Below are 109,038 nucleotides of genomic sequence, written 5' to 3'. Positions count from 1 at the left end.
CGTCTGGGCGTGCACCTCGAAGCGGCCCGCCATCGCCCGCATTTCGTGCGGGTCAGTCATAAAACGTGTTGCCATGTTGCTTTCTCCTTTTCCTTCAAGCCTTCAATGTCGAAGTCTTAACAGTTCTAATTGATGCGGTGGTGGCCGCGTTATGGACAGATTACGGCCTACCGGTTAACTGATCGCCTCAAACGGGTGACATGTACCCCCTAATTTCCCGTACCGGTAATCCCGACATCAGACGACAACTTGCTTGGGCATAACGATCGGCTTGAAGCCGTACCGCGGTCCGGAGCCGTAGGCACCGGCGCCCTTGGCCGCGGCGGCCATCCCCGGCATGCCGGGCATCGCGGTGACCGGCTCGGCCTCGGCCGCCGCCGTCCACCCCGAGCCCTCGAGGGGGGCGGTGGAGGAAGCCAACGACGCGGGGGCGGCCGCGTTCCAGCCGGCCGGCACCGACAGTCCGCCGACCGCGGAGGCCTCGCCCAGGGCGGCCGACGCTCCCGCGCCCGACACCGAGCCCACCATGGTGCCCTGCACCATCCCGCCGGCGAGCGGCGTGACGGAATCGGTGAGGGCGAATGGGATCGACGGCACGGAGCCGAGGGTGTGCCCCAGGGAGACCGCCGTCGGGATGGTGTTGCAGACCCACCATGCTGCGGTGTTGACGGCGCCGTTGATGCCGTTGAAGACCGACGGCGTACCGATGAAGTTGTCGATCGAGGACAGCAAGCCGTCGGTCGTGAAAGGCAAGGTGGGGGCGGCCAAGGCCGCCGCGTTGGCGGCGGGAGCGAGCGCCTGCACCGTGCCGCCGGTCGAGTCAGCGGCGAGGGCGGTGCTGTCCGCGGCCGCGGCGGCCGCAGGGTTGGTGGTCGAAGCCAGCGGAGTCACTGGAGTCAGCACCCCCGCCGCCGCGGAGGCAGCCTGGTAGGCGGCCATCATGGCGGCGTCCTGTGCCCACATCGCGGCGTACTGCGCTTCGGTCGCGGCGATCGCGGCCGAATTGACCCCAAGGAAGTTGGTCGCGACGAGTGTCGCCAGCAACGTCCGGTTGGCTGCGATCACCGGCGGGGGGACCGTCGCCGCAAACGCGGCCTCGTAAGCGGCCGCGGAAGCCGTGGCCTGCGCGCTGGCCTGCTCGAGCGTCGTTGCCGTCTCGGTCAGGTAGGCGATGATCGGCTGGGCCGCGGCGGCCGCCGCCGCCGATCCGCCGCCGGTCCAGTTTTCGGTGGTGAGCAACGAGACGATCGACTCCCACTGGGTTGCCGTGGCGCTCACCTCGGCGGCCAAATTGGCGTATGAGGCCGCGGCGGCCATCAGCGGTCCGGCACCGGCGCCGGCGTACATGAGAGAGGAGGTGATCTCCGGGGGAATTGCTGCAAAGTCAAGAACCATTTGTGTTTCCCGCTCCTTATGTTGTCTTTTGCAATTCGAGGACTTTGAGGGATTGGCGGAGGGCTAGACGGTCGCCGGTTTGGGCATGACGATCGGCTTGACGCCGTAGCGCGGCGCACCGAAGCCCGCGCTGTTTCGCGCAGCCGCGCCCATCCCCGGCATGCCCGGGATGATGGTCCCGGTGCCGGCCTGCGGCGCGGCGGCGGTCCAGCCCACCGTCTGCAGCGGTGCGGCGCTGGTGCCGGCCACCGGGGTGGCCGCGCCGGCCCAACTCGGCGGCACCGACAGGTTGTTGACCATGGTCGCGGACCCCACGGAGGCCACCGGCATGGCGCCCATGCCGGCCATGCCACCACCGGCCATGGGCGTCGTGACATCGGCAAGCCCCGCCGCGTCGGCGGCCGATCCGGCGGCGTCGGCCGCGGAGGTGTCCAGCAGTCCGCCACCGGCCAGACCCAGCAGGTCGGAACCGGCAGAGGCCCAGTTGCCGAAGCCGATGTTGCCGATGTTGGCTCCGTTGCCGGAGAGGCCGAAGATCCCGCCGAGCATGTTCGGGTTGGTGCCGTTGCCGGTGCTACCGAGGAGATATGCGAGCCAGTCGAGCGGGGTGTTCGACGGCGTCGCCGCGGCGGACGCGAGCGGAGAAGCGGCGCTCGACAGCGCGGCCTGGCTCGCGTTGACGGCCTCGGTGTCGCCGTAGCTGCCCGAGCTGATGCCCAGGGTCTGCGCGTAATTCTCCAGCAGCGTCTGCGCCTCGGTGGCGATCGCCTGGTACTGGGTGCCGTACGCCGAGAAGATCGCCGCCTGCTGGGCCGACACCGGGTCGGCGGCGGCCGGAGCGATCACCGTGGTCGCCGCCGCGGCGCCCGCGTTCTGCGCCGCCAGGTTGGTGTTTATCCCCGACAGCAGCTGCTCGGCAGCTAGCATCTCTTCTGTCTGTGTTGTCAGAAATGCCATTTATTGCTCCTAGTGTTCGGAACGAGTCGACCCCCATGCGGTGGATCGACCTGAGTGTTTACGTAACGGCCCCTGTGCGCTGGCGTAACACTAACGACCCCCGACTCCACGTTCCCGGCCGAAAGGGGCAGGGTTACAGCCGTTTACGGCTTCTTAACGATCAGGCCGGTAGTTTTAACATCGTCCTGCCGGACGACATAGCGGTGTCATCTGTTACCCGAAGGAAAGCCGTGGTTAAGGCTCGGGGGAGCGGATCTTAGCTGACACACTCTCGCAGCGCATCTTGCAAATTTCGGTTATTTCGAGCGAGACGCGATGTCCCGGATTCGGCGCCGGCGCGCTACATTCGCCGCCGAGCCCCCATAGCCCAATTGGCAGAGGCAGCGGACTTAAAATCCGCCCAGTGTCGGTTCGAGTCCGACTGGGGGCACCAGCGTCCGCGCAGGTCAGTGCATGCAGCGCGATAACGCGCGCGCGCCACCCTCAGCCTGTTTGCCCGGCCGCTGATCCGGCGATCGAATCGGGGCCATCCTCTATTCGAGGTAGAGCCTTTATGCCCTGTCTGGCGGGCGGGCTCGGGGCGAAGGATCACCGTTCACAGGACTTAGGAGGTCGACGGTGATCAAGCAAGCCATCGTGGGCGCCGCGGTGGTGCTCATCGTCGCCGGCTGCTCACCCCAAAAACACGCCAGCGGTGGCGGCGCCACCACGACAACGTCTCACACCCAGGCCGTGCGCGGATGGGTCCAACTGACTCAGGACCACATGCAAGACCTGGGTATCGCCATGGGCAAGGCCACCTTCGCCATCGGTAGTAAGGACAACGCCGCTCTGGGGGCGGCCTGCCACGAGGGCCATGACGCGGCGAGCTTCCTGCAGGCCCATCTGCCCTCCCCGGACAAAGAACTCACCGACGCGCTGCAAGCCAGCCTCGACGACTTCGACGCCGCCTCCCACTTCTGCGTCGCCGCGGTCGAGGACAACGATCCGAACGAGGCCCGCCACGCGGGCGAGTTCATGAACTCTGCCGAGGCGCACCTCACGACCGCCACCGCCATCCGCGATCGCATCGTCAACGGACCCGGATAGGTCCATTTTCAGCGCGGTTCCTCGAGAACGCCGGAAAGCGACGAATGGTCCGATGCCGGAGGACCTTGGCCCCTACTCCATTCAGGGGAGGGGCCGACAGTGAGATCACACGCGTCGTCGCAACCGAGAGAGGACAAGGACATGAATCGCGAAGTGAGCAAATTCTTCTGCGGAGCGTTCGCCGGAATCGCCTATGCGCACGCGGGTTACGCCGTCGCCGCATCCACCGGCATCATCGACGAGCCCATCTTCCTCGGCAGGAAGTGGGGCGTCGGATACATGTGGACGGAGGCCGTTGTCTATACCGCGATCAGCGCCGCCCTTGGTTACGCCGGCTGGCGTACGCAACCCGTCAACTTGCGTGAGGTAAGCGCGCCGGAGACAAGCGGGCAGACCGGGCAGGGTGTGGGCGAGGCGAAGGTACCCCTGTCGACGTCGAATTGATCGTTCTCGACGGGATGCCGCCACAGAAGGAGACCGCAGCCGGTATGAACGTTCGTCTCGGGAAGTGGTCGGCCAGTTGTGCTGTCCTGCTGTTCGCCGCCGTGCCGTTCTCCTCGGCGTCAGCATCAGCAGATCCAGTCGATGATGCGTTCATCGCGTCCCTGGTGAATTACGGGATCGAAGTTCGAGACAGCGACACCGCGATCGCGATGGCCCACCGGGTGTGCACGGGATTCGACAACAACGCGAATGCGAGCGTTCTGGCGCTGAAGGTCAAGCACGACACCGATCTCACGATGAAGGAATCCAGCTACTTCGTCGGCCTGTCCGTGTCGGCCTACTGTCCGCAGTACCGGGGGCAGATCGACAGTTCGCTGATCTGGCTGGTTCCGGGCCCCCCGCTGATGTGAACGCCGAGGCACGCCGTCAGCAAGCCGAACGACGCGAGGCACAGTAAGTTGGTCGCGACCGCCACCGCGAAGGAGCCGCGCCGAAGTGACCGACGATCCGCGGGGTGACGGTGTCTCCCGTCAATACGATCGGTGGGAGTATCCGCCCCCGGTAACCGATCTCGCGGCGTGGACCAAAAATCACTGGGATTGGTTCGATCCCTTTTGGGCGCACCGCGTCCTGTGGCCCAACCGGGAGTACAAGCCGGACCTCGACATTCTCATCGCGGGTTGCGGCACCTTCCAGGCGGCCGTTTTCGCCTTCATGAACCGCGCCGCCAGGGTGGTCGCGATCGACGTCAGCCGGTCAGCGCTCAAGCACCAGCAGTATCTGAAGGACAAGCACGGCCTGGACAACCTGGAATTGCATCTGCTTCCCATCGAAGAGGTGTCGACGCTGTCCCGCGACTTCGACCTCATCGTGTCCACCGGCGTCTTGCACCACATGGCGGACCCACTGGCCGGGCTCAAAGCGCTTGGCGGCTGCCTGCGCTCTGACGGGGCACTCGGAGTCATGCTTTACGCGAAGTACGGCCGGATCGGGGTCGACATGCTCGAATCGGCGTTCCAGGACCTCGGGCTGAAGCAGGACGACGCATCGGTCCAGTTGGTCAAAGAGGCGATCGCGGTGCTACCCGCCGACCACCCGGTTCGCCCCTATCTGAACGGCGCCCGCGATCTGCTGTCCGACGGCGCGTTGGTCGACACCTTTTTGCACAGCCGCCAGCGCGCCTACACCGTTGCGGATTGCCTGGAATTGGTCGGCTCCGCCGGACTGGCGTTCCAGGGCTGGTTTCACAAAACGCCGTACTACCCGCACGACTTCGTCGCGCCGGCGAGCCAGTTCCAGGCCATGCTGAACCGACTGCCCGACATCAAACTCTGGTCCGTGATGGAACGCCTGCAGCCGGCGAATGCCACCCACTTCTTCATCGCCTGCCGCCCGGAACGTCCGAAAGAGCATTACGCAATCGATTTCTCGACGGACGGGGCGCTCGATTACGTTCCGCTACTGCGGACGGCCTGCCTGCTGTCCGGCGACGAGATCCACGTGCCCGGCACGAAGCTGAAGCTGAACCCGGCTCAAGTGCCGTTCGTTCAGCAGGTCGACGGCCGTCGCACGATCAGGGAGATTATCGATTCTGTGGCACAGCGCGGTGACGTCGGCCCGGAAAACGCCGGCCTGGTAAGGGAATTCGGACGCACGCTGTTCCAGTCGCTGTGGCGTCTCGACTTTCTGGCGATGGCGCTGAACACAAACGCATCCGGTTAGTCGTCGGCGTTTGCCGTCAGAAGACCCTGGCGTCACGGCTCACGTCATGACCCCGGACCAAATTTTGGGCCTGCCGCCGACGGTGCGGCGAACCGCCACTCATACACTGACCAATCGTGGGCATGCTGTCTGGTCTTGCGCCGTGGATCGCTTATTGGGTGCTCGTCGGTAACGTCCCGTTCCCTGCCGCGGCGTTGGCAGCGCTAGCGATCACGGCCGTCGCGGTGGTGGTCGGGAGCGTCGCCGGCAAGCCGGAGCGTACGCTCGAATTCGGTTCTGCCGCCGTGTTTGTGGTGCTCACCGGGCTGAGTTTCGCGCGGGACGAGTGGTTCGCCCAACGGTGGATGCTGCCACTCAGCGCCGCCGGGTTCCTCGTGGTGGCCCTGGTCGGAACGCTGACCGGCAAGCCGTTCGTGCGTGCGTTCGCAGCCGCGGAACAACCCGCCGACGTCGCCAAGACCGAGCTGTTCGGCCGGCTCGTCAGCGTCCTGAGCTGGGTCTGGGTGGGGACGGCGGCGGCCATGACGGTGTCGTCGGCGATCCCGCCGATGGTGCGGGATGACGCCACGATCCTGGACACCAAGACCCCGTTGTCGTACGTGTGTTACTGGCTCATTCCGTTCACGCTGTTGGGCCTGGCGGCGCTCGCGTCGCGGTTCCTGCCCGACCGGATGCTGGCCGGCATCGGCGACGTCCCCCGAGAAACCTCGTTCGTCGCGTACGACGAGGCCACCATCGACGAGCTGTACTTCCTCGCCCAGGAACACGCGAACCGGGAGGTCGGCCCCGGCAAGGAGGCCTACAACGTGAAGGTCGGCGGCATGGGCGTCCCGTTGACCGGGGATGAGTCCCGCAAGTCGTGGCCCTCGACCTACAAGGTGCGCGACAAACGGCGCTGAACGCGCGACCGGTGTTCCGATACGTTGGTTTCCGTACCGGCCGCGTGGGCCGCCGGGTCCGGTTGTGCGGCCACCACGGAGCCCCAAAGGAGTTGCGATGAACGCGCTCAGTCCAGACGCCATCCGGGCGGAAACGATCACCATCACCGGCCACGGCGGTGACGAGATCGAGGCGTACCGGGCCACGCCGCTCGCCGAGGGGTCCCGCGGTGGAGTCGTGTGGATCCATCACATGCCCGGCTACGACCGCGAAACCAAGGAGTTCGTCCGGAGGCTGGCCGTCAGCGGTTATCACACCGTGGCCCCGAACCTCTATTCACGCGAGGCCCCCGGTGCGTCACCCGACGACGCGGCGGCGGCGGCGCGGGCGGCGGGCGGCGTGCCCGACGAGCGACTGGTCGGCGATGTGGCGGGTGCGGTGGAGCACCTGCGTTCCTTGCCTGGGGCTAACGGGAAGTTCGGCGTCATCGGGCATTGCTCGGGCGGGCGGCACGCGTACCTGGCGGCGTGTTCACTGCCCTTCGACGCCGTGGTGGACTGCTACGGCGCGTTCATCGTCGAGGATCCGCCGGAGGGCATGCCCATGGTTATGAAGCCGATCCTGCAGCTGGCGCCGAACCTGAGCTGCCCGCTACTCGGCCTGTTCGGGCTCGACGACCGCTTCCCGGCTCCACCCGCGGTTGCCGCACTGGACGAGGAGCTGACCAGGCTGAACAAACCGCACGAGTTCCACTCCTACGAGGGCGCGGGACACTCGTTCTTCTCGGTCGATCGGCCCGCCTACCGACCGGAGGCGGCCGTGGACGGCTGGCGGCGCATCGACGAGTTTTTCGCCACCCAGCTGAAAGGTTAGGTCTCGCCTGCCATGTGTACTTATCTCACCGAACACATCGGAATCGACGGCAGCGGCAAGGGCGCCACCGGATGGTTTGGCGCCAGCCGCGCGACGGTCTACGTCGATCACCCGGTCCACGCGCCCTACGGCCACACCGTCAACATCGACGTGATCAACCCCGAACTCGGGCCGTCGGCGCGGGTGGCGCTGGAACTCACCGAGGAGAGCGCGCTGGCGCTGGCCGACGCTATCCGCAAGGCGATCGCCCACGCGCCGGCCGGGCTCGCGTCTAAGGACCGGATGTGACCGCCGACCGGGACTATCCGCAGATGGCCGCTGAGCGCGGCCGGGTCGAGCCCGCGCCGCGCCGCGTGCGTGGCTACCTCGGGGACGCGCTGGTCTTCGACACCACGGCGGCCCTGTATGTGTGGGAGGTCCCGTACTACCCGCAGTACTACATCCCGCTGGCCGATGTCCGTGCGGAGTTCCTGCGCGACGAAAACCATTCGCAGAAGGTTCAATTCGGGCCGTCGCGGCTGCACTCCCTAGTGGGTGCCGGCGAGATCCACCCGTCCGCCGCGCGCGTGTTCGACGCCGACGGTGGCGGACCGGTGGCTGGGACGGTGCGATTCGAATGGAATCCGTTGCGCTGGTTCGAGGAAGACGAACCGATCTACGGCCACCCACGCAATCCGTATTCGCGGGTTGACGCGCTGCGCTCACACCGGCATGTTCGGGTGGAGCTGGACGGAATAATGCTGGCCAACACCAGTTCTCCGGTCCTGCTATTCGAAACAGGTTTGCCCACAAGGTATTACATCGACCCAACGGATGTCGACTTCAAGCATCTGGAACCCAGCTCCACCCAGACGCTGTGTCCGTACAAGGGGGTGACGTCGGGTTACTGGTCGGTGCGGTTGGGCCGCCCTGATGGTGATGTCCTGCATCCGGACCTGGCCTGGACGTACCACTACCCACTGCCCGCGGTCGCCCAGATCGCCGGTCTGGTGGCGTTTTACAACGAAAAGCTGGACATCTTCGTCGACGGCGACGCGCTGCCCCGGCCGCGCACCCAGTTCAGTTAGCCGACGCGGTGTGATCTTTCCCTCTTCGCGCCTGCACCCTGAGAGTTTCTTAACCTGGACAACTCCACCGCGCTGACCGGTGACGTTAGCGGCGAATGCGAAATCCGCCGGAAGCGCGTTTGCATCGGTTTCGCTACGGGTAAGCGACTGCGATACAGCGTAATTGAAAGCCTGAGCAGAACCTGAGTGCGCGGGGTGACGTAGCTAACGTCGGGGGATTTAAAGGGATTTGACGCGATTTTTGGCCGGTAGACTCGCCAAACCAGTCGCGTCGGCGCCTTTTGGTGCTGAGATCTTTCTGGATCTGTAGGCGAATTGTCGCGCAAGTCCCGGCGACGCCGCCTCCGCGCCGACAACATAGCAAAGGCGGTGCAGCGTGAGCGGTATAAACGACCGCAAGGCCTTCCAGGACGATCGAGACGAGCGGTTGTTCGGATTCGACGACGCCCCGGTGGTTCAGATCCCGGTGCGAAACGGTCCCATCAGCGACATCGGCGTCAGTCCCGACGGCACTCGGCTGGTGGTGGCGAATCACGGCCGCGACACGGTCTCGATCCTCGACGCCGATGCGCGTCGGGTGGTGCAGACAATCACGGGCATCGACGAACCGTTCGCGATCGCCGTGAGCGGCGGGGCCTCCCCGCGCGCCTACATCAGCACCGCGTCGTCCTCATATGACTCCATCGACGTCGTCGACCTCGCCACGAACGCGCGGATCGCGACCCATCCGCTGGCCGACCGCGTGAGCGATCTGACCGTCAGCGCCGACGGGAGGTTCGTCTACGCCAGCCGCAACGGCGCCCGCGGCGCCGACGTCGCGGTCATGGACACCACCACGGATGACTTCGAAGTGATCGGACTCGACGCGACACCCGGCACCACCGCGGATTGCGTGCGCATCAGCACCGACGGGCGCCACCTCTACGCCGCCACCAACGGGCCGTCCGGCGGCGAACTCGTCGTCATCGAGACCGGGGCGCAGTCCGACGGCCGGGCCGGCGCCGAATCCCGCGTCGTCGGCGCCTACGAGCTGGGTTTGCCGATTCGCGACGTCGCGCTGAGCAACGACGGCGCCACGGCCTTTGTGGCCAGTTGCGGCCCCGTCGTCGGTGCGGTGCTCGACGTGATCGACACCCGGGCCCGCAAGATCACCGGAACCCGCAAGCTCAGCGAGCTCGCCGGCCCGCTCACCCGTTTGGCGCTCAGCCGCGACGGCCGCCGCGCCTACTTGGTCAGCGACGACCGCGTTGCCGTGGTCTGCACGCGAACCCACGACGTCATCGCCGACATCGGGGCGGTGAACCACTCATCCTGCGTGGTCGAGAGCCCCGACGGCAGGTACCTCTACATCGCCGGCCATTCCGGTGTGGTCACCGTCGTGCCGATCGCCGCGGGCGGGGGACCGGCTGAGGCGTCGACCACCCGGCTGCCCGCATTGGCTCAGCGGGAACCCGTACTCGCCTAGGGTGATTGCCTGACGCCGGCGCCGAACTCGGGCTTAGGGTGGAGGCTGCTGGCGGCTCATCGCCACCGGCCCGGGATGCGGTCACGCCGTTTCTCGAGGATTGACATCAGGCGACGCTGCGCCGGGATCCAAAGGCGGTACCTCAATGGACAGCACGATGCAGGACTTTCCGTTGACGATCACCGCGATCATGCGGCACGGCTGCGGTGTGCACGGGGAGCGCACGGTCACCACCGCCACCGATGACGGCTACCGGCAAATCAGCTACCGCGAACTGGGTCACGACGTCGCCCGGCTGGCCAACGGATTGCGCCGCCTCGGCATCAACGGGGACCAGCGGGTGGCGACGTTCATGTGGAACAACGCCGAACACCTGACCACCTATCTGGCGGTGCCGTCGATGGGCGCCGTGCTGCACACCCTCAACATCCGGCTGTTCGCCGAGCAGATCGCCTATGTCGCCAACGAGGCCGAAGACCAAGTGGTGCTGGTCGATATGTCGCTGGCCAAGCTGCTCGGTCCGGTGTTGGGCGACCTCAAGACCGTGCACACCGTGATCGCGGTGGGGGAGGGTGACACCGCCGCGTTCGAGGGGTCGGGCAAGACCGTGCTGCGATATGCCGACGTGCTCGCCGGCGAGTCGACCGAGTTCGACTGGCCGCGGATCGACGAGAAGTCCGCGGCCGCGATGTGCTACACCAGCGGCACCACCGGCAACCCGAAAGGTGTTGTCTACAGCCACCGTTCGAGCTACCTGCACACCATGGCCGCCTGCACCACCAACGGCATCGGCGTGGGTTCCGTCGACAGCGTGCTGCCGATCGTGCCGATGTTCCACGCCAACGCGTGGGGCCTGCCCTACGCCGCCCTGATGGCCGGTGCCGACCTCGTCTTGCCCGACCGCCATCTCGACGCGCGCTCGCTGATCCGCCTGGTGGAGGACCGGCGACCGACCGTGGCGGGAGCGGTGCCCACCATCTGGAACGACGTCCTGCACCGCCTGGAGGAAGAACCGGGCCACGACATGTCGTCGCTGCGGCTGGTGGTCTGCGGGGGCTCGGCCGTTCCGGTGTCGCTGATGCGCACCTTCGAGGAAAACCACGGCGTTGAGATCCGGCAACTGTGGGGCATGACGGAAACCTCCCCGATGGCCACCATGGCGTGGCCCCCGCCGGGAACCCCGGAGGACCAGCACTGGGCGTTCCGCGCCACCCAGGGCCAACCGGTCTGCGGCGTGGAGATGCGGATCGTCGACGACGAAGGTCAGGTGCTGCCCAACGACGGTGAGGCCGTGGGCGAGGTGGAAGTCCGCGGCCCATGGATCGCCGGCTCGTACTACCTGACGGCCGACGACTCGAAATTCGACTCCGGCTGGCTGCGCACCGGCGACGTCGGACGGCTCGACGAGCGGGGTTTCGTCACCCTGACCGACCGGGCCAAGGACGTCATCAAGTCCGGCGGCGAGTGGATCTCGTCGGTCGAGTTGGAGAACAGCTTGATCGGGCATCCGCATGTGGTAGAGGCCGCGGTGGTCGGCGTGCCCGACGAGCGGTGGCAGGAGCGGCCGCTGGCCGTCGTGGTGGCCAAGGAAGGCACCACAGTCAGCGCCGAGGACCTACGAAAGTTCCTCGCGGAGAAGGTGGTTCGCTGGTGGCTGCCCGAGCGGTGGGCGTTCGTCGAGGAGATCCCGCGCACCAGCGTCGGCAAGTACGACAAGAAGGCCATCCGGGCACGCTACGCCGAGCATGGCTACTGGGTGGTCGAGGCCCGCGACTGAGCGCGCGTCTCCGCGAATAACCCAGGGCAGGAAGGAACCCCATGTCCCAGCCGCTTGTCGTCGAACAATCGCACGTGGTGCCCGTCGCGCCCGACGCGGCGTTTCACGGCACGCTGCCCATCCCGCTGCCCGAGATCTTCGGCCGCCGGTACGGGCCGATACCGCCGATCAAGGAGGTGCGGGACCAGACCGGCGCCTGGGACGCAGCGGGTCAGAGCCGCACCATCATCCTCGCCGGCGGCGGCAGGGCGCGCGAAGACCTGACCAGTGTCGACCCGCCACGATCGTTCGGCTACCGGCTCACCCAGATCCACGGTCCAATGGCGCTGCTGGTCGGCTCGGTCACCGGTGAGTGGATCTTTACCCCGGCCGATGGCGGCACCGAGATCACCTGGCGCTGGGCCATTTACCCGAAATCCGTCCTGTCCGCACCGGGCCTGCCGCTCTTCGGGATGCTGTGGAAGCGCTACGCGAGCCAAGTGCTGGGCGACCTCGCCGGCGCGTTGACTCACTGAAACTGGGTACCGTCGAGGCCATGTGTCGACTATTCGGGCTGCACGCCGGGACTGACGTTTGCACCGCGACGTTTTGGTTGTTGGACGCTCCCGACAGCCTCGCCGATCAGAGCAGAAGGAACCCGGACGGCACGGGTCTGGGGGTGTTCGACGAGCGTGGCCGGCCGCAGCTGGACAAGCAACCCATGGCGGCCTGGGAGGATGCCGCCTTCGCCACCGAAGCCCACGAGTTGACCGGCACCACCTTCATCGCGCACGTGCGTTACGCCACGACCGGTGCGCTCGACGTTCGCAACACCCACCCGTTCCTGCAGGACGGCAGGATCTTTGCGCACAACGGCGTGCTGGAGGGGCTGGACGTTCTCGGCGAACGGCTGCGCGAAGTCGGCACCGGCGACCTGGTCCTGGGCGACACCGATTCCGAGCGGGTGTTCGCGTTGATCACCGCCTCGATCCGGGCGCTGAACGGTGACGTGACCGCGGGCCTGACCGATGCCATGACATGGCTCGCCGCCAACGTGCCGATCTATGCGGTCAACGTGCTACTGAGCACGGCGACCGACATGTGGGCGCTGCGGTATCCCGAAACCCATGAACTGTACGTCTTGGATCGGTCCGACGATGCCCCCGCCCGGGGCCCGGAATTCGACTTGCGCACCAAGCGAATTCACGCCCGGTCGGAACATCTGTGCACGCGCCCGTCGGTGGTGTTCGCCACCGAACGCATGGACGACGACCCCCGCTGGCGGCTGCTCGAGCCGGGTGAGCTGGTCCACGTCGACGCCGCGCTGCAAGTCGACCGCGGTCTGATACTGCCCGACCCGCCCGCCCACCTGCTGCGCCGGGAGGAGCTGAGCGCGCGGGTGCAGGAATCGCAACACGCGTTACCGAGTGGCCGCCGCTAGCCCAATGTCGTCCTGGCAGAGTGGGTGGGCGTGACAACCAGACGAGCGCTTGTGCTGGCGGGTGGAGGAATAGCGGGAATAGCGTGGGAGACAGGAGTTTTGCGCGGCATCGCCGACGTGTCGCCGGCAGCGGCCGGGCTGTTGCTGGGTTCGGACGTGCTGGTGGGGACCTCGGCGGGCTCCGTGGTGGCCGCGCAGATCGGCAGCGGCAGCACGCTTGACGTGCTGTTCGACCGGCAGATCGCCGAATCATCGGCCGAGATCGATTCCGGGGTCGACGTGGAGGAGATCACCGAGATGTTCCTGGCTGCGTTGGCGGAGCCCTGTGCGGACCCGTCGAACAAGACCCGGCAGCAGATGCAGCGGATCGGGGCTGTGGCGTTGTCGACGAAAACCGTTCCGCCGCCGGTGCGCCTCAAGGTGATCGCCCAGCGCCTGCCGTCGCACCACTGGCCCGATCGGGCGCTGCGGATCACCGCGATCGACGTGGACACCGGCGAATTGGTGGTTTTCGATCGCGAATCCGGCGTCGACCTCGTCGACGCGGTGGCGGCCAGCTGCGCGGTCCCTGGGGCGTGGCCCCCCGTCGCGATCGCGGGCCGGCGCTACATGGACGGCGGGGTCGCCAGCTCGGTCAACCTCGGCGCGGCCGGTGACTGCGACACGGCGGTGGTGCTGGTGCCCTCGGGCGTGGACGCGCCCTCGGCGTTCGGCGACGGGCCGGCCGCGGAGATCTCCGCCTTCACGGGCGCGACGTTCACGGTGTTCGCGGACGCCGACTCGCTGGCGGCCTTCGGGCCCAACCCGTTGGACCCGGCCTGTCGCGTCGCGTCGGCACTGGCCGGACGCGAGCAGGGCCGCCGCGAAGCCCGAGGCGTCGCGCGCTTCCTGGGCGTCTGATCGGGCCGGGACGGTAACGCGCAGTACGGGTTTCAGCTTTCGGGCGGCGGTGGCGTGTTTCTTTCGTTCTCGAAGGCGTCCAGGGCCTCGTCCGCCAGCGCACGGCCGACGGCGATCACCTCGGCCGCCCGGTGGAACTCCAGTCCCCGGCAGACCGAGCGCGGGACCTCGATCAACAGGTCGGGCGGGTAGACCGCCAGCGTATGGCGCGCCAGCGCCGCCTGGGCGATGTCGATCGTCCGGTTCATCACCTCGAAGCTGCCCAGCTTCGGGATCTCGGGTGCGGCGTCGGCCAGTACGTCGGCCGCGTCATCCCCGGCAGCGGGCTCCGCGACGTCCGCACCGTCCGACCAGCTGTCCGCTTCCGCGGGGGAAGCGCCGAATCTGCCCAGGACGGCGCGCGCGGTCGGGCGATCGAGCAGCGACCGGGCCGCGGAGGTGTCGAGCAGCGCGGAGGTGCTGCGCACCATGCGGTTCAACCATTCGGCGGTCACCCCGGCCTCGCCCTCGCGGTTGGCGATCGCCTCGCTGCCGGACAGGCTCACCGCGATGGTCACGTCTGCGTTGATTGCCGACAGCGGGGCCATCGGCAGCGGGTCCAGGATGCCCCCGTCGGCCAACAGCCGCCCGTCGACCTCGTGTGGCGCGATCACGCCCGGTATGGCGATGGAGGCACGGATCGCCGCGTCGATCGGACCGCGCTGGAACCACACCGACTTGCCGGTCAACAAGTCCGTTGCCACCGCGGTGAAGGGGATGGGCAGCTGCTCGATGTCGAGGGGGCCGAGGATGTCGCGCACCGCGTCCAGGATTTTCTCGGCCCGCATCACCCCGGCCGCGCTGATCGAGAAGTCCAGCAGGCGCAGAATGGTGCGCTGCGTCAGGGACTTCGCCCAGTCGGCGAACTCGTCGCGACGACCGGCCGCCTCCAAACCGCCGACCAGCGCGCCCATCGACGAGCCCGCGATCCCCACGATCTCGTAGTCACGGGCGCGCAGCGCGTCGATCACCCCGATGTGGGCGTAGCCGCGGGCCCCGCCGCTGCCCAGCGCCAACGCGACGCGCGTCGGTGACGATCGGCGCGCGATGACTCCGCCAGGTCCGTCCGGCATCTCTTCATTTTGCGCGGCGGAGCGGTATTGCACCGGCCGGGTTGGCACTTTCTCTACCCGTGAGTTCAATCGCGCAGCAGTTCGAAAGCGCTAGCCGCATTCGTCGCCGGCGGCGGCGCGCGCGGCGGTGATCACGGCCGCCTGCCGGGCCGGCGTCAGATCCGCCCAGCGGGCATTCCAGCTGCCCGCGGTGCCCGACGGGGCGGCCTGGACCATCGCCAGATAGGGCTCGAGCAGCGGCTGACCGGTCTTGGGCTGGGCGTCCATCCACAGTTTTGCGGCGTGACAGGCCTGGTAATACTCTTCCTCGGTCGAATTCGCGGGCACGTCGACCCTGGTCGTCACGCCCGCCGGCGACATACCGATGGCGCCCGGCGGCGCCGCAGCGGGGCGGCCCGGTAGGTCCGCCGGCCGCGCAGATGAGGACGCGGGCTTACCGCTCGGGGCGTCAGGCGAGCATCCCGTAGCCGCCAATAATCCGGCCGCCACGAGGAGCGTGCCCCACAGTCGGGGCCGTTGACCGCACCAGCGCACCCTCTCAATCTATGCAACACTGGCGGCCGTGATGGAGCGCTTCGGATTTTGCGAGTGTTGTCGGCCGTAACACGCCGCCGCCTGTCCGATCCTTCTTTGTGGAGCTCCACCATGTCTTTGCCTCTTGCCGCTCCGGCTGCGTTGCGCCCGCGCACCGTTTCGTCCCCATCGTCGGGACCGACCCGCCTGCGGGTTCCCGACCTCCTGCAAGCCACCGACCAGGCCGCCGACGACGTGCTGAGCGGACGCTGCGACCACCTGCTGCCGCCGGGCGGAATACCCGAGTCGCGCCGCTGGTTCACCCGCATCCACGGTGACGAGGAGCTGGACGTCTGGCTAATCAGCTGGGTTCCCGGTCATCACACCGAACTGCACGACCACGGTGGGTCCCTGGGCGCGCTGACGGTCCTGTCCGGGTCGCTCAACGAATTTCGTTGGGACGGCCGGGCCCTGCGGCGTCGCCGGCTCGACGCGGGCGATCAGGCCGGGTTTCCGCTGGGCTGGGTGCATGACGTGGTGTGGGCGCCGCGACCCGTGACGGTGCCGGTCTCGGGCCTGTCGGGCACCGTCCGAGAGCCGGTGACGCCTTCGCTCAGCGTGCACGCTTACTCGCCGCCGCTGACCGCGATGTCCTACTACGAGGTCACCGGCCGAAATCGGTTGCGCCGCCAGCGCACCGAACTGACCGACCAACCGGAAGGACCGTGATGAGCCGCATCGATGTCGTGTTGAGATCCGCCCGGCGCCGCTACCGTCGCCTTCCCGCCGCCGAGGTGCCCGATGCGCTGCGGCGCGGGGCGGTGCTCGTCGACATCCGGCCGCAGGCGCAGCGCTTCCGCGAGGGTGCGATCCCCGGCGCGCTGGTGATCGAACGCAACGTGTTGGAGTGGCGCTGCGATCCGACCAGCGAGGCCAAGCTGCCCGAGGCCGTCGGCGACGACGTCGAATGGGTGATCGTGTGCTCGGAGGGCTACACCTCCAGCCTCGCGGCCGCCGCGCTGCTGGACATCGGCCTGCATCGCGCCACCGACGTCATCGGCGGCTATCACGCGCTCGCGGGTGCCGGTGTGCTGGAACAACTTTCCGGCGCCGGCTCGCACGACGCCGGCCCGGGAGTGCTCGCCAGCTCCGGCAACCCCGGTCGCCGCTGGCTCTAGCTACCCGGTGGAGGAGGCATCCGAATGAAGCAGTGGCCGTAGCTTGTTGGTCTTTTCCGGCGTCCAACCCGGCGGTGACAGCACGGCGGCCCAGCCGTCGGCCGCGTCGGCGACGTAGTGGTGGCCATGGCCCTCGGGGACGTCGACCGCGACGGCCATGTCCGCCGTGACCTGCAGGAACGTCACCACCGGGATCCAGCGGGTCTCGGGCAGCACGTCGTAACCCCGCCGCTCCCGCAGCCAGTCCGGTTTGCTGAACAGCAGGTCGGGGGACCACCAGGCGATCGGATCCGAGGCGTGTTGCAGATAGACCACCCGGGGGTGGTCCCATGCGGAATTCGGGCGCCCCAAATCGTTTGGGCGAGCGACAAACCGGACGTTTTTGCCGTCGTTGTAGATGGGCAACCACTCCGGGGAACCGGCGTCCCGCGTCGACGTCAGGTCGGTCCAGATGGTGTTCTGGAATGTAGGTCCGCTGAACAAGGCGCCGTCGGTGCGGGCGAGGACGTTGTTCAGGCTCATGAACGGCGCCTCGCCGCCGAACGATCCCAGACTCTCGCCGAACACGACGAGCTTGGGGCGTTGCGCTTCGGGCATCTGGCGGATCAACCGGTCGACGGCCTCGAACAGTGCCTGCCCGGCGTGGCGGGCGTTCTCCTTGTCCACCAAAAACGACAGCCAGCTCGGTAGGAACGAGTACTGCATGCTGACGATCGCGGTGTTGCCGTTGTACATGTACTCGAGCGCGTCGGCTTCCGCCTCGTTGATCCAGCCGGTGCCGGTGGTGGTCGCGACGGCGACGACGGCGCGTTGCAGCCCGCCGGTGCGCTGCAGCTCGCGCGCCGCCAGCTCGGCGGTCGCCGTGATGCCGTCCGCGGAGTTCAGCCCGGCATAGGCCCGGATCGGCTCGGTTGCCGGAGCGCCGTTAAAGGCGGCCAGCTGGTCAACCCTCGGGCCGGCTTCCACGAAGATGCGACCTTGGTGCCCAAGGGATTCCCACGACACCAGTGACTCGGGACCGCCGGACCGCAACGGCGTCTTCGGCGGCGCAGTGTCAGGATTCATCTCGTTGTTCGCCGAGGCGAAGGTGTTGTTCATGGTCCGCATCGCGGACTTGAGCACGACACCGTTGAGCAAGGTGATGGTGAGCACCAACAGCAGCGCCACCACGATGGTCGCCGACAACCGAAACGGCGCGATGCGGTCGACCTGGCCGACCAGGAACCTGACCAGCCAACGGATGAACTGACCGATTTCGACGAGGGTGAACAGCACCACCAGCGAAAGGCCCGCGGCCACCGGGTAGTCGTACCACTTCAGGTGCTGTACGCCCATGAGGTCGCGCACGTTGTCCTGCCACACGTGGAACCAGATGGCCATCAGCACCATGCCGAGCGCACCGATCGGAATCAGCACCTTCCACGCCCAGCGCGGCGGCGGTGGACTGTGATCCTTGGCGCGCATGTAGCGGACCAGCCACACGGCGAAGACGCCCAGCCCGTAGCCGATGGCGCCGGAGATGCCGCTGACCAGCCCCTGAAACAACGCACCGCGCGGCAGCAGGGACGGCGTCATGGAGAACCAGATGAAGATGAGGCCCACCGTGGTGCCGGTGAAGGTGTAATGCCTTACCCACCAAGGCTTTTTGGGTGACCGCGGCTCGCGAGTCTGCGGCCGGGTATCCGGACGCGCGCCTTCCTCGGTGACGACCGTCGCGTTGCCGCCGGCTTCGGTGTTCGTCGCTGTGCCCGGCTCGGTCATCGCATGCCTACCGGTGGGTGAAGTTGGGCGCGCGCTTCTCGATGAACGCCGTCATGCCCTCGGACTGGTCCTCCGTCGCGAAGGTGGAGTGGAAGAGGCGACGTTCGTAGAGCAGCCCTTCGGACAGCGTGGATTCGAACGCCCGGTTGACGGCCTCCTTGGCCATCCGGGCCGCCGATCGTGACATTTGGGAGATCGTGGTGGCGACGGCCTTGGCCTCGGCCAGCAGATCATCGGCGGGCACCACTCGCGAAACCAGGCCGCTGCGTTCGGCTTCGGCGGCGTCGATGGTGCGCCCGGTCAGAATGAGGTCCATGGCCTTGGCCTTGCCGATGGCGCGGGTGAGGCGCTGGGAGCCGCCCATGCCGGGCAGCACACCGAGTTTGATCTCCGGCTGGCCGAACTTGGCTGTGTCGGCGGCGATCAGCACATCGCACATCATGGCCAGCTCGCAGCCACCGCCGAGCGCGTGCCCCGCCACCGCGGCGATGGTCGGGGTGCGCACGGCCGCCAGTTTGGCCCAGGGGCCAAAGAAGTCGGCGTCGAACGCCTCGGCGTACGTCAGGGCGGCCATCTCTTTGATGTCGGCACCGGCCGCGAACGCCTTGGCCGAACCCGTGATGATGATCGCTCCGATGCCGGGATCGTTGTCGAATTCCGTTGCCGCCCTGGTCACTTCGTTCATCACCTGGGTGTTGAGCGCGTTGAGCGCTTTCGGCCTGTTCAGGGTTATGGTGCCGACGCGCTCGTCACGCTCGACCAGGATGGTTTCGTAATCAGCGTCTGTCATCGCCAATAGCCTTTCTAGAAACTCAAGTCGTCGTCGACCGGGACGAAATACGCCTCGACGTCGGCCCCGGTCACCGCGGCGAGCGTCGCCGGCGACCACTTCGGGTTGCGGTCTTTGTCGATCAGCTGTGCTCGGATGCCCTCGACCAGGTCGTGTGAGCGCAGCGATGCCGACGACACCCGATAGTCCTGAATGAGAACGTCTTTCACCGTCTCGAGTTTGGCGGCGCGCCGGACGGCTTCCAGGGTCACCGACAACGAGATCGGCGATCGCGTGTCGATCAGGTCGGCGGCGTCTTGGGCAGGTCCAGGGCCGGGGCCGCTGTCATGCGCGCGAAGCGCGGCGACGATGTCCTCGACCGTGTCGCCGGCGTAGCACTCGTCGATCCAACCGTGTTGTGCGGCAAGCTCGCTCGGCGGGGACTCAATGGCGTGCGCGGCAAGCGCGCTCTGGACGCCGTCAGCCACGATCGCGCGGGTGAACGCCTCGAGATCGTCGTGCGGCACGTAGTGGTCGGCGAATCCCATGGCGATGGCGTCGGCTCCGGAAAACGGAGCTCCGGTCAGGGCGGCGTGCAGACCCAGCCCACCGGGCGCTCGGGATAGCAGGAACATCCCGCCGACATCGGGAACGAAGCCGATGCCGACTTCGGGCATCGCGATCTTGGAGGTGTCGGTCACCACGCGGATGTTCGCGTGCGCGCTGACGCCGACGCCGCCACCCATCACGATGCCGTCCATCAGCGCCACGTACGGCTTGGAGAAAACGGCGATCTGGGCATTGAGCAGATACTCGTCGCGCCAGAACCGCCGCGCCTCGACCCCGTCCTTACGCGCGCTGTGATAGATGGAGACCACGTCGCCGCCGGCGCACAAGCCGCGCTCGCCGGCGCCGGAGAGCACCACGGTGGATACCGCGTCGTCTTCTGCCCAGCGGGTGAGTATGGCGCTCAGCGCGTCCACCATCCGCTGATTGAGTGAGTTGATCGCCTTGGGGCGGTTGAGCGTGATCAGACCGACGTTGCCGTCGACGCGGGTTAGAACCTCGTCGGATTCCTCGGTCACGCCCTGACCTCCCATCGCCGGTGCACCTTCGAACGAAAAATCTAGATCGTGACGACCGACGCGATACCCCCGGGTAAGGGTTATCTTTAACCCGACGACAGCGGCCGTGTCATTTAGAAGGCTCCAGGCACCGGAAAATGCCCAGGTCGGCCGGGAACCCGGACGGGACGCTGATCGTTGAGATTGTGTTCGCACAGCTCGAAGCCAATAGAGAGGATCCGACGGTGCGGGAGACAAGCAACCCGGTATTTCGTTCGCTGCCCAAGCAGCGGGGCGGATACGCGCAATTCGGCACAGGCGCGGCCCCAATGCAGGGCTATGGAGGCGACCCCTACGCGGCGCCCTACCAAGCTCCCTACCAGGAGACCAGGGCTTCGCGTCCGCTGACCATCGACGACGTCGTCACCAAGACCGGCATCACGCTGGCCGTGTTGGCGGTGTCCGCTGTGGTCTCCTACTTCCTGGTGGCGTCCAACCTCGCACTGGCGATGCCGCTGACCCTGGTCGGCGCGCTCGGCGGCCTGGGGCTGGTGCTGGTCGCGACCTTCGGCCGCAAGCAGGACAGCCCGGCCATCGTGCTCAGCTACGCCGTCCTCGAGGGGCTCTTCCTGGGCGCCATCTCGTTCGTCTTCGCCAATTTCGCGGTCTCGCACGCCAACGCCGGCGTGCTGATCGGGGAGGCCGTCATGGGCACCTTCGGTGTCTTCTTCGGCATGCTGGTGGTGTACAAGACCGGCGCAATCCGGGTCACCCCGAAGTTCACCCGGATGCTCGTCGCCGCGATGTTCGGCGTGCTGGCCTTGATGCTCGGCAACTTCGTGCTGGCCATGTTCCACGTCGGCGGAGGCACCGGCCTGGGCCTGCGCAGCGGCGGTCCGCTGGCGATCATCTTCTCGCTGGTCTGCATCGGCATCGCGGCGTTCAGTTTCCTGATCGACTTCGACGCGGCCGACCAGATGGTGCGCGCGGGCGCGCCGGAGAAGGCGGCCTGGGGTATCGCCCTCGGCCTGACCGTGACCCTGGTGTGGCTCTACCTCGAGATCCTACGTCTGCTCAGTTATCTGCAGAACGACTAGTTCTCTTCCACGAAAAGACCGGCACGCCGATTGGCGCGCCGGTCTTTTCGTGTGTGCGACGTCGAGTGTGCGCTGAGGGCGGACCTGCCCGGCGTGTTGCGACCATGGCCGCACACTCGACGACGAGCTCGTACGGTCGGTTAGCTCAGTCGCTCGATGATCATCGCCATGCCCTGCCCGCCGCCGACACACATGGTCTCCAGCCCGAACGTCTTGTCGTGCGTCTGCAGGTTGTTGATCAACGTGGTCGCGATGCGCGCGCCGGTCATGCCGAACGGGTGTCCCAGCGCGATCGCCCCGCCGGAGACGTTCAGCTTGTCCTCGTCCATGCCCAGCTCGCGCGCCGAACCCAGCACCTGGACCGCGAAGGCCTCGTTGATCTCGTAGAGGTCGATGTCGTTGATCGACATCCCCGCCCGCGCCAGCGCCTTCTTGGACGCCTCGATCGGGCCCAGACCCATGATCTCCGGCGAGAGGCCGCTGACGCCGGTGGACACGATTCGGGCCAGCGGCGTCAGGCCGAGTTCCTTGGCCTTGGTGTCGCTGGTGATCACCAGCGCGGCCGCGCCGTCGTTGAGCGGACAGGCGTTGCCCGCGGTGATCGTGCCGTTGGGCCGGAACACCGGCTTGAGCTCGGAGACCTTCTCGTAGGTGGTGCCGGGACGAGGGCCGTCATCGGTGCTCACGGTGGTGCCGTCCGGCAGGGTCACCGGGGTGATCTCGCGCTCGAAGAACCCGCTCTTGATCGCCTCCTCGGCCCGGTTCTGGCTGCGCACCCCCCAGCGGTCCTGGTCTTCGCGGCTGACGCCGGTCAGGATGGCGACGTTCTCGGCGGTCTGCCCCATTGCGATGTAGACGTCGGGCAGGTTGCCGTCGGCGCGGGGGTCGTGCCACTCGTCGGCGCCCGCGGCCGCCGCCGCAGAACGCTCCTGGGCGTCGTCGAACAGCGGGTTCTTGGTGTCGGGCCAGGAGTCGGAGTTGCCCTTGCCGAACCGGGACACGGTCTCCACGCCGGCGGAGATGAAAGCGTCACCCTCGCCGGCCTTGATGGCGTGGAACGCCATCCGGGTGGTCTGCAGCGAGGACGAGCAGTACCGGTTCACGGTGGTGCCGGGCAGGAAGTCGAAGCCGAGCTCGACGGCGACCACGCGCGCCATGTTGAAGCCGGACTCACCGCCCGGCAGGCCGCAGCCCAGGATGAGGTCGTCGATCTGGTGCGGGTTGAGCGCGGGCACCTTGTCCAGCGCGGCGCGCACCATCTGGGTGGCCAGATCGTCGGGCCGCATGGAGACCAGCGACCCCTTCATCGCGCGGCCGATCGGCGAGCGAGCGGCAGAGACAATAACGGCTTCAGGCATGACGGTTCCCTTCAAATCCCTTCCGGATTCCGGCGAGTTCGCTTCACAAACCGTTGACTTGACGCCGACGGGCTAGCACAAATCTAGTCGCTGGCCACCTGCGGGCACGACGACGGGGCGAGTCCCGGCGCCGGGCGCCGCCACAGCCGCGACATCACGCTGGTTCGGGTGTGGCGCTGACCGAGCACCGGCGCGGTCGTCGATGCCGCCAACTCCAGCGGTGGGAGGTCGACCTCCTCGCCCAGCGCCTCACACAGCGCGCGCAGCAGCGCGTCGGCCGCGATCGCGTACGCCGGGGCGGACGGGTGGAAGCCGTCCGGGGAGAACATCACGTGGGGCGTCGACCGGAATTGCGGTGTCATCAACTGCGCCAGGGGCACCGGCATACCGCCGGCGGCCCGCACCGACGCGGCCTGGGCGCGCGCCAGTTGCAGACAACGCTCGTGTGCGATCGACCGAAGGGGTTGGGGGATCGCGGTGATGACACCCAGGTCCGGGCAGGTGCCGGCGATCACCACCGCACCGCGGGCGCGCAACTTGCGCACGGTCAGCCCGAGCCGCTGCGCCGACTGGCTGACGCCGTTGAGGGCCGTCACGTCGTTGGCCCCGACCATGATCACCGCCGCATCCGGCGGCTTCCCGGCCACGAACATCGCATCGACTTGGCCGCACAAGCCTTTCGACGTGGCGCCGACGATTGCCTTGGTGCTCAACCGGATTCGCTTGCCCGTCTGTTCGGCGAGGCCGCGCGCGATCCGCACTCCCGGCACTTCCTCGGCGCTGATGCACCCGTAGCCGGCGGCCGTCGAGTCACCGAAGATCATCAGGCTCAGATCGAACGGCACGCCGCGGTGCCACCGCTCCACCGGGCCGCCGCCGCGGGTGTACACGCCGTCGGCGCGGGGCGGGATGTCCCACGCCTTGGGGATGACGGTGCGCGCGTGCGTCGCCTGGCCGGCCAGCAGGTTGCGCGCGCCCAGATAGGCAGTTCCTGTCGAGGCGAGTGCGCCCGCCGTGGCCAGGGCGATTGCCGAACGACGGGGCACCCGCATGGTCACGCGACCAGTTTAGTTCGGCTTGCATGTTTGCGGGGTCGGCTGACCAACAATGTGATCACGGTGCGAAGCAAATGAGGTAACAAATCAGACTCTTTAAATGTTGTCTTAAGAAGTGGCTGTCAAGCTAAGTTCGCGGGGTTGGCTGAGTGCCTCGGGCAAACGGCTGAACCAGATGCTTAGCTGCCTCGTCACATGCTGTATCGCACTACAAAGGCGTAGGAAGTGTTGAGCATGAGCGCACCCGGCAAGGTATCCGGCTCGCCCCGGAACGCCCTTCGTCCACACGACGTCCTCGCGGCTCGCAGGGCCAGCAGGCCGCGCAAGTTCGCGATGAGCGATGGCACCCCGGTCGAGGTCCTCGAATCCGGACCCAGCGTTGCTGCGCGGGTGGCCAACCTGACGTCGCGGGTGACGGTTAGGCCGGTCCTGTCCGTCGGCAGCCACATTCCCAACTTCCCCTGGCCCTGGGGCCTCATCGACCTGGCGGCCCGGGTGGTGCTCCCGGTGACGGCCACCGTCCGCGAGACGGTGAACTTGCCCAACGCGTCGGCGCAGCTGGTGCGCGCCCCGGGCGTGCTGCCCGCGGATGGCACCCGTCGGGTGGTCGTCTACTTCCACGGTGGTGCGTTCTTGACGTGCGGGGCGAACTCGCACGGCCGGCTGGTCGAAGCGCTGTCGCAGTTTGCTGACGCGCCGATCTTGGTGGTCAATTACCGGCTGCTGCCCAAGCATTCGATCGGGATGGCCCTCGATGACTGCCACGATGGCTACCAGTGGCTGCGGCTGCGCGGATATGAGCCGGATCAGATCGTGCTGGCCGGCGACTCCGCGGGCGGCTACCTCGCACTCGCGCTGGCGCAACGCCTCCAGGAGGAGGGCGAGGAGCCGGCTGCGCTGGTAATGATCTCGCCGCTGCTGCAGCTGGCAAAGGAACACAAGCAGGCCCATCCCAACATCAACACCGACGCGATGTTCTCCGCCCGGGCGTTCGACGCGCTGGCCGAGCTGGTTGCCAGCGCGGCCGAAAAGCACAAAGTCGGGGGGCGGCCCGAGGAGATCTACGAGCCGGTGGAGCACATCAAGCCGGGCCTGCCGCGGACGCTGATCCACGTGTCGGGATCCGAGGTGTTGCTGCACGACGCGCGGCTGGCGGCGAGCCGGTTGGCCGCGGTCGGTGTGCCGGCCGAGGTGCGGGTGTGGCCCGGCCAGATTCACGACTTCCAGCTGGCCGCTCCGATGGTCCCGGAGGCGGTTCGCTCGCTGCGCCAGATCGGCGACTATATCCGCGAGGCCACCGGCTAGCGCAATCTCCGTCAGACGCCAACTCCGAAGCCGTCGTGCACCCCCGGAACCTGCCTGAGACGATGAACGCATGCGGATCGCCCAGCACATCAGCGAGCTCATCGGCGGCACGCCGCTAGTTCGCCTGAATTCCGTGGTTCCCGACGGCGCCGGCACTGTGGCGGCCAAGGTCGAGTACCTCAACCCCGGGGGTAGCTCGAAGGACCGGATCGCGGTGCGGATGATCGACGCCGCCGAAGCGAGCGGCCTACTGAAGCCCGGCGGCACCATCGTCGAACCCACCTCCGGCAACACCGGCGTCGGCCTGGCGCTGGTGGCGCAGCAGCGCGGGTACAAGTGCGTGTTCGTGTGCCCCGACAAGGTCGGCGAGGACAAGCGCAACGTGCTGCTCGCCTACGGCGCGGAAGTGGTCGTCTGCCCGACGGCGGTGCCGCCCGACCATCCGGACAGCTACTACAGCGTCTCCGACAGGCTGACCCGGGAGATCGAGGGCGCCTGGAAGCCCGACCAGTACGCGAACCCGGAAGGCCCGGCCAGCCACTACGCCACCACCGGTCCGGAGATCTGGGCCGACACCGATGGCAAGGTCACCCACTTCGTCGCCGGCATCGGCACCGGCGGCACGATCACCGGTGCGGGCCGCTACCTCAAAGAGGTGTCGGACGGGAAGGTGCGCATCATCGGCGCCGACCCCGAGGGTTCGGTGTACTCGGGCGGGACCGGCCGGCCCTACCTGGTCGAGGGCGTCGGCGAGGACTTCTGGCCGGCCGCGTACGACCGCACGGTGCCCGACGAGATCATCGCGGTGTCCGACTCCGACTCGTTCGACATGACTAGGCGGCTGGCCCGCGAGGAGGCGATGCTCGTCGGGGGGTCGTGCGGGATGGCGGTAGTGGCGGCGCTGAAGGTCGCCGAGGAGGCCGGACCCGATGCGCTCGTCGTGGTGTTGCTGCCCGACGGCGGGCGCGGCTACATGGCGAAGATCTTCAACGACGCCTGGATGTCTTCCTACGGGTTCCTGCGCAGCCGTCTAGACGGCTCGACCGAGCAGGCCTCGGTGGGTGACGTGCTGCGCCGCAAGTCCGGCGAGCTGCCCGACCTGGTGCACACGCATCCGTCCGAGACGGTCCGCGACGCCATCGGCATCCTGCGCGAGTATGGGGTGTCCCAGATGCCCGTGGTCGGCGCCGAGCCGCCGGTGATGGCCGGGGAGGTGGCCGGCAGCGTCTCCGAGCGCGAACTGCTCTCGGCCGTCTTTGAGGGCCGGGCCAAATTGGCCGACGCCGTCTCGCTGCACATGAGCCCGCCGTTGCCGATGATCGGCGCGGGGGAGTTGGTCAGCGCGGCCGGCAAGGCGCTGCGCGACTGGGACGCGTTGATGGTGGTCGAGGAGGGCAAACCGGTCGGTGTGATCACCCGCTATGACCTGCTCGGTTTCCTCTCGGACGGGTCTCGTGGACCGTTAGGCCGTCGGTAGCCGGGGCCCCTTTCGGCCGCGACGCGTGTCTCGCCCGGCCGCTGCGCGCTCAGGTACTGTAATGCGGCCTGGTTCAGCTGGTCCGCAGGGGAAGAGGTGCCCATGACCGATCAACCGCCGGCTGGCGACGCTTATCCGCCACCTCCGCCGTCGCCCGGGTCGTCCGGTGGTCAGGCGGTTCCGCCCCCTCCATCGACTCCCGCGGGTGGCTCCTATCCGCCGCCTCCGCCGCCGCGCGGCGGCTCCTACCCGCCGCCCCCGCCGTCCGCCGGTGGGTACGCGCCACCACCTCCGGGACCGGCGATCCGCACGTTGCCGACGGAGTCCTACACGCCGTGGCTGACCCGGCTCGTGGCGTTCATCATCGACATCCTCCCGTACGCCGTCGTGCACGGTATCGGGACCGGGATCCTGGTCGCCACCCAGCAGACGTCGTGCGTCACCGATGTCACGCAGTACGCCGTCAACCAGTACTGCGCGACGCAGAACTCGACCATCGGCCTGGCCGCGCAGTGGTTGGCGTCGCTGGTGGGGTTGATCTATCTGATTTGGAACTACGGCTACCGCCAGGGCACCACCGGGTCGAGCGTCGGCAAATCGGTGATGAAGTTCAAGGTGGTCAGCGAGGTCACCGGTCAGCCCCTCGGCTTCGGGATGTCCATCGTGCGTTCCCTCGCGCACTTCGTCGACGCCATCATCTGCTTCATCGGTTTCCTTTTCCCGCTGTGGGATTCGAAGCGGCAGACGCTGGCGGACAAGATCATGACGACGGTCTGCCTGCCGCTCGACGGGACCGAGCAACAGCTGAGCTAGTCGTGCGGGCGCGGTAGCCGGCTCGGTCGTCACCTAGGCTGGTCGTCGATGAGCGACGACCACACCGGACATTTCACCGGACTCGCCACCAAAGCGATTCACGCCGGCTACCGGCCGGACCCGGCGACGGGGGCGGTCAACGCCCCGATCTATGCCAGCAGCACGTTCGCCCAAGACGGGGTCGGCGTGCTGCGCGGCGGGTTCGAATATGCACGCACCGGCAACCCGACGCGCGCCGCGCTGGAGGCCTCGCTCGCCGCGGTGGAGGAGGGCAGCTACGGGCGGGCGTTCGGTTCCGGCATGGCCGCCGCCGACTGCGCCCTGCGGGCGATGCTGCGGCCCGGCGATCACGTGATCATCCCCAACGACGCCTACGGCGGCACCTTCCGGCTGATCGACAAGGTGTTCACGCAGTGGAACGTCAGCTACACGCCGGTGGCGCTGTCCGACCTGGACGCCGTCCGCGCCGCGGTCACGCCGCAGACCCGCCTGATCTGGGTGGAGACACCGACCAACCCACTGCTGTCCATTGCCGACATCGCGGCCCTCGCCGAACTGGGCAAACAGTTCTCGCTAAAAGTCTTGGTGGACAACACATTTGCCTCACCCGCGCTTCAGCAGCCGTTGAAGCTGGGCGCCGACGTGGTGCTGCATTCGACCACCAAGTACATCGGTGGACACTCCGACGTGGTGGGCGGGGCGTTGATCACCGACGACGCGGAGCTGGACGCGGCCTTCGCCTTTTTGCAAAACGGCGCGGGCGCGGTGCCCGGCCCGTTCGACGCCTACCTGGCCATGCGTGGCCTGAAGACCCTGGTGCTGCGGATGCAGCGACACAGCGAAAACGCTTCGGCCGTCGCGGATTTCCTCTCCGGCCATCCGGCGGTGAGCACCGTGTTGTACCCCGGTCTGCCCGGCCACCCCGGGCACGAGATCGCCGCTCGGCAGATGCTCGGCTTCGGCGGCATGGTGTCGGTGCGCATGCGGGGCGGCCGGCAAGCCGCGCGGGATCTGTGCGCGCGCACCGAAGTGTTCATCCTGGCCGAGTCGCTCGGCGGCGTTGAGTCGTTGATCGAGCACCCGAGCGCCATGACGCACGCGTCGACGGCCGGTTCGCAACTGGAAGTGCCCGACGACCTGGTGCGGTTGTCGGTCGGCATCGAAGACATCGCCGACCTGCTGGCCGACCTCGGCCAGGCGCTGGACTAACCACCGCGAGCAGACACAAAATCGCACGCCCGAGGCGTGTTTCTGCTCGCGGAGGTGGCGGCGGTTAGGAGTGGTAGGGCTCCGCGCTGACCAGCGTGACCTCGACGGTGTTGCCGTTGGGCACCACGTAGCTGCGGGTCTCGCCGACCTTGGCGTCGATCAGGGCGCCGCCCAGCGGTGAGTTGGGCGAATACACCTCGAGCTTGCCGTCGTTGACGCCCTCCTGGCGGGTGGCGATCAGGAACGTCTCGGTGTCCGACTTGTCGCCGTTGTAGTAGACCTTCACCACCGAACCGGGCAGTGCGACGCCGGACTGCTTGGGCGCTTCGCCGACCTTGGCGTTGTTGAGCAGGTCCTGCAGCTGACGGATGCGGGCCTCTTGCTGGCCCTGCTCTTCGCGGGCGGCGTGATATCCGCCGTTCTCGCGCAGGTCCCCTTCTTCACGGCGGTCATTGATTTCCGCGGCGATAACCGGACGATTGGCGATCAACTGATCGAGCTCCGCCTTCAGCCGGTCATGTGACTCCTGGGTCAACCAGGTCACAGAAGTGTCCGTCATCTCGTCGTGCTCCTCATGTTGTCGTTCCGCGTACCCGCGTAAGCCTGTTTAACCCCGCCGCCGGGAGTATCCGGGTCTGCTCCCCGTGTGCTGCCGATCCGTTCTGCTCACGGCCTTAATGCAGCAATACACGGTCCCATCAGGAACCGTGCATTCACCCATGTTACCACCGCGCAAACAATTGATGACCCGAAATTCGCAGTTCGGCTGTTGTTACGGGGTCACGCCGACCGCAGATAAGCCGGCACGTCGGTGCCGCAGCCGTAGATGTCGGCCATCACCGGCGGTTTGCTGGACTTCACCGTGGTGGTCAGCTGCACCGTGGCCGCATCGGACGGGGGGACCAGCACTTCCCGCCTGCCCGTCTCGCTGCCGTCCTTGGCCCGGACCCGCACGATGCAGTCCACCGGCCGCGACGGATCGGATCGCGTCACGCTGATCGTTACCGACGCCGTCTCGTCGTCGATCACCCGATAGCTGCCCAGCGTGCCCGTCACGGGGCTGGTGCCCAGCCGGTGGTAGCCGACGACGGCGATCACCAGCCCGGCCGCGACCACCAGCACGCCCAGCGCGACGACCAGCCAACGCCGGGGTACGCGGGGGCGTCCGGTGCGCCCGTAGCGGGCCTCCGGGAGTGCAGGGGGAGTTTCGGTCATGCCTGGGTATGCCTGGGTGGTCGGCTGCCGGACACCGGCCGGCAGCATGCAACGATCTGAAGAACTGGAATTATAGGTTTCGCAACCGGCGACCAGCAGACCGACAAGGGGGCACGTGAGCGAACTGCGGTTGATGGCGGTGCACGCCCACCCCGACGACGAGTCCAGCAAGGGCGCGGCCACCCTCGCCCGCTACGCCGACGAGGGCCACCGGGTGTTGGTGGTGACGCTGACCGGCGGTGAGCGCGGCGACATCCTCAATCCGGCGATGGACCTGCCCGAGGTGCACGGCCACATCGCCGAGATCCGACGCGACGAGATGGCGAAGGCCGCCGAGATCCTCGGTGTCGAACACACCTGGCTGGGCTTCGTCGACTCCGGCTTGCCCAAGGGCGACCCACCGCCCCCGCTGCCCGAAGGATGCTTCGCGCTGGTGCCGCTGGAGGAATCGATCGAGTCGCTGGTTCGCGTGGTCCGCGAGTTCCGGCCGCACGTGATCACCACCTACGACGAGAACGGCGGCTACCCGCATCCGGATCACATTCGCTGCCACCAGGTTTCGGTCGGCGCCTTCGAGGCGGCCGGAGATTACCGGCGGTTTCCGGACGCGGGCGAGCCGTGGGTCGTATCGAAGCTCTACTACATCCACGGATTCCTGCGGGCCCGGATGCAGCTGTTGCACGACGAGGCGATCAAACACGGGCATGAACCGCCGTTCGCGAAATGGCTTGAGCACTGGGACGCCGCGCACGACCCGTTCGAGTCCCGGGTCACGACGCGTGTCGAGTGCTCGGCGTATTTCAGCCAACGCGACGACGCGCTGCGGGCGCACACCACGCAAATCGATCCGGACCACGACTTCTTCGCCGCGCCCATCGAATGGCAGCAGCGGCTCTGGCCGACGGAGGAGTTCGAGCTCGCACGCTCGCGGGTGCCGGTCCGTCTGCCCGAGGACGACCTGTTCGCCGGGATCGAGAGGCACTTGTGAACCACCTCATTTTGACAGCGAGTGCGTTGGCCGACGGCGCGCCGCAGCACACCGGGCCGGACTTCGGCAAGGCCAGCCCGATCGGGCTGCTGATCATCGTGGTGCTGCTGATCGCCACGCTGTTGCTGCTGCGCTCGATGAACAAGCAACTCAAGAAGGTGCCCGACTCGTTCGAGCCCAAGCACCCCGAGCCCGACCAGGCCGCCGACGAAGGCACCGACGCGGTCGACCAGGCAGACAACCGCGCCCCGGGCCAGGCCAACGGATCGGAGCGGGCACCGGGACCCGGCGATGAGCCCGGCTGACGCTGCAGCGACGAACACCCTCGGGCTGGCCACCAGCCCGTATCTGCGGCAGCACGCCGATAACCCGGTGCACTGGCAGCAATGGACCCCGCAGGCGCTCGCGGCCGCGGCCGAGCGCGACGTGCCCATCCTGCTCTCCATCGGCTATGCCGCCTGCCACTGGTGTCACGTGATGGCCCATGAATCGTTCGAGGACGACGAGGTGGCCGCCGCGATGAACTCGGGATTCGTCTGCATCAAGGTCGACCGGGAGGAGCGCCCGGACCTCGACGCCGTCTATATGAACGCCACCGTGGCGCTGACCGGACACGGCGGCTGGCCCATGACGTGTTTCCTGACGCCCGACGGCCGGCCCTTTTTCTGCGGCACCTACTACCCGAAAGACAGCTTTCTGCAGCTGCTTTCGGCGGTTTCCGCCACCTGGCACCAGCGCCGCGGCGAGGTGGAGGAGGCGTCCGAGGCCATCGCGGGCGAATTGCGTGCGATGGCTTCCGGGCTGCCCTCCGGCGGCCCTGACATCGCGCCGGCGCTGTGTGACCACGCGGTCGCCGCGGTGCTCGACGATCGGGACGCTGTGCATGGCGGCTTCGGCGGCGCGCCCAAGTTCCCGCCGTCGGCGATTCTCGAGGCCTTGCTGCGCAACCACGAACGCACCGGCTCGACGGCGGCGCTGGAGGCCGTCGCGCACACCGGCAGCGCGATGGCCCGCGGCGGCATCTACGACCAGCTCGCCGGCGGGTTCGCCCGTTATAGCGTCGACAACGCTTGGGTGGTACCGCATTTCGAGAAGATGCTGTACGACAACGCGTTGCTGCTGCGCGCCTACGCGCACTGGGCCCGGCGGACCGGGGATCCGTTGGCGCGCCGGGTCGCCGCCCAGACCGCGCGCTTCCTGCTCGACGACCTGGCCGACGGCGCGGTGTTCACGTCTTCGCTGGACGCCGACACCGACGGCCGCGAGGGCTCGACCTATGTCTGGACGCCCGGGCAGCTCACCGACGTGCTCGGCCCCGACGACGGCCCCTGGGCCGCAAACGCTTTCGCGGTCACCGCGTCCGGCACGTTCGAACACGGAACCTCGGTGCTGCAATTGCCCGCCGATCCCGACGACCCGCAACGCCTCGAACGCGTCCGGGCTGCGCTGCTGGCCGCCCGGCTCAGCCGCACCCAGCCCGGCCGCGACGACAAAGTCGTCACGTCCTGGAACGGTCTGGCGATCACCGCGCTGGCCGAGGCCAGCGTGGCCCTGGACGCGCCTGAATTGGCCGGGGCCGCAAGCGATTGCGCACGCGCACTGCTGGACTCGCATCTGGTCGACGGGCGGTTGCGGCGCGCCAGCCTGGGCGGGGTGGTCGGCGACAGCGCCGCCATCCTCGAGGACCATGCGATGCTCGCCACCGGCCTGCTCGCCCTCTACCAGCTGGACGCCGGCGCCGGCTGGTTGACGGCGGCAACGGATCTGCTCGACACCGCGCTGCGGCACTTCGCCGACCCGCAGCGGCCCGGCCGGTGGTTCGACACCGCCGACGACGCCGAGCGGTTGATGCTTCGGCCCGCCGACCCGCTGGACGGGGCGACGCCGTCGGGCGCATCGTCGATCACCGAGGCGCTGCTCACCGCCGCGCACCTGGTCGACGGCGATCGGGCGGAACGGTATCTGCGGGCGGCGGGCGACGGGCTCAACACGCATTCGGTGCTGCTGGAGCGCGCGCCACGCTCCGCGGGCCACTGGCTGGCCGTGGCTGAGGCCGCGGTGCGCGGACCGCTGCAGATCGCGGTCGCTTGCGAACCGTCGCGGTCGGCGCTGCTGGCCGACGCGCGGCGGCTGGCACCGGGCGGGGCGATCGTCGTGGGCGGCGACAAGGACTCGTCGGCGCTGCTGAGCGGTCGCGACCGGGTGGCCGGCGCCGACGCCGCGTACGTGTGCCGCGGCCGGGTGTGCGACTTGCCGGTCACCACCGCGGAAGACCTCGCACGGGCGCTCGGCGCGCCACGGTAGCGTGAAGTTTCATGCCGAGCGCCCAACACATCACCGACACGGTCCACCGCTACATCGAACTGGTCGCCAAGGGCGGCGCCGATGAGTTGGTCGAGCTGTACGCCGATGACGCCACCGTCGAGGATCCCGTCGGCGGTGAGGTGCACATCGGCCGCCAGGCGATCCACGGCTTCTATTCGGCGGTCAACGATGTGCAGCGCGAATGCGAGCTGGTGACGCTGCGGGTCGCCGGCAACGAGGCGGCTTTCCATTTCCGGCTCACGATCACCGCCGGGGAGCACCGGATGGTGATCGAGCCGATCGACGTGATGGCATTCGATGAGGACGGCAAGGTCGCTCACATGAAGGCGTACTGGTCGCCCGCCGACGTCACGCAGCTGTAGTCGTTCAGTGCATCAGCCACGCGTGGTCGCCGACGTAGAACACCGCGAACCACATGGCGATGTAGTGCAGGACGGCCGCGATCACGGTGAAGGCGTGGAAGAACTCGTGATACCCGAACGTACTGGGCCACGGGTCGGGCCACCGTAGCCCGTAGAAGATGCCGCCGACGCTGTAGAACACCCCGCCGACGGCCAGCAGCACCATCGCCGCCACGCCGGCCTTGTGCAGGATCGTCGGGCAGTACCACACGGCCACCCAGCCCAGCAGTAGGTACAGCGGCACACCCAGCCACCGCGGCGCCGTCGGCCAGCACACCTTCAGCAGGATGCCCGCCACCGCGCCGCCCCACACGATCCACAGCACCTCCACGCCTGTCTGCTGCGGCATGGCCAGGCGCGCGAATGGCGTGTAGCTGCCGGCGATGAACACGAAGATCATCGAATGGTCCAGCCGCTTCATAAGGTTCCGGGCCGCATCGGACGTCCACTGCACCCGGTGATAGGTGGCGCTGACGGCGAACATCGCCACGGTCGCCGCCGCGTAGATCAGCGTCGAATGACCGGCGCGCGGCGAGGAGGCGGCCCACGACACAGAGACCAGCGTCGCGCCGGTGATGATCGCCAGCCACGCGGAGAAGAAGTGGATCCAGCCGCGCATGCGGGGCTTGCTCAGCGCCTGGGCCGCACCCTCGACAAGCTGTTCGACGGTGTTGCCGGGGGTGACGGTCTCGGATTCGCGATCCGAGCGGTCCGAATTGGCAGACGTGCTCGTCTGGCTGCTCATGTCTCCTGTGCCCTCGTCTTGCAGGTCGGGGATTGCCAGTGGCTGCTCATCACTAACATAGTCGGCGTCGGTAACGGCATGGTCTCTCCGCGCTGGTGACATCGCCGAATAGCAGGGCGGAATTTGGCGCAGCTCACAGTAGGCTGAATCTCCGTGGAAATTATCCCGCCGCGTCTCAAAGACCCGCTGTATCGCGTCTACGAGTTGCGGCTGCGGCAGGGCCTGGCCTCCGCCCAACCGCACCTGCCCCGTCACATCGCGGTCCTGTGCGACGGCAACCGGCGATGGGCCCGCGACGCCGGCTATACCGACGTCAGCTACGGCTACCGCATGGGTGCGGCGAAGATCGCCGAGATGCTGCGCTGGTGCCAGGAAGCCGGCATCGAGATGACCACCGTCTACTTGCTGTCCACGGAAAACCTCCAACGCGACCCCGACGAGCTGGCGGGGCTCATCGAGATCATCACCGACGTCGTCGAGGAGATCTGCGCGCCCGCCAACCGGTGGAGCGTGCGCACCGTCGGCGATCTGGAGTTGCTCGGCGAGGAACCGGCCCGGCGGGTGCGCGACGCGGTGGAATCCACACCCGTCGTGGCGACGTTCCACGTCAACGTCGCGGTCGGCTACGGCGGCCGCCGCGAGATCGTCGACGCGGTGCGGGCCTTGCTGAGCAAGGAACTCGCCAACGGTGCGTCCGCCGAGGAGCTCATCGACGCGGTCAGCGTCGACGGCATTTCCGAAAACCTCTACACCTCTGGGCAACCCGATCCCGACCTGGTGATCCGCACGTCGGGGGAGCAACGCCTCTCCGGGTTCCTGCTGTGGCAGAGCGCGTATTCGGAGATGTGGTTCACGGAGGCGCACTGGCCGGCGTTTCGCCGGGTGGATTTTCTGCGTGCGTTGCGTGACTACAGTCAGCGGCACCGCAGGTACGGCAAGTAACGGGTCGGCACGCATCAGACCCCTTCCGATCGCAAGCGCGGCGCGAGCCGGGCGCGGCGGGTCGGAACGCATCAGACTCCTTCCGATCGCAAGCCCGGCGCGAGCCGGGCGCGGCGGGTCGGCACGCATTACCCGTGCCAAACTGGGTGCATGGCTGCGCTGTCGGCGGTGGTTTTCACGCTGAGCGGGTGGCTCGGGCTATACCTGCTCGCTCGCGATCCGCGGAAGCCGGTGCTCGTGTTGGCGGCGATCGGTCTGTGCGGTTTCGCGCTGGTGGTCGCGCTGGATGCCGTGCGGACCGCCAGCCCTGCCTACGCGCACCTGCTCAGTCGCGTTGAGATCTACCTGGTGACCATCCCTGGCGTGGCGTGGTTCGCGGTGCTCGTCGAGCTGGCCCGGCCTAGCGACGGCTCGAGACCGCGCACGCGCGAGTTTCTGCTGGTGGCCGCTGTCGCCGTGCTGAGCCTGTTCGGGGCGATGCTGGCCGGCAGTGTCGAGGGACCACTCCGGACCGGCCACTGGGTGATGTTCGCGGTGATCTCGGTATCCACCTTCGCCGCGATGGCCGTCGCGTTGCGGCAGGCGCGTCGGCCGCGGTCGGCAGTCGGGCTGGCCGTCGTCGCGACGCTGTTCTTCGCGCTCGGCAACGCCATCCTCATCATTCCGCTCGGCCTGGTGCCCAGCTGGGTGGCGCTGGCGTCGACGAGTCTCGACGTCCTCTCGCTCGGGCTCGCCGTCGCGCTGTGGGACGCGTTCGACGAAGGCCAGGCGTTGCGCGCCGACATGCTCCGCTCGTTTGCCGGCTCGGTGGCGGTGGCGGTGTTATTCGGCGGCCAGGCGTTGATCGGCCTGGCGCTGACCCGCCACGACCGCGCCGCGCAGACCGCGCTCACCGTGCTGCTGTTCACCAGTTTGGCGGTCGCGATCGCCGTGCAGGTGCTGGCGGATCCGCTGGCCGGGGTTCTCGATCGGCTGGCATTTTCGAAATCGCCCGCGCTGCGGGAGGATCGGGCGGCGTTGCGCAATACCGGCGCGGCGCTGCCGCTGCGGTCGGTGGATCCGCTCCGCCACGTCGACGACGTCACGTTCGCCAGGCTCACCCGCCGCGCCCTGGGACATTACGGCGACCTGAGCAAGCTGGTCGCCAGCCCGTTGACCGCGCTGCCCGTCATCGACGAGCGCCTCGCCGCCCGGGGCGCGCCCGACCATCCGCTGGAGCGGGCCAACGAACTCAAGGCGGTTCTCGCGGACGCGATCGGGCGGCTCAAGCCGCGTGACGCCGGCGATTTCGGGACCACCGAGCAGTGGCGCCACTACAACTCGCTCTATTTCCCCTACGTCGTCGGCGTGCGTGCGTACGCGCAGAACGCCACCGCCACGGGACTTGATCCCATCGCCCGGCAGGCCTGGCAGTGGTTGGTCACCGAGGTCCCCCAGCGCTCGCTGCACAACTGGCAGAACGCTGCCGCCCGGCTGATCGCGGCCGACCTGCGCGGGCGGGTCCCGGTGGCCAGCGACTAGCGCGATCCTGTGACTGCTGGGGCTGTTGAATGCCAGACTGGCGGTTGTCGAATAACGATTTCGATTGTTGCTCGCATATGGGAATAGCCCGGCGAGCCCACTGGTCTTTTTATCCGTGGCAGTAGTTGGCAGTGCCACGAGTCGATATGGCAGTGCGCCGGCGGCACGCTGAAGTTCGACCCAATCCGCCATCGCGAGGAGTAATCACATGATGTATGCATCTGGCGCGCCAGGTCTGGCAACCCGCCCCCTCTACGACTCGACCGACTCACTGCTGCGTTTCGCCATGCGCGCCGACGCCACGCTGACGGGCCTGTGCGGTTTGGCGATCGCTTTTCTGGCCGACCCGCTTTCGTCGCTGACGGGCCTGACGTCGCTGCAGGAGTACAGCCTCGGCGCGTTCTTCGTGCTCGGCGGCTTGGTTGTCTTCAGCCTCGCGGCGGCGCCGAACCTGCGTCGCGTCGGAATGGGCGTCGTCGTGGCCAACGTCGTGTTCACACTGGGCGCGATCGTGGCCGCCGAAGCGCTGCCGTTGCCCGCGACAGGCATTGCCGCCACCCTGGCGGGTGGCGTGTACACCGCGGCGTTCGCCGGACTGCAGTACTGGGGCGTGCGTCGTCTCGAGACGGCGTAACCGCCACAACGGCTGCTTGGACGCCGCTAAAGCTTGCGCAACCGGAGCCGGTTGATCGAGTGGTCGGCGTCCTTGCGCAGCACCAGGGTGGCCCGGGGCCGGGTCGGCAGGATGTTCTCGACCAGATTGGGCCGGTTGATGGACCGCCAGATCTCGCGCGCCGCGACGATGGCCTTGGTGTCGTTGAGGGCCGAGTAGTGGTGGAAGTGTGACTCCGGGTCGGCGAAGGCGGTGCTGCGCAGCGACAGGAACCGCGACACGTACCACTGCTCGATGTCTTCGATGCGGGCGTCCACATACAGCGAAAAGTCGAACAGGTCCGACACCATCAGGGTCGGACCTGTCTGCAGGACGTTGAGGCCCTCCAGGATCAAGATGTCGGGATGGCGCACGACGTGCTTGGCGCCGGGGATGATGTCGTATTTCAGGTGCGAGTAAACCGGCGCGCACGCGTAGTCGCTGCCGGATTTGACCGACGTCACGAACCGCATCAGCGCCCGGCGGTTGTAGCTCTCCGGAAAACCCTTGCGGTGCATCAGGTTTCGCCGATCGAGTTCGGCGTTCGGGTATAGGAAGCCGTCGGTGGTCACCAGGTCCACCCTGGGGTGGTGGTCCCAGCGGGCCAGCAGGGCCTGCAGCACGCGCGCGGTGGTCGATTTGCCGACCGCGACGCTGCCGGCCACGCCGATCACGAACGGCACCGGCCGGTCGGGGTTCTGTTGCGGCTCACCGAGGAACTCGGCCGTGGCGGCAAACAACCGCTGGCGCGCGGCGACCTGAAGGTGGATCAGCCGAGCCAGCGGCAGGTAAACCTCTTCCACTTCGAGTAGGTCGAGCTGCTCACCAAGACCGCGCAGGCCAACCAATTCCTCTTCAGTGAGGGCCAGCGGCGTCGACATGCGAAGCGCGCGCCATTGCTTTCGGTCGAACTCCACATAGGGGCTCGGCTCGCTAAGCCGCGGCATAGTGCAAGTGTTGCAGGGGCGGACGCGCCCCCGACGGCTGGGCTGGCTAAACCGTCGCTGGATAGACTGGCGCCGTGACTGCTGCACCCGACGCCCGCGCCTCCACGTCCGTCATGTCCGCCGCGCTGGGCGAGGTCGACCCCGAGATCGCCGAGCTGCTCGGCAAAGAGCTGGGCCGTCAGCGCGACACCCTGGAGATGATCGCCTCGGAGAACTTCGTGCCGCGGTCGGTACTGCAGGCCCAGGGCAGCGTGCTGACGAACAAATACGCCGAGGGCCTGCCGGGCAGGCGCTACTACGGCGGCTGCGAGTACGTCGACGTCGTGGAGAACATCGCCCGCGATCGGGCGAAGGCGCTCTTCGGCGCCGACTTCGCCAATGTGCAGCCGCATTCGGGAGCGCAGGCCAACGCCGCCGTGCTGCAGGCGCTGATGACGCCGGGGGAGCGGCTGCTGGGCCTCGACCTCGCCAACGGCGGGCACCTGACGCACGGGATGAAGCTCAACTTCTCCGGCAAGCTCTACGAAACCGGCTTCTACGGTGTGGATCCGACGACGCACCTGGTGGACATGGACGCGGTGCGGGCCAAGGCCCTCGAGTTCCGGCCCAAGGTCATCATCGCCGGCTGGTCGGCCTACCCGCGGATTCTGGACTTCGCGGCGTTCCGCTCGATCGCCGACGAGGTCGACGCCAAGCTGTGGGTGGACATGGCGCACTTCGCGGGCCTGGTCGCCGTGGGACTGCACCCGTCGCCGGTACCGCACGCGGACGTGGTGTCCACGACCGTGCACAAGACGCTCGGCGGCCCGCGTTCCGGCCTGATCCTGGGCAAGCAGGAGTACGCCAAGTCCGTGAACTCCGCGGTGTTCCCCGGCCAGCAGGGCGGACCGCTGATGCACGTCATCGCCGGCAAGGCCGTCGCGCTCAAGATCGCGGGCACTCCCGAGTTCGCCGACCGTCAGCAGCGCACCCTGTCCGGTGCCCGCATCATCGCCGACCGGCTGACGGCCCCCGACGTCACCAAGGCCGGTGTGTCGGTGGTCAGCGGCGGCACCGACGTCCACCTGGTGCTGGTGGACCTGCGCAACTCGCCGCTGGACGGCCAGGCCGCCGAGGACCTGCTCCACGAGATCGGCATCACCGTCAACCGCAACGCGGTCCCCAACGACCCGCGCCCGCCGATGGTGACATCCGGCCTGCGGGTGGGCACGCCCGCGCTGGCGACCCGCGGATTCGGGGACGCGGAGTTCACCGAGGTTGCCGACGTCATCGCCACCGCGTTGGCGGCGGGCAGCGGGGCGGACCTGTCCGCTCTGCGGCAGCGGGTGACGCGCCTGGCCAGGGACTTTCCGCTGTACGAGGGTCTCGAGGAGTGGACGCTGGTCGACCGCTAGGCGCGGCGAAAGGACCGGCGAAAGGACCAAAGTCACCAGTTGGCGCGACACGGGTTAGGTGATTTCACGAACCTGTGTACGCGAGTTACAGTAACCGCATGGCACAGAAACCTGTCGCTAACGCGCTGACCCTGGAACTCGAGCCGGTGTGCGAAGCCAACATGGACCGGCACCTGAACACCGAGGAACTCTGGTTCGCTCACGACTACGTGCCGTTCGACCGGGGCGAGAACTTCGCGTTCCTCGGCGGACGTGACTGGGACCCGTCCGATGCGACGCTGCCCCGGGAGTACACGGACGCCTGCGAGATCCTGCTGCTGCTCAAGGACAACCTCGCCGGGCATCACCGCGAGCTCGTCGAGCACTTCATCCTCGAAGATTGGTGGGGCCGCTGGTTGGGCCGATGGACCGCCGAGGAGCACCTGCACGCCATCGCGCTGCGCGAGTATCTGGTGGTGACCCGCGAGGTCGACCCGACCGCCAACGAGGAGGCGCGGGTCCAGTACGTCATGAAGGGCTACCGCGCCGACACCTACTCGCAAGTGGAGACCCTGGTGTACATGGCGTTCACCGAGCGCACGCACGCCGTGTTCTGCGAGAACCTGGCGGCCAAGCTCGAGGAGCCCATCCTGGCCGGGCTCATCGACCGGATCGCGCGCGACGAGCGCCGCCACGAACTGTTCTTCTCCAACCTGGTCGAGCACTGCCTGTCCTACGCCCGCGACGAGACGATCGCGGCCATCGCGGCCCGGGCGGCCGATCTGCAGGTGCCCGGCGCCGACATCGACTCCTATCGGGACAAGCTGCGCAACGTCGCCGACGCGGGCATCTTCGACCAACAGCAGCTGCGGCAGGCGATCTCGGATCGCATCACCGCATGGGGTGTGGCCGACGAGCCCGCCCTCAAGCAGTTCGTCATCGCCTAGGCGATCTTCGCGCGGCGCCCGTCGTCGGCGCGCCTGCGCTGCTGCAAAGCGGCGACGAGAGTAGCGTCGATCTCGATGGTCAGCGTCATGCTCAGCTGCCAGGGCGGCACCTCCCGTCAACACAACGGAAGGACCGGCCCCGGTCCTGGTGTCGCAGTTCCCGCCGACATGCCTGTGCGGGTCCGCGCGGGCTCATCCCGCTCGAGGAGCGCTACGTGACCGAAATCCGGACCTACGTGATCGACACCTCCGTGCTGCTGTCCGACCCCTGGGCGTGCAGCCGGTTCGCCGAGCACGAGGTGGTGGTTCCGCTGGTGGTGATCAGCGAACTCGAGGCCAAACGGCATCATCACGAGCTGGGTTGGTTCGCCCGTCAGGCGTTGCGCCTGTTCGACGATCTCCGGCTTCTGCATGGCCGGCTTGATCAGCCCATTCCCGTTGGGGCACAAGGCGGTACGCTTCACGTCGAGCTCAACCACACCGACCCCGCGGTGCTACCCGCCGGTTTCCGCAGCGACAACAACGACTGCCGTATTTTGAGCTGCGCCGCCAACCTCGCCGCCGAAGGCAAGCGAGTTACGTTGGTCAGCAAGGATATTCCGCTTCGCGTCAAGGCCGCCGCGGTCGGGCTGGCCGCCGACGAGTATCACGCTCAAGACGTGGTGGCCTCCGGATGGTCGGGGATGCGCGAGGTCGAGACCGCCGCCGAGGACATCGACGCGCTGTTCGCCGAGGGTGAGATCGATCTGACCGAAGCGCGAGACCTGCCCTGCCACACCGGCATTCGACTGCTTGGCGGCAGCTCGCACGCGCTGGGCCGGGTCAATGCGGACAAACGCGTGCAGCTGGTTCGCGGCGATCGCGAGGCATTCGGCCTGCGCGGCCGGTCCGCCGAACAGAGGGTGGCCCTCGACCTGCTGCTCGACGAGTCGGTGGGCATCGTATCGCTGGGCGGAAAAGCCGGCACCGGCAAGTCGGCGCTGGCGTTGTGCGCGGGCCTGGAGGCTGTCCTGGAACGGCGGACCCAGCGCAAGGTGGTGGTCTTCCGGCCGCTCTACGCCGTGGGCGGACAGGAGCTGGGCTACCTGCCCGGCAGCGAGAGCGAGAAGATGGGCCCCTGGGCGCAGGCCGTCTTCGACACGCTCGAGGGACTGGCCAGCCCGGCCGTGCTCGAAGAGGTGCTCTCCCGGGGCATGCTCGAGGTGCTGCCGCTGACCCACATCCGCGGCCGGTCATTGCACGACTCGTTCGTCATCGTCGACGAGGCCCAGTCGCTGGAACGCAACGTCTTGCTGACGGTGCTGTCCCGGCTGGGAGCCGGGTCGCGGGTGGTGCTGACGCACGACATCGCCCAGCGCGACAACCTGCGGGTAGGCCGGCACGACGGGGTCGCCGCGGTGATCGAGAAGCTCAAAGGCCACCCGCTGTTCGCCCACATCACGCTGTTGCGCAGCGAGCGATCGCCGATTGCCGCGCTGGTCACCGAGATGCTCGAGGAGATCGCCGGACCGCAGTGACGGCGCATTTCGCCTGGCCAGCCGTTCGTTAAACTGCGACGGTGCCGAAAAGACCCGACAGCCAAGCCTGGCGCTATTGGCGCACGGTTGTCGGTGTCGTCGCGGCGGTTGCGGTGCTGGTGATCGGGGGTCTGACCGGTCACGTGACGCGCGCCGACAATCTCAGTTGCTCGGTGGTCAAGTGTGTCGCGCTGACGTTCGACGACGGACCCAGCCCATTCGACGGCCGGCTGCTGCAGATCCTGAAGGACAACGACGCGAAGGCCACGTTCTTCGAGATCGGCAACAAGGTGGCCGCGAACCCCGCGGGGGCCAAGCAGGTCGCCGACGCTGGGATGGAGATCGGCAACCACACCTGGGAACACCCCAACATGGTGACGATCCCTCCCGAAGACATCGGCCCCCAGTTTTCCAAGGCCAACGACGCGATCGCCGCCGCCACCGGCCGGACCCCCAACCTGTATCGCCCCGCCGGCGGGCTGTCCAACGATGCCGTGCGCCAGACGGCGGGCCGGTTCGGGCTCGCCGAAATCCTTTGGGATGTCATTCCTTTCGACTGGGCGAACGACTCGAACACGGCGGCGACGCGGTACATGCTGATGACGTACATCAAGCCGGGTTCGGTGGTGTTGTTCCATGACACCTACTCGAGCACCGTCGATTTGGTCTACCAGTTCATCCCGGTGCTCAAGGCCAACGGCTACCGGATGGTGACGGTCAGTGAACTGCTGGGCCCGCGGGCGCCGGGGAGCAGCTATGGCAGCCGCGAGAACGGGCCGCCGGTGAACGAACTCCACGACATCCCGCCCGGTGATATCCCGCCGCTGCCGAGCACGTCCTCGCCCAAGCCGATGCCCAACTTCGCGATCACCGACATCCCGGGCCAGAACTCGGGGGGCCCCAACAACGGTGCCTAGCATCAGCTTGTGGGCCCACACGGCCGCGCGGCTTCGGAATTGCCGGCCGCGAGCGTCGGTGGGGCAACGAAAGTCCGCCCGCCGGTTGGCGATTCAATACGGGGTCGACCTCGCCCTGTCCTACTTTCTGGCCGTCATCGAAGCGGCCGCCATCTTGGTTCCACTGCGGGGCCACACGTCGGTCGGAGCCAACGCCGACTTCGCGAAGGCCAACACCGCGGCGGTGTTGGTGCTCGTGTTGTTGGGCATCGTCGGCGTCGCGGCGGCCGCGATGCTGAGCGCGGCCCCGACGCTGCGCTGGTACGCGGCCGGGGCCGAACCCAACCAGGAGCAGCGCGAGGCCGCGATGAAGCTGCCCGGCCGCCAGTCCGCGATCCTGTTCGGGGCGTGGGCTGTCAGCGGCGGCATCTTCATGTTGCTGAACCTGGACGGCGGGGCGCAGCTGCTGCTGCCCATCGCGCTCGGTGTGCTGCTCGGCGGGCCGGCCGCCGCCGGCACGGCGATGCTGCTCGCGCAGCGCGTCCTGCGCCCCATCATGCGCGCCGCCACGCTCGGCTGCGAGCCGCGGCTGGCAGTGCCCGGCGTGTACGCGCGACTGGTCCTGCTGTGGTTTTTGTGCAGCGCCTTCCCCATCGGGGTGATCGCAACTCTGGTTGTCCTTCGTTCGTACGGGTGGCTGATCGAGAAGTCCGCGTCGCTGGATGTTCCGATCCTCGTGGTGTCCCTGGCCGCATTGGTGCTCGGGCTGCCGACCATGATCTTGACGTCACGGTCCATTTCCGACCCGCTCGGCGAGGTGGTCGACGCCATGGCGGAGGTCGAACACGGCCGCATCGGGACCTACGTCGGGGCGTATGAGCGCTCGCAAATCGGCCGTCTGCAAACGGGTTTCAATCGCATGGTGGCCGGGTTGGCCGAGCGCGACCGGTTGCGCGACCTATTCGGGCGCCACGTCGGGGCGGACGTCGCCCAGCGCGCCATCGACGAGGGTGCATCGCTGTCGGGGGACGTGGTCGAGGCGGCGGTGCTCTACATCGACCTGGTGGGCTCGACGCAGCTGGCGGAAAGCCGTCCCCCGCAAGAGGTCGCCGAAGTCCTCAACGATTTCTTCTGCATCGTCGTCGATGCCGTCGACGAACACCACGGGCTGATCAACAAATTCGCCGGGGATGCCGCGCTTGCCGTCTTCGGGGCACCGTTGGCGACCAGCGAGCCGGCGTCGGCCGCGCTCGCGACCGCCCGCGCCCTGGGCACCCAACTGCGTCGGCTACCGGTCGATTTCGGCATCGGCGTCTCGGCGGGCCGCGTCTTCGCCGGCAACATCGGCGCCGAAAACCGGTACGAGTACACGGTGATCGGCGACGCGGTCAACGAGGCCGCGCGGCTGGCGGACCTCGCCAAGACCGCCGACCGGCGGATCCTGTGCGCGGCGGCGGCCATCGAGCGGGCGGACCAGACCGAGGCAACGCATTGGGCCGAGTGCTATTCCACCGTTCTGCGGGGGCGATCCGAAGCCACCCACGTCTCCGCGCCGGCCTAGTCGGGCCGCGTCAGGACTTCGCGACCTTCAGCGCGGCGATGATCCGCCCGATGATGTCCGCGGAAGCGCTATCACCGATGGGTGTGCTGCCCACGAACACGGTGACCGGTTTGGTGTCGACGGCGATGACGCTGACGGAGTCGCCTTTGACGTTGCGGGTGCGGTCGGCGATCGTGACGTCGCCGTCGGCGCGGGCGGCCTTGGTCCCGTCAACGGTGATCGACGACGTCTTGGTCGGTCCCAAGGTGGGCGACGCGTTCGCGTATCCGGGCCCGTTGGCGATGCACTGCAACAACTTCGACGCCTGGGCGGTGACGTCCATGCTGGAGACGAGGTTGCTGACGCCGACCTCCGCCGTCATCATCCACTGACTGGCCCCGGGCACTTCCTGGGCGACACCCACGGCGCCGATCAGGTTCGGGTTCTGGTCGTCGGAGAACACCGTCCAGTTGGGCGGCACCGCGCTGGCCGGGAACGAGAGCTTGCCGGCGGCGATCGAGTCCGTCCGCGGTATCTCACCGCCGGACACGTTCGGGGTGCAGTCGGTGGCGGTCTGCTGACCCTTCGGTTGGCTGGTCGTGCTGCTGGTCGACGACGGCCCGGCGGCCGGGGACTTGCCGTGGCTGCCGCCGCGCATCACGACCAGGGTGGCCACCAGCGCGATGACGGCCAGGATGACGAGGCCCCCGACGATCAGCCAGGGCAGCTTCGAGCCCGGGCCCCCGGGTGGGGGCCCGGGTGGGTACGCTCCGGGCGGGAACGGCTGTCCCGCTTGCGGATACGCCTGGGGCGGATACTGGTAAGGGCCGGTCGGCGGGTACGGTTGCGGGCCGCCCTGGGGCTGGCCGCCCCAATAGGGTTGCTGCCCATACGGATTTCCGTAAGGCCCCTGGCCGTAGGGGCCGCCGGGAGGAGTCGTCATCGCTGCACCACCCGCCTACTTCGCCGGCTTGACCTTGGCCATCGCCAAGACATCCAGGCGGCGGTCCAGTTCTTCTTCCGAGAGCTTCTCGCCGATCAGGCCGCGGTCGATCACGGTCTGGCGAATCGTCTTGCGTTCCTTGAGGGCCTGCTTGGCCACCGCGGCGGCCTCCTCGTAGCCGATCGCCGAGTTGAGCGGCGTCACGATCGACGGCGACGATTCGGCCAGCTCCCGAAGGTGGTCGACGTTGGCGACCAGGCCGGTGATGCACCGGTCCGCGAACAGCCTCGACACGTTGGTCAGCAGCTTGAACGACTCGAGGATGTTGCGGGCCATCATCGGGATGTAGACGTTCAGTTCGAACGCGCCGGACAAGCCGCCGACGGCCACCGCGGCGTCATTGCCGATCACCTGGGCGGCTACCTGCGTAACTGCTTCCGGCAGAACGGGATTCACCTTGCCCGGCATGATCGAGCTACCCGGCTGCAGGTCCGGCAGCTGGATCTCCGCCAGGCCGGTCAGTGGGCCCGACCCCATCCAGCGGATGTCGTTGGCGATCTTGGTCAGCGACACCGCGATGGTGCGCAGGGCGCCGGAGGCCTCGACCAAACCGTCGCGCGCCGCCTGAGCTTCGAAAGAGTTGGCGGCCGTGCGCAATTCGTTCAGCCCGGTGGACGCGATCAGCGTCTCTACCACCCGGGCTCCGAAGCCGTCGGGGGCGTTGAGGCCGGTGCCGACCGCGGTCCCGCCGATCGCCAGCTCGCCCAGCCGTGGCAGCGTGGCGCGCACCCGCTCGATCCCCGCCTCGATCTGGCGGGCGTAGCCGCTGAATTCCTGGCCGAGGGTCACCGGAACGGCGTCCATCAGATGGGTGCGGCCCGACTTGACCACGGTGTGCCATTCGCGGGCCTTGCTCTCCAGCGCTTCGTGCAACACCTCGAGCGCCGGGATCAGGTGACGCACCGCGGCCTCGGTCGCCGCGATGTGGGTGGCGGTCGGGAAGGTGTCGTTGGACGACTGCGACATGTTCACGTCGTCGTTGGGGTGCACCGTGACACCGTTGGCCGCGGCGATGCTCGCGATCACCTCGTTGGTGTTCATGTTGGAGCTGGTGCCCGACCCGGTCTGGAAGACGTCGATGGGGAACTGGTCGTCGTGTTGGCCGTCGGCGATTTCGGCGGCCGCGGCGATGATGGCGTCCGCCTTCTCCGGTGCCAGCAACCCGAGGTCCTTGTTGACCTGCGCGCACGCGCCCTTCAGCAGGCCCAGGGCGCGGATCTGGGTGCGCTCCAGGCCCCGGCCCGAGATGGGAAAGTTCTCCACGGCGCGCTGGGTTTGTGCGCGCCACAACGCCTTTGCGGGTACCCGGACCTCGCCCATGGTGTCGTGTTCGATGCGGTATTCGGTATCGGTGGCGCTATCGGCCATAGGTAGCAGTCCTCGCTGGTGTCGGTCAGGGCAGGGGATAGGCGGCGGTGCTGTCGCCGGTGAAGTCGATCGCGGAGTACTCGTTGAGCTTCGAGAGCCGGTGATAGGCCTCGATCATTCGGACAGTGCCCGACTTCGACCGCATCACGATCGACTGCGTGGTGCAGCCGCCGGGGTAGTACTGCACGCCGCTGAGCAGGTCGCCGTTGGTGACCCCGGTGGCGCAGAAGAAGACGTTCTCGCCGGACACCAGGTCCTCGGTGGTCAGCACCCGATCGACGTCGTGGCCGGCGTCGATCGCCTTCTGGCGTTCCTCGTCGTCCTTGGGTGCCAGCTGCGCCTGGATGGCGCCGCCCATACACCGGATCGCGGCGGCGGCGATGATCCCCTCGGGCGTGCCGCCGATCCCGGCCAGCATGTCGGTGCCCGAGTGCGGCCGGCAGGCCGAGATGGCGCCGGCGACGTCGCCGTCGGTGATCAGCCGGATGCGGGCACCGGTCAGCCGCACGTCCTCGATCAGCTGGGCGTGCCGGGGCCGGTCCAGGATGCACACGGTCATGTCGCGTACCGACAGCGCTTTCACCTTGGCCACGGCCTTGATGTTCTCGGCGATCGGGGCGGTGATGTCGAGCACGTTGGCGGCCTCGGGCCCGACGGCGATCTTGTTCATGTAGAACACCGCCGACGGGTCGAACATCGCGCCGCGGTCGGCGACCGCCAGGACCGAGATGGCGTTGGGCATGCCCTTGCTCATCAACGTGGTGCCGTCGATCGGATCCACGGCGAAGTCGCACTCCGGGCCGTCGCCGTTGCCGACCTCCTCGCCGTTGTAGAGCATCGGCGCATGGTCCTTCTCGCCCTCGCCGATGACCACCACGCCGCGCATCGACACCGTGTTGACCAGTTCGCGCATCGCGTCGACTGCCGCGCCGTCGCCGCCCTCTTTGTCGCCGCGGCCCACCCAGCGGCCGGCCGCCATGGCGCCGGCCTCGGTCACCCGGACCAGTTCCAGGGCCAGGTTGCGGTCCGGGGCTTCACCACGTGGCCGTCCAGATGGGCGGTTGCCCTCAACTGTCATGGTTGGAGATTGTCCCAGAAGCTGATCGGTCTGCTGGAACTGGGATACTCGGGGGATGACCGAAGAGCCGCCGCTGAATGCCAGCTCGGAGGGCCAGGTAGCCGGCGAGCCGGCCCGCGCGGCCGGACCGGCTGCCAGGCCGGCCAAACCGCGGTTGCTGCAGGACGGCCGCGACATGTTCTGGTCACTGATGCCGCTGGTCATCGGGTGCATTTTGCTGGCCGGTCTGGTGGGGATGTGCTCGTTCCAGCCCGGCAGTCACCAGGGCGCCGTCCCGTCCTACGACGCGCCGGCGGCGCTGCGGGCCGACGCCGCGACGCTCGGCTTCCCCATTCGGCTGCCCAAGCTGCCCGCCGGCTGGCAGGCCAACTCCGGCAGTCGCGGCGGCATCCAGGGCGGGCGCACCGATCCCTCGACCGGTCAACGGGTGAACGCGGCCATCTCGGTCGTCGGCTACATCAGCCCGAGCGGGATGTATCTGAGCCTCACCCAGAGCAACGCCGACGAGGACAAGCTGGTGGGCTCGATCCATTCGTCGGCGTATCCGGGCGGAACGGTCGACGTCGCCGGGACCAACTGGGTGGTCTACAACGGCGCCGGCCAGAGCGGGGCGGACGCCGAGCCGGTGTGGACCACCCGGCTCACCGGCCCGACCGGGGCCACCCAAATCGCGATAACCGGTGCCGGCAACACCGATCAGTTCCGTACGCTGGCGTCGGCGACGCAATCGCAGCCGCCGTTACCCGCGCGCTGAAGGAAGGCCGAGCGTGACTGCACCCCAAGCAGATCTATCCGGATGGTCGGCGGCGCCGTTCAGCGGAGGCGGCTACACCCATGACGTCTACCGCAAGGGCAGCGGCCCGGGGGTGGTGCTGATTCCCGAGATACCCGGGATCCACCCCGGCGTGCTGGCCCTGGGCAATCACCTGGTGGACAACGGCTTCACCGTCGCCATGCCGTCGCTGTTCGGTGAGCCGGGCAAACCCAAGACGGTCGGTTACATCGCCTCCTCGATCAGCCGGGCTTGTGTGGCAAAGGAATTCGCGGCCTTCGCGACGAACAAGCAGCGGCCGGTGTCGATGTTCCTGCGCGCGCTGGCCCGTGACCTCAACGCGTCGACCCCCGGCAAGGGTGTCGGCGTGATCGGCCAATGCTTCACGGGCGGTTTCGCGCTGGCCGTCGCGGTCGACGACGCCGTGCTGGCCCCGGTGCTTTCGCAGCCGTCGGTACCGCTGCCGCTGGGGCGTGCGCGGCGCCGCGATCCCGGCCTGAGCGAATCAGAACTGGCCACCGTGGCCGATCGCTGCGCCAACGACGGCCTATGCGCGATGGGTCTGCGGTTCAGCGAGGACAGCGCCGTGCCGCGCGAACGGTTCGCGGTGCTCAAGGAGCGCCTCGGTGACGCGTTCGAGGTGATCGAGATCGACTCGCGGCCGGGCAATGTGGGCGGTTTCGGCAAGCTGGCGCACTCGGTGTTGACCGACGAGGTCCGCGAAGTCGACGGCCAGCCGGCGTACGAGGCCCGCAAGCGGGTAGTCGAGTTCCTCACCGAGCGCCTTGGTTAGGAAAGTTCCACACGCATGACGACAACGACCAGTGACCGGGTGGTCGAAACCGCCTTCGGCCCCGTCCGCGGCGCCGACGACGGCCGCGTCAGCTCGTGGAAGGGCATCCGGTACGCCGCCCCGCCCGTCGGCGCGCTGCGCTTCCGGGCGCCGCAGCCCCCCGAGCGGTGGAAGAAGGTCGCCGACGCCACCCGCTACGGGCCGGCCTGCCCGCAGCCGGTCTTCCCCAACATGCCGCTCGATTTGGGCGCGCCGCAGGGCGAAGACTGCCTGCGGCTGAACGTCTGGGCGTCGTCTGGCACCCAGCCGGGCGACGGAAAGCCCGTGATGGTGTGGCTCCACGGGGGCGCGTACGTCCTGGGATCGGGCAGTCAGGCGCTCTACGATGGGCGGCGGCTGGCCGGCGACGGCGAGGTCATCGTGGTCACGGTCAACTACCGAGTGGGAGCGCTCGGTTTCATGGACCTGTCGTCGTTTAGCAGTTCGCGGCGGCGGTTCGACTCCAACGTCGGGCTGCGCGACGTGCTGGCCGCACTGGGCTGGGTGCGCGACAACATCGCGGCGTTCGGCGGCGATCCTTGCAACGTCACGCTATTCGGTGAGTCCGCCGGCGCGGGGATCGTGACGACCCTGCTGGCCAGCCCGTCGGCCGGGGGGCTGTTCGCCCGCGCGATCGCCCAGAGTTCACCGGCCACGTCGGTATACGACCGGCGCAGGGCCGAGCGCGTCGCCGAGACCGTCCTCGACAGGCTTGACGTCGACGCGGACCGGTTGCCCGACGTGCCGACCGCGGTGCTGCTTGCCGCTTCCCAAGAGGTCTTCGATGAAGTGCCCGTGCGTAATCCGGGCCTCCTGGCGTTCGTCCCGATCATCGACGGCGAGTTGCTGGACGACTACCCGGTCAAGCGCGTGCAGGAGGGCCGCTCGCTGCCGGTCCCCTTGGTCATCGGGACCAACAAGCACGAGGCGGCGCTCTTCCGGCTGATGCGGTCGCGGCTGATGCCGATCACGCCTCGCGCGATCACGTCGATGTTCGACCAGATCGCCGCCGAGCAACCCGACCTGCAATTGCCGACGGACGAGCAGATCGGGTTGACGTATTCTCGGTTGCGGCGCAGGGCAAGGAGTTTGAGCATCGCAACCGACGTCGGGTTCCGCATGCCCTCGGTCTGGCTGGCCGAGGGCCACGCCCGCGTGGCACCGGTGTACCTGTACCGGTTCGATTATGCGACCCCACTACTGAAGCTGCTGTTGGTCAATGCCGCTCACGCCACCGAATTGCCCTACGTTTGGGGCAATCTCGGGGCGCCGAAGGATCCCACGCTGAAACTGGGCGGCAGCAAAACCGCCAAGGCGGTCTCCAAGAGAATGCGCACCCGGTGGATCAATTTCGCTGCGCAGTCAAAGCCGGCGGGCCCGGCCGGCGAGCCGGACTGGAGGCCCTACCGGGAGGCCGATCGCGTTTGCCTGGTCATCGACAAGCGCGACACCGTCGCGCACGATGTCGATGCGAACATCCGCGCGGCCTGGGGCAGCGAGATGGTGGGTTTCCGGTAGGTCCGCCAAGGCCGAAGCTACAGCGGCTCCGAGAGCATGAACCGGTGTCCGTCGGGCGATCGCAGACCCATCTCGCGGCGGCCCCAGGGTTCGATCGTCGGGGGCTTGAGAATGTCGGCTCCTTCAGCGAGAGCGCGCCTGTGGTACTCGTCGATGCCCGCGACGGTCAAATACGCGATGTAACTGTGGTCCCCGAGGTCCGACGCCGGCAACGACTCCGGGCAGCGGCCGAGCCTGAACGTCACCGACCCGGCCGAGCAGAATGCCCAATTGCCCGGGTCGGGCTCCGTCACCGTGCAATTCAGTATTCGGGTGAACCACTCCGCCGCACGGTCAAGGTCGTGCACCGCGAGGACGGGATCGGCGCGGAGGAGCGTCATGGGTTCAGTCTGTCGCATTGGTATCCCCGATGTCGCAATGGGGAATCGCCGTGCTACCCCGCGGGCTTAGCCTGCTGCGCCTGGCATTTCATGCGATTGAACATGTCGACGTAATAGGGCAGGCATTCCGCCATCGCCTGTTCGGTGGTGAATGGGGGCTCATAGCCGAGGTCGCGGCGGGCCTTGGCGATCGAGAAGTAATTGTCCAGATACAGTCGCTCCACGGCCAGCGGCTCGAGCAGCGGCGCGGGTATGCCGAAGCGGAAATGCAGCCGCTGCCAACCGGTCATCGCCGCGCGGACGAGGGGGCCGTTGACCCGTACCCGGGGCCAGTTCACGCCGCACGCCTCGACGACCGGCCGCGCGAACTCGAACATGTTGATCGGTTCGTCGTCGTTGATGAAGTACGCCTGACCCGGCGCCGCGCCCCCGGGGACGAGGTGCTGGGCGGCCAGGATGAAACCGTGAATGAGGTTGTGCACGTAGGAGTTATCCAGTCGGGCCGACTTGCGGCCGATCAGCACCTTGACGTGGCCGGCGATCACGCTTTCGAACAGCCTGCGGAACATCGTCTGATCGCCGCGGCCCCAGATTCCGCTGGGCCGAATCGCGCAGGTCAACATTTCGCCAATGCCGTTCTGCGACAGCACGAACCGCTCGGCGACGACCTTCGTCTCGGTATACAGGTCGTTGAACCGGTTGGTGTAGGGCAGCGTCTCGTCCCCGCCGGGGATGTTTTGGCCGCCCATCACGACGCTGTTGGACGAGGTGTAGACGAATCGCTTCACCCCCGCCGCCTGCCCGGCGTGCACCAGGTTCTCGGTGCCGCCGACGTTGACCCCGAAGCTGCGCTGCCGGTATGCGTCCGTCACCGACGCGCCACCCATCAAATCGATGATCGCCGCGGTGTGGAAGATGGTGTCGATGCCGTCCACCGCTTGGGCGCAGATCGCCGTGTCGGTGATGTCGCCCTCGAGCACATCCAGTTGCGGGTGCTGCGCAAGCGGCGACGGCGCGCGGTCGAACGAGCGCACGTGGTGGCCGCGGTCCAGCAGGGTGGTGACCAGATTGGCGCCGACGAACCCGGAGCCGCCGGTGACGAGGACGCGGCCGAGTTCGGTGGTCAGTGATGCATCAGCCATGGGCCGCAGCATAACTGAAACGTGTTCCAATTTCGAAAATGATCATGGTTTGCGTTTCGCAAATTGGCCGAGATCAGGCGTCGTCCGCCTGGCCGGCCGCGAGCGCATCCTCAATCCGCTTGCGGGCGCCAGCTAAGTGTTCCTCGCACATTTTTGCAAGCTCCTCGCCCCTTTCCCACAGTTTCAGCGACGCGTCGAGATCCAGGCCTCCCTGCTCCAGCAGGCGGACGACTTCGATCAGCTCGTCCCGGCACGCTTCGTAGCCGAGGTTACTAATAGGCGTCATTGACTGCTCGTCTTCACCGGCCATCGGTCTGCCCTTCGCTCACCGCGGCGATCGCGCCGTCGGCCACCCGCACCCGTAGCCGGCTGCCGGCGGGCGCGTCGGCGACCGACCGCAGCACCACCGGGGCCCCGGAGTCCGGCACCGCCTGCACCACGGCATAGCCGCGGGCCAGGGTGGCCGCCGGGCCCAGCGTCGCCAGCCGCGCGCTCAGGTGACCGACGCGCTCCGTCTCCGCGGCGGCCAGGCGGGTGACGTCGCGGCGAATCGCCACCCGGGCGCGATGAATCTCCTCGGCGCGCGCCGTCAGGACCGTCAGCGGTTCGGCGAGCACCGGGCGGCTGCGGACCTGGGCCAGCGCGCGTTGTTCGCGAGCCACCCAGTTGCGCAGCGCCTGCGCGCTTCGCCGGCGCAGATCATCGATCAGGCGCTGCTCGGCAGCGGTGTCGGGCACGACCTTCTTGGCCGCGTCGGTCGGGGTGGCGGCGCGCAGGTCGGCAACCAGGTCGCACAGCGGATTGTCGGGTTCGTGACCGACCGCGCTGATGACCGGGGTTCGGCACGCCGCGATGGCGCGGCACAGCGTCTCGTCGGAGAACGGCAACAGGTCCTCGACGCTACCGCCGCCGCGGGCCACCACGATGACGTCGACCTCGACCTGGCGGTCGAGTTCGTATAGCGCCTCGACGATCTGCGCCACCGCATTGGGTCCCTGGACCGCGGTGTTTCGCACGGCGAAACGCGCCCCGGGCCAGCGTCCGGTGGCCACCGTCGTCACGTCGCGTTCGGCGGCGCTGGCCCGGCCGGTGATCAGGCCGATCATGTTGGGCAGGAAGGGGATTGGTCGCTTGAGCCGGGGGTCGAAGAGCCCTTCGGCGTCCAGCAGCCGGCGCAGCCGATCGATCCGTGCCAGCAGCTCGCCCACCCCGACGGCGCGAATCTCGCTGAGCCGCAGCGAGAACGTGCCCCGACCGGTGTAGAACGACGGCTTCCCGCACACCACCACCTGCGTGCCCTCGGTCAGTTTCACCGGCGCGTTGGCCACCAAGTCGCGTGAACAGGTCACGGTCAGCGACATGTCGGCAGCCGGATCGCGCAGCACCATGAACACCGTCTTGGAGTCGGCCCGCGCGCTGATCTGGGCCAGCTGGCCCTCAACCCATACCGTGCCGAGCTTGTCGATCCAGCCGGCGACCCGAATTGCCACCGCGCGCACCGGAAATGGGTTCTCGGCGGAGTTCGGTTCGGATTGTGCGGCCGGGGTCACTTCGCGTTCGCGCGGGTGATCCTGTTGGCGAGCAGCGTCTGAAAAGGCGCGCGGCCCTTGGTGGCCTGCTCGTATGCCAGCAGGGCTTCGAGTTCGTCGACGCTCAGCGATTGCAGACGGGCCCGCAGCTGCGCCAGCGTCAGCGCCGCGTAGTCCAGCTCGGTCACCACCGACGGTTGCGGAACCGCCGGCGCGTCCGCGGATTTCCTGCCCTGCTTCAACGGGGCGGCATCGGACGCGGCGTCGGCGAGCGAGTACAACGCGAACCTCCCCTCGGTTCGCCGATCGCCCTCGCCGATACCGTCGTCGGCGGGGCCGGGCGCTTCGACCGCTTCGGGCAGGTCCTCGTCGAACGTTGCCCATTCCGGCTGCTCATCCTTTGGCGGAAAGATGTTCTCCAGGGTGCTGTCACCCTTGATCGCCAGTTCGGCGAGGTTCTGCTGAAATCGCATCACAAGGTGCGCCGCCTGACTGGCTAATGTCATGGGGTACATCAGGATGGTTTTCGGCAGCTTCATGGTCTCCTCGACGGCGACTGTCGCCGCGCCGACCAGTAGCCGAACTCCATACGGTGCAGTAGCCATGGGTCCAAGATTGCCTTAAGCGACCGCTAACTCCAAGCCCGCCGGCGCGAGCTGGCAAGCCCGTGTCCGCAGAACGTACCCTGGGTGTCATGCCGCCGACTGTCGACATGGGAATTCCCGGCGCGTCCAGCTCGGTAGCCAGCGATCCAGCCCGCAAGCGAGTGCTTCTGGCCGAGCCGCGTGGTTACTGCGCGGGCGTGGATAGAGCCGTCGAGACCGTCGAACGCGCGCTGGAAAAGCACGGCGCGCCGGTGTACGTGCGTCACGAGATCGTGCACAACCGGCACGTGGTCACCACCTTGGAAAAGGCCGGTGCGGTGTTCGTCGAGGAGACCGACGAGGTCCCCGAGGGTTCCATCGTGGTGTTCTCAGCGCACGGGGTCGCGCCCACCGTGCACGCCGCGGCCGCCGCACGCAACCTGCACACCATCGACGCCACCTGCCCGCTGGTGACCAAGGTGCACAACGAGGCCAGGCGGTTCGCGCGCAACGACTACGACATCCTCCTCATCGGCCACGAAGGCCACGAGGAGGTCATCGGGACCGCGGGCGAGGCGCCCGACCATGTGCAGCTGGTCGACGGAGTCGCCGCCGTGGACAACGTGACGGTCCGGGACGAGAACAAGCTGGTCTGGCTGTCGCAGACCACGCTGTCGGTCGACGAAACCATGGAGATCGTCGACCGGCTGCGCCAGCGCTTCCCGAAGCTGCAGGATCCGCCCAGCGACGACATCTGCTACGCGACGCAGAACCGGCAGGTCGCCGTCAAGGCGATGGCCCCCGAGTGCCAGCTGGTGATCGTCGTCGGTTCGCGGAACTCCTCGAACTCGGTGCGGCTGGTCGAGGTGGCGCTGGGCGGCGGGGCCGCGGCCGCCCACTTGGTCGACTGGGCCGACGATATCCAGCCGGCATGGCTGGAAGGGGTGACCACTGTGGGCGTGACGTCCGGCGCGTCCGTCCCCGAGGTATTGGTGCGCGGTGTGCTGGAGCGGCTCGCCGACTACGGCTACGACGTGGTGCAACCGGTCAGCACGGCACAGGAAACCCTGGTGTTCGCGCTGCCGCGCGAGATCCGGTCACTGCTCTGACACATCGGGCGCCGGCCGCTGCTCAGCCGTCGTATTCCCATTCCGTCGGGGGTCGCTGAGGCCGGCCATACGTCCGTGAGCGGTTCCGCCGCTCGGGCGCGGCCTCGTCTGGTGCACCGGCCCCCCGGTAGCGCGCCTGCGAGATGGGGTGATGCGTCCCGTTGTTGCCGTTCGGCGCGGGGCGGCGTCGCCTCGGCTCGTAGGGGGACTCGTAGCTGTCGTAGCGGCCGAAACGCTCCGAGGACCCGGGCGGGTCAAACGGGTCCCCGTACCGATCCGAGCCTTCGAAACGCGACCTCGGCTGCTCGTACGGCCGCTCGTAGGGGCTGCGGCGGCTGCGGGGCTCCCGACGGCCTTCCCGGGACTGACCGCGCGCATCGGGATCGGCATCCGGCCTCGGGCGGCGGCGTGGCCGGCGGGGCGGTTCCGCGGCGTCGTAGTCCCGGGCGGTCGTCGAACCTCTCCGGGGCGAGCGCCGCTCGCCGGGTTCGCCCGCGTCGTCGAGCGGTTCCCGGGTACGGCGGGAACGGGTTCGGGTGGAGCGGGTGGGGCTCCGATCACTGCGCGCCGTCCGGCGGGCCCGCGACGCGGAACCGGCCCCGCGGGTGCGCCGCGCCTTGGCCGAGACTGCCTCGTCGGCGTCGTCCTCATTGGATTCCGGGCGCACGATCGCGCGCAGTTTGGCGACAATGCCGCCAACGACGGACTTGGCGTCGGTGGCCTCCGCGTCGTCGGAGCTCTTCGGCGTCGCGGTCGTCCCGTGCGACATCCCGAAGTACCATCTGGCCAGCCCGATCAGCAGCACCACGCCGGCGGTTCCCAGCATCAGCGGGAAGCGCTCGATGAGTGGATAGCCGCAGTTGATCAACAGGTCTTTGAGGTGGCCGACCTTGGCGTCGTGGAACAACCAGTAGGCGCCGGGTACCGCGCAGAAAAGTATCAGCGGAGGCTGGATCATCGCGGTGAAAAGCCCGTCCTGGCGCACTGCCAGCACCGCGGCCACGCAACCGGCTATATAGAAGCCGGCGAAGACATGCGTCAGCTCCTTCTGGCCGGCGTCGATTCCGTAACCGATGGCGGTGGCGGTGACGGCGAGAAGCAGGGCGGCGTACCACGGCACACCTGGGATATCTGGGTGGATCGAGCGGTGGGAGGCCTCCACCGTCGATTTTGCCCGCTGTCCTGACACATGTAGACCGTACCGGCAATGGGCCGAAAGCCCCGTAAATACCTCGTAGGGATCCCGGGCGTGCCATGCCGATCGCGCACGAATGGTCCACAGCGGCCGGTGCCCCCGGCGACCCCTAGACTTGGGTCCCTGTGAGCCTGAGCCTGGGAATCGTCGGTCTGCCCAACGTCGGTAAGTCGACGCTGTTCAACGCGCTGACCCGCAACAACGTACTGGCGGCCAACTATCCGTTCGCGACGATCGAACCGAACGAGGGCGTCGTTCCGCTGCCCGATCCGCGCCTGGACAAGCTGGCCGAGTTGTTCGCGTCCCAGCGCGTCGTGCCGGCGCCGGTGACATTCGTCGACATCGCCGGCCTGGTCAAGGGCGCGTCCGAGGGGGCGGGGCTGGGCAACAAGTTCCTGGCCCACGTCCGCGAATGTGACGCCATCTGCCAGGTGGTCCGGGTGTTCTCCGATGACGATGTGACCCATGTGGCCGGTGAGGTGGATCCCCGATCGGACATCGAGGTGGTTGAGACGGAGTTGATCCTGGCCGACCTGCAGACCCTGGAACGCGCTCTGCCGAGGCTGGAGAAGGAGGCCCGCACCAATAAGGAGCGCAGGCCGGTGTACGACGCGGCGGCCGCGGCCCAGGAGACGCTCGACGGCGGAAAGACCCTGTTCGGCGCCGGGGTGGATGCGTCCTTGCTACGAGAGCTGAACCTGTTGACCACCAAGCCGTTTCTGTATGTCTTCAATGCCGACGAGGCCGTGCTGACCGATGCGGCGCGGACCGCCGAGCTGCGTGAGCTGGTGGCGCCCGCCGACGCGGTGTTCCTGGACGCGGCCATCGAAGCGGAGCTGAACGAGCTCGACGACGAGTCGGCCGCCGAACTGCTGGAGTCGATCGGGCAGAGCGAACGGGGCCTCGATGCACTGGCCCGCGCTGGTTTCCACACCCTCAAGTTGCAGACATTTCTGACGGCCGGCCCAAAAGAGGCGCGCGCGTGGGTGATTCACCAAGGCGACACCGCGCCGAAGGCCGCCGGGGTGATCCACACCGATTTCGAAAAGGGCTTCATCAAGGCCGAGATCGTGTCCTATGACGACCTGATCGCCGCCGGTTCCATGGCCGCGGCCAAGGCGGCGGGCAAGGTCAGGATCGAAGGCAAGGACTACGTGATGGCCGACGGCGACGTGGTGGAGTTCCGCTTCAACGTCTAGAAACCTGGGTGTTATGGGACGAACCGACACCGCCTCGTTGGTGATTGCCGCTCCGCTGAGTCGGGTGTACGCCGCGCTGGTGGAGCCGCAGGCGCTCGTCGAATGGCTTCCGCCGCAAGGTATGTCCGGAGAGTTCGAACATTTCGACGGCCGCCCCGGCGGGTCCTACCGGATGAGGTTGACCTACGCCGAGCCGCCCGAGTCGGGTGGCAAGTCAAGCGGCGACTCCGATGTCGTAGATGCTCGGTTCGTCGAGATCGCGCCCGACGAGCGGGTCGTGCAGGCCGTCGACTTCGAATCCGATGACCCCTCGTTCGCGGGAACGATGACCATGACCTGGGCGGTGACCGCGCTGAGTGCCGGCAGCACCCGAGTCGACATCCGGGCCGATGACGTTCCGCCGGGCATTTCCGCGGACGACCATATCGAGGGTCTTCGATCGTCGTTGGCCAACCTCGCGGCCTACCTCGCGGGGAGTCGGGCCGATCGAGATTGACGGCGACGTCGAAACAGGAGAAGAGGCTTCATTGTGAGCGCCGCAGGTACTACATTGCGTAGTAAGCGGTCTTGAGGGGGCACGATGCGATGGCGTGGCGTCTGTCACATTGAATTTGCGGTGTTGGACTACGACGACTCGATCACGTTCTACGACTCGCTGTTCGGCTGGCTCGGCTACAGCAGCTTCTCGTCGCTGAACATGGAGTACCAGTCGACGTATTACATGACGCGGCACGTCAACCCGCACAGCTACATCGGTATTCAGCCCGCGCGTACCGGAGCGAAGCTGGCACACCGCGACCAAGCGGTCGGAATCAACCACATCGCTCTGTGGGCGCGAAGCAGGGGAGAGGTCGACCGCTTCCATCGTGAATTCTTGATCGGGCCGGATATTCCCGTCACTGACGAGCCGAAGGAGTATCCCCAGTACTGGCCCGGCTACTACGCGGTGTTCTTCGACGACCCGATCAACGGGATCCACTGGGAGTTGGCGTGGTTACCGAAAGTTCCTACTCCACGCCAACTTTGGTCGTTCTATCGCACGATTCACAGATTCGCCAGGAGTCGGCCAGACCTGGCGAACACCGTGCCAGGCGTCGTCTCGCAGGCGAGGAGAACCCTGCCGGCCCGATAACTACGCCTGACTTGGTGGAACTCCGGCTGCGAGCAACGCCTGGCCGACCAAGAAGTGGGCGGCCGTGGTTGTTAAGGCATCGGCACCGAAACGGAACGTGCTGTTGCCACCCCGCAGTTACGATGCGACAGTCGCGTAACGCGTCTCGGGCCGGAACTAGGGGCAAAGGTTCGGACGAGAACCGGTGCGGGAACATTCAGCCCCGCCACCGTCGCAAGCCTCTTCTTGCCCGGATTACGTTCGGTCTAGGACAAATAGGGCGAAAGGGGTGCCGTCAGGATCGCCACGGCTGCCGAATCGGGGCGGCACGATAGCTCAGTGCATCCATCGCTTGGGCCAGGCGCGGGTAGATGACCGCGGGGCCGAGCCAGCGGGCAATGAACCTGCGCAACGCGACGCCGTCTCGGTGCGGCTGCCCCGGGTCGACAAGGATCGAATGCAAAGTGCGTAGGCCCATTTCGGCCAGCTCGTCGAGCGCGGCTTCGTCGAAGCCGTACATTTCCCAGTCAACGTCGAGGCGATGCAGCATCGAGCGGGAGAACGCACGAGCCGTGTCGGAGGTCAGGGAAACCGTCTGACCTTCTGGTGCTCCATTTCCCAACAGACGATCGATTTGGCGTTCTCCGGCAAGGCTTTCGACGGCGAATGCGACACCTTCGACGAGCGCCGCGGCGGGTTCTGTGAGTCCGCTGATGTGCTCGGCGAGCTGGTCGAGGAAGCCGTGGGCCGAGCGCATTGCGCTGGCGACCATGAGAGCCTCGGTTCCCGGGAAATAGCGATAGACCGTCTGCCTGGTGACGCCCAAGGTGCGCGCCACGTCGGTGAGCCGCATCGAGGATCCCTGTTCGGCGATGATGTCGTCGGCCGCGTCGAGGATCCTGTCGATGGCCTCTTCATCAGTCGCTGGGGCGTTGCCCGCCCATCCGTGGCTACGCATGGTTGAACTCTAGGGGCAGGCTGGTGGCCGCGTGAGCACTGGATGCGTTGGGGCGAAACGTGTTAACCGTCATCGACCGTCCGAGCCCGTTACGGCTCCGACGGAGTACCAACGCGCGGCGCTCTTCGGTTCCTCCGCGTAGCGTTGTATCCATTTGCTGGCGAATTCGGGAATGATCTCGTGTTCAGGGTTATGCCGCGGACCCTGCGAGCGGATCAGACCGGCGATCATGGCGAGGACTTCCCCCCTGGGCACTCCGGCGTAGGTCGACTGACCCGGTTGAGTGAGCTCATGCGCGGCTCGCAGCGCGGCCCGAACTGCCCTCGCAGAGAGCCCATTTGGTAATAGCTGACCGAGTTCGCCGCCGTCCTCCTTCGGTACATGCTGCTGAAAGCCGCGGGAGATGATCCCCAGAATTTCATTCATATGCGCGAGCACGCCGACTATCGTCTTTGCGCGATACAGATAGCTGTCGTGCACGGCGTTGTAGACGATGAGCGCGGAACTGCGATGCTCGATTTCCTCGACAAAGTGCCAGAGGAACAGCGACGCTACCCGCTCATCCCCGGCCCGAAACAGCTTGTCCTCGTGGTCGAGGAAGACCTTGAAGTACGGCGTGAACGTGGCTTCGACAACTGCGGGATAAGCGAGGCGCCAGGCGAGCGGCTTGGTGGCGGTGAGACGGTCGTAGGAGGCTACGACCTCGTCCATCGTTTCCTGCAAACCGGGCCAACGTCGGATTAGCGCACGGATATGGCTTTGGTGAGCGGCAGAGTGCTGTGCCTCCTGACGCAAGTAGGACTCTGCCTCCTCGGCCGCCGCCGGGTCCCGCATCAGCGGGATGGCCTCCCGCGTCGCGTCGACGATGAGCTTCTCGAACCCGGGCGCAAAGAACGAAATGGCATTGCACTGCATTGCGAACGCGGGCCGCTCCGGCTGCCAGTTGAACGGGACATCGGCGCTCGCGAAGTCAAAGCGAACGCGTCTCACCTGTAGGTCCGTCATGCCGTCGACGTTAGCGACCAAGTTCGCTGGAGACAAGACGACTGACCGATATTTGTATGGCCGAGATCTGGATCGCCGCTGGTTATTCTTGACGGCAGGCCCGAGGAGACATACGTTAAGGCAGAAATGTCTAGTCAAATGGCAGGTGTGCGCAGATGAACCTGATTGTGTTCAACAACCCCGCAGGTCTTCCCTGGCAGACGAATCTGTGCGACGTCATGCTGCTGACCATGTTCGTGGCCGCAGTGGCATACAGCGTCGTCCAGCTCCGCCGCGGACGGCGCATCTACTGCGCATTGCTGGCAGCAGCGACAATCTACGGACTCGTGCTGGAATTGGCCGGGATGGCCACACTCAACATGTACAAGCAGGGCGACTTCATGGTGATGATCAACTGGCCTGCGTTCCCCTTGTGGCACGGCACCACGATGATGCCCGCGTACGTTGTGATCTTCTATCCGGTTTTCCTGTTCACCGGTTTCAAGGTCGTCGAGGCGATCGGGATCGAAAAGCGTTGGCAGGGAGCCGTTACCGGTGGATTATTCATGATCGCGCTCGACGCCCCCTACATCATTGAGGGCAATCTGCGCCACGTCGTGTGGTGGACCTGGAATCCGAACTTTGAGTACTTCCAGTTCTGGGTCGGCTGGCCGCTGCTCGATCTCTGTTGGCAGGGCATCTGGGACGCCGTCTTCATCTTCATCATGCTTTGGGCCGCGCCCCGAATCGACGGTTTGGCCAGTAGTGGTATCGCACGATGGTCGAATGCGAAGGCAATGGGCGCGTTTCCACCGCTCGCAGCCCTGGTGGTCCTGCTAACCGGGCCCATCCTGATGTCGCCGGTCACCGTCGTCACCGCGCTCGGCGGACCTCAGTGGCCGGTCGTCGTGATGCTCGTGGTCGGCTACTGCGCGGTCACCGTGACCGCACTGCGCTCCGTCAAATCTCATCCATCGTTCGAACCGTTCACCCTCGGTCTGGTCGTCTTATACGTGGCAAGCCTAGGGGCGATGGTGATCGCCAACGTGGTCTACGAACGCGGTCTTACCCAGTACATCCTGGTTCAGGCCGTGGGCCTGATCGTGGTGAGCGGTCTTGCATTGTTCCCATGGATTGCCCCCCGGCGAGGTTCCCGTGAACCGGCAGAGCAGCCGGCGCAAGTCGCGGCCTGATGTCAAAACCTCGCCGCGCCGTCTAGCGGACAGGTCTCACGTCGACCATGCTTGACAGATGGCGACTGTCAAGCAGGCGGAGGCGTCGGTCCGGCGGTCTACGAGGATCGTGGTGGGTTGCGGGTTGGTGTTGTCCGCTCTAGGGCTGACGGGTGGAGTGGCCCAGGCCGTCCCAGCCCCGACCTCGCATTGGTGCCCGGGCAATCCGTGGGACGCGAGCTGGGGCAGGGTCTACGACTGGGACTGGAATCACTGCCACGACTGGCAAGGTCCGGCGGGCCAGAGTTACCCGGCGGGCGCGGGACCCTGGGGGCCACCGCCCGTCTGGGCGCCTCCGCCGCCACCCCAGCCGGCGTGGGCGCCGGGGGCTCAGCTGATGTGGAATCCGACTGGCCCGGGCAATTGGGGGTTCTGGAACAACGGAATCTGGACTCCGGCCTAAGCGAACGTGCTGCAGTGCCCGCAACCGCCATCTTGTCGGCGGCGTTCCTTAGCATGCCCTGGTCGCACTAGTTGCACCGTCACGGCCGCCAGGAGGGCTCCATGAAGTTCGTTTCCACCCGTATCATCACCGCCGACGTCAAGCGGCTCGTCGATTTCTACGAGACGGTCACCGAGACCCCCGCCGTATGGGGCAACGAGCTTTTCGCCGAAATTCCGACGCCGGTTGGCACGCTGGCCATCGGCAGCGACAAGACCGTGCCGCTGTTCGCGGCTGGATCGGCCGAGCCGGCCGCCAACCGCAGCGCGATCGTGGAGTTCATAGTCCACGATGTTGACGCGCAATACGAGCGGCTGCAGGAGCGCGTCGGGGAGGTCGTGACGAGGCCGACCACGATGCCGTGGGGTAATCGCGCGCTGCTCCTGCGGGATCCCGACGGGAATCTTGTCAACCTCTTCACCCCGGTGACGGACGAGGCCCGCGCCAAGTTCGGAATATGACTGGTGTGCAAAGAATTTGGACGGACCGCATCTCGGTGGAGCTGTAAGGGGCGCGGTGTAACCGCTATACGGCTACACGTTTGAGTAACCTAGTCAGGTGTCAGCCGGCTTGCCACGCGTGCATTCTGTTCAGCTCCTCTGCGGTGCCCTTGCCGGGCCGCTCTTCGTTACGGCTTTCACCGTGATCGGAGCCGCGCGTCGGGGTTACGATTGGCGGCGCTACCCGGTCAGTTCGCTTGCGGTGGGTCGTCAAGGTTGGTACCAGCGCATCAATTTCATCCTTGCCGGAGCCCTATATTCATGCGCGGCCGCCGGTCTCGCACATTGCGATCGGCGGCGCATTGGACCCCGCGCCGTTCCGGCGCTCGTCGCAGGAGCGGGCATTGGGCTGATCGGCTCGGGAGTCTTCGTCACCGATTACGTTGGTGACCTTCTCGGCGAGCGCCCCGACGTGACGAGCCGGGTGGCCGCCCCGGCCCGGCCCACTCGTGCGGGCCGGATCCACGACCTCTGCGGAATCCCGGTCTTTGTGGGCATACCCGCCGCTGGCCTGGCCAGCGCGGCCACCGCGGTTCGGAGCGGCGATTACCGATGGGCCTGTTATTCGGCGGGATCGAGCACGGTGATGGCGGGCAGCCTGCTTCTCTTGGGCGCCGCGATCAGGGGTCGATCCCGCCTCGGCGGCAAAAGCGGTATCACCCAAAGAATCTCGATCGCAATCGGGCTCGGTTGGCTGAGCTCGCTGTCGCTTCGTGGCCTCTGGCAATGACAAACCCTCGCCGGACCGCTACCGATGCGACGGGGGCCGATGAACTGGCGCGTTGCTTTCTGCGAAATCTCGCTACTTGGTACGAATTCATTGATGACCCGCGCGGACGCGCCAGCGCCCAAGGGCACGCAGGCACTCATACGTGGTGGGCCGCCGCGGCGTGAAGACCTCGTCGTGGTCTCCCAGGACTGCCCTGGCACACCCGAGGAGCTCGAACGCCGGGCCGAGACGCTCGACGACCGGGAGATTGCGGGTACCGAACGCGGGTCCCAAGACCCCCTGATCGTGCGCGCGGCCGTTTGCTGGTGGCCGCACCTACCGCCGCAGCAGGTTTGCTGAACGTGCGGTGAGCGCCATTTTCCCGCCTGCGAATGACGTGCGCCACAAATTTTGGCGAACAATATCCGCTATTGCTAGCGTCCCCGGCCATGGTAGTTCTTGCAACATTGATGTCATTGATCAATCAGGTATCCGGGACGCCTTATATTGCGGGTGGGGATTCTCCCTCCGGGACGGATTGCTCTGGACTCGTTTCCTGGGTTGCCAACGCGGCATCCGACAGGCCGGTCTTCGGAAACCGGTTCAACACCGGAAATGAAGAGGCGGCATTGTTGGCGCGCGGGTTTCAATACGGAACCGCCCCCAACGCCCTCGTGATCGGGTGGAACGGCGGCCACTGGGCCGCGACGCTGCCGGACGGGACCCCGGTATCCAGCGGTGAGCACGGCGGAGTGCACATCGGTGGTGCCGGCGCCTACCAGGCCGGGTTCACGCACCACATGTTCCTGCCCATGCCGCCGGATGGCGAAGGTGCCCTTCCCCCGCCGCCCGACGCACCGCCGCCGCCACCGGACGCGCCACCGCCACCGCCGGAGGCGCCGCCCGTCCTGGTCGACGCTACGGCCCCCGCGCCGCCCGCACCCCCGGCCCCGCCGGGGCCCGAAATGCCGCCGCCCGGCGACCCGGGAATTGCGAATCCTTAACGAAATCATTTCGCGAAAGCCTCGATCTTTCGCGCCACTATTTGACGCATATAGGACACGCAAGCAGAACAGGAGCTAGTGCAAAGTGAAATAGCTCGGCCTGCGCAAGGTTTGTGAGGCAGGCCACTCGCGGCGAGGGTAAGCGGTCCGCGATTCGTACAGAATCAATGCGAGGGTGGGCCCCGGGCGTTTAATTTAAACCCCCGGGGCGCACTTTGCTGGAGGCCGGCCCATCGGCGACGCCGGCGGGCGGATATGCTGGCGCTGCTCGCCGCGATCGGGCGAGGCGCAGCATCCAGGAGCGAGCTAGGCGGGACCGCAAGTGATCTTCGTCGTCGTGAAGTTCGATACCAAGCCCGAGTGGACGGACCGCTGGCCAGAACTCGTCGCATCCTTCACGGCCGCCACCCGTGCCGAGGAAGGCAATCTCTGGTTCGAGTGGTCGCGCAGCCTGGACAACCCGGCTGAGTACGTTTTGGTGGAGGCCTTCCGTGACGGTGAGGCGGGCGGCATCCACGTGAACAGCGACCACTTCAAGCGGGCCATGGAAGAACTCCCGCAGGCGCTGACGTCCACCCCGAAAATAATCAACCAAACCATCGATGCGACGGGATGGTCCCAACTGGGTGAGATGTCGGTCGACTAGCCGGATTCGCTTACCGTGATGGCGATTTCCTCGCCCAGCTGATAGCCCGGCGCCAGCGGAAGCGTGTCGCCGCTCCAGAACTTGCCCGGGTCAAACCAATTGGCGTCCTTGTCTGTGTTCAGCAATCCCATTTCCTCGTAGGTGATCGCCACCGTCTCCGCGCAATATGCCGTGGAAAGGCTCATCTTGCGCTCCTCCCGAAGACGCCGGGACTGCTCGCGAACCTTTTTGTCCACCACCGGGATTCCCCGGACCCAGTCGTTGATGGTCGGGAGCCGGCCGCGGAACCAGCGACCGGTCAGCCGCGCGGTGGTGGGAAACGCGGTGCCGTCCATCCGCGCGATCACCCGCAGCAGTTTGTTCTCCTGCTCGCGGGTGGGATTGGGCGTCAGCTGGCGCAGCCAGCACCGCTGCTGGTACCGCTGGGTCCACTGCAGGACGGCCTGGTGCAGATCGTTGAGTTGCACGCCCCGGTGGTTGGTGCCGGTCCACATGTCGACGAGCTTGTCACCCAACTCGGCGTGCCAGATCAACGGCGGCAGGTCGTCAATAGCCACCGTCATGCCGACGTGGTTCACCGGTGCGTTCGTCAGCGTCTGAATCGCGCGGTCGGGCCTGGAACGGCCGCGAAACAGCCAGAGATCGCCCGTGCGCGTTTCGTTCAGCGCTTGATCGAGGGTGAGCATTATGAGGAGAGTACTTCGCGTCTGTCACCAACACGTCCGGCCCTTGGGCTTCGGAGTTGCAAGAGCACACAAGTCAGTCGCAGCGCGAATACCCTGGGTTCATGCGCAATGTGTGGAAATGGCTTGGGCTGGCCGGCGTCGCGGGTGTCGTCGCCGGGGGTGCGCTGGTGGTCCGCGACCAACGCAAGCGACGCGCCTACACGGCCGACGAGGTACGGTCCCGCCTGCACCAGCGGCTGGCCGAAAATGACGGCGAGGGCTTTCAGTCCGAATCGGGATCGGCCGGGGCCTCGACGGCGAACAAGCGATAGTCGCCCGAAAATCCCTTCAGTTCGACGTCGCGGCCCTCGTCGAAACGGATGTCGTCACAGTCGGAAACGGCATCTCGCACCGGTTGACTCACCAAGATCTCGCCGCCGACGGCCTGCGCTGCCACCCGCGCCGCCATCGCGACGTTGCGGCCGAACAGATCTTCGCCGCGCCGCACCGAGCGGCCCATATGGATGCCGATGCGGACGCGAATTTCCGCGTGCCGCTTGCGCTTTGCATCCCGGCGTAGCGCACGCTGCAGGTCCATGCCGCACCGCACCGCCTGGTCGGCGCGGGCGAAGGCGACCATGAAGCCATCGCCCTGGCTCTTCACCACGTGACCGGACCGCCGTTGCACGAGCTCTGACACCAGCTTGTCGTGTGCGGCAATGAGCTTCACGAAGGCCCGGTCACCGATGCGCTCGTTGAGCGCGGTGGATTCCTCGATGTCGGAGAACAGGATCACCACCCGGCCGTCCGGCGTGACGCGCGCCAAGTCGGGACGCTCCACCTCCGCCCAGTCGGCGAGGTCTTCGATCGAACTGCGGATGGCGCCGCCGAAACCTTCTTTGCGCACCAGGTTTGCGGTCTGCCACACGGTCTTGACGGCCTCGCGCCCACCCGACAGCAACCAATTGCGGGTGTCGGTGCGGTGCCGCAACTCGTCGATCTCCTGGCGGCTGCGGACCAGTAGCCGCGCCAGCACGGCAAGTGCGATGGCTTCGGTCGCGGCTACGCCGGCCAGGACGTAGACCGTGATATGCAGCGCGTCACCCACCCAAGCATCCTGTCAAAGGCCGCGATGGCTTGAGGTTGTCGGGTCTGTGTGCGGTGTCTAGTGTTAGGTCCGACCGCCGCGGGTAGTGAGTCTGGAAGAGCCGATGACTTTCGGAGGTGCGGGCTTGGCTGACGGCGGGGACAACTCTTCGAACAAGCTGGTGATATTCGGCATCACCGGGGACCTGGCGCGCAAGATGACCTACCGCGCCTTGTACCGGCTCGAGGCGCGCGGCATGTTGGACATCCCGATCGTCGGCGTGGCCAGCGACGACATCTCCCTCGAGAAGCTGGTCGAGCGTGCCCGCGACGCCATCAAGGCGTCGGGAGAGAAGTTCGACGACGCGGTGTTCGAGCGGTTCGCTGGCCGGCTGTCCTATCTGCACGGTGACGTCACCGACGACAAGCTCTACGGCCAGCTCGCCAAGAAGATCGGCAAGGACTGCCGGCCCCTGTACTACCTGGAAATGCCGCCGTCCCTGTTCGCGCCGATCGTGGAGAACCTCGCCAAGGCCGACCTGTTGGAGTGTGCACGCGTCGCGGTGGAGAAGCCGTTCGGCCACGACCTGGCCTCCGCCCGCGACTTGAACGCGCGGCTGCGTGCGGTGCTCGACGAGGACCAGATCCTGCGGGTGGATCACTTCCTGGGCAAGCAACCCGTCGAAGAGCTGCAATACCTGCGCTTCGCCAACAACGGCCTGGCCAAGCTCTGGGACCGGGACAGCATTTCCGAAATTCACATCACCATGGCCGAGGATTTCGGCATCGAGGACCGTGGCAAGTTCTACGACGCGGTGGGTGCCCTGCGTGACGTCGTGCAGAACCATCTGCTCCAGGTGCTCGCACTGGTCGCGATGGAGCCCCCCGTCGGTCCCAGCGCCGATGACCTCAACGACAAGAAGGCTGAGGTGTTCCGCGCGATGCCGGCGCTGGATCCCGAGCGTTGCGTGCGTGGCCAATACCGTGGCTACACCGACGTGGACGGGGTGGCGAAGGATTCCCAAACCGAGACCTATATCGCGCTGCGGACCGAGATCGACAACTGGCGCTGGGCGGGCGTGCCGATATTCTTGCGCGCAGGAAAAGCGTTGCCGGAGAAGGTCACCGAGGTGCGAATGTTCCTCCACCACGTTCCGGGATTTTCGTTTTTGCCCAACCGTCGGCCGCCCGCGCCCAATCAGATCGTGCTGCGCATCGATCCCGATCCGGGGATGCGGCTGCAGTTGTCCGCCCAAGTCGGCGACGGATGGCACGACGTACACATGGACTCGTCGTTCGCCGAGGATCTCGGGGAAGCCGTGCGTCCCTACGAACGGCTGCTTTACGCCGCGCTCACCGGCGACCGCCAGCTGTTCGCCCGGGAAGACGCCATCGAGGAGACATGGCGGATCGTGCAGCCCGTGCTGGACAAGCCGGATCGGATCCATCACTACGACCAGGGCTCGTGGGGACCCGAGGCCGCGCAGTCGCTGCTGCACGGTCACCGCAGCTGGCAAGAGCCGTGGCTGCCAAAGCAGACGTCACAGTAAGGAGAACAGGAAGAGATGCAGCTCGGGATGATCGGCCTCGGCAGGATGGGCGCGAACATCGTCCGCCGCGTGGCCAAGGATGGACACGAATGCGTGGTCTATGACCACAACCCCGACGCGGTCAAGGCGATGGCGGGGGAGGAGCGGACCACCGGGGCGTCATCCCTGCGGGAGCTTGCCGCCAAGCTGACCGCACCGCGGGTGGTCTGGGTGATGGTGCCGGCGGGGACCATCACGACGGGGGTCATCGACGAGTTGGCCGAGACGCTGGAGGCCGGCGACATCGTCATCGACGGCGGCAACTCGTATTACCGCGACGACATCAGCCACGCAAAGATGCTGTCGGAGAAGGGCATTCACCTACTCGACTGCGGCACCAGCGGCGGCGTGTGGGGTCGGGAACGCGGCTACTGCCTGATGATCGGCGGCGACGACGAGGCTTTTCTGCACGCCGAACCCATCTTCGCCAGTGTCGCTCCCGGGGTGGACGCGGCGCCGCGCACGCCGGGCCGTGACGGCGAGGTCGCCCGGTCGGAAAAGGGTTACCTGCACTGCGGGCCGTCCGGCGCCGGGCACTTCGTCAAGATGGTGCACAACGGCATCGAGTACGGGATGATGGCCTCGCTCGCCGAAGGGCTGAACATCCTGCGCGGTGCCGACATCGGCAAGCAGGTGCAAGAGGGCGACGCCGAAACGGCGCCGCTGTCGAATCCGGAGTTCTACCAGTACGACTTCGACATCCCCGAGGTCGCCGAGGTGTGGCGCCGCGGCAGCGTCATCGGCTCCTGGCTGCTGGATCTGACCGCGATCGCGCTGCACGATTCGCCCGACCTCGCGGAGTTCTCCGGACGGGTCTCCGACTCCGGGGAGGGCCGGTGGACCGCCATCGCGGCGATCGACGAGGGGGTGCCTTCGCCGGTGCTGACGACCGCGCTGCAGTCCCGCTTCGCCTCGCGCTCACTCGATGACTTCGCCAACAAGGCGCTGTCGGCGATGCGCAAGCAGTTCGGCGGGCACGCCGAGAAGCCGGCTAACTAGCGGCGGATCGCGGCCAATCAGTGCCGCTTGACGAACTTCACCACGGCGTCGCTGAACGCGTCGTTGTCGTCGCCGGCCGCGGTGTGCCCGGCGTTGGACAGCTCGACGAACTCCGCGCGAGGCACGCTGGCCAGGAAATGCCGGACGCCTTCGGGGCTCACCACGTCTGACAGCTTCCCGCGGATCAGCAGGACAGGAATCGAGAGGCTCTTCGCGGCCTGCTCGAACTTCTCGGTACGCAGCTCGGGATCGTCGCCGGGCTTGGTCATGAACGCCGGGTCCCAGTGCCAGTACCAGCGGCCGTTGTCACGCAGCCGCAGGTTCTTCTTCAGGCCCTCGGGGCTGCGCGGCTTGTCCCGGTACGGGAGATAGGCGGCGACGGCGTCGGCGGCCTCCTCCAGCGAGTCGAAACCGTCGAGGCCGCTGATCATGAAATCGCGAATACGGGCGCTGCCGCCTTTCTCGAATCGGGGCACCACGTCGACGAGGACCAGTCGGGTCACCACCGCGGGCCCCGCCCGGTGGGCGGCGAGGATTCCGGTCAGCCCGCCCATGCTCGCGCCGATGATCATCACCGGCCGGCCGATCGCCTCGATCACCTTCAAGACATCGGCGGTCAGGGTCTCGACGTCGTAGTCGGCGTTGGGTGCGCGATCGCTGTCACCGTGTCCCCGGCTGTCGAGCGCGACGACATGCAAGCCCTGGTCGGCAAGCATTTGGCCGGTGTTTTTCCAGGAATGCCGGTTTTGGCCGCCACCGTGCAGCATGAGGACGCTTGGCCGTCCCGCGCCGTCGGTCCCGCCGTTCCACTCGTCGGCGACCAGGGTGATGCCGCCGACACCGGAAAACTCGACCGTCTGAGGGAGGCTGCTGACGGTGCTCATGCGACCTGACGTTACATAGGGAGCTTAAGCACCGTCGCGCGGGTCGGCGACGCGATGAGTTTTCACCCTGGCCGCGGTCTATCCAGTGACAACACCAACGAGCCAATAGGAGGCCGTGGCCAATGCCATCGATCACCCCGTCGCTGTGGTTCGACCACAACCTGGAGGAGGCGGCCAGGTTCTACACCTCGATTTTCCCGAACTCGCACATCGAGGGCCTCAACCGAACCACGGAGGCCGGACCGGGCGAGCCGGGCACCGTCCTGTCCGGCAGCTTCGTGCTGGACGGCACCCGGTTCATCGGCATCAACGGTGGCCCGCACTTCCACTTCACCGAAGCGGTGTCCTTCACCATCCACTGCAAGGACCAGGACGAGGTCGACTACTACTGGGAGCGGCTGACCGACGGCGGCGAGGAATCGCAGTGTGGTTGGTGCAAGGACCGCTTCGGCCTGAGCTGGCAGATCGTCCCGGACCGGCTCTACGAGCTGATCAGCGACCCGGACCGGGCACGCGCGGCGGCCGCCACTCAAGCGATGTACGGCATGCGAAAGATCGTCATCGCCGACCTGGACCGGGCTGCCGCGCAGGTGTAACGAAACTCCCTGTGGCAACACCGCTTTGACCGCTTGGGGCATGCGGTCGGTGCGTGATTGGCTCGCACGCGTTAGGTTGGTCCGTGCGGACGCGCCGAGCAGGGAGTCAATATGGGTGAACCAGGCTGGATCGACGTGCCCAGCCCTGCGGGGGACCTGAAGGCACTCACCTGGGGGCCACGCGGTGGCCCCATCGCCTTGTGCCTGCACGGCTTCCCCGACACCCCTTACGGGTTCCGCAAGATCGCTCCCCGGCTCGTTGAGTCCGGCTGGCGGGTGGTGGCCCCCTTCATGCGCGGATACGCGCCGTCGTCGATCCCGGCCGACGGTAGCTATCACGTCGGCGCGATGATGGACGACGCCTTGCGGGTGCGCTCGGCAGCGGGCGGCACCGACGGTGACGTGGTGATCGGCCACGACTGGGGTGCGATCGCGACCACCGGTCTGGCCGCCATGCCCGACAGCCCATTCACCAAGGCCGTGATCATGTCGGTGCCGCCGTCGGCGGCGTTCCGTCGCAAGGCCGGCGCGGCGGAGCGAGGACGGCTGGCCGGCCACCTGGCGCGCCAACTTCTGCGCAGTTGGTACATCATGTATTTCCAATTGCCCTTGCTGCCAGAACATTCCGCTTCCTGGGTGCTACCGCTGCTGTGGCGGCGGTGGTCACCGGGCTATCGCGCCGACGAGGATCTGCGCCACGTCGACGCGGCGATCGGGACGCCGGAGAGCTGGCGTGCGGCACTCGGACCGTACCGCGCCACGATCCGCAACACTCGGCCGCCGGCGCAGTATGCCGAGCTGAACGAGCTTTGGACCGAAGAGCCGGTGTGGCCGTGCCTGTACCTGCATGGCCGCGACGACGGCTGCATGACACCGGCTTTCGCCCGCTGGGCGGAGAAGGTGTTGCCGCCGGGCAGCGAGATGGCCATCGTGGATCACGCTGGGCACTTCCTGCAGCTCGAGCAGCCCGATAAGGTCGCCGACCTGATCCTCGGGTTCATCGGCTCACCCGGCTGAATGGCCCCGCAGCGGTTGGCCGCTGTCGATGCGCAGTTCTACTGGATGTCGGCCAAGATTCCCAACGACGAGTTCTTGCTCTACGCGTTCGACGGGGAGCCCGTCGACTACGCCCAAGTCATCGAGCAACTCCGCCGGCGGGCCAACCAGGACCCGGAGCTGGCGCTGCGAGTGCGGGATCGCGGACCGCTGGTGTATCCGCAGTGGGTTCCGGCGGCCGTCACGCCCGACCAGCTCGTCCGCCACGACCTCGACGACCCCAGCTGGGCCGGCTGCCTGGCCGCTGTCGTCGCTCTGGCCCGGGACCAGCTGGACGTGTGCCGGATGCCCTGGCGGCTGCACGTCTTCAGCGGGGTGTTGGGCATCCCGGGCGTGACCGGGCCGGGGACCGTTGCGGTGATGCAGATAGCGCACGCGCTGGCCGACGGGGGCCGAGCATCCGCGATGGCGGGTTGGCTGTTCGGCCGGCCGGATCCCGTGCCCGGGGCGCGCCGGCTACGGGCCGGGTTCCTGCCGTGGCGAGCCGCGCAGGCGGCTCGCGCCCATCGGCAGCTGGAGCGCGACACCCGCGCGGGGCTGCTGGCCCCTGGGGCCGGTCCCCGGCCCCTACTGCCGACGAATGCGCGCCCCGGCGCGTCCCGCTCGGTGCGCACGCTGGTGCGACACCGCTCGCAGCTACGCGGCCCTACCGTCACGGTGGGAGCGCTGACGGCGATATCCGCGGCGCTCTCCGAGTTGCTGGGCGACGCCGCCGATACGCTGGGCGCCGAGGTCCCGATGGCCAAACCCGGTGTCGCGCACGCCTATAACCACTTCGGCAACGTCACCGTGGGTCTGTATCCGAAGCTGGGGTGGGAACCACGCGTTGAGCGGATTGCCGCGGAGCTGGCCAACGGCCGGCGCCGCTTCGCACATCCGGCCACGCGCTACGCCGACCGAGCTTTTGCCGCGGTACCCGCAGCCCTATTGCGTTGGGGTGTAGCACAATTCGATTTCGATGTTCGCCCCGAGCAGGTGTCCGGCAACACCGTGGTGTCCAGTGTTTACCGCGGGCCGGCCGACCTCAGCTTCGGCGGGGCCGGGGTGGTCCTCACAGCCGGCTACCCGGGGCTGTCGCCGGTGATGGGGCTGACTCACGGCGTGCACGGCATCGGGGACACCATCGCGGTCAGCGTGCACGCGGCCGAGTCGGCCGTTCCTGACATCGACGCTTATGTGCGGCTCCTCGACGCGGTGTTGTAGCTACTGCGCGTCGCCGGATCGGGCCGCTTCCTCCCGGGTAAGGCCGACGGCCGAGATCAGCTCCTCGTGCAGCTCGAACCACACCGTGTGGTAGGAGTCGATGAGCGGCCTGGTCAGCCAGGCGGTCTCGCCTGCCCGCACTTTGCTCAGGGCCGCAACCAATTTCGCCGGGTACGCGTTCAGCCTCGGCAGCTGCGCCGCAACCGACTCGATGATGGGCAGCACCCGCGCATGCACATCGTCGAGGCGGGCCAGCACCGCGGCGTCGTACTCCGCGTCATCGTGCGGATTGGGGGTGCCGCCGGGGCCGCCCTTCAGCTGCCAGTCTGTGACCAGGGATTTGAAATCGGCGTTGACGGGCCGAAAGTCGTCGTAGGCGGCGGCCAGCGCCGCCCGATCGGCGCCCCTGCGCTCCTCGTCGAGCAGCGCCGCGAGCCGCTCACGCCCGGCGGGGGTGATCCGCACGGTCGCACCGTCGACCAGTAGGCCTGCCGCGGTCAGCTGTCCGACGATGGTCGTCACGTCGGCAATTTCCTCGTTCAGTGTCTCGGCGAGCTCGGCGGGACGCAGCCGGCCTTTCAGCCGAACCGCTTGCAACACCGCCAATTCGGTCATGACGTGGTCCCACCCGCGAGCCGCAGAGCGGTCAGCATAACGATAAGAGGGGTGGCCGAGACGACGTCGGCGTGTCCGCGTTTCATCGCTTCCGCCACCGCGTCCTGGGTGGCGTCATCCAGCCGCAGGTGACCACCGGAGGTGTGGGCACGCAGTGGGCTGAGCCGTCGCGCGATTTCGGCCAGCTCCCGCAGTTCGGGTGTGTCGCTTTCCGACCATGCGGACAGGTTCAGGTTGCCCTCGCGCACTTCGCCTTCGGCGCCGTCGACGGTGATCAACTTGCCGGCAAGGGATGCGGCGACTCCTTGTCCGCAGCCCACCACGGCCACCCGGCCGAGTTCGCGGCTGACCACTGCCGCGTGACTGGCCGCCCCTCCCACCTCGGTGACGATGCCTTGCGCGGCAAGCATGCCGGAGACGTCTTCCGGCCGGGTGTGGTCGCGCACCAGGATCACCGACTCACCTCGCTCCGCCGCATCGAGCGCCTCGTCGACGTCGGTGTATGCCCGCCCCGACGCAACGCCCGGGCAGGCCGGCAATCCCTTGGCCAGAAGGTTTGCCGCCAAACGTATTTCGGGCTGCAACGCCGGCAGCAGTAGGGTCTGTACGTGTGCCGGGGTCACCCGTCGCAGCGTCTCGGCGTCGTCGATGAGCCCCTCGTGCCTCAGCTGTAATGCAAGGCGCACCGCTGCCTGCGCCGACCGCTCCGCGCCCCGTGTCTGCAGCAGCCAGAGTTTGCCGCCTTCGACCGTGAACTCGATCTCCTGAACGTCGGACTCGAGTCGCTCCAATTTGCAGGCGGCGTCCATCAACTCGTCGTAGACAGCCGGCTGCTCGTCGCGCAGGGCGGTGACCGGCTCAACGTCGACCGATCCGGACACCACGTCGTCCCCCTGTCCTCCGGGCAGCCATTCGCCGAACGGTGCGCGGTCGCCGGTGACGGGATTGCGCGAAATGAGAACGCCCGCACCGGAATCGGGGCCGTGGTTGCCGAACACCATCGCCTGCACGACGACCGCCGTACCACTCCGATCGTCGACGCCGCCGGAGTGGGCGCGGTAGGCGACCGCGCGGGGTGAGTTCCACGAGGCGAACACCGCCTCGATGCCGGCGCGTAGCTGCGCATACGGATCGGCGGGCGGCGATTCTTGTTCGTCCAACCCGACGATGCGCCGGTACATGCGGTCGAACCGCTGGCGCGTGTCGCGGGCGAATGCGCCGGCGCCGGCGGCGGCCAGCGCTTGCTCGACATCATCGTTCATGCCGAGGTCCAGGATCGTGTCCATCATGCCCGGCATCGACTGGGTGGCCCCCGAGCGCACGCTGACCAGCAGGGGACGCGGGCCCCGACCGAACGTGCGCGAAGTCTGCGCCTCCAGCCAGCTCATCCGGTCCAGCACGTCGTCCCAGATCGCGTCGATCGTTGCCCCGGGCTCGGCGAGGTACCGCAGCCCCACCTCGGTGGTGATGCAGAAGGCGGGCGGCACCGGCAGGCCGTGGCGGCGCATCATCTCGATGCCTTGGCCCTTGTTGCCCAGCAGCGCCCGGGGATGACTCGCTGTGCCGTCGAGTAGCACCACGGAATGCCCGTCAGGCGAGGCCCCGGACGCGCTACGGGGAGCGCCGCTGCCTCGTGCGATACGAGCCGTGGTGCACCCCCTTCTGGTCAGCGGCTGATGCGCGAACGTCGGAACGTCCGCAATGTTCCCACACGCGCCATGAGAGTTAGCTGTTCGGCGGGTCCTGTCATCCGGTCCGCCCGATGATCTAGGTTTGCAGGTATGACTCCCTATGACGTTGGGTTACTGATCCTGCGGCTGGTGTTGGGCGTGACGTTGGCCGCGCATGGCTACAACAAATTCTTCGGCGGCGGCCGCATCCCGGGCACCGCACGGTGGTTCGAAAGCATCGGCATGAAGCCGGGCAAGTTCCATGCCACCGTCGCCGCGACGACTGAGATGGCCGCCGGGCTGGGCTTGGCCGCCGGTCTGCTCACCCCAATCCCCGCCGCAGGCTTCGTGTCGTTGATGCTGGTCGCGGCTTGGACCGTGCATCGCGCCAACGGCTTCTTCATCGTCAAGGAGGGCTGGGAGTACAACCTGGTCCTGGCGGTCAGCGCCATCGCCGTCGCCACCCTGGGCGCCGGAAAACTGAGCCTGGACTACGTCGTGTTCGGGCACAACTGGATGGACGGCTGGCGCGGCTTGTTGATCTCGGTGGTGCTCGGGCTCGTCGGCGCGATCGGCCAACTGGTGATCTTCTACCGGCCTCCCCTTAAGCAGACTGGTTAGCTAGGGGTCGTCGTCGTCAGGCGACCGCGGCGGTCTCGGCCTCCCGGACCTCGGTCGCCGCGCGCTCACCGGAGCGGATCGCGCCGTCGATCCACCCGCACATGACGGCCGAGCTTTCGGTCCCCGCCCAGTGGATGCGACCGCAGGGCTCGCGCAGGGTGTAACCGAATTCGGTCAGCACGCCGGTCGGGGCATGGCTGATCATTCCCCCGCCGGAGTAGCGCTCGATGGTCCAGTTCTGCTCGTGGTATTCCTGCGGCGTCCTCGCTTTCTCGCCGAACCGGTCGATCAGCTCGCCGACGAGCACCGCTCTGCGCTCGGCCTCGTTGAGCTTCGTCAGCCGCCGCGCCGCGGGCCCTTCGGTGATGACGCACATGACGCCCGGGTCGCCGGTGTCGGTGCAGGCGTCGATCGTCAGGGTGGCCGGGGATCCCGGTGCGGCCGATTGACCCGACAGCCCGTCTGCGCGCCAGAACGGCTCGTCGTAGATGATCGACGTCTTGACGACCGCGCCGCTCGGCATGCGCTGGTGCAGCATCGCCCGATCCACCGGTAGCAACGGGTCGTAGACGATCGAGGAGGCGATCGCCAGCGGGATCGCCACAATGACCCGCCGGGCGCGCACCGTCAGGTCGGCGGCGGTCACCGTCACACCGTCGGAGTCCTGCGCGATTTGCCGGACCGGTTGCGAAAGGTGCACCGCGTCACCCAATTCGGCCGCGATGGGACCGTAAATCGCGCCCATTCCCCCAACCGGGCGGGCGTCCTGGGAGCCGCCCTCCCCGGAGATCGCGAACGTCAGTCCGCCCGCCGACGCCGTCTGCAACAAACCCCACAGCAACGACGTCTCTGACGCAGCCGAGGTATAGAGGCCGGCAAAAGCCATGTCCAGCATTTCGCGGGCCTGCTTGGACATCGTGTTCTGCTCGATCCATTCGCCCAGACTGATGCGGTCCCACTCGTCGGCGTGTTTGGCGTCCCACGGTGCCTCACGCGGAAGCGATTTGGCCATTTTCTCGATCGACAGCAAACCGACGCCGAGGTTGGCGACCGCCCACGGGCTCATGGTCCACGGGATGGTGCCGCCGTAGCGGTGCTTTTTGCCGTCGACGATCATCATGGCGTCGCCGTCGTTGTGCTGCTTGTACTCGGAGACACCGAACTCGTCCATCATCGCGTAGATCCGGTCTTGACCCGGTCCGATCCACGCACCGCCGCGGTCGATCCACATCCCGTCGGGGCGGTACTCGGTGAAGGTGCGGCCGCCGACCCTGTCGCGCGCCTCGAGCAAGGCCACCGAATGACCCGCCCGTTTCAACCGCAAGGCGGCCGTCAAACCCGCGAACCCAGCTCCGACCACGCAATAGTCGACCTCTGACATGGCTGGCTCCTCAACCTATGTCCCGCCCCAGCAGCAAACTACACCTCGGTCGGCACCGGTGGCGGCCGCTTAACGGAGATTTCTGCACGCGTTCTTACCGGTCATAGGGTGCGGATTGTGTTGATGCATACGGTTCGGACGCGGCGCAGCGCCGACGACTTTCCCCGCCGCGAACACCTGGCCGCCAAGATCGCCGAAGTCGCCGCCGACCCGGTTGCCGTCGAACCGGAAACTGCCGAGATGGTGGCGAACCGGATCATCGACAACGCGGCGGTGAGTGCCGCCGCCGTGCTGCGCCGGCCGGTCACGGTTGCGCGGCAACAGGCGCTGGCCCATCCCGCGCGCTGCGGGGCCAGGGTTTTCGGCGTCGACGGAACCTATTCGACCGAGTGGGCGGCCTGGGCCAACAGCGTCGCGGTGCGCGAACTCGACTTCCACGACACGTATTTGGCCGCCGAGTACTCCCACCCGGGTGACAACATCCCCCCGCTGGTCGCGGTCGCCCAGCAACTGGGCCTGCCTGGGGCCGACCTGATCCGCGGCCTGGCCACCGCCTACGAGATCCAGATCGACCTGGCCCGCGGAATCTGCCTGCACGAGTACAAGATTGACCATGTCGCGCACTTGGGGCCGTCCGTGGCCGCCGGCATCGGCACCATGCTGCGGTTGGACACCGAGACGATCTACCATGCGGTCGGGCAGGCGCTGCACCTGACCACCAGCACCCGCCAATCCCGCAAGGGGCTGATCTCCAGTTGGAAGGCCTTCGCCCCGGCGCATGCGGGCAAGGTCGCCATCGAGGCGGTCGATCGGGCGATGCGCGGCGAAGAATCTCCGGCGCCCATTTGGGAGGGCGAGGACGGGGTGATCGCCTGGCTGCTGGGCGGCCCCGAACGCGAATACCGTGTGCCGCTGCCCACTTCCGGCGAGCCGAAGCGCGCGATTCTGGACAGCTACACCAAGGAGTATTCCGCCGAATACCAGAGCCAGGCACCGATCGACCTGGCCGTGCGGCTACGCGAGCGCATCGGCGACCCCGGTGAGATCGCGACCGTCGTGCTGCACACCAGCCGCCACACCCACGTCGTGATCGGAACGGGCTCCGGGGATCCGCAGAAGTTCGATCCGGACGCGTCGCGGGAAACGCTCGACCACTCGCTGCCTTACATTTTCGCCGTCGCGCTGCAGGACGGCAGCTGGCACCACGAACGCTCCTACGCCCCCGAGCGGGTCCACCGGCCCGACACCGTCGAACTGTGGCACAAGATCTCGACGGTGGAGGATCCGGAGTGGACCCGCCGCTACCACGCGACGGATCCGGCCGAGCAGGCGTTCGGGGCGCGCGCCGAGGTCACGCTGAAGAGCGGGGAAGTGATCGTCGACGAGCTGGCCGTCGCCGACGCGCATCCGCTGGGCACCCGGCCCTTCCGGCGTCCGCAGTACGTGCAGAAGTTCACCGAGCTCGCCGGCGACGTCGTGGATTCGGCTGAGCGGGAACGGTTTTTCTCCACCGTGGATGCGCTCGCCGATCTGCGGGCGGGTGACCTCGACGCGCTCAACGTAACGGTTGATCCGCGGGCACTCGGGCGGGCGCCGGTGATTCCGCCGGGAATCTTTGGTGAGTGAAATCGCGGGTGCACACACGGTTTTCAGTGTGCGTTGAGCTCGGGAATTTCATGGTTTCCCGCCCTCAGCTCACACTGAAAGCGCGGGCGAACTAGGGGCTGGGGGCGGGCCCGCCGTATTGCCACACCAGGTCGTGGGCGCCCGTCATCGTGGGGTTGCACCACATCGTCCTGTTGTTGGCATCCTGGGTGGTCGCGTGCAGGACCTTGCAGGCATCGCCGGGCGCGGGCGCGTCGGCTCGGGCGACGGGCGAGACGGTCACGAACGCCGCCAGCGCCGCCGCCGGTATGAGAAGTTTGAAACTGGTCATGGTGGACGCCTCCTAGGGACCGCGCCGATCCGGTTTTACGCTATCCGGCGGCGTAGTCGCAAAGCAAAGCTTTCTTGCCGGGCTTGGGTCCCGTGCGCCTAGAACACGTTCTAATCTGACCACCATGGGATTTCTCAAGCCCGAGCTGCCGCAGCTCGACATGGCCGAGTGGAATAAGGGCACCCGTAGCGAAAAGATCCGTCCGATGGCCAAGCACTGGGCCGAGGTCGGCTTCGGCACGCCGGTCGCGCTACACCTGTTCTACGTCGTCAAAATCCTGCTCTACATCCTGGGGGCGTGGCTGTTCGCGTCGGCCACCAGGGGCCTCGGTGGGTTCACCCACGTCGCGTCGTGGTGGTCGGAGCCGATCGTGTTCGAGAAGGTCGTGCTCTACACGATGCTGTTCGAGGTGGTCGGGCTGGGTTGCGGCTTCGGGCCGCTGAACAACCGGTTCTTCCCGCCGATGGGTTCGATCCTGTACTGGATGCGATTCGGCACCATCCGGCTGCCACCATGGCCGGACCGGGTCCCGCTCACCAGCGGAACCAAGCGCAAGCCGGTCGACGTCGCGCTGTACGCGCTGTTCCTGCTGGTGACATTCGCGGCGCTGTTCGCCGACGGCACCGGACCGATGCCCGAGTTGGGCACCGCGATCGGGCTGCTGCCGTCCTGGAAGGTCGTGCTCATCTTGCTGCTGCTCGGCGTGCTCGGGCTGCGCGACAAGGTGATCTTCCTGGCCGCCCGCGGCGAGGTGTACGCGACCATGGCGGTCACGTTCCTATTCGGTGCGCCCGACATGATCGTCGGGTCCAAGGTGGTGTTCCTGGTCATCTGGATGGGCGCCGCGACGTCGAAGCTCAACAAGCACTTCCCGTTCGTGATCTCCACGATGATGTCCAACAACCCGCTGGTGCGGCCCCGGTGGCTGAAGCGACAGTTCTTCGAGAAGTTCCCGGAGGATCTACGGCCCGGGCGGCTGTCGCGGTGGCTTGCGCATATCAGCACCGCCATCGAGATGCTGGTGCCGCTGCCGCTGTTCTTCTGCCACAGCGGCTGGCCCATCACGGTTGCCGCCATCGTCATGGTCTGCTTCCACCTGGGCATCCTCGTGTCGATCCCCATGGGCGTGCCGCTGGAGTGGAACGTCTTCATGATCTTCGGGGTGCTGTCCTTGTTCGTCGCGCACGCCCGCCTCGGCCTGCGTGACCTGAGGCACCCGGTGGTGGTGGCGATCTTGTTCGTCGTCATCGCGGGAATCGTTCTGCTGGGCAACATGTTTCCGCGCAAGATTTCCTTCCTGCCGGGGATGCGGTATTACGCCGGCAACTGGGACACCACGCTGTGGTGCATCAAGCCGTCGGCCACCGACAGGATCACCCGGGGCATCGTGGCGATCGCGAGCATGCCGCAGGCGCAGCTGGAGCGGTTCTACGGCAGCCCGGAGGCCGCGCAAATCCCGCTCTATATGGGATATGCGTTCCGCGGGTTCAACACTCACGGCCGCGCGCTGTTCACGCTCGCGCACCGCGCGATGGTCGGCCAGAACGAGGACGACTACGTCCTCACCGACGGCGAGCGCATCTGCAGCACCGCTATCGGGTGGAATTTCGGCGACGGCCACATGCACAACGAACAGCTGATCGCCGCACTGCAGGAGCGCTGCCACTTCGAGCCGGGGGAGGTGCGGGTGATCCTGCTCGACGCGCAGCCAATCCACAAGCAAACCCAGGCCTATCGGCTGGTGGACGCGGCGACAGGCGAGTTCGAGCGCGGCATCGTCCGGGTGGCCGACATGGTGACCCGGCAGCCGTGGGCCGACGACGTCCCCGTCGAGGTGCTCTCGGATAACGCGCCGAACGTCAGGCCAGAGTGACGGTGGAGCCCGAGCGCCACGCTGGCGTGTCCCCCGCATGCGGGAGGTGCCCCCAGCTCGGGCGACCCCCGACGCTTAGGCGCCCGCCCGCACCTCCTGCGCCGCGGCGACCATGTTCTTCAGCGACGCGGTGACCTCGTCGGAGTTGCGCGTCTTCAGCCCACAGTCGGGGTTGACCCAGAGCCGTTCCGCCGGAACGGCTCTCAGCGCCGCGCGCAACGACTCTGCCATCTCGGCCGTGGTCGGCACCCGCGGCGAGTGGATGTCGTAGACGCCGGGGCCGACACTGTTGGAAAAGCCGATCGAGTTGAGGTCGTCCAGCACCTCCATGTGTGACCGTGCCGCTTCGATGGACGTCACGTCGGCGTCCAGGTCGGCGATCGCCCCGATCACCTCACCGAACTCCGAATAGCACAGGTGGGTGTGGATCTGCGTGGAGTCGGCGACGCCGGAGGTGGCCAACCGGAAAGACCGAACGGCCCAACGCAAGTAGTCCTCCTGATCGGCGCGGCGCAGCGGCAGCAGCTCGCGCAACGCCGGCTCGTCGACCTGGATGACCGCGATGCCGGCGGATTCCAGGTCCACGGTCTCGTCCCGGATGGCGAGCGCAACCTGATTGGCGGTGTCGGCCAGCGGCTGATCGTCGCGGACGAACGACCAAGCGAGGATGGTGACCGGTCCGGTCAGCATCCCCTTCACCGGCTTATCGGTCAACGACTGCGCGTACCTGATCCAATCGACGGTCATCGGGTGGGTGCGAATCACGTCGCCGTACAGGACCGGTGGGCGCACGCAGCGGCTGCCGTAGGACTGCACCCATCCGTTCTGCGTGGCGAAGAAGCCCTCGAGCTGCTCGGCGAAGTACTGCACCATGTCGTTGCGCTCCGGCTCGCCGTGCACCAGCACGTCGAGCCCGAGCTCCTCCTGCAGCTTGATGACGTCGGCGATTTCCTTCTTCATCCGGTTCTGGTATTCCGCCTGGTCGATCTCGCCGGCCCGGAGCGCGGCGCGCGCCTTACGGATCGCGGAGGTCTGCGGGTAGGAGCCGATGGTCGTGGTCGGCAGCGGCGGCAGGTGCAGCCGCTCTTCCTGGCTGGCGCGACGCCCCGCGGCCTCACCGCGATGGGTGCCCGACGCGACGATCGAGTCGATGCGTTCGCGTAGCCGGTCGTTGTGCAGCCGCGGATCGTTCCTGCGGGAGGCCACCGCGGCATTGGACGCCGCGATCGCGTCGGCGACGGCATCGCGTCCGTCGCGCAGTGCGCGCGCGAGCGTCACCACCTCGGCGACCTTCTCCTGGCCGAACGCCAGCCAGCTGCGCAGCGCGTCGTCCAGATCGGTTTCCGGCGCCAGCGAGTACGGCACGTGCATCGTGGAGCAGGAGGTCGAGACCGCCACTGACGCAGCGGAACCCCGCAGCGCGGCCAACTTGCCGAGCGCCGACTCCAGGTCGGTGCGCCAGATGTTGCGCCCGTCGACGACGCCGGCCACCAGGGTCTTGCCGGACAACTCCGGGATGCCCGCCAGCGCGGTGTCGGCGCCGTACACCAGGTCGACGCCGATCGCCTCGACCGGGGTGCGGGCCAGCCCGGCCAGGGAGGCGCCGGGGTCACCGAAGTAGGTGGCGACGTAGATGGCCGGCCGGTTGCTGACCTTGCCCAGCGCGTTGTAGACGGCCTCGGCCAGCGCCGGGGCGTCGGGGGAGATGTCGGTCACCAGCGCCGGCTCGTCGAACTGCACCCACTGCGCGCCGCTATCGGCGAGCAGGGACAACAACTCCGAGTAGATCGGTACCAGCTCCTGGAGCCGCTCGATCGGCGCACCACCGCCGTTGACCGCCTTGCTCAGCAGCAGGAAGGTGATCGGTCCGATGACGACGGGACGGGCGGGAATCCCTTGTCCGAGCGCCTCTTTGAGCTCGGAGAGTACCTTGTCGGGGTTGAGCGAGAACGTGGCTGCGGGCTCGATCTCGGGAACCAGGTAGTGGTAGTTGGTGTCGAACCACTTGGTCATCTCCAGCGGCGCGACGTCGGAGTTGCCGCGCGCGGCGGCGAAGTAGCGGTCCAGATCGTCGGCGACCTGCGCGGCACGCGCGGGCAAGGCGCCCAGCAGCACCGCGGTGTCCAGCATCTGGTCGTAATAGGAGAACGTGTTCACGGGTACCGAGTCCAGGCCGGCGGCGGCGAGGCCCGTCCACATGTCGCGGCGCAGCGTGGCGGCAACGGATTCCAGCTCCGATCGGCTGGTGCGTCCGGCCCAGTAGCCCTCGGTGGCGCGCTTGAGTTCGCGTTTCGGCCCGATACGGGGGGAGCCGGTGACGGTGGCGGTGAATGGTTGAGCGGTCACGGTCTGGTCCTATCAATCAGCGGGGTGGTCACCGCCAGAGGACGCGTAGCCGATCCGTTGCGGTGTGCACCTTTGCGGACAATCGCAACGCGCTCAGCCAAACGCCCATTCCACGAGGCGATGAGCCGCCGGACGCGGCGCGCCCGGCACGGCTGGCAGGTCTTCGGACTCGCAGGCACGCACTCCGGTGGTGCTCCTAATGGCCGTCCGCTTCCCAGCCTTGCGACCAGTGCTTGTGTGACGGCGGTCGTTCCTGCATACCGCTGCGGGACAGTCCCGGGCTCTCACCGGGTTCCCTCTCGCGAAGCGCTACTAACCTGCCTCGCTCGATGCCGGCGTCGCGTGGTGCGGCGACGGCAGACCAGCTGCGTAGCGGAGCTTACTCCGGTCTTTCGGGCTAGCTTGCCAGCGCGTCGGCGATGGGAGTCTCGCCATTGTTGAAGTCGATCGTTCGTCCGACGGTCGAGTCGTCCGCCAGCGCCGCGGCCACGACGAGCGCGACGTCGGCGCGGGACACTTCCCCTTTGCCCTGCCCGAGCGCGATGTGGCCGGTGGCAGGCTCGAGGGTGAGCCGGCCCGGTCCCAGCACGGTCCAGCCAAGATCGCTGGCCCGCAGATGGGCATCGGCGGCCGCTTTGGCCTCCGCGTAGGCGAAGAACGAATCATCCTGCGATACACCGTGATCCGGCCCCGCACCGAAGTAGGAGACCATCACGAATCGCGTGACACCCGCCCGCGCGGCGGCATCGATCACGCGGATGGCGGCGTCGCGGTCGACGGCGTAGGTGCGCGCCGGGTTGCCGCCGCCGGCTCCCGCGGAGAAGACGACTGCGTCGTGCGCGGCCACCAACCCGGCCAGCGCGTCGGTGTCGAGCTGTTCGATATCGGCCACCACCGGCTTGGCCCCGGTGGCCGCGACGTCATCGGAGTGGTCGGGGTTGCGGAACACCGAACTCACCTCGTCGCCGCGTTCGGTCAGGATGCGGGCAAGTTGCAGCGCGACCTTGCCGTGGCCGCCGATGACGATGATCCGTGCCATGCACCCGACGGTAGCTTCCGAGCCGAGTGCCCGGCCGGCGGGGCGCTCGCGGCTCGGCGCCCGGCCAGCCGGGCGGTGGCGACCCGCTAGAGCTTCACCCGCCCCATGATGATGTCGATGATCGGCTTGCCCGGCGGGTAGGCGTTGGTCAGCGAGGCCATGGTGTGGCCGTAGTCCACCAGCAACGTGATTCCGCTGATGCCGAAGGCGGCGGCGCTGTTCAAGAACGCCATCACGTCGCCCATCTGCTCCGGCGTGTGCACCTTGGAACCGGTCTCTTCGCGATAGTCCTGCGCGAAGGTGAGCCAGAGGTCGGCGTTGGCCTGGGCGAGCGGGGTGTCGGTGGGACCCGGGCAGATCGCGTTGATCCGGATGCCCTTCTTCAGCAGCGGATAGCCCTGGGTCGCCACGTACGCGTTGACGACCTTCTTGGAAAAGCCGTAGTGGATGATGCCTTCCGATTCGTGCGCCTTGACCCACTCTTGCGCCGAGGCGAAGTCCGGCGTGGCGAGGAACTCCGTCAGCAGCTCCAGGTCGTTTTCCCAGCCCATGCCGGCGACCGAGGAGATGAAGCAGATCGCCGAGCCCGGCGGAAGCAGGTTCTTCTCGAGCAGCCGGTCGATGAGATGGCGGTGGCCGATGAAGTTGATCGCCATCAGGTCGGTGGTGCCGTCGGCGATGCCGGCGGCCGAGAACACGGCGTGGACCGGACCGTCCAATTGCTCGACCGCGGCGTCGATCGACGCGGGATCGCGCAGGTCCACCTGGATGGACTTGGCGACGTCGTAGTTGACCGGCGCGTAATCCATCACGATCACTTCGGCGCCCAGCTCGGCGGCCGACTTGGCCGCCGCCGCACCCATGCCGGTGGCGCCGCCAACGACGAGAGCCCGCTTGCCGTCGTAACGCAACCGATCGACAACAGTCATGGAAATCCCCTTCTCATTCACCGCCAACGCGATTCTAATTGCCCAACTGTATGGGTAACAGTTTTTTGGTTCAACACCTACCCGGCGCGAACCGCGACACCACGCAAAACCGTGTCCCGCACGTGCACCAACGCCGCGCGCTTGCCGACCTCGGCAAGGATGTTCTCCGGTATCCACTGCAAGCCGATGACGCAGCGCGCAAGCATCGCGGTGGACGCGCCGTCCACACTGATCTCGCCCGATCGGATTCCCTCGGAAAGGAGCGTTTTCATCTGCCGGAGCCGGGTCGCGTACAACCACCCCGGGTTGGGGGTGTCCGGCGGTGATTGACGCATCCAGGCGAGCTGAATCCGGAACTCGTCGGAAAACCGATCGAGCGCATTGACGTTGACCCAGCTCAGTGCGTCCAGCTTCTCGATGGGCGTGGCATCCGAGCGCAGGACGTTCACCCAGCCCGCCTCGACCTTCCGGCCGAACGATTCCATGATCGATGCGAGTAGCTCGTCCTTCGACCCGATCACCCGGTAGACGGTTCCGGTGCCAAGACCGGCCGCGGATGCGATGTCCCTGATGGTGGTGGCCTCGTAGCCTTTACGGCCGAATTCGGTTCGCGCCACCGCACGAACGTGTGCCGCTTTGTCGCTGGGATCGGCGTCGCTGTCGTCCGACCAGGTCTCGATGACGTCTCTGGCGGCGGCGAAGGCGTTGGACCCGTCCAGCTCCGGGTCGGTGGGCGGCCGGGTTGCCAATCCCTGCAACATGATTCGGCACAGCAGCGCGGCCACCTGGTCGGCGGGGGACTTATGGCGCATGACGTCGAGGCCAACCTGCAGCATGGTCTGGCAGATCCGGTCCGCCAACGTGGGCAGATCGATGTCGGGTTTGATGTAGCCGCTCCACCTGCCCGCCCGCAGGGCTTGCAGCATCGCCTCCTGAATCGCCACGGGCCGCTGCTGCGTCAGCTTCATCAGCTCCGGATCCGTGCTCGGCCCCTCGTAGAACGACATCTGCAGCGCCGCCCGGTGCCGCACAGCGCAGTCGGCGATGGCCGAGCCCAGCTCGACGATCTGCTCGGGAACCGGGCGGGGGTCGGGTTTGTCCAACTTCGCTTGCGCGGCTTGCCCGATGCGGTCCAGATCCTCCTGATAGCGGTGGATCAACTCGATGAGGATCGCCTCTTTGGACTCGAAATGGTGATAGAGGCTGCCGGGAAGAATGCCTGCCGCGTCGGCGATCTCCTGTAACGAGGTCCGCAATCCGGACTGCGCGATCAACGAGGCTGCGGTGGTCAGGATCTCAGTCCGGCGCGTGCCCAAATCGGCTGGGGCGCCGGCGCGCAATGACTCCGCTCGCGGCATGATCAGCGGTGCGCGCGTCCGGACGGCTGCGGACTGGCATACATTCGCATTCGTCCCTCTCGCCGAACCAAATGTTTGTTAAAGGCTATCAGACCGGGACCGACGAATGCGCTGCGTAGCAGCGGTGACGGATCCCATTCTAGAGCGCGGGCCCGTCCCAGCGGTCGCGTGCTATCACCTCGTCGAGCGGCCGTCGCCGGGCGGGCCGGAACGTGTGACCGGCGCGAAGCCGGCCCACCGGGAGTAGACAGCCCTGGACATAGGTTTCGGGAATCCCGAGCAGCCGGCGCACCTCCTCCTCGCGATGCAAATGCAGCGTGGTGATGCAGGTCCCATATCCCCGGGTGTGCAGCGCCAATTGAAGATTCCACACCGCGGGGAAGATCGACCCGTACAGGGTCGCCTGATGGAACGATTCGTCGCCCTCGATGCGCGGCAGGTATGGCTGATAGCAAGGAATCACCAACATCGGCACCCTCGGCATGTTCTCGACCAGCCACTCCGTCGACGACATGATCCGGCCTTCCGGCGTTTCGGCCGGCACCAGGTCGGCGATCATCCGGCCACCGACGCGCAGCAGGTAGGCCTCGCGGTACAGCTCGGCGATCTGGGTGCGCAATGCCGGGTCGGTGACCGCCAGCCAGCGCCAGGACTGCTGATTGGAGCCGTTGGCCGCCTGCAAACCGATGCGCAGGCACTCCCGGATGTCCACCATGTCGACCGGGGCGTCCAGGTCGAGCGTCTTGCGCGCCGAGCGGGTGGCGGTGAGCAGGTACTCGATGTCCATCACGGCCGGTCTCTCTTCGCAAGGCGCGCACCGAGTTCGGTGAGGTAGTGGTCGGGATTGCCGAGGCACGCGCTCCAGCTCAGCAGTCGCTTGAGGTACAGGTGCGCGTCGTGTTCCCAGGTGTAGCCGATCCCGCCGAACACCTGGATGGCCGTATCACCCACGGTGGCCAGCCGCCCGGCGAACGCCTTTGCGCGCAGCGCGGCAAGATGCCGCTCGTCGGGGTCGGCGTTGTCGGCGGCCCACAGGGCGTGGATCACCCCGCTCCGGGCCAACTCGACGGTCTCGAACATGTCGACGCACAGATGCTGGACCGCCTGGAACGAGCCGATCGGCTGACCGAATTGCGTTCGGGTTTTGGCATATTCGACGGCGATATGCATGACCGCGCGTGCGGCGCCGAGAGCGTCCGCGGCAGTAGCGATCAGCATGTCGTCGAGCACCGCCGCAATGTCATCGGGAGACGCCGCGGTCAGTCGGTGTGCGGGCGCCGCCTCGAACGTGACACGGAACTGCTTGCGGGTCTGGTCGATACCGCGCTCGGGCGCGATCGACACGCCCGGCGCGTCGGCCCGGACCACGAAAAGCCCTGGACCGCCTTCATCCTCGGCGAGGGCCAACAACACGTCCGCGGCGGCGGCGTCGGGCACGCACGCGATCTCCCCCCGCAACTCGACGTCGGGGCCCCGTGGGCTCGCGGCAACCTCGGCATCCGGGAAGCAGACAGTGGCGACCGTGGTCCCATCGGCGATCCCGCTCAACAGCCCGGCCGCATTGTCGGTCGCGCCGGACCGCGTCAGCGTCCGCGCGGCGGCGACCGCGGTCGAGAGCCACGGCCCCGGATGCAGGGCGGCGCCCAGCTCTTCGGCCACGATGCCGGCCTCGACCATCGTCATCCCGGCGCCGCCGTAATCCTCCGGCACCAGCAGGCCGGTGGTCCCGAGATCGGCAAGGCCGAGCCACACCGCCTCATTGGTGCCAATCGGATCGTCGAGCAGCGGGCGCACGTGCCCCGAGATAGGGGCCTTTTCGGCCAGAAAGCGCCGGGTGGTGTCGCGCAGTGCGACCTGCTCGTCGGTGAATTCGAGGTTCATTTGCGCGGCAACCCGAGTACCCGCTGCGCGGTGATGTTCTTGTTGATCTGGGTCGTGCCGCCCGCGATGGTCAACGAGCGCGACGTCAGACGGTAGTTTGCCCACGGCGCACCGGCACCGTGGGTGCCCAGCACGTCAAACGCCAGGGCGGCCATGTCCTGCCCGATCTCTCCCCACACGGTCTTGGCGAGGCTTGCCGAGGCGAACGCCGTAGTTTCAGAGCCGCCGTGCAGCGTCGCCGAGATCGACCGCTGACACAAGACTTCGAGATACTTGATGCGGAGCGCGATTTCGCCGAGGCGCCGCAGCGTCACCGGGTCTTGGAGAGCTGCGGTGTGCGCGGCGATGTCGTCGACCAGTTCTTCCAGCCGCACCTGCATCTCGGCGTACAGCCGTGCGGCCCCGGCGCGCTCGTGGCTGAGCGTCGTCGTGGCCACCTGCCAGCCCGCGTTCAGCGGTCCGAGGAGCGCGTCCGCCGGGACCCGCACATCGTGGAAGAAGACCTCGGCGAAATCGGTCTCGCCGTTGAGAGTCACCAGCGGGCGGACGTCGATGCCCGGCAGCGTCATGTCGACAATCAGACAGGAAATGCCCTTGTGCTTAGGCGCCTCGGGATCGGTGCGCACGTACAGCTGGCACCAGTCCGCCCGATGTCCCAGCGAGGTCCAGATCTTTTGGCCGTTGACGACGAAGTCGTCACCGTCACGCACCGCGCGGGTGCGCAGTGCCGCGAGATCGGACCCCGCTTCGGGTTCCGACATCCCTTGGCACCAGATGTCGTCGGCGCGCATCATGCGGGGGAGCATTGTGAGCTTCTGCTCTTCGGTGCCGTACTGCATGATCGCGGGCGCGATGTTGTTCAGCCCGATGACGTTGAGCGGCATCGGGGCTCGAGCGCGCGTGGTCTCCTCGGTGTAGACCAGTTGCTCGAGAACCGTTGCGCCGCGGCCGCCGTATTCGCGGGGCCAAGACACCGCGGCCCAGCCCGCGTCGGCCATCGTCGCGCTCCACGCGCGCAACATCTCGATGGCGGCGTCATCGCGTCCGGCGGGTCGACGAGCGGCCACCAGCTCATCGGTCAGGTTCTGCGACAGCCAGTCGCGCAGCTCGATGCGGAACTGTTCGACTTCCGCCGGGTATGAGAAGTCCACGTTTGCTTGTCTTAAACCCTTCAACTGCGACCAAGCCGGACTTTACGGTTGGGCAGATCTTTGGTCAATGTTCGGGGAAGGCGACCTCGGCGTTGCCCGGCATCGCGCTGACGCCGCGTCGCTCACAGACTTCCAGCACCTCGTCCACGATCGACGTGGGCACGATGAACCTTTCCGTCGACGAGATTTCCTCGAGATGTGTCTGGATGTCTTCGGCCGTCGGTTGGCTGCCGGCGTCCGCGAGCCACCCTTCGCTCAGGCCGACGAACACCCGCGCGTAGCGGCCGGCGGCCGCCGAATAGTTTCGGTGGGTGAACGTGCAGGCGCTGCTGGCGAGGAAGGTCACCAGCGGAACCACGAGCTCGGGCCTGATGGCCTGCATGAAGCCGGATTCGGCGAGGAACTTCTCGTCGCCGACGGTCTCGGTGACCATCCGCGAGAAGCCGGTCGGCATAACGGAATTGGCGACGATGCCGTGCGCCTGGCCCTCGATCGCGATCACGTTCGTCAACCCGACCAGGCCGGCCTTCGCCGCGGCGTAGTGGGCCTCCATCGGCTGACCGAAGATCCCGGCGGACGACGAGATGAACACGAACCGCCCGCCCCCGTTGTTCTTCATCACGCGGTACGCGGGTTGCGACAGGTAAAAGCCGCCGTCGAGATGCACGCGCAGCATTCGAGCCCAGTCGTCAGGCGAGAGGTCCTCGAACGGCACACTGCCGAAGATGCCGGCGTTGCTGATCACCGCGTCCAGCCGCCCGAACGACCCCATGGCCGCGTCGATGATCGCCCGGCCGCCGGCCGGGCTGTCGACCGAATCGTAGGAGGCGATGGCGGTGCCGCCGTCCTTCCTGATCTCGTCGACCACGTCGTCGGCGACGCCGGAGTCCCTGCCCTCGCCGCGCATCGAGCCGCCGACGTCGTTGACCACCACACCGGCGCCCCGGCGCGCGAGGTCCAACGCGTATAGCCGCCCCAGCCCGCGGCCGGCGCCGGTGACCACGGCGACCTGGCCGGTGAAGTCAATCACCATGTGCTCCTTGCCCGAATGCGTCGTCGTCCCGATTGACTGCGGTGGCACCGGACTTTACGGTGGAACAGATATTTGGTCAACGAAGTCCAACCTGTTCGGAGATTGCGCGTGTCCACCGACGTTCGTGGTGACCGGCTGCCGGGCCTCGGCATGCTCGCCTCCGCGCTGGCTGGCCGAGCCGTCGCGGTGGCCGAGCTGCCGCCGGGTGAACTTTCCTGGACCGACGGCCAGACGATTCACGTCGACGCCGGGGCGAGCGCTCGCGGGGGGCTCGAAGCCGTCGCCGTGCAAGCCTCCTTGATCGCTGCCGGCAGCCTGGACCCGGACGTGGTGCGCCCGCTGCTCCGCCACCCTCGGCTGGCCAGGCGCTACCTGGCGGTGGAGGGACACCGCGCACTGGTCGCGAATGGCCACCTGCTGCCGGGCATCCTGGCAGCGCGGGGCGATCGCGACATCGCGCGTCGCAGCGATTCGCCCGCCGCTTCGCTGCGGATCGCCGAGCGACGGACTGTGATCGACGATCCGCCAAGGGAATTCGGCGTCATCCGGGCGGCGAAGGTATTGGCCGCTTCCGACCGGGCGGCCGAACAACGGGAAGGCGAAAAACCCGGACACGTGCCCACGAACCGAGGTCCGATGGCTCTGGAAGAACTCGGCGACGGCGAGACCGACGACTCCGACGATCCGGACATGTTCACCAGCCCGGTGGGTGGCGGCGGTTTCATCGGCAAGTGGCTGAAGAAGATGCTGTCCTCGGCGCGCAAGACCGGTGGCGGCGGCGGACCGCCCGGCGCGGACACCCCGACACATCGGACCGACTCGGCCAGGCGCGGGTTGCATGCGGTGACGTCGCTGGCCGCCACGTCGAGCGAGCGCGGCGAAGACCAGCCGAAGCCCACGGACGGCTTCACGTATCCGGAATGGGACGTCTCGCGGGGGAAGTACCGGCGGGCGTGGTGCACGGTGCGCGAGGTCGAGGCGGAGATCAAACGATCGGCGACGCACGCGATCGAGGCCGCCATCAGCGTGCGCCGCCCACTGTCCCGGCTCGGGATGGGCCTGCACCGCCGCCATCGGCAGTCGCAGGGCGACGACATCGACATCGACGCGGCGGTCGAGGCCCGGGTCGAGGTGCTGGCGGGGTCGGTGCCCGACGAGGCGGTGTACCTGGACAGCCTCCGCCGCAGGCGGGATCTGTCGGTGCTGCTCCTGCTCGACGTGTCCGGATCGGCGGCGGAGCCCGGCACGGTGGGGCGGACGGTGCATCAGCAGCAGCGCGCGGTGGCCGCCAATCTCACCGTCGCGCTCCACGACCTGGGCGACCGGGTTGCGCTCTACGCCTATTACTCGCAGGGTCGCCGCGCGGTGAGCGTGGTGCCGGTCAAGCGGTTCGACGACCACCTCGACACGCGAGTCATGAAACGGCTAAACAGCCTTGAACCCGGCGCGTACTCACGCCTCGGCGCGGCCATCCGGCACGGGTCGGCGGTGCTGGAGGCGCGCGGTGGCACGTCGCGGCGGCTGTTGGTGGTGCTTTCCGACGGGCTCGCCTACGACCACGGGTACGAGCGGGCCTACGGCGCCGCCGACGCGCGCCGCGCCTTGAGCGAGGCCCGCCATCGCGGCACCGGCTGCGTCTGCCTGACCGTTGGCGCGGGCACCGACGTGGCGTCACTGCGCCGGGTCTTCGGTAGCGCCGCGCATGCCACCATCGCGCGTCCGGACCAACTCGCCGGCGTGATCGGGCCGCTGTTCCGGTCCGCGCTGCGTTCGGCCGAGGTCCGCCGCAGGGTGTCATGACGCGCCACCGAATTGCATTGTCGAACTTAAACGTGCTCTTCAGAGAACTTGAAACAAACATCTGTTCCGCGCTAGGCTCACTTCACCGTCGGTAGCAGAAGGGAAGCCATGGCCAACGAGTCCGGGGTTGCGTACCGCAACGGCGCGATCCCCGAGGCCGAGGGGGCGCGGCCCTACTACAAGGCGATCGGCGGTGAGGAAGCCATTTTCAAGGCGGCGCACCGCCAGGGGCTGGCCGTCGTCCTGAAGGGCCCGACGGGTTGCGGCAAAACCCGATTCGTCGAGGCGATGGCCCACGACCTCGGGCGGCCGCTGATCACCGTCGCCTGCCATGACGACCTCACCACCGCGGATCTCGTCGGCCGGTATCTGCTGCAGGGCGACGAGACGGTGTGGGTGGACGGCCCGCTGACCCGGGCGGTGCGCGAGGGCGCAATCTGCTATCTCGACGAGGTGGTGGAAGCGCGGCAGGACACCACCGTGGTGCTCCATCCGCTCGCCGACCACCGGCGGCAGCTGCCGATCGAGCGGCTCGGGGTCACGCTGGACGCGGCGGCTGGATTCGGCCTTGTGGTGTCCTACAACCCCGGCTACCAAAGCGTGCTGAAGGACCTCAAGGATTCCACCCGGCAGCGGATGGTAGCGATCGAATTCGATTTCCCCGCAGCCGATGTCGAAGAGGGCATCGTTGCGCACGAGGCAGGCGTGGACGCTGCCACCGCCGCCGAGCTGGTGCGGTTCGGACAGGCCATCCGGCGGCTGGAAACCGGCGGACTGCGCGAGGTGGCGTCGACCCGGGTGCTGATCGCGGCGGGCCGGCTTGTCGCGGAAGGGCTGACGATGCGCGAGGCGGCTCGCGCCGCGATCGCGGGACCGCTCACCGACGACGTGGCGGTGGGCAGGGCCCTGGGCGAGATGATCGAGATCTATCTGGGCGGGGCGGCGAAATGAATTGCGGCAGTGAGCTAGTCACCGGGAGGCTGGATGTCTTACGAAAGCAGCGCTGAACCGATCAAGGTCGGCTACCTGATGGACTTCAGGCTGCCGCCGGGGTTCCCGGAAGAACTGATGGCGAGTTTCACGCGGTGCTTCGACCTCGTCTTCGAAGAAGCCGTCGAACAGGGCCTGATCGATCGCCCCGTGCAGATGATCTACCGCGAGGTCGAGGGTTTACCTAAAGGTTCGGTCAAGGCGGTGATCGACGCTTTCGGCGAGCTTGTCGACGAGGGCTGCCTGGTGGTGTTCGGGCCGCACATCACCGACAACTGCGTGCCGACCCGCGAGGCCATCGAGGAGCGGTTCAAGGTACCGGCGATCAGCGTCACCGGCACCGACGACTGGCTGGGCGAATGGACCTTCGCCTTCCCGCAGGGCTCGATGACCGACGAGCCGATCTTCATCGCCGACCTCGTCGCCAAACGAGGACTCTCCGAGATCGGAGTTCTCGTGGAGCAGAACCTGATCGGCGAAAGCTACCTGAAGAACCTGCGAAGCGCATGCCGCCGCAACGGGATTCGCATTGTCGCGGAAGCGGCGATCGCCCAAACCGCGCAAGACATCAACGACGCCGTCCGCACGCTGCACGAAGCCAAGTCCGAGGCGATCGTGCATCTGGGCTTCGGCTTCGGCATCGTGTTCATCAACCCCGCGCTGGAAGCCGTCAACTGGGACCCGCCGCGTTTCACCACCACGGCTTTCCAGAACGCCTGGGTGAATCCCATCATGTGGAACGCGTTCATGGGGTGGGTCGGGGTCGACCAGTACGACGAGGAGAATCGGCTCGGCCAGGAGTTCCTCGACCGGTATGCGCAGAAGTATGAGGGGAGCCGTCCCGAATATTGCGTGTCGGTGGTCAACCACGACGTCGCGGCGACTCTGGTCCGCGCGTTCGCCGATGCGCACCCGCTGAGTCCGCGCGGCGTCAAGGAGGCGTTGGAGCGGGTGAAGATGATGCCCGCCGCGTCGGGCGCCCCCGGCACCCGTGTCTCCTTCGGAAAATGGACCCGCCGCGCGTGGATGGGCGCGGGGTACCTGGTGGCCCGAACTCTGGATTCCGACGGCACCAACTCGCATCTCGTCGATCGCTTCGGAGAGTAAGGCTGTCATGAGCACCGATCAATCGGTACCGCCTGCCGCACAACAGAAACCGGCGTCTTCACAGCGCTCGGAAAAGCGCGGCTGGGGCGGTTGGATCGCCGGCGCCGCCCTCGCCGCCTTCGCGATCTTCTTCATCGCGAACTGCCGCGTGGCCCTCGATCCCCGTGTCGCCAACCCGAATGTGCAAGGCCGTCCCCGCCCGGTGAAATTCATCTTCGGCCTGGACTACATCACCTTCCTGCACATCTCGACCCTCATCATGCTGCTCGTCCTGTTGGTGGTGTTCATCAGGGGCTGGCGCCGCAACCCGGGCAGCCCGGTGATGCTGATGTTCCTGTGCACCACGCTGATCGTGTGGCAGGACCCGATCATGAACTGGTCCCCGTTCGCGGTGTACAACCCCGACCTCATCCACTGGCCGGAGTCCTGGCCGCTGGTGTCGCTGTCGCCGACCGTCGAGCCGTTCGTCGTATTCGGTTACGTCACTTTCTATTTCGGACCCTACTTTCCGGCGATCTGGATTCTGCGCAAGTTGCAGGCCAAGTACGGCCCGACGGCGTTCGTGTCGCGGCACCCGCTGGTCAGCCTGGGACTGCTCACCTGTGCGATCGGCTTCGTCTTCGATGCCTGGCTGGAGATCCAGCTCGTCCACATGGGCATGTACATCTACTCCCAGGTGATTCCGTGGGGCTCGGTGTTCACCGGCACGACGTTCCAGTTCCCGCTGATCTGGGAATCGTTCTCGGTGACCTTCGTGATGGTCCCCGCGGCGATACTTTGTTACCGCGACGACACCGGCAAATCGGTGGCCGAGAAGCTGGCCGCGAAGGCAAGGATCTTCCCGACGCGCCCGGTGCTCGGCACGTTCCTGGTGATGTTCGCCATCATCAACGTGTCCTACTTCGCCTACGGGGCGTGGTTCTGGGCCATCAAGGTCAGCCATGCGGCGACCTCCGTCGCGTGCCCGTGGCCTTACCCAGAGGCGAAAGTATATGACCCGCAAGGTTATTACGAGAAAGCCGGCGCGCAGGGTCCCTACTCGGTCGGCATCTGGTCGACCTGGGCAAGCGGGGAACCTCATGGGCGGCCCCATGTCGATCCGCCGCCGCCGGGTGAAGGTGCCTGCGCAACCCCGAGCGCGCATGGCTGAGCCGCGCACCGTCGTCATCACCGGTGCGTCCCGCGGACTGGGATTCGCCTCGGCCGTGCGCCTGCACCGCGAAGGCTGGCGCGTGGTCGCGGCGATGCGGACGCCCGATCGCGCGCTGCCGCTGCTGCGGGACGCTGTTCAGGACGCCGAGGGGGCCGCCCAGGACGACGACCGGCTGATCGGCGTGCAGCTCGACCTGCTGGATCCCGCGTCGGTCTCCGCGGCGGCCAAGGCCATCGAGGAAGCCGTCGGCGCGCCCTACGCGATCGTGCACAACGCCGGGATCTCCGCCGCCGGCATGGTGGAAGAGACCGATATGGCGCTGTGGCAGAACATGTTTGCCACCAGTGTCTTGGGCCCCGTCGCGCTCACCCAGGCTCTGCTGCCGTCGATGCGGGCGGCGGGCGAGGGTCGCATTGTTCTGGTATCCAGTGCGGCCGGGGTGCGCGGTCAGCCGGGCACCGCGCCGTACTCGGTGGCCAAGGGGGCGCTGGAGCGGTGGGGTGAGTCGATGGGGTGCGAGATCGCGCCCTTCGGCCTGGGTGTCACCGTCCTGGTGGCCGGCATGTACGACACCGAGATCATCACCGACGCGGGGACGATCGACAATCGCGACTTCGGCGGCCCGTACGCCCGGCTGCACAACACCATGGACAGCCGGGGCAGGGCTGCGATGAAATTGGCCCGGCCACCCGAGCGGTTCACCGACGGCCTGCTCAAGGCGCTCAATGACCGGGAGCCGTTCCGCCGCCGCGGTATCGGCCCCGATGCCGCAATGCTGCTGGTCGCCAACAGGATCCTGCCGGCCTCGGGCATGCACCACATGTCACGGATCGTGCTGGGCATACCGAGACAGGGGTCGATGCGGGACGGGGCGTGGCCGTTGACCGGCGGTCAGAAGGCGATGGTGTTCGCGGCACGTGTCCTGCCGCAGCCGCTACTGCAGCGCTTGGCCGCGCTGGCGGCGAAACGCAAGGGAAGGCAAGGGGGCTGAGGGGAATTATGGAACAGCTTTTCGACGACCTGGAGGACTTCGGCGCCTTCGACGATGCGGTCTCCGGCGATGTGCGCGACCCGTACACCGAACTGGCGCGGCTGCGCCGCGAGGAGCCCATTCAACGGTTGGATGTCTCCGGGATGCCGCACGAGGAATCCAAGCCGGTCTTCATCGTCTACCGCCACGAGGATGCCCAGCAGATGCTGCGCGACAACGAGACCTTCTCGTCGGCGGCCGTCGTCGCCGCGTTCGGCCCCGTGTTGGGAGAGCGGGTGATGCTGGGCATGGATGAACCGGTGCACGGACGGTTGCGGTCACTGGTGTCAAAGGCGTTTTCGCAGAAGGCATTGGCCCGCTGGCAAGACGAGCTGGTCGGGCGGGTGGGCAATAGCCTGATCGACAAGTTCGCCGCGAACGGCAAGGCCGATCTGGTCAAGGAATTCACCTTCGACTATCCGAGTCAGATCATCGCGGGCCTGCTGGGCCTGCCGGAGGAGGACTATCCCCAGTTCCAGCGGTGGTCCATCTCGTTGTTGAGCTGGATCCTGAATCCCGAACGCGGTCTTGCCGCGTCGGCCGCGCTGTGCGACTACTTCGCGCCGATCCTCGCATCCCGCCGCGCCGAGCCCAAGGACGATCTGATCAGCGCGCTGGCCGAGGCGGAGATCGACGGGGAGAAGCTCGCAGACGAGGAGATCTACTCGTTCCTCCGCCTGCTGTTGCCCGCCGGGGTGGAAACGACCTACCGGTCCCTGGGCAACCTGCTGCTCGCGCTGCTGTCCGATCCCGCGCAGCTCGCTGCCATCCGCGCGGACCGGTCGCTGCTGCCGCAAGCCATCGAGGAGGGCGTGCGGTGGGAACCGCCCCTGCTGACCATCACCCGGGTGGCCACCCGAGACACCGAACTCGGCGGGGTTCCGATACCCGCAGGCTCGACGGTGATGCCGATGCTGGGATCCGCCAACCGGCAGGAAGACCGCTACCCCGATCCGGACACGTTCGACATCTTCCGGCAAGCCAGGGCGCACCTGGGCTGGGGGCACGGCGTGCACGTCTGCCTCGGCATGCACCTGGCCCGGCTGGAAATGCGCACCGCCATCAATCTTTTGCTCGACCGGCTACCGAACCTGCGGCTTGATCCCGACGCGGACGACCCGCATATCCGCGGGCAGGTTTTCCGCTCGCCGACGTCGGTACCGGTGCTGTTCGACCCTCAATAACCAGCCCCGAAAAGGTTGCGCCTTGCCAATCGGCTAGTTTCCGGTAAGGCTCTCCATAGCCCCTCCGCGATTCAAAAGAGAGTGACAGATATGACTGAGGCTGTAAAGGTTCGTTTCGAGCCGAAGATGATGATCGACGGCAAGCTCGTCGACGGGCAGGCCGGCACCTTCACGAACATCAACCCGGCGACCGAGGAGCCGCTCGGGGAGGTCGCCGACGCATCCAAGGAGGACATGCTCCGGGCCATCGACGCCGCCCGGCGCGCCTTCGACGAGAGCGACTGGTCGACCAACCGGGAGCTGCGGAAGCGCTGCCTATTGCAGCTGCACGAGGCGATCGAATCGGAAAAGGAAGAGCTGCGCGAGGAGCTCATCCTGGAGGTGGGCTCGCCCCGGGCAATCACGTTCGGCCCGCAGCTGGACGCCCCACTGGAAGACGGCTTGAAGTACCCAGCCAGGCTGATCGACGAGTACGCCTGGGAGACCGACCTGGGTGACAAGGTGATCAGCCTGACCGGCACGCTGACCACCCGCAAGGTCTGGCGCGAACCGGTGGGCGTGGTCGGCGCCATCGTGCCGTGGAACTTCCCCTTCGAGGTCACCCTCAACAAGCTCGGCCAGGCGCTCGGCACCGGCAACACCGTGGTGCTCAAGCCCGCGCCGAACACCCCGTTCAACGCCACCCGGCTGGGCCGGCTGATCGCCGAGAAGACCGACATCCCTGCGGGCGTCGTGAACGTCGTCACCGCGTCGGACCACTTTGTGGGCGAGGAGCTCACGCTGTCGCCGAAGGTGGACCTGATCTCGTTCACCGGGTCGACCACGGTCGGGCAGCGGATCATGGAAAAGGGCGCGGCCACCATGAAGCGGCTTTTCCTGGAGCTCGGCGGTAAGTCGGCCACGATCGTCTTGGAGGACGCCGATTTCGGTATGGCGTGCGCAATCGGCATCGCGCCGTGCATGCACGCCGGGCAGGGCTGCGCGAATCCCACCCGGATGCTGTTGCCGCGCTCGCGCTACGACGAGGGTGTGGAGATCCTGAAGAGCATCTACGAGAACGTCACGTGTGGTGACCCGCAGGATCCCGGAACGCTGTGCGGGCCGGTGATTTCGGAGGTGCAGCGCAACCGCGTGATGGGCTACATCCGGAAGGGCGTCGAGGAGGGCGCCACCGCGCTGGTCGGCGGACCCGACGCGCCCACCGGGTTCGACAAGGGATTCTTCGTTCGGCCAACGCTTTTCACCGACGTCGACAACTCGATGACTATCGCCCAGGAGGAGATCTTCGGTCCGGTGCTGGCGGTCATCCCGTTCGACGACGAGGAGGACGCGATCCGGATCGCCAACGACAGCAAGTACGGGCTGGCGGGCAACGTGATGTCGGGCTCGCTGGAGCGCTCGCTGGCGGTGGCTCGCCGGATTCGGGCCGGCTTCATGGGCGTTAACGGCGGCGCGCCGTATGGCGCCGACACCCCGTTCGGTGGCTACAAGTACAGCGGGGTGGGACGCCAGAACGGCGTCGCCGGGTTCGACCAGTACACGGAGATCAAATCGGTCGGCTATCCCGCCGGCTGAGAAGGGCCACCGTTCGGCGAGATTGCCGTCATGGCTGTGGTTTTCGCTCGACCGCGACCATGGCGGCAATCTCGGCGGGAGTCAGGCGGGCGCGACAGGCCGTTTCAAGGTGCAGACGATGCTCCACTCGAAATAGTGCTCTCCGCCTTTGTCATAGTCCTTGAAGCCGTGGGCAACCTGGGTGCGTTGTACCGACGACCCGACGATCTCCCAGCCCTGTTCTCCGTAGGCCTGCGTTAGTCGGTTCGCCTCCTCCAGCACCGCTTGCAGGGATTCGTTCGTGTACGCAACGAAGGTGCTTTCCCATTGCTGGGGATACCACTCGCCATCCGATGCCAGCCACCAACCGGGGCCGGGTGAAGGGGTGCTCACATCGGGGCACCCTACGACGCCGACGTCCCCGGAAACATGAACTGAACGTGACCGTCGCGATATGCACCGCCGAAGAGCTGGCACCGGAAGACCGCCAAACCCACCCCGCCCCGCGCCCTCCCAACGCGTTGGTTGACAATCGACGAAAAGACTCACCAATACCTGAGGTCCTAGCGTCAAAGGAGACACAACCATGGCTGAAGCCGTCATCGTCGAGGCCGTCCGCTCACCGCTCGGGAAGCGCAACGGAGGCCTGTCGGGGGTGCACCCGGCCGACCTGTCCGCGCAGGTCCTCAACGGGCTGGTCGAGAAGGCCGGTATCGACCCGGGAATCGTCGACGACGTCATCTGGGGCTGCGTCATGCAGGCCGGTGAGCAGGCCCTCGACATCGGCCGCACCGCGCTGCTGGCCGCCGGTTGGCCCGAGACCGTGCCGGGCGTGACCGTCGACCGCCAATGCGGGTCGAGCCAGCAGTCCATCCACTTCGCCGCGGCGGGCGTGGTCGCCGGACACTACGACGTCGTCGTCGCCGGCGGTGTCGAGTCGATGTCGCGGACCCCGATGGGCTCGTCGCTGGCCGGTGGCGGCAACCCCTACCCGCAGGCCTTCAAGGACCGCTACCACAAGACGCCCAACCAGGGCCTCGGTGCCGAAATGATCGCCGAGCAGTGGGGCTTCGACCGCACCGCGCTCGACGAATTCTCGCTGGGATCACACGAAAAGGCCGCGGCCGCACAGGATTCCGGTGCGTTCGACGACCAGATCGTCGGCATCAAGGATCAGGATGGCAACGTCGTCCTCAAGGACGAGGGCATCCGCCGCGGCACCCCGATGGAGAAGATGGCGTCGCTGAAGCCGGCGTTCAAGGAAGACGGCGTGATCCACGCCGGCAACTCCTCGCAGATCACCGACGGTTCGGCCGCCCTGCTGTTCATGTCGGCCGAGAAGGCCAAGGAACTCGGCCTCACGCCGATCGCCAAGGTGCACACCGCGGTACTGGCTGGCGCCGACCCGGTGATCATGCTGACGGCGCCCATCCCGGCGACCCAGAAGGCGCTGAAGAAGTCTGGCCTCTCCATCGGCGACATCGGGGCATACGAGGTGAACGAGGCGTTCGCCCCCGTCCCGCTGGCGTGGCTGAAAGACATTGGCGCCGACGAGAAGAAGCTCAACCCGAATGGCGGCGCCATCGCGCTGGGCCACCCGCTCGGCGGATCCGGTGCGCGGCTGATGACCACGCTGCTGTATCACATGCGGGACAAGGGAATTCGCTACGGCCTGCAGACGATGTGCGAAGGTGGTGGCCAGGCCAACGCCACCATCGTGGAGCTGTTGTGACGGACGCTGCCACCGACCAGCCGGCGGTGCTGGTCGAACGACGCGGCAACGTCATGGTGATCACCATCAACCGGCCCGAGGCCCGCAACGCGGTCAACGGTGCCGTCAGCATCGGCGTCGGGGACGCGCTCGACGCGGCGCAACACGACCCCGAGGTGCGGGCCGTGGTGATCACCGGCGCCGGCGACAAGTCGTTTTGCGCCGGCGCCGATCTCAAGGCGATCTCGCGCCGGGAGAACCTGTATCACCCCGAGCACGGCGAGTGGGGCTTCGCGGGTTACGTGCACCACTTCATCGACAAGCCCACCATCGCGGCGGTCAACGGCACCGCCCTGGGTGGCGGCACCGAGCTGGCCCTGGCCAGCGACCTGGTGGTGGCAGACGAGCGGGCCAAGTTCGGCCTGCCGGAGGTGAAACGCGGGCTGATTGCCGCCGCGGGCGGCGTGTTCCGGATCGTGCAGCAGCTGCCGCGCAAGGTGGGAATGGAGCTGCTGCTGACCGGCGAGCCGATCACCGCCTCCGACGCCTTCGAATGGGGTCTGATCAACCAGGTGGTCCAGGAGGGCACGGTGCTGGAAGCCGCGTTGGCCCTGGCCGCCCGGGTGACCGTCAACGCGCCGCTGTCGGTGCAGGCCAGCAAGCGCATCGCCTACGGCGTCGACGACGGGGTCGTCACCGACGAGGAAGCGGGTTGGCAGCGCACCATGAATGAGATGGGCGTCCTGCTGCGCTCCGAAGACGCCAAGGAGGGGCCGCTCGCTTTCGCCGAGAAGCGCGAGCCGGTCTGGAAGGCGCGCTAGCTCAGGTCGCGAGGGCGGCCGTGGCGGTCGCAAGCGCGGCGAAGCCGGGCGCAGCGGGCCGCCACTATCGGCCGAGCCGGGCGAAACGGGTCGCCACCATCGGGATCAGGTCGCGAGGACGTTCACCCCGCGCTGGAACGCGCCGGGCAGCAGCGTGCACGCCGGCACGATGGCACGGCGCGCAAGCGGTGGGGTGCTGGCCAACACCAGGCCGCGGGTAAGTAACCGGTAGCTTCGGGTAATCCGTTGCCACGCAAGCTCATACGACAACGGAGTCTCGTCGACGATGGCCGCGACCGCCGCTGCCGCTTGCTTGACCGCAAGGCTGATGCCCTCGCCGGTCAGCGCGTCCTCGTACCCCGCCGCGTCCCCGACCAGGAGCACCCGTCCGGCGACCCGGCGGGAGACCACCTGCCGCAACGGCCCGCACCCACGCGCCTCGCCGCGGCCGGCGCCCCGTAACTGCCCGGCCAGCCGCGGGAACCAGGCGAGGTCGGGTCGGCCCCGCGACAGGATCGCCACACCAACGAGGTCCGGTTCCACCGGGGTCACGTATGCCTCGCCCCAGCGCGACCAGTGCACTTCGACGAATTCCGACCACGCCGGCACCCGGTAATGCCAACGGACGCCGTAGCGCCGCGGTGTCCCCGCCGTCGCCGTGATTCCGACGGACCGCCTGACCTGAGAATGCAGTCCGTCGGCCGCCACCAACCATTTCGCGCGCACACCGGCGGCCGTCACCCCGTGGGCGTCCTGCTGCACGGTGGTCACCCGCGCCCGAATCCATTCGGCGTCTTGCTCTTTGGCGCGCGCCGCCAGCGCCGCGTGCAGCGTCGTGCGCCGCACCCCCCGGCCCGGTCCGTGGCGAAACCGCGCCTGCGCCCGGCGGTGTTCGCTGACGTAAGCGATGCCATGAAAGGGCATGCCGACCGGGTCGACCCCGAGGGACGTCAGCTCGGCCAGCCCGCCGGGCATCAGTCCCTCGCCGCACGCCTTGTCGATGGGGCCCTCGCGCGGCTCGGCGACGATCACCGAAAGTCCTTGGCGGCGTGCATGTAACGCCGTGGCCAGGCCGCCCGGGCCGCCGCCGACGATCAACAGGTCGGTGTCGTAGTCGGTCACGTGTAGCCCAGCGCGGAGTTCTCGACCTGCAGCCGCACCCTCAGCAGCGCCGCGTTCGCCAGGGTGAAAATGGCCGCGGTCAGCCACGCCGTGTGCACCAACGGCAGCGCCAACCCCTCAGCCACCACTGCAACATAGTTCGGATGGTGCAGCCACCGGTAGGGACCCTGGCGCACCAGCGGGGCCTGCGGCAGCACGATCACCCGGGTATTCCACCGCCGCCCCAGCGTGGCGATGCACCACCAGCGCAGGCCCTGGCTGAACGCCACCACCGCCAGCATCGGCCAGCCCAGCCAGGCGATGAACGGCCGGTGCAACGCCCACGGCTCGAGAATGCAGCCCACCAGCAGCCCGGTGTGGATGAGCACCATCACCGGATAATGCGGTCGGCCAAATTCCTTGGCGCCCTGGGCAAACGACCACTGCGCGTTCCGCTTGGACAGCACCAGCTCGACGACGCGCTCGATGCCGACCGCCAGGACCAGCAGGTAATACATGTCTCCACCATCTATTGACGACTACCGGGTCTACGGTGCCGCCGCCGCGCGGGTTCAACCTTGCGAGCGTAATGCCAGTGCAAAATCCCGGGCCGAAAGCCACCGTGCCGTTACGTACGCGATCAGCGCGCCGTGCCCGCCAGGTTTGCGTTCATCGTTGCCGGGCTAGGTTGGAAGGTATGCGGATCCTGGTCACCGGCGCCACGGGCTATGTCGGATCGCGGCTGGTCACGGCGCTGCTGGCGGACCGGCACCAGGTCCTGGCCGCCACCCGAGACCCCGAGCGCCTCAGGCGGTTCGGATGGCACGGAGAAGTCATACCGGTGACTCTCGACGCCGCGGATCCCGCTTCGACCCGAGCCGCCTTCGCCGACGCCGGACCCGTTGACGTGGTGTATTACCTGGTGCATGCCATCGGGCAGCCCGGCTTCCGCGACGCCGATAAGGCCGCGGCCGCCAACCTGGCCGCGGCGGCTCGGGACGCCGGTGTGCGCCGGATCGTCTACCTGGGCGGATTCGTGCCCGCCGGCGAGGTGTTGTCCGAGCATCTGACGAGCCGGGCCGAAGTGGCCGAGGCCCTGAAGGTCCCGGGTGGCCCGGAGCTGGTATGGCTGGGCGCGGCCATGATCATCGGTGCCGGCTCGACCTCGTTCGAGATGATGCGCTACGTCGGCGACCGTTTTCCGCTCATTCCCATGCCGAGCTGGATGGACAACCCGATCGACCCGATCTCGATCCGGGATGTCCTGCATTACCTCGTCGCCGCCGCCGATCCCGAGCTGGTGCCGGCCGGGGCGTATGACATCTGCGGCCCGGACACCACGTCCTACCGTGAGTTGCTCAAGACGTATACGCGCATCTCTGGCAGGTGGCACGCCGGGTTGTCGGTCGGCAGGGTCGACACGGGCCTGGCGTCGCTGATCACCGGCGTCGCCCTGCCGGTGCCGCCCGGGTTGGCCGGTGATCTGGTCGAATCGCTGGACCACCCGATGGTGGCGTCGAAGGGCGACGTACGCGATCGGGTGCCGGACCCGCCCGGTGGCCTGCTCGGCGTCGACGATGCCATTGCCCTAGCCTTGGCCGATCAGTCGAATCGTCCGTCCCCGGTCAACGCCCTGGCCGATCCCCATCACCTCGCCGACACCGATCCCGCGTGGGCCGGTGGTGACGCGCGGCGCATCCGCCACGTTGCCCGGCGGGTCACCCCGCCCATCGTGCGGCCGGCTCTGGGGCTGGTGAGCATGGTCCCCGGTCCGCTCGCCGGAGCGCTTCGCACCGGCCTTGATCTCCTGATCGCCCTGACCCCGAAGGTGCATCCCGCATGAGTCAGTCAACCGCCCCGTCCAACACAGGCACGCTGTCCGAGTGGTGGCGCGCACTCACCAACGTCGCTGTGCCCCATCACGAATCGCCGGCCGTCGTGCGACGCCGGCGCGTCATCGTCGCCATCACGGTGGTTGTCGGCGCCGGGGTACTCGGGTTTTCACTACGGCGCCATCCGGGGGATTCGAGCTTCTACTGGCTGACCCTGGCGCTAGCGGGGGTGTGGCTCGCCGGCGGGTTCATCTCCGGCCCCCTGCATCTGGGCGGCATCTGCTGGCGCGGCCGCAATCAAAGGCCGGTCATCACCGGGACGACAATCGGTCTGCTGCTGGGCGGCGTGTTCGTCATCGGCGGACTGATAGCTCGCGAGATCACGCCAGTGGCGGAGTTGATAACCCGCGTACTGGAATACGCCCACCACGGGTGGTATCCGGTGATCGTGGCGATCACGCTTGTCAACGGCGTCGCCGAGGAAGTGTTCTTCCGCGGCGCGCTCTACACCGCCCTGGGCCGCTACCACCCCATCGTGATTTCGACCGTCCTCTACACCTGCGCGACGCTGGCCAGCGGCAACCCCATGCTCGGTTTCGCCGCGGTCATCTTGGGCACGGTGTGCGCGTTCGAGCGCCGGGCGACCGGGGGCGTCCTGGCGCCGATGCTCACCCACTTGGTGTGGGGGCTGATCATGGTGCTCGTGCTGCCCCCGATGTTCGGCGTCTGACGCCGTTATCGGACCGAACCGACCACTTCGCGGGCCAGCGCGCGCATGGCGGCGGCATGGGACCGCCGCACGAAGAACCAGTACACCCGGCCCGGGATGCCCCTCGGCAGGAAGATGGACCGCTGGGTGTAGCGACTGCCGCGACCGTCGTGCGGCGTGACCGTAATCTCGAGCCACTCCCGTCCCGGCGCTCGCTTGGTTGAGCGCAGCCGCAACAGCGCACCTGCCGCGCGTTCCTCGACCTTCCAGGTGGCGGCCCGCGCGTTCACGGCCGCCTCCGTCGCCGCCCAGACGTTGGCGGGTTCAGCGGCGGTTTCCTCGGTGCGCTCGTCGGTGTAGACGATCTCGCCCGCCCAATCCGGGTCGGTGGGCAGCGCCTCGGCCGGTTCGGTTTGCAACGACGACCACGAGGGCTCCGGAACGCCGTGCGCCGCGCGGTCGAGTGCCAACTCGACGGCCCGGCGGTAGTTGGTCAGCCCGGCCGGCGGGGGCTCGATGACGCCGTCGACCTCGTGGTTGCGCATCACCGCGTCGCACTCCAGCGACTCGATCAGCGGGCGCGCCAGACCGGGCGGGATCGGTGTCACGGTTCCGACCCAGAGGCTGGCGATCGTCGGCGTCAAGAACGGCAGCACGATCAGATAGCGCTTGCCCAGCCCCGCGACCTCGGCGTAGGTCCGCATCATGTCGCCGTACTCCAACACGTCGGGCCCGCCGATGTCCCAGGTCCGCGAAGAGGGCACCGCCGCCGTAGCCGCGGCGACCAGGTAATACAGCACGTCGCGCACCGCGATTGGCTGGATCTTGTTGTGCACCCACTTCGGGGTGGTCATCACCGGCAGCCGGTCGGTGAGGTGCCGGATCATTTCGAACGACGCCGATCCCGAGCCGACGACGACGCCCGCCTGGAGCACGATGGTTTCAATGCCCGAGGCGATGAGCGCGTCGCCGACGGCCGTCCGCGACTCGAGGTGTGGCGAGAGCTTGCGACCCTCGGGATGCAGCCCGCTCAGATACACGATGCGCCGCACGCCGGTGCGGCGGGCCGCGGTAACGACGTTGCGAACCGCCCGCGTCTCCTCGTCGGCGAAATCCTTCGCCGTGCCCATCGAATGAACGAGGTAGTAGACGACGTCGATCCCGTCGAACGCCGCGACCAGCGAATCGACGTCGCCCAGGTCGCCGCGCGCGACCTCGGCCTGCTGCCGCCACGGCACGTCCGCCAACTTCGCGGGGTTGCGCGCCAGGGCGCGCACCTGGTGGCCCTCGTCGAGCAGTCGCGGCACCAGCCGGGCGCCGATGTAGCCGGTCGCCCCGGTCACCAGGCACCGCACCTGTCCAGCCATGGGTTCTCCGTTCGTCGTCTTCGACTTATTCGGACCCGACGCGGGGGAGGATTACCAGCTTGGGCCGCCGGTAAGCACCACAGGCTCAGCGGTCGGTGAAGTCCGGCGTGCGGCGCTGCTGGAAAGCGGTTGCGCCCTCGACGAAGTCGTGCGATCGCAGCAGCACGGCCTGTCCCTCGTACTCGCGCTGCAAAGCCGGATCCAACTGGGGGAGCGTGGCCGCGTTGATGGCGAGCTTGGTCTTGCCGAACGCCGCGACCGGCCCCGCCAACAGCCTGGCGATCACCTTGTCCACCTCAGCCTCGAATTCGTCGGCCGGATAGACCGCGCTGACCAGTCCCCAGGACAGCGCCTCGGCGGCAGGCAGCCGTTCGGGCAGCAGCGCCATGTGCATCGCCCGGATGCGGCCGACGGCCGCGGCAATCAATGCGGACGCACCGCCGTCGGGCATCAGGCCGATCTTGGTGAACGCAAGCATGAAAAAGGCGCTCTCCGAAGCCAATACCACGTCGCAAGCCAGCGCCAGGGAAACACCGACGCCGGCCGCCGGCCCCTGGACCACGGCGACCACGGGGTGCGGCACCGCGGCGATCGCCCGGATCAACCGGTTTATCTCCACCACGATCTCGTCCGGCGGGACCCCGGTGTCCGACACGTCGTCGGCGCTGATGCCCGCACCGGAACAGAAGCCGCGGCCCGCACCGCCGAGGCGCACCACCTTCACGTCGGGGTCGGCGGCCGCGCGTTCCATCGCGTCGGCGATGC

Annotated in this window: 110 protein-coding genes, 1 tRNA gene, 1 pseudogene and 1 riboswitch; of the genes and pseudogenes, 67 read left to right on the top strand and 45 right to left on the bottom strand. The window is 67.4% G+C overall.

What is annotated here, in order from left to right:
* The 3 genes and pseudogenes from A5750_RS25125 to A5750_RS03910 form a co-directional block, all read right to left on the bottom strand.
* Positions 1-75: pseudogene (locus A5750_RS25125) on the bottom strand (WXG100 family type VII secretion target); the annotation flags it as partial.
* A gap of 162 nt (positions 76-237) precedes the next feature.
* Positions 238-1,395 (bottom strand): PPE family protein, encoded by a 1,158-nt coding sequence (locus A5750_RS03915; protein WP_066948252.1) that lies wholly within the window; start codon positions 1,393-1,395, stop codon positions 238-240.
* Positions 1,396-1,458: 63 nt separating this feature from the next.
* On the bottom strand, positions 1,459-2,352 hold the full coding sequence (locus A5750_RS03910; RefSeq protein ID WP_066948249.1) for a PE domain-containing protein: 894 nt from the start codon (positions 2,350-2,352) through the stop codon (positions 1,459-1,461).
* A 356-nt stretch (positions 2,353-2,708) separates the two neighbouring features.
* Here A5750_RS03910 and A5750_RS03905 point away from each other — a divergent pair.
* From A5750_RS03905 to A5750_RS03840, 14 genes are all read left to right on the top strand, one after another.
* Positions 2,709-2,785: transfer RNA gene (locus A5750_RS03905), tRNA-Leu, on the top strand.
* Positions 2,786-2,970: 185 nt separating this feature from the next.
* Complete coding sequence (locus tag A5750_RS03900) at positions 2,971-3,441, top strand: hypothetical protein (protein ID WP_066948246.1); 471 nt, start codon at positions 2,971-2,973, stop codon at positions 3,439-3,441.
* Positions 3,442-3,582: 141 nt separating this feature from the next.
* A complete protein-coding gene (locus tag A5750_RS03895; protein WP_066948243.1) occupies positions 3,583-3,885 on the top strand; it encodes a hypothetical protein in 303 nt (100 codons plus the stop codon).
* Between the two features lie 44 nt (positions 3,886-3,929).
* Positions 3,930-4,295, top strand: a complete 366-nt coding sequence (locus A5750_RS03890; RefSeq protein ID WP_066948289.1) for a DUF732 domain-containing protein — start codon at positions 3,930-3,932, stop codon at positions 4,293-4,295.
* Between the two features lie 85 nt (positions 4,296-4,380).
* The gene (locus tag A5750_RS03885) at positions 4,381-5,607 is read left to right on the top strand and encodes a methyltransferase (protein ID WP_067261275.1); all 1,227 of its coding nucleotides are present in this window, start codon (positions 4,381-4,383) and stop codon (positions 5,605-5,607) included.
* Between the two features lie 116 nt (positions 5,608-5,723).
* The gene (locus A5750_RS03880) at positions 5,724-6,506 is read left to right on the top strand and encodes a hypothetical protein (protein ID WP_067261273.1); all 783 of its coding nucleotides are present in this window, start codon (positions 5,724-5,726) and stop codon (positions 6,504-6,506) included.
* A 97-nt stretch (positions 6,507-6,603) separates the two neighbouring features.
* The gene (locus A5750_RS03875; RefSeq protein ID WP_067261271.1) at positions 6,604-7,359 is read left to right on the top strand and encodes a dienelactone hydrolase family protein; all 756 of its coding nucleotides are present in this window, start codon (positions 6,604-6,606) and stop codon (positions 7,357-7,359) included.
* Between the two features lie 12 nt (positions 7,360-7,371).
* The gene (locus A5750_RS03870) at positions 7,372-7,647 is read left to right on the top strand and encodes a DUF6295 family protein (RefSeq protein ID WP_067261268.1); all 276 of its coding nucleotides are present in this window, start codon (positions 7,372-7,374) and stop codon (positions 7,645-7,647) included.
* A gap of 23 nt (positions 7,648-7,670) precedes the next feature.
* Positions 7,671-8,426 carry a DUF427 domain-containing protein gene (locus tag A5750_RS03865; protein ID WP_082948392.1) on the top strand — a complete coding sequence of 252 codons (756 nt, stop codon included), beginning with the start codon at positions 7,671-7,673 and terminating at the stop codon, positions 8,424-8,426.
* Positions 8,427-8,802: 376 nt separating this feature from the next.
* Complete coding sequence (locus A5750_RS03860) at positions 8,803-9,891, top strand: YncE family protein (protein ID WP_067261264.1); 1,089 nt, start codon at positions 8,803-8,805, stop codon at positions 9,889-9,891.
* A 145-nt stretch (positions 9,892-10,036) separates the two neighbouring features.
* Positions 10,037-11,668: a long-chain fatty acid--CoA ligase gene (locus A5750_RS03855; RefSeq protein ID WP_067261262.1), complete on the top strand. Its 1,632-nt coding sequence runs from the start codon at positions 10,037-10,039 to the stop codon at positions 11,666-11,668.
* A 41-nt stretch (positions 11,669-11,709) separates the two neighbouring features.
* On the top strand, positions 11,710-12,183 hold the full coding sequence (locus A5750_RS03850; protein WP_067261260.1) for an SRPBCC family protein: 474 nt from the start codon (positions 11,710-11,712) through the stop codon (positions 12,181-12,183).
* A gap of 20 nt (positions 12,184-12,203) precedes the next feature.
* Positions 12,204-13,088 carry a class II glutamine amidotransferase gene (locus A5750_RS03845; RefSeq protein ID WP_066948215.1) on the top strand — a complete coding sequence of 295 codons (885 nt, stop codon included), beginning with the start codon at positions 12,204-12,206 and terminating at the stop codon, positions 13,086-13,088.
* 30 nt (positions 13,089-13,118) lie between these two features.
* The gene (locus tag A5750_RS03840; protein WP_067261279.1) at positions 13,119-13,988 is read left to right on the top strand and encodes a patatin-like phospholipase family protein; all 870 of its coding nucleotides are present in this window, start codon (positions 13,119-13,121) and stop codon (positions 13,986-13,988) included.
* A gap of 32 nt (positions 13,989-14,020) precedes the next feature.
* Here the strand turns inward: A5750_RS03840 and A5750_RS03835 are convergent, their stop codons facing one another.
* Positions 14,021-15,100: a patatin-like phospholipase family protein gene (locus A5750_RS03835; protein WP_066948283.1), complete on the bottom strand. Its 1,080-nt coding sequence runs from the start codon at positions 15,098-15,100 to the stop codon at positions 14,021-14,023.
* A gap of 90 nt (positions 15,101-15,190) precedes the next feature.
* Complete coding sequence (locus A5750_RS03830; protein ID WP_066948212.1) at positions 15,191-15,634, bottom strand: lipoprotein LpqV; 444 nt, start codon at positions 15,632-15,634, stop codon at positions 15,191-15,193.
* 111 nt (positions 15,635-15,745) lie between these two features.
* On the opposite strand from A5750_RS03830, the gene A5750_RS03825 reads away from it, so the two are divergent.
* Complete coding sequence (locus tag A5750_RS03825; RefSeq protein WP_066948209.1) at positions 15,746-16,342, top strand: cysteine dioxygenase; 597 nt, start codon at positions 15,746-15,748, stop codon at positions 16,340-16,342.
* A complete protein-coding gene (locus A5750_RS03820; protein ID WP_066948205.1) occupies positions 16,342-16,791 on the top strand; it encodes a rhodanese-like domain-containing protein in 450 nt (149 codons plus the stop codon). Before A5750_RS03825 ends, A5750_RS03820 begins: the two co-directional genes overlap by 1 nt.
* On the opposite strand, the gene A5750_RS03815 is transcribed toward A5750_RS03820, so the two are convergent.
* The 3 genes from A5750_RS03815 to A5750_RS03805 are packed head-to-tail and all read right to left on the bottom strand — an operon-like array spanning position 16,792 to position 20,406.
* A complete protein-coding gene (locus A5750_RS03815) occupies positions 16,792-18,552 on the bottom strand; it encodes an alpha/beta-hydrolase family protein (protein WP_066948201.1) in 1,761 nt (586 codons plus the stop codon). It abuts the gene before it with no gap.
* A 7-nt stretch (positions 18,553-18,559) separates the two neighbouring features.
* Positions 18,560-19,342 (bottom strand): enoyl-CoA hydratase, encoded by a 783-nt coding sequence (locus A5750_RS03810; RefSeq protein WP_066948197.1) that lies wholly within the window; start codon positions 19,340-19,342, stop codon positions 18,560-18,562.
* Positions 19,343-19,356: 14 nt separating this feature from the next.
* Complete coding sequence (locus A5750_RS03805; RefSeq protein WP_067261278.1) at positions 19,357-20,406, bottom strand: enoyl-CoA hydratase/isomerase family protein; 1,050 nt, start codon at positions 20,404-20,406, stop codon at positions 19,357-19,359.
* Between the two features lie 224 nt (positions 20,407-20,630).
* Here A5750_RS03805 and A5750_RS03800 point away from each other — a divergent pair, with 224 nt between their 5' ends.
* A complete protein-coding gene (locus A5750_RS03800) occupies positions 20,631-21,482 on the top strand; it encodes a Bax inhibitor-1/YccA family protein (protein WP_066948279.1) in 852 nt (283 codons plus the stop codon).
* Positions 21,483-21,622: 140 nt separating this feature from the next.
* Here A5750_RS03800 and A5750_RS03795 read toward each other — a convergent pair whose 3' ends face one another.
* Positions 21,623-22,840 (bottom strand): acetyl-CoA C-acetyltransferase, encoded by a 1,218-nt coding sequence (locus A5750_RS03795; RefSeq protein WP_066948191.1) that lies wholly within the window; start codon positions 22,838-22,840, stop codon positions 21,623-21,625.
* 83 nt (positions 22,841-22,923) lie between these two features.
* Positions 22,924-23,898 (bottom strand): SGNH/GDSL hydrolase family protein, encoded by a 975-nt coding sequence (locus A5750_RS03790; protein ID WP_066948188.1) that lies wholly within the window; start codon positions 23,896-23,898, stop codon positions 22,924-22,926.
* Positions 23,899-24,129: 231 nt separating this feature from the next.
* On the opposite strand from A5750_RS03790, the gene A5750_RS03785 reads away from it, so the two are divergent.
* The 4 genes from A5750_RS03785 to A5750_RS03770 all read left to right on the top strand — a co-directional run bounded on the left by A5750_RS03785 (position 24,130) and on the right by A5750_RS03770 (position 28,699).
* Complete coding sequence (locus tag A5750_RS03785) at positions 24,130-25,200, top strand: alpha/beta hydrolase fold domain-containing protein (protein WP_066948185.1); 1,071 nt, start codon at positions 24,130-24,132, stop codon at positions 25,198-25,200.
* Between the two features lie 70 nt (positions 25,201-25,270).
* Positions 25,271-26,677, top strand: coding sequence for a cystathionine beta-synthase (locus A5750_RS03780; RefSeq protein WP_066948183.1), 1,407 nt, complete (start codon positions 25,271-25,273; stop codon positions 26,675-26,677).
* 102 nt (positions 26,678-26,779) lie between these two features.
* The gene (locus A5750_RS03775) at positions 26,780-27,490 is read left to right on the top strand and encodes an RDD family protein (RefSeq protein ID WP_066948180.1); all 711 of its coding nucleotides are present in this window, start codon (positions 26,780-26,782) and stop codon (positions 27,488-27,490) included.
* A 48-nt stretch (positions 27,491-27,538) separates the two neighbouring features.
* Entirely contained in the window at positions 27,539-28,699 is a 1,161-nt protein-coding gene (locus A5750_RS03770) for a cystathionine gamma-synthase (RefSeq protein WP_066948177.1), read from the top strand.
* Between the two features lie 64 nt (positions 28,700-28,763).
* Here A5750_RS03770 and greA read toward each other — a convergent pair whose 3' ends face one another.
* Positions 28,764-29,258, bottom strand: coding sequence for a transcription elongation factor GreA (gene greA / locus A5750_RS03765; protein ID WP_007168983.1), 495 nt, complete (start codon positions 29,256-29,258; stop codon positions 28,764-28,766).
* A gap of 221 nt (positions 29,259-29,479) precedes the next feature.
* Complete coding sequence (locus A5750_RS03760) at positions 29,480-29,914, bottom strand: DUF4307 domain-containing protein (RefSeq protein WP_066948275.1); 435 nt, start codon at positions 29,912-29,914, stop codon at positions 29,480-29,482.
* 115 nt (positions 29,915-30,029) lie between these two features.
* Between A5750_RS03760 and mca the strand changes: the two genes are divergently transcribed.
* Genes mca through A5750_RS03740 form a run of 4 tightly spaced genes read left to right on the top strand, consistent with a single transcriptional unit; the run spans position 30,030 to position 33,589 of the window.
* Positions 30,030-30,902: a mycothiol conjugate amidase Mca gene (gene mca / locus A5750_RS03755; RefSeq protein WP_066948174.1), complete on the top strand. Its 873-nt coding sequence runs from the start codon at positions 30,030-30,032 to the stop codon at positions 30,900-30,902.
* Complete coding sequence (locus A5750_RS03750; protein WP_066948171.1) at positions 30,899-31,207, top strand: hypothetical protein; 309 nt, start codon at positions 30,899-30,901, stop codon at positions 31,205-31,207. Before mca ends, A5750_RS03750 begins: the two co-directional genes overlap by 4 nt.
* Positions 31,194-33,206, top strand: coding sequence for a thioredoxin domain-containing protein (locus A5750_RS03745; RefSeq protein WP_066948168.1), 2,013 nt, complete (start codon positions 31,194-31,196; stop codon positions 33,204-33,206). The genes A5750_RS03750 and A5750_RS03745 overlap by 14 nt, the downstream gene beginning before the upstream one ends.
* 11 nt (positions 33,207-33,217) lie before the next feature.
* Positions 33,218-33,589, top strand: a complete 372-nt coding sequence (locus tag A5750_RS03740) for a nuclear transport factor 2 family protein (RefSeq protein WP_066948165.1) — start codon at positions 33,218-33,220, stop codon at positions 33,587-33,589.
* A 4-nt stretch (positions 33,590-33,593) separates the two neighbouring features.
* On the opposite strand, the gene A5750_RS03735 is transcribed toward A5750_RS03740, so the two are convergent.
* Complete coding sequence (locus tag A5750_RS03735) at positions 33,594-34,373, bottom strand: hemolysin III family protein (RefSeq protein WP_066948162.1); 780 nt, start codon at positions 34,371-34,373, stop codon at positions 33,594-33,596.
* A gap of 153 nt (positions 34,374-34,526) precedes the next feature.
* Between A5750_RS03735 and A5750_RS03730 the strand changes: the two genes are divergently transcribed.
* The 3 genes from A5750_RS03730 (at position 34,527) to A5750_RS03720 (ending at position 37,470) form a co-directional block, all read left to right on the top strand.
* Positions 34,527-35,315: a (2Z,6E)-farnesyl diphosphate synthase gene (locus A5750_RS03730; protein ID WP_066948159.1), complete on the top strand. Its 789-nt coding sequence runs from the start codon at positions 34,527-34,529 to the stop codon at positions 35,313-35,315.
* A 150-nt stretch (positions 35,316-35,465) separates the two neighbouring features.
* Positions 35,466-36,836 (top strand): hypothetical protein, encoded by a 1,371-nt coding sequence (locus tag A5750_RS03725; RefSeq protein WP_066948156.1) that lies wholly within the window; start codon positions 35,466-35,468, stop codon positions 36,834-36,836.
* 208 nt (positions 36,837-37,044) lie between these two features.
* Positions 37,045-37,470 (top strand): hypothetical protein, encoded by a 426-nt coding sequence (locus tag A5750_RS03720; protein WP_066948153.1) that lies wholly within the window; start codon positions 37,045-37,047, stop codon positions 37,468-37,470.
* Positions 37,471-37,496: 26 nt separating this feature from the next.
* Here the strand turns inward: A5750_RS03720 and coaA are convergent, their stop codons facing one another.
* Positions 37,497-38,435, bottom strand: coding sequence for a type I pantothenate kinase (coaA, locus tag A5750_RS03715; RefSeq protein WP_066948151.1), 939 nt, complete (start codon positions 38,433-38,435; stop codon positions 37,497-37,499).
* Between the two features lie 113 nt (positions 38,436-38,548).
* On the opposite strand from coaA, the gene glyA reads away from it, so the two are divergent.
* From glyA to A5750_RS03690, 5 genes are all read left to right on the top strand, one after another.
* Positions 38,549-39,829: a serine hydroxymethyltransferase gene (glyA, locus tag A5750_RS03710; protein WP_066948148.1), complete on the top strand. Its 1,281-nt coding sequence runs from the start codon at positions 38,549-38,551 to the stop codon at positions 39,827-39,829.
* A 98-nt stretch (positions 39,830-39,927) separates the two neighbouring features.
* Positions 39,928-40,755: an acyl-ACP desaturase gene (locus A5750_RS03705; RefSeq protein ID WP_066948272.1), complete on the top strand. Its 828-nt coding sequence runs from the start codon at positions 39,928-39,930 to the stop codon at positions 40,753-40,755.
* Between the two features lie 215 nt (positions 40,756-40,970).
* Positions 40,971-42,272: a PhoH family protein gene (locus tag A5750_RS03700; RefSeq protein ID WP_066948145.1), complete on the top strand. Its 1,302-nt coding sequence runs from the start codon at positions 40,971-40,973 to the stop codon at positions 42,270-42,272.
* A gap of 41 nt (positions 42,273-42,313) precedes the next feature.
* Complete coding sequence (locus tag A5750_RS03695; protein ID WP_067261257.1) at positions 42,314-43,189, top strand: polysaccharide deacetylase family protein; 876 nt, start codon at positions 42,314-42,316, stop codon at positions 43,187-43,189.
* Between the two features lie 58 nt (positions 43,190-43,247).
* Complete coding sequence (locus A5750_RS03690; protein ID WP_066948139.1) at positions 43,248-44,729, top strand: adenylate/guanylate cyclase domain-containing protein; 1,482 nt, start codon at positions 43,248-43,250, stop codon at positions 44,727-44,729.
* 10 nt (positions 44,730-44,739) lie between these two features.
* Here A5750_RS03690 and A5750_RS03685 read toward each other — a convergent pair whose 3' ends face one another.
* The 3 genes from A5750_RS03685 to glpX are packed head-to-tail and all read right to left on the bottom strand — an operon-like array spanning position 44,740 to position 48,157.
* On the bottom strand, positions 44,740-45,651 hold the full coding sequence (locus A5750_RS03685) for a hypothetical protein (protein WP_066948136.1): 912 nt from the start codon (positions 45,649-45,651) through the stop codon (positions 44,740-44,742).
* Positions 45,652-45,666: 15 nt separating this feature from the next.
* On the bottom strand, positions 45,667-47,079 hold the full coding sequence (locus A5750_RS03680; RefSeq protein WP_066948133.1) for a class II fumarate hydratase: 1,413 nt from the start codon (positions 47,077-47,079) through the stop codon (positions 45,667-45,669).
* A gap of 25 nt (positions 47,080-47,104) precedes the next feature.
* Complete coding sequence (gene glpX / locus A5750_RS03675) at positions 47,105-48,157, bottom strand: class II fructose-bisphosphatase (RefSeq protein WP_082948385.1); 1,053 nt, start codon at positions 48,155-48,157, stop codon at positions 47,105-47,107.
* Between the two features lie 55 nt (positions 48,158-48,212).
* Here glpX and A5750_RS03670 point away from each other — a divergent pair, with 55 nt between their 5' ends.
* The 3 genes from A5750_RS03670 to A5750_RS03660 are packed head-to-tail and all read left to right on the top strand — an operon-like array spanning position 48,213 to position 51,279.
* Positions 48,213-48,911, top strand: coding sequence for a DUF4245 domain-containing protein (locus A5750_RS03670; RefSeq protein ID WP_066948130.1), 699 nt, complete (start codon positions 48,213-48,215; stop codon positions 48,909-48,911).
* A 13-nt stretch (positions 48,912-48,924) separates the two neighbouring features.
* Positions 48,925-49,722: a dienelactone hydrolase family protein gene (locus tag A5750_RS03665; RefSeq protein WP_066948127.1), complete on the top strand. Its 798-nt coding sequence runs from the start codon at positions 48,925-48,927 to the stop codon at positions 49,720-49,722.
* A gap of 15 nt (positions 49,723-49,737) precedes the next feature.
* Positions 49,738-51,279, top strand: coding sequence for a carboxylesterase/lipase family protein (locus A5750_RS03660; protein WP_067261255.1), 1,542 nt, complete (start codon positions 49,738-49,740; stop codon positions 51,277-51,279).
* A gap of 17 nt (positions 51,280-51,296) precedes the next feature.
* On the opposite strand, the gene A5750_RS03655 is transcribed toward A5750_RS03660, so the two are convergent.
* The 5 genes from A5750_RS03655 to A5750_RS03635 all read right to left on the bottom strand — a co-directional run bounded on the left by A5750_RS03655 (position 51,297) and on the right by A5750_RS03635 (position 54,935).
* Entirely contained in the window at positions 51,297-51,659 is a 363-nt protein-coding gene (locus A5750_RS03655; RefSeq protein ID WP_067261252.1) for a VOC family protein, read from the bottom strand.
* 53 nt (positions 51,660-51,712) lie between these two features.
* Positions 51,713-52,813, bottom strand: a complete 1,101-nt coding sequence (locus A5750_RS03650) for an NAD-dependent epimerase/dehydratase family protein (RefSeq protein ID WP_066948118.1) — start codon at positions 52,811-52,813, stop codon at positions 51,713-51,715.
* A 61-nt stretch (positions 52,814-52,874) separates the two neighbouring features.
* Positions 52,875-53,111, bottom strand: coding sequence for an exodeoxyribonuclease VII small subunit (locus A5750_RS03645; RefSeq protein WP_066948115.1), 237 nt, complete (start codon positions 53,109-53,111; stop codon positions 52,875-52,877).
* Entirely contained in the window at positions 53,101-54,351 is a 1,251-nt protein-coding gene (gene xseA / locus A5750_RS03640) for an exodeoxyribonuclease VII large subunit (protein WP_067261250.1), read from the bottom strand. Before xseA ends, A5750_RS03645 begins: the two co-directional genes overlap by 11 nt.
* Complete coding sequence (locus A5750_RS03635; protein WP_066948112.1) at positions 54,348-54,935, bottom strand: lipid droplet-associated protein; 588 nt, start codon at positions 54,933-54,935, stop codon at positions 54,348-54,350. Before A5750_RS03635 ends, xseA begins: the two co-directional genes overlap by 4 nt.
* An 89-nt stretch (positions 54,936-55,024) precedes the next feature.
* Here A5750_RS03635 and A5750_RS03630 point away from each other — a divergent pair, with 89 nt between their 5' ends.
* A complete protein-coding gene (locus A5750_RS03630; RefSeq protein ID WP_066948109.1) occupies positions 55,025-56,023 on the top strand; it encodes a 4-hydroxy-3-methylbut-2-enyl diphosphate reductase in 999 nt (332 codons plus the stop codon).
* 22 nt (positions 56,024-56,045) lie between these two features.
* Here the strand turns inward: A5750_RS03630 and A5750_RS03625 are convergent, their stop codons facing one another.
* Positions 56,046-57,212 (bottom strand): DUF6542 domain-containing protein, encoded by a 1,167-nt coding sequence (locus tag A5750_RS03625; protein ID WP_197505337.1) that lies wholly within the window; start codon positions 57,210-57,212, stop codon positions 56,046-56,048.
* A 131-nt stretch (positions 57,213-57,343) separates the two neighbouring features.
* Here A5750_RS03625 and ychF point away from each other — a divergent pair, with 131 nt between their 5' ends.
* From ychF to A5750_RS03610, 3 genes are all read left to right on the top strand, one after another.
* Positions 57,344-58,417 (top strand): redox-regulated ATPase YchF, encoded by a 1,074-nt coding sequence (ychF, locus tag A5750_RS03620; RefSeq protein ID WP_067261245.1) that lies wholly within the window; start codon positions 57,344-57,346, stop codon positions 58,415-58,417.
* A gap of 13 nt (positions 58,418-58,430) precedes the next feature.
* Complete coding sequence (locus A5750_RS03615) at positions 58,431-58,913, top strand: SRPBCC family protein (protein WP_067261242.1); 483 nt, start codon at positions 58,431-58,433, stop codon at positions 58,911-58,913.
* Positions 58,914-58,997: 84 nt separating this feature from the next.
* On the top strand, positions 58,998-59,549 hold the full coding sequence (locus A5750_RS03610) for a VOC family protein (protein ID WP_067261240.1): 552 nt from the start codon (positions 58,998-59,000) through the stop codon (positions 59,547-59,549).
* A gap of 274 nt (positions 59,550-59,823) precedes the next feature.
* Here A5750_RS03610 and A5750_RS03605 read toward each other — a convergent pair whose 3' ends face one another.
* Both A5750_RS03605 and A5750_RS03600 read right to left on the bottom strand, forming a co-directional pair.
* Positions 59,824-60,486 (bottom strand): TetR/AcrR family transcriptional regulator, encoded by a 663-nt coding sequence (locus A5750_RS03605; protein WP_066948080.1) that lies wholly within the window; start codon positions 60,484-60,486, stop codon positions 59,824-59,826.
* A 69-nt stretch (positions 60,487-60,555) separates the two neighbouring features.
* Positions 60,556-61,491: a metal-dependent hydrolase gene (locus A5750_RS03600; RefSeq protein ID WP_066948075.1), complete on the bottom strand. Its 936-nt coding sequence runs from the start codon at positions 61,489-61,491 to the stop codon at positions 60,556-60,558.
* Between the two features lie 155 nt (positions 61,492-61,646).
* Between A5750_RS03600 and A5750_RS03595 the strand changes: the two genes are divergently transcribed.
* The 7 genes from A5750_RS03595 (at position 61,647) to A5750_RS03570 (ending at position 66,003) form a co-directional block, all read left to right on the top strand.
* Positions 61,647-62,663, top strand: a complete 1,017-nt coding sequence (locus tag A5750_RS03595) for a hypothetical protein (RefSeq protein WP_066948072.1) — start codon at positions 61,647-61,649, stop codon at positions 62,661-62,663.
* 58 nt (positions 62,664-62,721) lie between these two features.
* Positions 62,722-63,105 carry a hypothetical protein gene (locus A5750_RS25120; RefSeq protein WP_197505336.1) on the top strand — a complete coding sequence of 128 codons (384 nt, stop codon included), beginning with the start codon at positions 62,722-62,724 and terminating at the stop codon, positions 63,103-63,105.
* Positions 63,106-63,206: 101 nt separating this feature from the next.
* On the top strand, positions 63,207-63,605 hold the full coding sequence (locus A5750_RS03590) for a VOC family protein (RefSeq protein ID WP_066948068.1): 399 nt from the start codon (positions 63,207-63,209) through the stop codon (positions 63,603-63,605).
* Positions 63,606-63,702: 97 nt separating this feature from the next.
* Positions 63,703-64,374, top strand: a complete 672-nt coding sequence (locus tag A5750_RS03585) for a DUF998 domain-containing protein (RefSeq protein ID WP_082948383.1) — start codon at positions 63,703-63,705, stop codon at positions 64,372-64,374.
* Between the two features lie 93 nt (positions 64,375-64,467).
* Entirely contained in the window at positions 64,468-64,713 is a 246-nt protein-coding gene (locus A5750_RS03580) for a hypothetical protein (protein WP_066948059.1), read from the top strand.
* A 32-nt stretch (positions 64,714-64,745) separates the two neighbouring features.
* On the top strand, positions 64,746-65,357 hold the full coding sequence (locus A5750_RS03575; RefSeq protein WP_231989118.1) for a C40 family peptidase: 612 nt from the start codon (positions 64,746-64,748) through the stop codon (positions 65,355-65,357).
* Positions 65,358-65,679: 322 nt separating this feature from the next.
* Positions 65,680-66,003 carry a putative quinol monooxygenase gene (locus A5750_RS03570; RefSeq protein ID WP_066948051.1) on the top strand — a complete coding sequence of 108 codons (324 nt, stop codon included), beginning with the start codon at positions 65,680-65,682 and terminating at the stop codon, positions 66,001-66,003.
* Here the strand turns inward: A5750_RS03570 and A5750_RS03565 are convergent.
* Positions 66,000-66,689: a guanylate cyclase gene (locus tag A5750_RS03565; RefSeq protein ID WP_066948048.1), complete on the bottom strand. Its 690-nt coding sequence runs from the start codon at positions 66,687-66,689 to the stop codon at positions 66,000-66,002. The genes A5750_RS03570 and A5750_RS03565 overlap by 4 nt on opposite strands.
* Positions 66,690-66,790: 101 nt before the next feature.
* On the opposite strand from A5750_RS03565, the gene A5750_RS03560 reads away from it, so the two are divergent.
* The gene (locus tag A5750_RS03560) at positions 66,791-67,000 is read left to right on the top strand and encodes a hypothetical protein (RefSeq protein ID WP_066948043.1); all 210 of its coding nucleotides are present in this window, start codon (positions 66,791-66,793) and stop codon (positions 66,998-67,000) included.
* Here the strand turns inward: A5750_RS03560 and A5750_RS03555 are convergent.
* Positions 66,952-67,776, bottom strand: coding sequence for an adenylate/guanylate cyclase domain-containing protein (locus A5750_RS03555; RefSeq protein WP_067261228.1), 825 nt, complete (start codon positions 67,774-67,776; stop codon positions 66,952-66,954). The genes A5750_RS03560 and A5750_RS03555 overlap by 49 nt on opposite strands.
* Before the next feature lie 124 nt (positions 67,777-67,900).
* On the opposite strand from A5750_RS03555, the gene A5750_RS03550 reads away from it, so the two are divergent.
* Both A5750_RS03550 and gnd read left to right on the top strand, forming a co-directional pair.
* Positions 67,901-69,304: a glucose-6-phosphate dehydrogenase gene (locus A5750_RS03550; RefSeq protein ID WP_066948265.1), complete on the top strand. Its 1,404-nt coding sequence runs from the start codon at positions 67,901-67,903 to the stop codon at positions 69,302-69,304.
* Between the two features lie 15 nt (positions 69,305-69,319).
* Complete coding sequence (gene gnd, locus A5750_RS03545; protein ID WP_066948037.1) at positions 69,320-70,342, top strand: phosphogluconate dehydrogenase (NAD(+)-dependent, decarboxylating); 1,023 nt, start codon at positions 69,320-69,322, stop codon at positions 70,340-70,342.
* A gap of 17 nt (positions 70,343-70,359) precedes the next feature.
* Here the strand turns inward: gnd and A5750_RS03540 are convergent, their stop codons facing one another.
* Positions 70,360-71,226: an alpha/beta fold hydrolase gene (locus A5750_RS03540; protein WP_066948034.1), complete on the bottom strand. Its 867-nt coding sequence runs from the start codon at positions 71,224-71,226 to the stop codon at positions 70,360-70,362.
* Positions 71,227-71,348: 122 nt separating this feature from the next.
* Here A5750_RS03540 and A5750_RS03535 point away from each other — a divergent pair, with 122 nt between their 5' ends.
* From A5750_RS03535 to A5750_RS03525, 3 genes are all read left to right on the top strand, one after another.
* Positions 71,349-71,822 carry a VOC family protein gene (locus tag A5750_RS03535; protein ID WP_066948031.1) on the top strand — a complete coding sequence of 158 codons (474 nt, stop codon included), beginning with the start codon at positions 71,349-71,351 and terminating at the stop codon, positions 71,820-71,822.
* Positions 71,823-71,933: 111 nt separating this feature from the next.
* On the top strand, positions 71,934-72,839 hold the full coding sequence (locus A5750_RS03530) for an alpha/beta fold hydrolase (RefSeq protein ID WP_066948028.1): 906 nt from the start codon (positions 71,934-71,936) through the stop codon (positions 72,837-72,839).
* Positions 72,840-74,081: a WS/DGAT domain-containing protein gene (locus A5750_RS03525; protein WP_067261226.1), complete on the top strand. Its 1,242-nt coding sequence runs from the start codon at positions 72,840-72,842 to the stop codon at positions 74,079-74,081.
* Here A5750_RS03525 and A5750_RS03520 read toward each other — a convergent pair whose 3' ends face one another.
* Positions 74,082-74,696 carry a hypothetical protein gene (locus A5750_RS03520; RefSeq protein ID WP_066948022.1) on the bottom strand — a complete coding sequence of 205 codons (615 nt, stop codon included), beginning with the start codon at positions 74,694-74,696 and terminating at the stop codon, positions 74,082-74,084.
* Positions 74,693-76,366 (bottom strand): pyruvate, phosphate dikinase, encoded by a 1,674-nt coding sequence (locus A5750_RS03515; RefSeq protein WP_369829477.1) that lies wholly within the window; start codon positions 76,364-76,366, stop codon positions 74,693-74,695. The genes A5750_RS03520 and A5750_RS03515 overlap by 4 nt, the downstream gene beginning before the upstream one ends.
* Before the next feature lie 111 nt (positions 76,367-76,477).
* Between A5750_RS03515 and A5750_RS03510 the strand changes: the two genes are divergently transcribed.
* Positions 76,478-76,987 carry a DoxX family protein gene (locus A5750_RS03510; RefSeq protein ID WP_067261222.1) on the top strand — a complete coding sequence of 170 codons (510 nt, stop codon included), beginning with the start codon at positions 76,478-76,480 and terminating at the stop codon, positions 76,985-76,987.
* A 16-nt stretch (positions 76,988-77,003) separates the two neighbouring features.
* Here A5750_RS03510 and A5750_RS03505 read toward each other — a convergent pair whose 3' ends face one another.
* Positions 77,004-78,368 (bottom strand): FAD-dependent oxidoreductase, encoded by a 1,365-nt coding sequence (locus A5750_RS03505; protein ID WP_067261220.1) that lies wholly within the window; start codon positions 78,366-78,368, stop codon positions 77,004-77,006.
* A gap of 117 nt (positions 78,369-78,485) precedes the next feature.
* On the opposite strand from A5750_RS03505, the gene prpD reads away from it, so the two are divergent.
* A complete protein-coding gene (prpD, locus tag A5750_RS03500) occupies positions 78,486-79,994 on the top strand; it encodes a 2-methylcitrate dehydratase PrpD (RefSeq protein WP_067261217.1) in 1,509 nt (502 codons plus the stop codon).
* A gap of 91 nt (positions 79,995-80,085) precedes the next feature.
* Here the strand turns inward: prpD and A5750_RS03495 are convergent, their stop codons facing one another.
* Positions 80,086-80,304, bottom strand: coding sequence for a hypothetical protein (locus A5750_RS03495; RefSeq protein ID WP_066948010.1), 219 nt, complete (start codon positions 80,302-80,304; stop codon positions 80,086-80,088).
* Between the two features lie 124 nt (positions 80,305-80,428).
* Between A5750_RS03495 and A5750_RS03490 the strand changes: the two genes are divergently transcribed.
* Positions 80,429-82,177: a DUF3556 domain-containing protein gene (locus tag A5750_RS03490; protein ID WP_066948007.1), complete on the top strand. Its 1,749-nt coding sequence runs from the start codon at positions 80,429-80,431 to the stop codon at positions 82,175-82,177.
* A gap of 75 nt (positions 82,178-82,252) precedes the next feature.
* On the opposite strand, the gene metE is transcribed toward A5750_RS03490, so the two are convergent.
* The 8 genes from metE to A5750_RS03450 form a co-directional block, all read right to left on the bottom strand.
* Positions 82,253-84,523 (bottom strand): 5-methyltetrahydropteroyltriglutamate--homocysteine S-methyltransferase, encoded by a 2,271-nt coding sequence (gene metE, locus A5750_RS03485; RefSeq protein ID WP_066948002.1) that lies wholly within the window; start codon positions 84,521-84,523, stop codon positions 82,253-82,255.
* Positions 84,524-84,659: 136 nt separating this feature from the next.
* Positions 84,660-84,855: riboswitch (cobalamin riboswitch) on the bottom strand.
* A 65-nt stretch (positions 84,856-84,920) separates the two neighbouring features.
* Positions 84,921-85,562, bottom strand: a complete 642-nt coding sequence (locus A5750_RS03480; protein WP_066947999.1) for an NAD(P)H-binding protein — start codon at positions 85,560-85,562, stop codon at positions 84,921-84,923.
* An 86-nt stretch (positions 85,563-85,648) separates the two neighbouring features.
* Positions 85,649-86,491 (bottom strand): SDR family oxidoreductase, encoded by an 843-nt coding sequence (locus A5750_RS03475; protein WP_066947994.1) that lies wholly within the window; start codon positions 86,489-86,491, stop codon positions 85,649-85,651.
* 77 nt (positions 86,492-86,568) lie between these two features.
* Complete coding sequence (locus A5750_RS03470; RefSeq protein WP_067261214.1) at positions 86,569-87,849, bottom strand: TetR/AcrR family transcriptional regulator; 1,281 nt, start codon at positions 87,847-87,849, stop codon at positions 86,569-86,571.
* Between the two features lie 139 nt (positions 87,850-87,988).
* On the bottom strand, positions 87,989-88,636 hold the full coding sequence (locus A5750_RS03465; RefSeq protein ID WP_066947987.1) for a nitroreductase family protein: 648 nt from the start codon (positions 88,634-88,636) through the stop codon (positions 87,989-87,991).
* Entirely contained in the window at positions 88,636-89,730 is a 1,095-nt protein-coding gene (locus A5750_RS03460; RefSeq protein WP_066947983.1) for an acyl-CoA dehydrogenase family protein, read from the bottom strand. The genes A5750_RS03465 and A5750_RS03460 overlap by 1 nt, the downstream gene beginning before the upstream one ends.
* On the bottom strand, positions 89,727-90,881 hold the full coding sequence (locus A5750_RS03455; RefSeq protein WP_066947980.1) for an acyl-CoA dehydrogenase family protein: 1,155 nt from the start codon (positions 90,879-90,881) through the stop codon (positions 89,727-89,729). The genes A5750_RS03460 and A5750_RS03455 overlap by 4 nt, the downstream gene beginning before the upstream one ends.
* A 64-nt stretch (positions 90,882-90,945) precedes the next feature.
* Positions 90,946-91,911, bottom strand: coding sequence for an SDR family NAD(P)-dependent oxidoreductase (locus A5750_RS03450; RefSeq protein ID WP_066948262.1), 966 nt, complete (start codon positions 91,909-91,911; stop codon positions 90,946-90,948).
* 153 nt (positions 91,912-92,064) lie between these two features.
* Here A5750_RS03450 and A5750_RS03445 point away from each other — a divergent pair, with 153 nt between their 5' ends.
* From A5750_RS03445 to A5750_RS03415, 7 genes are all read left to right on the top strand, one after another.
* A complete protein-coding gene (locus A5750_RS03445) occupies positions 92,065-93,714 on the top strand; it encodes a nitric oxide reductase activation protein NorD (protein ID WP_156659234.1) in 1,650 nt (549 codons plus the stop codon).
* Positions 93,715-93,822: 108 nt separating this feature from the next.
* Positions 93,823-94,665 (top strand): CbbQ/NirQ/NorQ/GpvN family protein, encoded by an 843-nt coding sequence (locus A5750_RS03440; protein WP_066947972.1) that lies wholly within the window; start codon positions 93,823-93,825, stop codon positions 94,663-94,665.
* Positions 94,666-94,698: 33 nt separating this feature from the next.
* Positions 94,699-95,811, top strand: coding sequence for an ABC transporter substrate-binding protein (locus tag A5750_RS03435; RefSeq protein ID WP_066947969.1), 1,113 nt, complete (start codon positions 94,699-94,701; stop codon positions 95,809-95,811).
* A gap of 7 nt (positions 95,812-95,818) precedes the next feature.
* Positions 95,819-96,961, top strand: coding sequence for a spirocyclase AveC family protein (locus A5750_RS03430; protein WP_066947966.1), 1,143 nt, complete (start codon positions 95,819-95,821; stop codon positions 96,959-96,961).
* Positions 96,954-97,955, top strand: coding sequence for an SDR family oxidoreductase (locus A5750_RS03425; RefSeq protein ID WP_066948259.1), 1,002 nt, complete (start codon positions 96,954-96,956; stop codon positions 97,953-97,955). The genes A5750_RS03430 and A5750_RS03425 overlap by 8 nt, the downstream gene beginning before the upstream one ends.
* Positions 97,956-97,963: 8 nt before the next feature.
* Positions 97,964-99,178, top strand: coding sequence for a cytochrome P450 (locus A5750_RS03420; protein ID WP_067261211.1), 1,215 nt, complete (start codon positions 97,964-97,966; stop codon positions 99,176-99,178).
* A gap of 90 nt (positions 99,179-99,268) precedes the next feature.
* A complete protein-coding gene (locus tag A5750_RS03415) occupies positions 99,269-100,753 on the top strand; it encodes an aldehyde dehydrogenase family protein (RefSeq protein WP_066947960.1) in 1,485 nt (494 codons plus the stop codon).
* A gap of 81 nt (positions 100,754-100,834) precedes the next feature.
* Here A5750_RS03415 and A5750_RS03410 read toward each other — a convergent pair whose 3' ends face one another.
* Positions 100,835-101,125: a hypothetical protein gene (locus A5750_RS03410; protein ID WP_066947956.1), complete on the bottom strand. Its 291-nt coding sequence runs from the start codon at positions 101,123-101,125 to the stop codon at positions 100,835-100,837.
* Positions 101,126-101,318: 193 nt separating this feature from the next.
* On the opposite strand from A5750_RS03410, the gene A5750_RS03405 reads away from it, so the two are divergent.
* Together A5750_RS03405 and A5750_RS03400 are read left to right on the top strand one after the other, a co-directional pair.
* Positions 101,319-102,464, top strand: coding sequence for a thiolase family protein (locus tag A5750_RS03405; protein WP_066947952.1), 1,146 nt, complete (start codon positions 101,319-101,321; stop codon positions 102,462-102,464).
* The gene (locus tag A5750_RS03400) at positions 102,461-103,264 is read left to right on the top strand and encodes a crotonase/enoyl-CoA hydratase family protein (RefSeq protein ID WP_082948381.1); all 804 of its coding nucleotides are present in this window, start codon (positions 102,461-102,463) and stop codon (positions 103,262-103,264) included. The genes A5750_RS03405 and A5750_RS03400 overlap by 4 nt, the downstream gene beginning before the upstream one ends.
* A gap of 105 nt (positions 103,265-103,369) precedes the next feature.
* On the opposite strand, the gene A5750_RS03395 is transcribed toward A5750_RS03400, so the two are convergent.
* A complete protein-coding gene (locus tag A5750_RS03395) occupies positions 103,370-104,386 on the bottom strand; it encodes an NAD(P)/FAD-dependent oxidoreductase (protein ID WP_066947949.1) in 1,017 nt (338 codons plus the stop codon).
* Positions 104,383-104,883 (bottom strand): isoprenylcysteine carboxyl methyltransferase family protein, encoded by a 501-nt coding sequence (locus A5750_RS03390; protein WP_066947945.1) that lies wholly within the window; start codon positions 104,881-104,883, stop codon positions 104,383-104,385. The genes A5750_RS03395 and A5750_RS03390 overlap by 4 nt, the downstream gene beginning before the upstream one ends.
* A gap of 179 nt (positions 104,884-105,062) precedes the next feature.
* Between A5750_RS03390 and A5750_RS03385 the strand changes: the two genes are divergently transcribed.
* Together A5750_RS03385 and A5750_RS03380 are read left to right on the top strand one after the other, a co-directional pair.
* Positions 105,063-106,208: an NAD(P)H-binding protein gene (locus A5750_RS03385; protein ID WP_066947941.1), complete on the top strand. Its 1,146-nt coding sequence runs from the start codon at positions 105,063-105,065 to the stop codon at positions 106,206-106,208.
* Entirely contained in the window at positions 106,205-106,927 is a 723-nt protein-coding gene (locus tag A5750_RS03380) for a CPBP family intramembrane glutamic endopeptidase (RefSeq protein ID WP_066947937.1), read from the top strand. Before A5750_RS03385 ends, A5750_RS03380 begins: the two co-directional genes overlap by 4 nt.
* Before the next feature lie 5 nt (positions 106,928-106,932).
* Here A5750_RS03380 and A5750_RS03375 read toward each other — a convergent pair whose 3' ends face one another.
* Positions 106,933-108,273, bottom strand: a complete 1,341-nt coding sequence (locus A5750_RS03375; protein WP_066947932.1) for a DUF2867 domain-containing protein — start codon at positions 108,271-108,273, stop codon at positions 106,933-106,935.
* An 85-nt stretch (positions 108,274-108,358) separates the two neighbouring features.
* Positions 108,359-109,038, bottom strand: a 680-nt coding sequence (locus tag A5750_RS03370; RefSeq protein ID WP_066947928.1) for an enoyl-CoA hydratase, incomplete at its 5' end; no start/stop codon positions are given.

It is taken from the genome of Mycobacterium sp. 852002-51613_SCH5001154, assembly GCF_001667425.1.
In the GTDB taxonomy this organism is placed as follows: domain Bacteria; phylum Actinomycetota; class Actinomycetes; order Mycobacteriales; family Mycobacteriaceae; genus Mycobacterium.
Note: the sequence above shows the minus strand (reverse complement) of the source record. Positions and strands in the feature narration are given on the sequence as shown.

Bases quoted from the DNA above. Each gene is read 5' to 3' on its own strand.
- A5750_RS03490 (WP_066948007.1), top strand. From the start codon at position 80,429: ATGGGATTTCTCAAGCCCGAGCTGCCGCAGCTCGACATGGCCGAGTGG.
- A5750_RS03615 (WP_067261242.1), top strand. From the start codon at position 58,431: ATGGGACGAACCGACACCGCCTCGTTGGTGATTGCCGCTCCGCTGAGT.
- A5750_RS03815 (WP_066948201.1), bottom strand. From the start codon at position 18,552: ATGACCGAGCCGGGCACAGCGACGAACACCGAAGCCGGCGGCAACGCG.
- A5750_RS03735 (WP_066948162.1), bottom strand. From the start codon at position 34,373: ATGAGCAGCCAGACGAGCACGTCTGCCAATTCGGACCGCTCGGATCGC.
- A5750_RS03445 (WP_156659234.1), top strand. From the start codon at position 92,065: ATGCTCGCCTCCGCGCTGGCTGGCCGAGCCGTCGCGGTGGCCGAGCTG.
- A5750_RS03650 (WP_066948118.1), bottom strand. From the start codon at position 52,813: ATGCTGCGGCCCATGGCTGATGCATCACTGACCACCGAACTCGGCCGC.
- A5750_RS03685 (WP_066948136.1), bottom strand. From the start codon at position 45,651: ATGACGACTCCTCCCGGCGGCCCCTACGGCCAGGGGCCTTACGGAAAT.
- A5750_RS03725 (WP_066948156.1), top strand. From the start codon at position 35,466: ATGGCTGCGCTGTCGGCGGTGGTTTTCACGCTGAGCGGGTGGCTCGGG.
- A5750_RS03610 (WP_067261240.1), top strand. From the start codon at position 58,998: ATGCGATGGCGTGGCGTCTGTCACATTGAATTTGCGGTGTTGGACTAC.
- A5750_RS03720 (WP_066948153.1), top strand. From the start codon at position 37,045: ATGATGTATGCATCTGGCGCGCCAGGTCTGGCAACCCGCCCCCTCTAC.
- A5750_RS03740 (WP_066948165.1), top strand. From the start codon at position 33,218: ATGCCGAGCGCCCAACACATCACCGACACGGTCCACCGCTACATCGAA.
- A5750_RS03605 (WP_066948080.1), bottom strand. From the start codon at position 60,486: ATGCGTAGCCACGGATGGGCGGGCAACGCCCCAGCGACTGATGAAGAG.
- A5750_RS03845 (WP_066948215.1), top strand. From the start codon at position 12,204: ATGTGTCGACTATTCGGGCTGCACGCCGGGACTGACGTTTGCACCGCG.
- A5750_RS03495 (WP_066948010.1), bottom strand. From the start codon at position 80,304: ATGACCAGTTTCAAACTTCTCATACCGGCGGCGGCGCTGGCGGCGTTC.
- A5750_RS03810 (WP_066948197.1), bottom strand. From the start codon at position 19,342: ATGACAGACGCTGATTACGAAACCATCCTGGTCGAGCGTGACGAGCGC.
- A5750_RS03760 (WP_066948275.1), bottom strand. From the start codon at position 29,914: ATGACCGAAACTCCCCCTGCACTCCCGGAGGCCCGCTACGGGCGCACC.
- A5750_RS03390 (WP_066947945.1), bottom strand. From the start codon at position 104,883: ATGTATTACCTGCTGGTCCTGGCGGTCGGCATCGAGCGCGTCGTCGAG.
- A5750_RS03915 (WP_066948252.1), bottom strand. From the start codon at position 1,395: ATGGTTCTTGACTTTGCAGCAATTCCCCCGGAGATCACCTCCTCTCTC.
- A5750_RS03520 (WP_066948022.1), bottom strand. From the start codon at position 74,696: ATGACCGAATTGGCGGTGTTGCAAGCGGTTCGGCTGAAAGGCCGGCTG.
- A5750_RS03600 (WP_066948075.1), bottom strand. From the start codon at position 61,491: ATGACGGACCTACAGGTGAGACGCGTTCGCTTTGACTTCGCGAGCGCC.
- A5750_RS03425 (WP_066948259.1), top strand. From the start codon at position 96,954: ATGGCTGAGCCGCGCACCGTCGTCATCACCGGTGCGTCCCGCGGACTG.
- gnd (WP_066948037.1), top strand. From the start codon at position 69,320: ATGCAGCTCGGGATGATCGGCCTCGGCAGGATGGGCGCGAACATCGTC.
- A5750_RS03420 (WP_067261211.1), top strand. From the start codon at position 97,964: ATGGAACAGCTTTTCGACGACCTGGAGGACTTCGGCGCCTTCGACGAT.
- A5750_RS03375 (WP_066947932.1), bottom strand. From the start codon at position 108,273: ATGGCTGGACAGGTGCGGTGCCTGGTGACCGGGGCGACCGGCTACATC.
- A5750_RS03525 (WP_067261226.1), top strand. From the start codon at position 72,840: ATGGCCCCGCAGCGGTTGGCCGCTGTCGATGCGCAGTTCTACTGGATG.
- A5750_RS03540 (WP_066948034.1), bottom strand. From the start codon at position 71,226: ATGAGCACCGTCAGCAGCCTCCCTCAGACGGTCGAGTTTTCCGGTGTC.
- glyA (WP_066948148.1), top strand. From the start codon at position 38,549: ATGTCCGCCGCGCTGGGCGAGGTCGACCCCGAGATCGCCGAGCTGCTC.
- A5750_RS03465 (WP_066947987.1), bottom strand. From the start codon at position 88,636: ATGGACATCGAGTACCTGCTCACCGCCACCCGCTCGGCGCGCAAGACG.
- A5750_RS03770 (WP_066948177.1), top strand. From the start codon at position 27,539: ATGAGCGACGACCACACCGGACATTTCACCGGACTCGCCACCAAAGCG.
- A5750_RS03795 (WP_066948191.1), bottom strand. From the start codon at position 22,840: ATGCCTGAAGCCGTTATTGTCTCTGCCGCTCGCTCGCCGATCGGCCGC.
- A5750_RS03460 (WP_066947983.1), bottom strand. From the start codon at position 89,730: ATGAACCTCGAATTCACCGACGAGCAGGTCGCACTGCGCGACACCACC.
- A5750_RS03535 (WP_066948031.1), top strand. From the start codon at position 71,349: ATGCCATCGATCACCCCGTCGCTGTGGTTCGACCACAACCTGGAGGAG.
- A5750_RS03890 (WP_066948289.1), top strand. From the start codon at position 3,930: ATGAACGTTCGTCTCGGGAAGTGGTCGGCCAGTTGTGCTGTCCTGCTG.
- A5750_RS03505 (WP_067261220.1), bottom strand. From the start codon at position 78,368: ATGTCAGAGGTCGACTATTGCGTGGTCGGAGCTGGGTTCGCGGGTTTG.
- A5750_RS03850 (WP_067261260.1), top strand. From the start codon at position 11,710: ATGTCCCAGCCGCTTGTCGTCGAACAATCGCACGTGGTGCCCGTCGCG.
- A5750_RS03430 (WP_066947966.1), top strand. From the start codon at position 95,819: ATGAGCACCGATCAATCGGTACCGCCTGCCGCACAACAGAAACCGGCG.
- A5750_RS03660 (WP_067261255.1), top strand. From the start codon at position 49,738: ATGACGACAACGACCAGTGACCGGGTGGTCGAAACCGCCTTCGGCCCC.
- A5750_RS03825 (WP_066948209.1), top strand. From the start codon at position 15,746: ATGTCTTTGCCTCTTGCCGCTCCGGCTGCGTTGCGCCCGCGCACCGTT.
- A5750_RS03510 (WP_067261222.1), top strand. From the start codon at position 76,478: ATGACTCCCTATGACGTTGGGTTACTGATCCTGCGGCTGGTGTTGGGC.
- A5750_RS03645 (WP_066948115.1), bottom strand. From the start codon at position 53,111: ATGGCCGGTGAAGACGAGCAGTCAATGACGCCTATTAGTAACCTCGGC.
- A5750_RS03590 (WP_066948068.1), top strand. From the start codon at position 63,207: ATGAAGTTCGTTTCCACCCGTATCATCACCGCCGACGTCAAGCGGCTC.
- A5750_RS03835 (WP_066948283.1), bottom strand. From the start codon at position 15,100: ATGCCGGACGGACCTGGCGGAGTCATCGCGCGCCGATCGTCACCGACG.
- A5750_RS03595 (WP_066948072.1), top strand. From the start codon at position 61,647: ATGAACCTGATTGTGTTCAACAACCCCGCAGGTCTTCCCTGGCAGACG.
- glpX (WP_082948385.1), bottom strand. From the start codon at position 48,157: ATGACAGTTGAGGGCAACCGCCCATCTGGACGGCCACGTGGTGAAGCC.
- A5750_RS03670 (WP_066948130.1), top strand. From the start codon at position 48,213: ATGACCGAAGAGCCGCCGCTGAATGCCAGCTCGGAGGGCCAGGTAGCC.
- A5750_RS03780 (WP_066948183.1), top strand. From the start codon at position 25,271: ATGCGGATCGCCCAGCACATCAGCGAGCTCATCGGCGGCACGCCGCTA.
- A5750_RS03480 (WP_066947999.1), bottom strand. From the start codon at position 85,562: ATGGCACGGATCATCGTCATCGGCGGCCACGGCAAGGTCGCGCTGCAA.
- A5750_RS03405 (WP_066947952.1), top strand. From the start codon at position 101,319: ATGGCTGAAGCCGTCATCGTCGAGGCCGTCCGCTCACCGCTCGGGAAG.
- A5750_RS03870 (WP_067261268.1), top strand. From the start codon at position 7,372: ATGTGTACTTATCTCACCGAACACATCGGAATCGACGGCAGCGGCAAG.
- A5750_RS03680 (WP_066948133.1), bottom strand. From the start codon at position 47,079: ATGGCCGATAGCGCCACCGATACCGAATACCGCATCGAACACGACACC.
- A5750_RS25120 (WP_197505336.1), top strand. From the start codon at position 62,722: ATGGCGACTGTCAAGCAGGCGGAGGCGTCGGTCCGGCGGTCTACGAGG.
- A5750_RS03470 (WP_067261214.1), bottom strand. From the start codon at position 87,849: ATGCCGCGAGCGGAGTCATTGCGCGCCGGCGCCCCAGCCGATTTGGGC.
- A5750_RS03415 (WP_066947960.1), top strand. From the start codon at position 99,269: ATGACTGAGGCTGTAAAGGTTCGTTTCGAGCCGAAGATGATGATCGAC.
- A5750_RS03635 (WP_066948112.1), bottom strand. From the start codon at position 54,935: ATGGCTACTGCACCGTATGGAGTTCGGCTACTGGTCGGCGCGGCGACA.
- A5750_RS03895 (WP_066948243.1), top strand. From the start codon at position 3,583: ATGAATCGCGAAGTGAGCAAATTCTTCTGCGGAGCGTTCGCCGGAATC.
- A5750_RS03745 (WP_066948168.1), top strand. From the start codon at position 31,194: ATGAGCCCGGCTGACGCTGCAGCGACGAACACCCTCGGGCTGGCCACC.
- A5750_RS03580 (WP_066948059.1), top strand. From the start codon at position 64,468: ATGACCCGCGCGGACGCGCCAGCGCCCAAGGGCACGCAGGCACTCATA.
- A5750_RS03575 (WP_231989118.1), top strand. From the start codon at position 64,746: ATGACGTGCGCCACAAATTTTGGCGAACAATATCCGCTATTGCTAGCG.
- A5750_RS03775 (WP_066948180.1), top strand. From the start codon at position 26,780: ATGACCGATCAACCGCCGGCTGGCGACGCTTATCCGCCACCTCCGCCG.
- A5750_RS03565 (WP_066948048.1), bottom strand. From the start codon at position 66,689: ATGCTCACCCTCGATCAAGCGCTGAACGAAACGCGCACGGGCGATCTC.
- greA (WP_007168983.1), bottom strand. From the start codon at position 29,258: ATGACGGACACTTCTGTGACCTGGTTGACCCAGGAGTCACATGACCGG.
- A5750_RS03475 (WP_066947994.1), bottom strand. From the start codon at position 86,491: ATGACTGTTGTCGATCGGTTGCGTTACGACGGCAAGCGGGCTCTCGTC.
- A5750_RS03630 (WP_066948109.1), top strand. From the start codon at position 55,025: ATGCCGCCGACTGTCGACATGGGAATTCCCGGCGCGTCCAGCTCGGTA.
- A5750_RS03440 (WP_066947972.1), top strand. From the start codon at position 93,823: ATGGCCAACGAGTCCGGGGTTGCGTACCGCAACGGCGCGATCCCCGAG.
- A5750_RS03560 (WP_066948043.1), top strand. From the start codon at position 66,791: ATGCGCAATGTGTGGAAATGGCTTGGGCTGGCCGGCGTCGCGGGTGTC.
- A5750_RS03910 (WP_066948249.1), bottom strand. From the start codon at position 2,352: ATGGCATTTCTGACAACACAGACAGAAGAGATGCTAGCTGCCGAGCAG.
- A5750_RS03705 (WP_066948272.1), top strand. From the start codon at position 39,928: ATGGCACAGAAACCTGTCGCTAACGCGCTGACCCTGGAACTCGAGCCG.
- A5750_RS03530 (WP_066948028.1), top strand. From the start codon at position 71,934: ATGGGTGAACCAGGCTGGATCGACGTGCCCAGCCCTGCGGGGGACCTG.
- A5750_RS03865 (WP_082948392.1), top strand. From the start codon at position 7,671: ATGGCCGCTGAGCGCGGCCGGGTCGAGCCCGCGCCGCGCCGCGTGCGT.
- A5750_RS03875 (WP_067261271.1), top strand. From the start codon at position 6,604: ATGAACGCGCTCAGTCCAGACGCCATCCGGGCGGAAACGATCACCATC.
- A5750_RS03435 (WP_066947969.1), top strand. From the start codon at position 94,699: ATGTCTTACGAAAGCAGCGCTGAACCGATCAAGGTCGGCTACCTGATG.
- A5750_RS03380 (WP_066947937.1), top strand. From the start codon at position 106,205: ATGAGTCAGTCAACCGCCCCGTCCAACACAGGCACGCTGTCCGAGTGG.
- A5750_RS03785 (WP_066948185.1), top strand. From the start codon at position 24,130: ATGAGCGCACCCGGCAAGGTATCCGGCTCGCCCCGGAACGCCCTTCGT.
- coaA (WP_066948151.1), bottom strand. From the start codon at position 38,435: ATGCCGCGGCTTAGCGAGCCGAGCCCCTATGTGGAGTTCGACCGAAAG.
- A5750_RS03820 (WP_066948205.1), top strand. From the start codon at position 16,342: ATGAGCCGCATCGATGTCGTGTTGAGATCCGCCCGGCGCCGCTACCGT.
- A5750_RS03855 (WP_067261262.1), top strand. From the start codon at position 10,037: ATGGACAGCACGATGCAGGACTTTCCGTTGACGATCACCGCGATCATG.
- A5750_RS03655 (WP_067261252.1), bottom strand. From the start codon at position 51,659: ATGACGCTCCTCCGCGCCGATCCCGTCCTCGCGGTGCACGACCTTGAC.
- A5750_RS03385 (WP_066947941.1), top strand. From the start codon at position 105,063: ATGCGGATCCTGGTCACCGGCGCCACGGGCTATGTCGGATCGCGGCTG.